Source organism: Psychrobacillus sp. FSL K6-4615 (assembly GCF_038008225.1).
GTDB classification, from domain to species: domain Bacteria; phylum Bacillota; class Bacilli; order Bacillales_A; family Planococcaceae; genus Psychrobacillus; species Psychrobacillus psychrotolerans.
In genome coordinates this window covers 3,287,276-3,402,618 of the sequence record NZ_JBBOYQ010000001.1, presented here as the reverse complement: position 1 = coordinate 3,402,618, position 115,343 = coordinate 3,287,276, and the positions used below count along the sequence as shown (strand labels likewise).

Here is a 115,343-nt window from a genome sequence, read left to right as displayed (position 1 = left end):
AGCAGATGAAAAGGTATCCTAAAAGTGAAATACAAAAAAACTAGACAATTTAGGCGAGTCTAGTTTTTTGTTATTTACTATTTTAAAGGCAATTTGAAATGTACTTTTACTTTAGAAAGCCTCCTTCTACTAATAGTTCTTTAATTTCTTGTTTTGTCATTAAATTTTGTTTTGTATCTACTAGAATAGAAGGTATAGAAGAAGTTTTGCTGGTAGAGTTCACAGGGGCAATTTTTATCAGATCCTTGTTAAATACGGTGGCCATTGGTATTTCGTTTTCTGCTACTAATACTTCATGAGTCTTTTCTCCGACTCGAGCACCGGTTTCAATGATATGAACATTTTTTTTGTTGTAATACTCGATGAGAACTTCTGCCAAGTCGAGTATATTACAAGCATTCATATGCATGACAAAAATTTCTCCTCCATTTCCCAACTCTGTAGCTTGAAGTAGCGTTTTAATCGCTTGTTTTGGTGTGACAAAATAACGTGTCATCTTTTTATCGGTTATCCGGATTTTGTTTTCTTCTTCTAGTTGTCTGATGAAAATTGGTAGTACGCTGCCGCTGCTTCCAAGCACATTCCCTCCTCGAATGCATAAGAACCTAGTGTGCGAACCTAATTCGTTTGCACCAAGAATCAGCTTTTCCCCAAGTGCTTTTGTCATTCCGTACGTATTAGCTGGATCTGCAGCTTTATCAGTAGAAATATAAATTACTTTTTTGACTTGGTTCTTAATGGAAGCTTCAATTACATTCTGCGTTCCGACTATATTTGTTTTAATAGCTTCTAAAGGATTTTCCTCACATACGGGGACATGTTTTAGTGCGGCTAAGTGAAAGACATAATCTACACCAGCACATACGGAAGATAGAGCGTTTTCGTCTCGTATATCCCCTATACTAAATTGTAATCTTGTATCTTCAAAGTTCTGGCGCATCATGACTTGTCTATTTTCGTTTCTTGAAAAAATAATAACTTTCCTAGGGTCAAGAAGAAGAAGTTGTGTGACTAGTTCAATTCCCCATGAGCCTGTCCCCCCGGTTATCAATATTGTTGCATTGGTAAACACCATTTTTCCTCCCTAATAATTGTTTGATTTTAGAGACGTTTTGTACATTAAGCTACGTACGCAAACGAATCCCGCTTAACACCTCTTCCCATAAGTCGTGATTTCCTTCCCATTTATCTTTATTAGGAAACTCAATCGAACAAACTTTTTCTAAAGGCCAACTTTTTTCTACAATTCCTGGTACATATGTGTGATTGATAAGTAGGATACTGAAGTCGTGTTTTACTATTCTGGAAAGCACGTCTTGTAAAACAGCTGCATCCTCGAGTGTACCTTCTGTTCGAACGAACAATATTCTTTTAGCATTTTCCATTTCTGAAAGAAAGCGTTGAATTCTTCGTTCATACTTCTCCATTACTTCTGCATAGCCCCCTAAATAAGTTAATGTATTTTTTTCTCCATCAAAATCATGATTGGAAACAAGATTATAGCCATCATCTGAAACGCATATAAAATCATCGGCGTAACCGATCACACGTAAGTTATCATATTCAAGAAACCCTATAAAACGATTTTCTAGCAGTTCATTTACCTTTGATAGGTCTATACTAGCCATCCAATCTAGTACGCCTGAGTATGGTCTCAAGTTGTGTTTTTTCAATTGTATGGATGCTAAGCAAAGGTCCCCAAGGCTAAATATGGCATCATATTCTCCTTTAAGTTGACTTAAATTCAATTATTTCACCTCCTTCATTCTCTAGCGTCAAGGCGTACATGCACCTTATTAATAGTTAATGCTGGAGAATGAAATAGAGCAGGGGCGAGTTTCCTATAAGTAGAAAATAATTTAAGGATAGATAATAAAGATTGCCTAGAGATTCCCCGAGATTATCTCACTAAGAAAATTGGTATTGTGTCTGTTATTGTCTTATCAATGTCCGACTTTTATCAGTGATAGTCTATACTATTCTCGATTATAATATTGCTGCGGGAAAAAATAGAGAAAGTACAAATAAAAAAAGACAGGTTTCCCTGTCTATTCTGATACTATCTCTGGATGAAAGTTGACCGTCTCCATAATAATGGGAGTACCTTTAGGAATTTCCGAATCATCGGGGAGAGAGAGAAGTAAAGAGCCTATTCCGTCTTCTCCAGCCGTATAAGAGAAATTTTCATCCATTTGTAGTACCCCATTTATATATACATTAAAGTAACTGTTGTTTAGATTTAGAACTGGTAACGATTGAGCTATTTCCCCCTGATCATTTAGAAAATCGGATGCATTAATCTTATGAGTGGTAACCTCTGTGATAGTTTCTGGCACCTCATGAAAGTAGCGTGCGACAGTAGGTGAAGTTGAAATCGTTTGTTTTGGCGTGATAGCTAATTTAACAATTTTTAAAGCCAAACGTGTTCCTCCTTTTCATTTCTCTTTCAACATATGACTAAAAGTCAGAGAGAGGTATGGGCATTTGAGCATTTTTTCGGAAAATGAGAAGAAGGGCCTAATGTATACACACTTTTATTATTTCATGGATACACTAACTTTATTTATATGTTAGGAGGGAAGAAATGATAAACCAACCGTACGTCCCGCGGAAAGCGACGGCATACTTTTCGGAGCCTTTAATCATTCCTTTAAAGGTAAGTAAGTCAGAGTCCAAAGTAGTGAGCCATAGAACGGTTGTGACAACTGAACTTTTTGTATTATCGGATGGTGTGAAGAAAGTATATACAGAACAAGATGCTATTGCTGATTGTGGGCTTCAACAAATGATGAATCCAGCAAATGCGTCTTATATGAACCTTTTTATAAACGGGATTTTACAGCCGAAAATAAATTACCTAGTATCGGAAGGAAGACTTTTGTTATTGACGGAAGATGTACCTGAAAAGGGATGTCCAATTGTTCTTCAAATGATTCAAATTTAAAAGCCCACACCAATTGAAGTCAACAGCAATAAGTATAGAACATGCGGTTAAAACGGGGAGATGTATAATTTGAAAATCTTGCTAGCCACATATTGGCCTATTCCCCATTTAGGTGGAGTTTGGAACTATATGGTTCATTTGAAAAAGAAGTTGGAACAGCTTGGACATGAAGTAAATGTACTTGGTTATGATGAGGATAATTTGAATATCCATATGATAGGTTCCGATCAAAAGATTACTAGAGACAAGTTGTTGCCATTACTTCAAGCGAAGATAAATAAAGAAAATTATCCAGAAATTTATGAAAATAAATTAGTTGAATATACAGAGTTTCAACGATATATTTTCGAACTGGGAACAGCTTACTTTGGGTTAGATGATTATGATTTGATACACACACAAGATGTTATTTCTACAGCTTGTATCGATCGAATTCGACCTAAACATGTTCCGCTCGTTGCAACTTTACATGGTTCTGTCGCACATGAAATCCATCACCAACTAACCACCATTCACAAAACGCCCAATTCTTATATTGCCAGAGCATATTACGATGACTTAGAAAAATTAGGAGCAAATACTGCGGAAATAACTGTTGTAGCGAACAATTGGTTGAAAAATATACTGATAGATGAATTTAAAGTAGCGGAGGAACAAATAAAAGTTCTCCATTATGGGTTTGATACTGAAAGCTTCATTAAGCAAATGAAAGTGAAGTCACTTATTACGCCACCAAAAAACAAAAAGGTGCTTATCTATACAGGAAGACTAATTGATCTAAAAGGAATTCAGTATTTGATAGACACTTTAGGGAAACTAAAAAAGGAACGACAAGATTGGGTTTGTTGGATAGTGGGGTCAGGGGATAGTGAATCTAAACTACGAGTTAAATGTAAGGTGCTTGGTTTAGATGATTACGTTCAATTTCTAGGGAAACGTGATGATATTCCAGCTTTATTAGGAAAGGCTGATATTTATATATTGCCAACATTGTTAGAAAATCAGCCATTGTCGTTAATCGAAGCGCAGATTGCTGGGAAAGCAACAATAGTCAGCGACGTTGGAGGTTTGCCTGAAATGGTCCAGCATAATGTGACGGGTATATTAACACCTCCTGGTGATTCTAATATGTTGTTTGAAAACATAAATTTACTTTTAGATAATGAGCAGTTGCGAAAGAAACTAGGAACAAATGCGAAAAAATGGGGTATGACACATTGGTCGATTGATCAAGGGGTAAAAAGTTTACTGGAAGTCTACAATGATGCCATTTCCATGAGGAAGAATGGTGAAGAAGATGTCCCGCATAATCCACTACATTAACCTTTTTTTTCTGGCCATATTTTACAAGTGTCAGACTTGGTGGAGAGGGTTGTGGAACCATAAAAAATCGGTGCCAGATTCGTCCATAAAAGAAGAAACCATTGTTTCATCAGAAAATTACAATTCTAGGTTTTCTAGTAATGGATTTAACTCAGAAGTAGCTATTGTTAAAGAGGTGTGGGATCAGATAGATAGTTCGATTCCAAACGAAACGCAATTTCCAAATCCTTCAACAATCAATTTGCTGAAACCGATGAAATCAGATTATTATAATTTGTTGTTTCCATATTCGCCAATAACTCCAAACTTATTTGTAGATCGGAGTGTATGGACAGATATACTGAGTAATTTGCCAGAGGGGTATGAGATTCCACCAACTGTAACCATAAAATTAATGAAACCTATGAGTAGTGAGTATTACGAAGATATTTTCTCTCCATTAGCAGGTAATTCTAAAACATTTGTGGATAATCGTATCTGGGAAGAAATTATGAAAAATCTCCCCAGCACTTATTTGATTCCTAGTACTAAAACAGATATAGGTATATGGGCAAAACGATATAATACGGCTGCACCGATTATTATGAAACATAATTTCAGCAATTCTTCTTAAAAAAATCTTCAGATGAATGATTCTTTAATGATTCATTCATTTTTTTGTTGCTTATCGAACGAATTGTCTAATCTGTTTTTGGACTTTCACACTTTTCTCAGGCACATGTCCCCATCTTTCTGTTCATCCTGCATATATTATTAAAAAGCCAAAAGGAGATTGAATATGAAAGTAATAGTTTCAGGGGGGGCGGGCTTCATAGGCTCTCATCTTGTTGATGCACTTATAGACAGAGGTATTGAGGTTCATATTATAGATAACTTGCTGTCTGGGCGGAAGGAAAATATCAATCCACAAGCACGATTACACGTCATTGATATATGTAGCGAGGAAGCAAGTAAAGTAATTATGAATATCAGACCAGATGCGTTTTATCACTTAGCTGCACAAGCCGATGTGGGAAAATCTGTACAATACCCTAAGTATGATGGAAATATAAATATTATCGGCACTCTTAATGTACTAGAGGCTTGTCGTAGGGCAAAAGTGGGGAAGTTTATATTTGCCAGCACCTCCGCTGTATACGGAAATTTAAACAATGAAATAATTTCGGAAGAAGAAATCACAGTTCCTGCTTCATTTTATGGTTTGTCCAAGTTAACTGCTGAGTCTTACATAAGGCTTTTCTACGAGCTCTATAGACAATCGTATACAATTTTAAGGTATGCCAATGTATACGGTCCGCGGCAACTTCCTAAAGGAGAGGGTGGGGTTGTTTCTGTATTTTTAGATCGACTTCAAAAAGGTGGACCTATCAATGTACATGGCGATGGACAGCAAACGAGAGACTTTATCTACGTAAAGGACATTGTTGCCGCCAATATTGCGGCATTGGAGTTAGGTGATCAAGAAACGATCCAGGTAAGTACCTCACAAAAGACTTCCATAAACGATATATTATCCTTATTAACAGAGATTCATGGAATATCCATTCAACGAGAGTTTACCGCACCGAGGGAAGGGGATATTAAAAATAGTTGCTTGTGCAATGAAAAAGCTAGAAATCTATTAAACTGGAATCCGTCATATACAATCGAGGATGGTTTAAGAGAAACGTATACATTTAATAAGCAATTAGAAAGAGATATTTCTAGTGCATATTTTGAGAACGAGCTAATGGGATGACCAACCAGACGAAGTTATTAATAACAGGGGCCACAGGTTTTACAGGTATTCATGCCTGTCGTCATTTTCAACAAGCTGGCTACGAAGTAATTGGAGTTTCTAGAAAGCCATTTACTTTAGAAGGTAGTCAAATGCAAATCGAACCATGTGATTTAACAAATAAAAATGAAATAATGGACTTGATACAAAAGCACAATCCAGACAGAGTCCTCCATTTGGCAGGGCAAAATCATGTACCCTCATCCTGGACAAATCCAATCGCTTCTTTAGAAGTAAATACAATGTCCACAGCTTATTTACTGGAAGCAATTAGACATGAAATTCCTGAATGTAGGGTTGTAGTCGTGGGGTCTACTCTTCAATTTGATATAAATGATATTACAACTTTGGAACATCCATATAGCTTAAGTAAAACCTTACAAGCATTGGTAGCAAGGTCTTGGCAGTTATTATATGAAATGGATATTGTCATTGCAAACCCATCGAATTTAATAGGTCCAGGAAAATCAAACGGGGTTTGCTCTATTTTAGCTAAAAAGGTTGCAGAGATGGAATTACTAGGGTCAGAAAAAGTTCTCAAGATAAACAATTTGTTGGCCCAACGCGATTTTCTAGATGTGCGTGATGCAGTTAGTGGATATGAAATTATTTTTAATAAAAGTCAATCTGGTAGTATGCATAATATAACCTCGGGACTGCCAAGATACTTAAAAGAAATTACTGGTAGTTTGCAGGCCATTTCTAGTGTTGAGTTCACAGTGGAGTCTATTGAAGATAAATTAGAAGAAAAAGAGATTATGCATTCTTCTAATCTTATAGTAGAAAATATGTCATCTTTTATCCCCTTCGATAAATCAATGGAAGATATTCTAAATTACCAGCGTAAATCGCTAGCATAAATGATAAAATCTATAAGTGCAGATAATGTTGTTGAATGCTCATGAGCTAATATGATTCATGAGCATTACTTTGGTACATATAGATTTAGAAGAGCCTAAATCTATTAGAGCTTAATAGGGATTTGTTTCCCGGGAAATAATTTAGTCGAGTTATGTAGTAATTTTCACAGGAGGAATAAACGTGGCTAACTATACATACGAACAACCGGTTAATATTGCAGAGAATCCGAAAACCCCTGTTTACAATGAAAGAGGAGAAGTTGTTTTTATATTTCAACGATATTATTCTAATGGTTTAAAAAAACGGTTAGATAAAATAATGGATTACCGTTACTTTCTTATCTATAACGTTTACGATACTAACGAGAATTTAATTTGCATGTGTAAAAAACTATCTCGAAAAGGTAGGGTTTATTTTGAGGTTTATGACTATATTAACGAGAATAAATACTTAGTTGCTTATGATAAATGGAAAGAGCTCGTTCCAGACTTACTAATATCAGATGGTAATGTACAGATAAAATTGGATAAGGAAATGGAAGACTGGTCTAAGTTTATCTATAATGATAGTGAGATCGCGAAGTGGAAGGCAGAGCTTAATGATTTATTTAAAATTCAGCTTGAAGTGAATGATAACTCCCCTGTAAATAATGTCGGATTTTATATCGCGATTAGTCAGTGTGTATTGTTTATAGGTTCTTAAATAAAAGTGTGTGGAATTTTCTGATGGAAAATTTCATACACTTTTTTGTAATGCATATTATTTTACATCGTACACGATATAGTTTAATCTGATAATTAGATGGAACGCAATACAAACTAGAGGAGGAAAGAAAATGAAAACATTATACGAAACAACTATTGTAAATACTGGTGGACGACAAGGTGAGGTACATTCATTAGATAATATATTTTATTTGGACATTGCTAAACCACAAGCTTTAGGCGGGGAAGCGACTACAGCATCAAATCCAGAACAACTTTTTGCTGCGGGATACAGTTCTTGCTTTAACAGTGCTTTAGAGCTTGTGTTAGAACAGGATAAAGTAAAAGTAGAAAAAAGTGAAGTTACTGCTACTATTTCATTGATCGCGGACAAAGAAAACGGCGGAGTGAAATTAGCTGCGAAGCTAGAAGTAGAGATTTTTGGGTTAGACGATCATGAGTTGAAAGAAAAGTATGTGAAAAAAGCGCATGATTACTGCCCATATTCAAAAGCAGTAAAAAATTCCATTGATGTAGAAATAATCGTAAAATAATAATTTAGGTGTGATTTTCATGAACAATCCTTCCAAGTTGGAACAGCAGCTATGCTTCGAGGTTTATAAAGCATCTAGTAACTTTTCTAAGTTGTATGCACGAACTTTGGAGCCATTCCATTTAACATTCTCTCAATATCTAGTATTGCTCACGTTATGGGAACAGAATAACTTGTTAGTGAAGGATATCGGAAATCAATTAGGTCTAGGAATTGGAACCTTAAATCCAATTATTAACCGAATGATTACAAATGGATGGCTTAACAAAGAGCAGTCTGACAAGGATAAACGAGCATTCGTCATTTCATTGACAGAAAAGGCATTAGAGCAAGAAAAACCAATCGAACGGGCAATTATTAGTAAAATTACTAGCTGCAATTATTTAGATATTAACGCCAAGACTTTAATGACTAACCTTAAAGAGTTAAATGCATTTCTAAATCAACTTAAGGAGTGAGTAATTTGAGTATCTATGATATTAAAGTGAAAAAATCGGACGGCCAAGAGTACGAATTAAATGAGTATAAGGGAAAACCAATGCTTATCGTAAACACAGCAACTAAATGTGGATTAAGCGGTCAGTTTGATGGGCTTGAAAAAATATATAATGAGTATAAAGAAGAAGGGCTTGTTGTTTTAGGATTCCCGTCGAATCAATTTAAACAAGAGTTAGGTAACGCGGAAGAAGCCGAGCAAGCATGTCGAATGAGCTATGGTGTTACATTTCCAATGCATGAAATGACTAAGTTAAATGGTAAAGAAGCGCACCCGCTATTTCAACATTTAACATCTAATAGTAAAGGGATATTGTCAAAAAGCATCAAATGGAATTTCACTAAATTTCTTGTCGATAAAAATGGTAATATCATAAAAAGATATGCACCAACGGATAGTCCGGAATCGATAAAAGCCGACATTGCAAAAGTAGTTGCTGAATAACCCTCAACAAAACAAGACTCCATTTAACTTTTTATGTTTAATCTTGAGAGAAAAAAGGAATAATAGTGAAAAAGATGAAATGGGGAAAACCTATGGGGAGATTAGTAGAGAAAGAACAGATTCTTTTAGCTTACTACGTTTGTAATTTCTTGGAAAAAAACGATAAAAATGCTGAAGAATTAGGGGAAGTTTTAACAAAGGCATTAGGAGATAATTTGACTAGTATTCAGGAAGCACTAAACAACAAAGGTTTGCTGAGTGACCATGACCAAATGATTACTAATGAAGGAATATTATATATAGACAATATTTTACACATCCAATCTGATGCTGTAGAGCGAAATAAATTAGCTTATGTAAAGGATAATCTTTTGACATATGAAATAGAGTTATCTGTTCCAGAGATTAAAGAGTATATTCATAAACATATAGGGATTGAATAATAATAATTGCACGTTTGACTTCCTCAATAGTCAAACGTGTATTTTTGTATGAAGGATCAGGAGAAATTTAGTATTAAGTCAAAAAACCAATAGGAGAAAATTAGTTTCTATGGTAAGATTCTTCTTATTAAAAATTTCAGGATAAAGAAGGAGTAGCAGTGGTAGTCACTAAAAAGAACAATTTAGGGGAAAGGTTAAGCTTATTTACTTTGACTTGGCCGATATTTTTAGAAGTATTTTTATTTATGTTAATGGGAATAGCCGATACTTTTATGCTCAGTGCACTCTCGGATGATGCAGTATCAGGAGTGGGAGCGGCAAATCAGTATATTCACATAGCTATATTAGTATTAGAAGTTGTCGGTAATGGTGCGGCGATTGTCGTTTCTCAATATCTAGGATCAAAACGTTATGTAGAAGCATCAAAGATATCAGGTTTGGCAGTGACATTAAATTTATGTGTCGGAGTAATCCTGAGTATTGGTTTTGTTCTATTTTCCAAAAAAATGATGGTTGCGATGAATTTGCAAGGCGATGTATTAGCTCACGCAAATCAATATTTGACAATTGTTGGTGGAGCAATTTTTTTACAAGCCATTATTAATGCTCTCGCAGCTATTATTCGTGTACATGGATATACAAAACAGACCATGCTTGTTTCTCTTGGTATGAATGTTTTTCATGTAATAGGAAATTACGCGTTAATTTTCGGGAAATTTGGTTTTCCAGAACTAGGAGTACAAGGTGCGGCTATTTCATCTGTATTAAGTCGTTTTATAGCTTTGCTTGTCTTTTTCTGGTTGCTTTATCGGGTAATGGAGTACCGTGTGCAAGTGCATTATTATTTCACTCTGTCGAAAGAATATATTGCAAAAATTTTACGGATCGGTCTTCCGTCTGCATTTGAACAGATTTTGTATCAGGGTTGTCAAATTGTGTTCCTGTACTATGTGACCTATTTAGGAGCCGAATCATTGGCTGCAAGACAATATGCAGTAAATATATCGATGTTCACATACTTGTTTGCAATTGCTATTGGAATGGGAACGGCAATTATCGTCGGGCGACTTGTAGGTGCAAATGAAAAAGAGGAAGCATATAAGTCCGTCTGGTTTAGTGTGAAATGGGCAGTTATTTTTACAGTAACAATGGTGACGATTGTCATAGTATTACGCTATCCATTAATGGGATTATTCACTGACAATAAAGAAATAATTGAGATAGGTGCATCTGTACTATTATTAAGTTTTCTTTTAGAAACTGGTCGGACGATAAATATAGTCATTATCAATTCTTTACGTGCAGCAGGTGATGCAACTTTTCCTGTATTTGTGGGAGCCTTGTCAATGGTAATGATGAGTTTACCGTTAGGATACTTTTTAATATTTGTACTCGATCTAGGGTTAGTTGGAGTTTGGTTAGCCATAGCAGCAGATGAATGGACCCGCGCTACAATTATGTTCTTTAGATGGAAAAGCAGACGTTGGGAAAAGTTTGCGCTTATACAACCTTCAAAAGGGGAAGACAGACCAAGAGGTAGCTAGATAATTTCCTATCTGGCTCATTCTTGGTCTGTTTTTCCATTCAATAAGCTTAGTAGTGTATATTTAAATATAAATATTGTATTAAGAGGTGAATGAACATGGCGAATGAAAATCTATCATTAGTTAAAGCGCTTATGTATGGAATTCCAGAAATGGTCTTTATATTGAGGGTCGAAGAAAAAAAACAATTTATATGTGAGTTTTTAAATACATCTTTGAAAAATATATTGAACCTAACTCATGAAGCAGTTGGAAAATCGTTACATGGCATTCTCTCTGAAGAACCTGCAAACAAGCTACAAAAAGAATGTATGGAAGTGATCAAGAAGAAGAAAATTCACTTGTTTAAGGAATATATTAAGATTAAAACGGGTGACAGAATTTATGTTGAGATAACTTTAACACCAATCCTAAACGAGGATGAAGTATGTACGCATATCGTGGCTCTAGCAAAGGACATAACAACTGAGAGATTAATAGAAATCGAAAAGATGAAAAGTCAAAGTCAGTTGGCAGCAACAGAATCCGAATATAGATCTCTCTATGACCATAATCCCGATGCTATATTTAAAATTGATTTGGAAGGATATATAACTAGTGGAAATCGTGCACTGGAACAATTGAGTGGTTATACAGTGAACGAACTTATTGGAGAATTTTTTATCGACTTTGTAGAAATAAAAGACAAAGAAGAAGCGAAAGAATGTCTTGCTCAAGCATTAAACGGTGAACTGAGGGACTATCGGTTAAACTTTTTGGGCAAATCGGGAACTTTAATGGGATGCTTAGTAAAACTAACTCCAATTATATTAGACGGACGGCAAACGGGCATTTTCGTCGGAGTAAAAGATATGAGAGAGTTAGACAAGCTTGCAAGCAAATATATTGATAGTGAAGAAAAGTTTCGTATTATAGCAGAAAATGTACAAGACGTTATTATTTTATTGAACGATAAGCAAGAGTATTTATATGTCTCACCTTCTGGCAAAGAAATATTTGAATATGACCAACAAATTGGGGAAAAGCATCCATTTTTGAATATACATCCAGGAGATGTAGTGCTTTTAGAAGACCGTTTTCAACAAGCTATTAAAGACAAGAAATCTTACAAAGTTGAGCTAAAAGCAATGCATGTAAATAAGGGGTGGATATGGACTGAACTAAATGGTACCCCGGTATTTGATGACAATGGCAAGTTTAAATACATGCTACTAATTGCTCGTGATATTTCGTTGCAAAAAGAGAATGTAGACCAATTAGAGTATTATGCCTACCATGATTCTTTAACAGGATTACCAAATAGGCGTTATTTTACAAATCGCCTTCAGGAAATTTTAGAGCAAGAAGAAAAAACGGGTGAAGGCTTTGCGGTAATCCTAATAGACATTGATGACTTTAAACAAATCAACGATAACTTTGGACATGAAACAGGAGACGATGTTATTCAAGAGTTTGGTAGCAGGTTAAGGGAAGTCCTAGATTCCAAAGATTTTGTAGCGAGATTAGGGGGAGATGAATTTATCGCCTTAATCGCCAATATCCACGAGGAAGGTCAAATCTTGGAAAAGGTAGAAAATATTCAGCAAGCTATCCAGGCTTCTTGGTCAATCGATGATTATGTATTGAATATTTCTGCAAGTATTGGTATTGCATTTTCTTCTATAAGTGGTTCTACGGCTACATCCGTTTTTAAAGAAGCGGATAAGGCTATGTATGATGCTAAAAATTCCGGTAAAAATTTAGTTCGTTTTAATCATTCCAATTAAAAAGCAATCTCAAGTCGTGAAATGACTAGAGATTGCTTTTTTATTTTTTAGATCTAGAAATGAAGATATTCAGCAAATTGAAAGTGCTTTTAACTTCTTTAATTGTTCCACTGCTAGTTTCAGTATATTAATATCTTGTACTAATGCAATGCGAACATAACCAGCACCAGCGGATCCAAAAACAGTGCCTGGTACCATTACAACACCAGTTTGATCGATTACTTCAAATACAAAATCCTTGTCATTCATTTCATAGGGATATTTTGCCCAAACGAACATCCCTCCAGTAGAAGGTGCAACCTTCCAACCCAGATCAGTTAAAGCCTGGGTTAGGAAATGATATCTCTCGGAAAATATCTTACGTAGTCGATCTGTTATTTCCTCTGCGTGATTTAAGACAACAATACCAGCTTCTTGAATAGGGCCGTAAATCCCAAAGTCTAAATTCGACTTTAATTGTTTCATAATATTAATCATCTCTTCATTTCCTGCAATATAAGCAATGCGTGTTCCTGCTAGACTAAAGCTCTTCGATAAAGAGTTAATCTCCATACCTACTTCTAGAGCTCCTGGTGTTGAGAGGAAACTGTTCGGTGCATCGCCAGTAAAATAGAATTCTGAATAAGCCGCATCATGCAAAATAATAATATTGTACTTATTAGCAAAAGCTACGACTCTTTCAAAGAAAATCGGATCAGGCATTGCTGGAACCGGATTTCCAGGTAAATTCAATATCATTAGCTTTGCCTTTACCGCAACTTCTTCTGGTATTGCATCTAGATTAGGTAAAAAATCGTTTTCTTCTAATAGCTCCATATAATAGGGTTTAGCACCGGCAAGTTTAATGCCAGCGTCATAGGCTACATATCCAGGGTTTGTCGTAAGAATGATATCTCCTTCATCACAAAAGGCAATTGGTAGATGAACGAGTCCTTCTTGGGAACCCATTGTTTGAACAATTTGCGTCTCTGGATTTAATATAACATTGGAACGACGCTTATAATAATTTGCAACAGCTTCATTGAAACGTTTAGTTCCGGTAAGTGTATAACCGTATGAATCCGTTGCAAAGCTAAGATCTGATAATACTTTTCTAGCACGTTCATCTGGTGGAAGGTCAGGGCTGCCTAAGCTTAAATCATATAAGTCAAAACCTTGAGCTTGCTTTGCAGCAGCTGCGGCTTTCAAATCTCCAAAAATAGCTTTTTCAAATAACGACATTTTAGTAGATGGTTGAACTTTCAATATAAGCACTCCTAACTCATTAATAAAATTTTATGTTTTATGATATCACAATTTTCAATATAATTGTGAGAAACATGAACGCGATATATTACAAATGGTAAAAAAGAAGAATCCAACAGTTTTTCACCTCAACTAAAGATATCAAATTCATGAAAAAAGGAGTATTGATTGTGACGGGTGTCACAGCCAATACTCCTAGAAATTCTGTAGTCTTATAGTGGGAATTCTATCCAGATTCGAAAGCGATAGAAAAGGCTTTTCTTTAAAGGCTTGCTTGCGATGTTTTAGATGTTTCCTTCAATTTTAGTACACCATCCGTCATTTCATAAACCTTATCGCAATACTCTATTAGACGAGTATCATGCGTCACGACGATTGTAGTTGTTTTATTTTGTGTTGTTTCTTTTTTCAATAATTCCATCACTTCATAGGCCTTTTCCGAATCTAGAGATGCGGTAGGCTCATCTGCGAGGAGAATGGAAGGTTTGCTATATAAGGCTTTAGCAATAGCGACACGTTGACGTTCACCACCAGATAAATCAGCGGGATATTTTTTTCGTAATTCTTTAATGCCAAGATTATCGTATAACGCATTCAATTCCTCTTTGCTCATATTATCTTTTTTTACATTATCTAATAATTTCATTTGATTATCGACATTTAAAAATGGTACTAGATTAGATGCTTGCAAGATAAAACCTATTTCTTTTAGTCTAATTTTGGAGCGTTGTTTTTCATTTAAATCGGCAAGATCCTTGTTATTTACTAATATAGCTCCACTTGTGGGAGTTTGTAGTCCACCTGCAACTGTTAAAAAGGTACTTTTCCCGGATCCTGAAGGACCAATGACTGCTATTAACTCCCCTGGTTCAGCAGAAAAATTAGTTTCTTTTAAAGCATCTACCTTCATATGTCCACTGCCAAATGATTTTTTTACATTATTAAGTTCTAAAATAGCCAATTCATTAACCTCCTATCGCTTTAAGCGGATCAATTTTTACGATTGTTAACACGGAGAATACAGCTCCAAGAATTGCCACAACTATTAATATTACTCCGTAAATAATCATGGTTGGAATATCAAATGCGACCGGAACAGCACTAGGTAAGAATTCTCCAGAAATTAGAGTTAGAGCAAAGCCAACAACTACACCAATGAAGGCCAATAAGAATGTTTGGGCAATTACCGAACGAGATAAATAGCCGTTGGAAATACCTTGTGCTTTCATAACTCCGAACATACTAATCTTCTGAACTGTTAATACATAAAGGAAGATTGCCACTATAACAGACGAAATCCCAAATAAGAAATAAATCATAAAGTTTAAAGTTAAGGCTTGTTCTGTATAACCGGGAAGGTTTTCTATAAACTCTTCTACTTCAATAACCTCTAAATCTTCATTCGATGTTGAGATGGAAGAGAAGTCGTCACCACGAACAACGATCCCATTTATTTGTGTTTCATTTTCTGCGGCGCCTTCACCGAACTTGACCTTTTGGAAAGTAGTTACATCCCCATAAAGGACTGGAGCGGCATTGAAACGTGCGCTATCTGTAAATCCTACAATGGTTAACTTTTCATCAGTAGAGGATAGTTCAAGTTCATCACCCAGTTTAAATCCGTCCTCTTTAAGCGTATCGCTAGCAATCACTTCGTTGTCGCCTGCAAACTTTTCACCCTCTGTTACTTTGGGCATTATAAATTCTTCCGAATCAATACCGAAAAGAGCAATATTTTGTTTTGCATCGCCATTTCTAGCGATTGAATTTAACTGTCCAAGAGTGGCAGTATCATTGTCCTTAATGTTATCCGCTTCTTCGGTAGTTAGAGAAGATTGAGGTAAACTTTTATCGGACTCCTCGGTTAATACGATTGCCGTAGCATCCCATTTGTCTACGGCTTCTCTATTTAGACTAGCTAAGCCTGTTGCTAAACCAGATAAGAAAAATACTAAATAGGACACTAGCATTAATACTCCAACGATTAATGCAAATCGAAGTTTGTTCTTTTTAATTTCATTCCACGCTAAAAACATACTTTGTCACATCCTGTAGGTTAATTTGATAAATGAATCATAACATATTAATTTAATTTTGTCTAACCTTTGTCTAATCTTTTTCAGTTAAATAAAAAAGCAGATAATGCCTCTGCACACGAGGTTATCTGCTCCAGTACCTGCTTGCCAATAAAATACCCAGAATAGAACCATACAAAACATGTCCTACCATCCAATAAATAAAAGATGGAAGGCTACTGATGGGTGGAGTTCTTTCCGATAAAATAGTAGTTGGATAGTATAAACCTCCAATGATAAAACTAACAAAGACGCAGAGGGCTATAATTGTAATAGCAGATATCGTTGGAAGTTGCCGTATTATTAATATTAAAACAATAGAAAGTACTACAGAAACAATCAAATGAAATATAACTTCGACTACTTCCGGAAACTTAAACTCATTTAAAATAGGGATGTAGTCAATGTTTAATAGTAAGGTATAAACTTTATAACCCGTCATGAATTGAATTACTTTTAAAAATAAGGTTAATACTAAGCCTGCAATCATTCCGTATATAGCAGCTCTTAGTAAGAATTTATTATGAGTGTATAAATTCATTACAGTTCACGCCCTTGTAAAATAGTTTATTATTCTATTCGTCAAATCGTTGTATAGCGTTTGTCTATTGTGTGTTATACTGTTTTTTATTATAATGTAGCATATATACATTATTAATAGATACAAATTAATGGCAAGAGAGGGGGTAACATTTGTGAGCCAAACAGGGATGACTGGAATATATACGATCCAACAAGTTTCTAATGTCACGGGTTTGTCTAAACAAGTTATCCGTAAGTGGGAAGAGCGTTATGAATTTATACAACCTGAACGATTAGAAAACGGGTATAGAGTATATAGCGAAAAAGATGTAAATGCATTATTACGAGTTAAGCTTCTCTCAGAAAAAGGCTACTCTATCAAGCAAGCTGTGGATATGTTAGAAAAAGAACCGGAGCAAACAGAGTCACTCTTCTTAGAGGAACCATCTGATTATAAAAAATTTAATGATTATGTGATTCAGTTACTGGAAAAAGGTACTTATTGTGATGAAGTCGAGATAAACCTAATACTACAACAGGCTTATCATCATTTAGGATTAGAGTTATTCATTAGTAAGGTCATTATTCCTTTTTTACAAGAAGTAGGGGATAGATGGGAAAGAGATGAGTGGGACGAATACCAAGAGGCAGTTTCTAGTATGAGTGTTCGTGATTATTTGATACAAATAAGAAAAACGTTTCAATTAAGAGATGATGCACCTTTAGTTATTGGTGCATGCTTACCGGATGAGCATCATGAGCTGCCTATGCATATAGTATTGCTTCAGTTCATGCTAAGAGGTTGGAAAACTGTATTAGTTGGTGCTTCACCAGCGCCAGGTGCGATAGAGTCATTAGTCCAAAAGTTAAAGCCTAAATTAGTGTTACTATCTGCTTCAACTACTTTGCCATTTGAAAAAGATCCTAAGTTAATCCGAAGGCTCGATCATTTTGCAAGTGAACAGGAACATATTACCTTCTATTTGGGGGGAATGGGTTCTCATATGTATTTAAAAGAAAAAAAATTAAAATCTATTCACTTAAGTGAAGATTTGGAAGAAATTCTAAAGAAATAATAAACGTTACTAACTCCTCAGAAGAGAGTTAGTGACGTTTTTTTGTATTTAGTATCATGGAACAATTGATGATGTGGTGGAATATAGGGAATTTAATAGAGCATTATCGTGGTGGATTAATGTTTAGAAATTTATAAACTTGTATATCCTTTTGTAAGCAGTTACTAGTAAGATCATTATCTTGGAGGAGTCAGTGAAAATGACAGAAAAACCAAAAAACTATTCAAGAAGAGACTTTCTTAAGACTACAGGAATTGCAACTGGTGCATTAATAGGTGGCGGGTTAATAGGTGGGTTAGTTGGGTTAAATGTCGATAAGGATGATCAGCATGTATCTGATACAGGCAATACCAATCATGAAATGGGCACTAATGGGGGATTTCAGTTCTTTCAAAATCAAAGAGAATTTAATGTAATCTCGAATGCAACGGAACGTATCTTTCCAAAGGATGATATAGGGCCGGGGGCAATAGATTTAGGGGTCCCTTATTTTATTGATCGTCAGCTGGCGGGACAATATGGAAGTAATACGAAAGAATACATGCAAGGGCCGTTTGCTGTAGGTGCTAAAACTCAAGGTTATCAGAGTCGATTGACAAGAGCGTCTATTTTTAGACAGGGAATTGCCGTATTGGATGAAGAAGCGAACAAACGATTTGAAAAAGGATTTTCCAGTATAGAAGCTGAGCAAATGGATGAAATATTAACAGCTTTTCAAAATGATGAAATTCCCATGACAGGAGTTACTTCCGCATTTTTCTTCCGTCTACTTCGCACGGCGACATTGGAGGGTGCTTATGCAGATCCAATGTATGGTGGAAATCGAAATATGGATGGCTGGAAGATGAAAGAGTTTCCTGGTCACCAAATGTCCTATATTAACGTAATCGATAAGGAAAAGTTCCAAAAAATTGCACCACAACCACTTGGTGGAATGTAAAGGAAAGTAGAGGGATAAAATTTATGGCTACAACATTATCAAAAGTTGACGTGGTTGTCGTTGGTTTGGGTTGGACCGGAGGAATCATCGCAGCTGAATGTGCAAAAGCCGGTTTGAAGGTAATTGGTTTAGAAAGAGGAAGAAAACGCGGTACAGAGGACTTTCAGCAAATACATGACGAATATAGATATGCCGTTCGTTACGAGCTAATGCAGGACGTAGCAAAGGAGACCATTACTATTCGCAATAACCGTAAGATGCCAGCGTTGCCGATGAGGCAGATGAGCTCATTCCTACTCGGTGATGGGTTAGGTGGTTCGGGAACACATTGGAATGGTCATACATGGAGGTTCTATCCATATGATTTTCAAATTAAAACAATGACAGATGAAAAATATGGTCCAAACAAATTATCTAGTGATTATTTGCTTCAAGATTGGGGCGTTACTTATGATGAAATGGAACCTTATTTTTATAAATATGATCAGACTGCTGGAATCTCAGGAGAAGATAAAAATCCTTTTTGGGGGAAGAGAGCGCAGGATTTCCCTACCCCTCCTATGAAAAGAACGCCTATTTTGAAAAAGTTTGAAGGGGCAACCCAATCACTAGGGTATTCTCCGTTTATGCTCCCATCAGCTAATTTATCAGAAGCTTACACAAACCCCGATGGAGAAGTCATAAATGCTTGTCAATACTGTGGTTTTTGTGAACGATTTGGCTGTGAATATGGAGCAAAAACATCGCCGGAAATAACCGTTATTCCGACCGCAACCAAAACCGGTAATTTTGAGACAAAATTTCATGCAAATGTTGTAGAGGTCATAAAAAGCGGAAATAAGGTTACCGGTGTAAGGTATTTGGACACGGAGTCTGGAGAAGAGTTTATCCAAGAAGCTGAAGTAGTTGTTCTAGCAAGTTACGTTATGAATAACGCTAAGTTGCTTATGGTATCTAATATTGGTCAACAATATGACCCGGAAACTGGTAAGGGAACGCTTGGTAAAAATTATTGTTATCAAATATTACCCGGTGCAAATGGATACTTTGAAGAACAAATGAACACCTTTATGGGGGCTGGTGCTCTTGGAATGACAATTGATGACTTTAACGCAGATAATTTTGATCATAGCGACTTAGATTTTATACATGGTGGTAGTATTTCCATAACGCAAACTGGATATAGACCTATTGAAACAAATCCAATACAACAAGGGACGCCAACTTGGGGAGCAGAGTTCAAGAAAAATTCTATCTACAATTACACACGGTCTTTATCCATCGGAACTCAGGGTGCATCGATGCCCCATAAGGAGAACTATCTATCCCTAGACACTAAATATAAGGATGTCTATGGTCTTCCACTCTTACAAATGACCTATAATTTTACAGATCAGGATAGAGCATTGCATAAGTTTATTACAGAAAAAACTGTAAATATCATGAAGGAAATGGGAGCAAAAACGGTAGAAGGAAAAGCGCCAATAACTGATTATGATATTGTAGGTTATCAAACGACTCATAATACGGGTGGGACTATTATGGGAGCTAGTCCAGAAAATAGTGTAGTAAATCCATTTTTACAACATTGGGATGCAGAAAACTTGTTTGTAGTAGGGGCTGGGAACTTTCCGCATAATGGGGGTTACAATCCTACAGGAACAGTTGCAGCTCTGGCTTATAGAAGTGCAGAAGGAATTATTAAATATAGTAAATCGGGTGGCTCGCTCGTGTAGTTGTAATATCAGACCCCATTCATATAAAGAAACCAACTATTTTTTCTGAGATAGTTGGTTTTTTGATGTGTAATTAAGTCCAAAAACACAAAATGATTTAATACAAAAAGAAAGATTTATGTTATTATTAAAATAATAACCAGGTACTAATAACAGGTATAATATACTAGGATAATAATTTGGAGGTATTTATGAGAGACTTAATTCAACTAAAAGACAAAAATATTGTCGTTATGGGCGTGGCCAATGAACGTAGTATTGCATGGGGAGTGGCGAAGTCATTATTCGAAGTGGGTGCAAATGTTATATTTACTTACCGTAAAGAACGTTCCCTTGGAAAAATTGAAAAGTTACTGAAGGATAATAATTTAGAGGCAAAACTAGTAGTAGAGTGTGATGTAAATAGCGATGATAGTATTAAATCTGCGTTCGGGCAAATTGGATCAGAGGTTGGAGTGATCCATGGTGTAGTACATTCTGTTGCATTTGCGCACGCAGAAGATTTAAAAGGGGCCTTTTTACAAACTTCAAGAGAAGGCTATGCTTTCGCACAAGATACAAGTGCGTATTCACTTATTGCTGCAGCGAGAGAAGCAACACCCTTTATGACTGAAGGTGGATCTATCGTAACTATGACATATTTAGGGGCAGAACGAGTACTAGAGGGATACAATGTAATGGGAATCGCAAAAGCATCTCTGGAAGCATCTGTTAAGTACTTGGCATTAGACCTAGGGAAAAACAATGTGCGTATAAATGCTGTTTCAGCAGGAGCGATTAGAACATTAGCGGCAAAAGGGATATCTTCTTTTAATACAATTTTGCACCAAATTGAAGAGAAGGCTCCTTTAAAACGGAATGTCACTCAGCAAGAGGTAGGAGATATGACGGTGGCATTATTAAGTAACTTATCCAGCGGTGTAACAGGCGAAGTCATCTTCGTAGATTCTGGCTACAATATTATGGGCTAATTTGATATTCATAAAAGCGGTGAAAGATGACCTGGTCATTTTTCACTGCTTTTTTTGAAAATTAAGAAAGTATATAAAATACAGCATGAACATTGGATTTGTAGAACATTTAAGCATTTCAATCCAAACAACTAAGTGAGTAGTACTCAACTATGAGATATTGCATAGCCTCTCGCTTAGATAATAAGCGGCTGAGCCGTGCCCACGGAAAGCATCCGCTCGAGCGGAAGTCAATGGCATATCTACGTATTTGTTTTTAAAGGGCTGCCTGATTTTTCTTGTTGTCTTAAATATAAAATGTGTAATCTTCAGGTAACACTCGTTTTAAGAATTTCTTCGTGCGTTCTTCTTTAGGGCTCACGAAAATATCATGAGGAGAACCTTCTTCCACTACTACTCCGCCATCCATAAAGATAACCCGGTTAGCTACATCCTTTGCGAAGGACATTTCATGGGTCACCACTAACATGGTCGTTCCTTCTTTCGCAATATTTTTCATCACTGTCAGTACTTCGCCAACCAATTCTGGATCTAATGCAGAAGTAGGTTCGTCAAAGAGAATAATGTCGGGGTTTAAGGCTACGGCTCGTGCAATTCCAACGCGCTGCTGTTGTCCGCCAGAAAGTTGACTCGGATAGGAATCATATTTGTCTGATAAACCTACTTTGTCTAAAGCTTTTTTCCCAATACCAATTGCATCGGCTTTAGGTACTCTTCGACCGACGATGAGTCCTTCTGTTACGTTTTCTAATGCTGTTTTATTGTTAAATAAATTATAATTCTGAAAAACGAAGGCTGTTTTTTGTCTGATTGTGTGTATATCTCTTTTTGAGGCACCGTGCAAATTGACCTTTAAATCGCCAAAAACAGCCTGACCGCTGTCTGCTTTTTCCAAGAAGTTAATACAGCGTAATAACGTCGTTTTTCCAGAGCCACTAGGACCAAGAATGACTACTACATCTCCTTTATCAATGGATAGGTCGACTCCTTTTAATATCTCATTGTTTCCAAATGATTTATGGATATCATTAATTTTTAACATTCACTCATCCTCCTTATGCACTCACGTATTTGTATCTGCGTAATCGTTTTTCATATATTTTGAACCCGTATTCTACAAGGCTGCACAAAATAATATATACAAGGAAAATATCTATATAAGCTTCCACATAGTTATAACCTACGTTTGCCGCTACTTTTGCCTTTAATGTAATTTCCTGTAAGGACATTGCATAGCCAAGTGATGTAGCTTTTATCAAATTCACGGTAGCAGTACAAATATTAGGTAGAGCTACGACTAGCGCTTGAGGAATTACGATACGGCGGTAGGCTTGGAAATTTGAAAGGCCAACTGATTGGGCCGCTTCTAGTTGTCCTTTGTTGACCGTACTTAAAGCAGATCTAAATACTTCTATCAATATAGCAGTAGTGCTGAAAGAGAATACGATAAACGCGTACCAAATAGGGTTGATATTGTAGACATTTATATTGATATTATACTTTTCGAAAAATAGGGAAAGTATTAAGGGTACGCTTGCATAAACGATAAAAATTTGAATAATGATCGGTGTTCCTCTAACGAAGGAAACATATATTCTGGAGAACCAGTTCAATACGGGTACTTGATTGATACGTGTTAATGCCAATAAAAAACCTAAAGGTAATGCGATAAGCAAAGCAACAATTGTTACGAGAAGTGTTATTGGGACACCGGATAATGCGATGAAAAATGTATCAATTAAAAACGTATAATTTAAACCTTCCGACATTATTTACACTCCTTAGTTCGTATTAATTGTTTGCTTTCCCTTACTAAAAACCTTTTCAAGTTTTCCAAAAAATTTCTCGATTAGTATAGAGATGACCCAATACACAATAGCAAGAGCGATGAAAATTTCTAATGCATGGGTATTGTAGTTCGCTGCTATGATTAAGTTTGCTTTCCCAACTATATCGATTAGCCCGATGGTATAAGCAAGAGACCCTTCTTGAAGTAATGCGATAAGTCCATTTCCAAAGTTAGGAAGTGCGACAACCAATGCTTGCGGAAAAATAATTCGTCTATACGCTTGAAATGGACTTAACCCAACGCTAACGGCGGCTTCAAATTGTGCTTTTTCAATAGAATCGAAGGCGGATCTAATAACTTCCGACATAATCGCAGCGAATTGGAGGGTAAAGGTAATAACTACAAATACTGCCGTATTTAAATCATGTAAATATAACCCGAAGTTGTCCGCTAAGGCGGGAACGCCATAATACACTAAAAATAGTAAGACGATAGATGGAGTGCATCTTAAAATCGTCGTATAAAAATGCGCTGTTTTTTGAGCAATTTTATTCTTTCCAAGCTTCATCACAGCAAGGATTAACCCGAGAAAAGTCCCGAAAATAATGGATAATCCAGCAACCATAAAAGTTACTTTTAAGAACGGAAGTAATATAGGAAGTGAGCTCCATATGTACGATACATCAAAATATTTTTCCATATTGTGCAATATTCCTCCCTTTTAAATTTGAAAGGCTGCCCAGGTATCCAACGCTAGGCAGCCTTGATGGAAATACGAATTTTATCTTTCTACTTTATCTAACACCTCAAAAAGGTCTCGACCGTAGAACTCTTTACTAAGTTCATTTGTTTTCTTTTCTTCTTGCAACTGTTTAATAGCTTTGTCATACGCATTTGCAAAGTCTTGTTCTTTTTTATTGAATAAAGGCCATGTTTTAATCACTGCAAATTCATTGTAAACAACTTCATCTTTTAGATTATAGTAAGGGCCGCTTTCATCTAATACTTGTTTTTGGAATGGTCCTTCGATTATTACTCCGCCGTCCACGCGACCCTCATTGACCCATTGGACTACATCCACTGTGAAAGCATCTCCGGCATCTAGTTTGACTGGATTATCTGGGTTGGTCTTGTTATATTCGTCAATTACTGTATATTGCGCATTGTTTGCTGCAATAGGAGCTAAAGAGTAGCCGGCAGATGCAAAATCCTCTAATGATTTAATATGCTCATTTTCTTTTTTCAATACGAGACCGGCACTGCTTAGACCTAGGAAATCTTTAGGGAAAATAAACTTCTCGGTGCGTTCCTCTGTCCAAAATGCATTTTTTACACCTACTTGAAACTTACCTTGTTCCACTCCGATTAATAGATCATCGCTTGTCGTTCCTATATATTCAAATTCGTAGTCAGGAAGTAGTTCATCTACTAATTTCATAACTTCTACATCGTATCCCGTAGCATTTCCTTTATCATCTAACCAAGAAATAGGCTTAGATGCCATGTCATAGGCAACTTTTACTTTTCGAACATCTCCATCTTCTGAAGTCGTTGAAGCCTTTCCAGAACTACATGCAGCTAAAATTGTCACGGAGGCTAACCCTAATGCAGCCAATTTAAAGTACTTATTCATATTTAATCTCCTCGTTTCACTAATTTTTATTGTTATCTTCCTCTAACGCAGTTAGTGCAAGTTTTTTTATCGTCATATCATCCATAGGGGGATTATGGAGTCCTGCTCGAACATCGCGGTAATAACGTTGCAAGGGGTTTGTTCTTTGTAAGCTTTTGGCACCAACTAATCGCATCGCTTTGTCGACAATAGTGATTGCTGAATTAGTAACGATATGCTTTGCCACGCTTACTTCGTTGGTTAGAAGTTCTTTTGTAGATTCATTGTCATAAGAGGACGCAACTCCGTAAATGACGAGTCTAGCCTTCGTAAGCTCTAAATCTATTTCACCTAGTAGCTGCTGTACGTTTGGTAGCTGTGCAATAGAGCCATTCAAGCTATTGGGTGAATGGGTATTAGCAAAGTGGACTGCATAGTCTCTTGCAGCCTGTGCAATTCCAAGATAAGTTGCAGGTATATGAAGCAGCCAACCATTGATCTTCCCGCCACTAGCGAATTCAGGAAGCTCTACTAAATTGGATTTATGAACGGTTACATTGCTTAGTACTAAATCATTGCTGCTAGTTCCGCGCATGGAAACTACATCCCACGTTTCCTCAATGGAAAGCCCCTCCGTATCACGAGGTATAAGGAAAAAACCAATTCTTTCTTCTTCCTCAATCCAAGCAGATGTTAAAAAGTAGGATAGTACGGGGGAAGCGGTTGTGAATATTTTACGTCCGTTTAGTACCCAAGAATCTCCCTTTTTAATAGCGGTAGTACCAGGTCTGCCACCTCGTGTTGGACTACCTGTTTGTGCTTCACTGACGGAACGATTTATGAGTGCACCATTTAATACTTCTGTAGCGAAAAAGTCTAATCTTTCCTGTGTCCATAATTTTTTTTCGTATAGTTCGCCTACTACACCTAAACTCCACCCTACCGATAAGGCAGTATTTGCATCAAAGCTAGCAAGAATTTCCTGTGAAAGAACCATATCGTAGACAGAAAAACCTTTGCCCCCATACGATTCAGGTAGAGTTAGACTTGCATAACCTAGTTTTAATAAATCCTCCACATTTTCTTTTGGGAAAATAGAATTCTCGTCAATATCTGCTGATTTGCTTTTAAATTTGTCTTCTAATTCTTCCAAACGATTAATCCATTGCTGCTGTTTTTCTGTTTTGATGTATAAATTTATCACAGTTGCTATCTCCTTTAATTTAAACTATTCCGATTAGTTAAGTAGGTATTAAGAGGAAATAAAAAACCCATCTCAAAATGAGAAGAGTAAGTGGTTAAATAAATACTTATCTCTCAATTTCTTGCTGGAAGTAGCACCATACCATAGCTTTGGCGGTTGCTGAAGCATCATCGGACCAGTCCCTTCGCTTCTCTTAATAAGTAGTATGTAGTTGTTGAAATAATCTTACTACTTCATCTAGGTGAAGTCAATAGTAATTCATATTGCTTTAATAGGATTTAAATATGTAATTGAATTTATAGGTTTTTTAGAAAGTCATCCTGGGTATTAACAATAGGGAAGAGATAATTAGAGGAGGAATTTGTTTGGATAAGAAAGTAGCTGGAAATAGTAAAAATGAACAATTAGAAGAATTTCGAGTGGACGATCAAGGACAAGCAATGACTACAAATCAAGGACTTAAAGTTTCGGAGGATGAGTTTTCCCTTAAAGCAGGAGAACGAGGCCCTACTTTAATGGAAGACTTCCATTTTCGTGAAAAAATGACTCATTTTGATCATGAACGTATACCAGAAAGAGTAGTACATGCTAGAGGTTATGCGGCTCATGGGGAGTTTGAGGTATATGAATCTGCAAGTGAATTTACAAAAGCGAAGTTCTTGCAAACACCGGGTAAAAAGACTCCTGTATTCGTGAGGTTCTCCACTGTGGCAGGATCACGTGGTTCTGGAGAGTTAGCACGCGATGCTCGTGGCTTTGCAACAAAATTTTATACGGAAGAAGGAAATTATGATTTAGTAGCAAATAATATCCCTGTCTTTTTCATACAAGATGCTATTAAATTTCCAGACCTAGTACATGCTTTAAAACCAGAGCCCCATAATGAAATTCCACAAGCTGCTAGTGCTCATGATACGTTTTGGGATTTTGTTGCCAACAATCAGGAGTCAGCACATATGGTCATGTGGACAATGTCTGATCGTGCCATTCCTCGTAGTTTCCGAATGATGGAAGGGTTCGGTGTAAATACATTCCGTTTCGTTAATGATGCGGGTAAATCCCATTTTGTGAAGTTTCATTGGAAGCCGTTGCTTGGTACCCACTCAGTTGTATGGGATGAAGCGCAAAAGATAAATGGGAAAGATCCAGACTTTCACCGTCGCGACCTATATGAGGCGATTGAGAATGGGGACTATCCAGAGTATGAATTCGGCGTACAACTCATCGCAGAGGAAGATGAGTTTAAATATGACTTTGATATTTTAGACCCTACTAAACTATGGCCTGAGGAAGAAATCCCAGTTAAAATTCTAGGGAAAATGACATTAAATCGCAATGTAGATAATGTATTTGCTGAAACCGAGCAAGTAGCATTCCATCCAGGGAGTGTTGTCCCGGGAATTGATTTCTCTAATGATCCTCTACTTCAAGGGCGATTATTCTCATATACAGATACACAATTAATACGTCTTGGAGGACCTAATTTCCATGAGCTTCCGATAAACAGACCAGTTTGCCCATTCCATAACAACCAACGTGACGGATATGGTAGACAATCGATTAATGTAGGTAGAGTGAGCTACCATAAAAACTCTCTTGCTAACAATACTCCAACACCTGTTAGCGAAGCGGAGGGTGGATACACGCATTATGAGGAAAAAATAGATGCGCGTAAAGTTAGAGCGCGAAGTGAGAGTTTCAAGGATCACTTCACTCAGGCTATATTATTCTGGAATAGTATGAGCGATACAGAAAAAGAACATATCATTAATGCATTTAGCTTTGAACTTGGTAAATGTAAGGAACTTACTGTTCGTCAGCAAGTATTAGAGATGTTTGCACAAGTAGATTTGGATCTAGCGAGTAAGGTAGCAGAAAATCTAGGACTAGTAGTGCAAGGTGTAAGTACTGCAACGAATACTAAGTCTTCTCCAGCACTTAGTCAGTTAAATACTATTATGAAACCTCAGACACGAAAAATTGCTGTTTTAGTCGGAGAAGGATTTGAAGAGGATTTACCTGCGATTCTAGCAGACTTAAAAGCAGGCGGAACAATGCCTGAAATAGTGAGTGATCATCATGGATCTGTTGCAGGAGCGGATGGCACGCTGTTACCAGTTGACCATACTTTCTTAACTGCTGATTCTGTATTATTTGATGCAGTATATGTAGCAAGTTCACATGGCAAAACGGCCATGTTTGAAAAAGAGGCTTCGTACTTCATTAAGGAAGCATATGCCCATTTTAAACCAATTGGTGCTACATTTAGTGGAGAGCAACTAGTTGATAATCTGCACTTCACTGGTCAGGCTGGTGTTCTCACTAAAGAAACTGGTAAAGGCTTTGTAGATAGTTTCTTAAATGCTGTTGCTGCCCATCGTTTCTGGAATAGAGCAGTATAAACAATTATTTTGGGCATGTCCTATTAGGGCATGCCTTTTTTACATAGAATAAGACAATGAAGAACTTTTAGAAGGAAATAAAAAGAAAAATTTTAAGCGTCTAACAAACATAACTATTCACTAATACTTGAAGGGAAGTTATTGTTGGGTATAGAAAGAGTAATAAGGAAAGTCAAAGGAGGAAACTTCATGCACTACGTAATAATAGGTGGAGACGCTGCGGGGATGAGTGCGGCAATGGAAATTGTACGTAATGATCCTGACGCTCGAATTACGACATTGGAAAAAGGACATATTTATTCCTATGGACAGTGTGGTTTACCCTATGTAGTAGGAAAACAAGTAGTATCTTCAACGGACGTTATAGCACGAAGTGTAGAAATGTTCCGTAGTAAATACGGAATTGATGCAAAGACAGGATATGAAGTGACCCATGTAGACCCTAACAATAAAACAGTGTCAGGGAATATTCTGCAAACGAGAGATAATTTTATCTTAAGCTATGACTGCTTGCTTATTGCGACGGGTGCTACTCCTGTTGTTCCTAATTGGAACGGTGGGCATTTGTTAGGGATTCATACGATTAAAACCATTCCAAATACAGAGGCAATTATCGCCGATTTAGAAAATGTTCAACAAGTTACTATAATTGGTGGAGGATATATTGGACTAGAAATGGCCGAAAACTTTGTTAGTATTGGAAAAAATGTACGTATTATACAAAGAGGAGATCAGCTTGCCGGTATATTTGATCAGGATATAGCATGTTTCATACATGAACATGCAAAGGCTCATAATGTAGAAGTGATATTAAATGAAGAGGTTCAATCTTTCACGGGAGATACGAGAGTAAGTGATGTGAGGACAGATAAAGGAAGTTACCCTACCGACTTAGTTTTAGTTGCCACAGGGGTTAAACCTACAACGGGTTTTTTAGAGGGGACTGGCATTCAATTGCACCATAATGGAGCGATTATAGTAAATAATTTTTTAGAAACGAATTTGGACGATATCTACGCAGCAGGAGATTGTGCAACTCATTTTCATCGTATTAAACAACTGAATGATTATATTCCTTTAGGAACAACTGCTAATAAACAAGGGCGAATTGCTGGATTAAATATGATAGGTCAAAGGAATGAATTTAAAGGGATTGTTGGCACATCCATCATGAAATTTTTTGATTTGGCTCTTGGAAAAACTGGTTTGTCTGAGAAAGAAGCGGAGCAGCTCGGTATTTCCTATGACGTGCATACGCAGGAAGCCACGGACATTGCAGGGTACTATCCAGGTAAGGAAACGATGCATATGAAATTGATTTACAGGAAGGATGACCAACAAATTTTAGGGGGTCAAATTATTGGAGGAAATGGTGTAGATAAAAGGATTGATGTATTAGCAACTGCACTTTATCACCATATGACCTTTTCCGAGTTATTGGATCTTGATCTTGCATATGCCCCACCATTTAATGGCGTTTGGGATCCCCTGCAGCAAATGGCAAAACGAAATACTACCCAAAAAATATAACAGTTAATGTTGACTATTTGAATTTTGTTGCATATACTTAGAAAAATCAATTAGTAACAAGCGAAGAAAAGGACATGGATCATTTAAATATTTCTTATCAGAGAATGGGGTCATCGACTGAAAGCCCTTAAAGAAATGCAAATGATTTACCGCCTTGGAGCAATTATGGGGAACACATTTATGTAATTATCCATAATCGGGAAACCGTTATCTTACATGAGCGCAACAGAGTTTTTATGTTGCAAATTAGGGTGGAACCACGACCACACTCGTCCCTTTGCCGGGATGGGTGTGGTCTTTTTGTATATAAATTTAATATTCAAGCGTAGAAAAGGATATGAATTGTTCTAACTTTCTTATCAGAGAATGGGGTCGCCGACTGAAAGCCCTTAAAGAAATGCAAATGATTTACCACCTTGGAGCAATTATGGGGAACACATTTATGTAATTATCCATAATCGGGAAACCGTTATCTTGTATGAGCGCAACAGATTTTTTTGTGTTGCAAATTAGGGTGGAACCACGACCACACTCGTCCCTTTACTGGGATGGGTTTGGTCTTTTTTGTTAGGAGAAAAATAGTAAATGGAGGAATTAAAGTGAAAGCAGAAGAAAGAGTAAGTCATCAAAATTTAGGGCAACAATTAGAATTGTTCATGTCGATGGAGGAAGCACCAGGAATGCCGTTTTATTTACCAAAAGGGATGATACTACGTAACGAACTGGAAAACCTGTGGAGAGAAAAGCATCAACGAGCAGAATATCAAGAGATTAAAACTCCTATTCTGATGAAACAGGAGCTTTGGGAAAAATCAGGGCATTGGGATCACTATCATGAAAATATGTATTTTGCAGATGTAGATGACCAAAAATATGCGATTAAACCAATGAATTGTCCTGGAGCTGTTTTAATCTTCAATAGCAAACGAAGAAGCTATAAGGAGCTTCCGGTTCGATATGCAGAACTTGGATTAGTCCACCGCCATGAACTCTCTGGATCATTGAATGGATTATTACGAGTCAGAGCTTTCACTCAGGATGATGCTCATCTGTTTGTATTGGAGGAGCAGATTGAAAGTGAGATAGCGAAGGTACTAGACCTTGTGGATGAGTTTTACTCGGAGTTCGGCTTTAGCTATAAAGTAGAGCTATCCACTCGACCAGAAAATTATATGGGATCAGTAGAGGTTTGGGATCAAGCAGAGCAAGCGTTGGAAGCAGTTCTTCAGAATAAGCAGGTAGAATATCAGGTAAACGAAGGGGATGGAGCATTTTATGGTCCGAAAATCGATTTTCATATATTAGATGCATTGGGACGTAGCTGGCAGTGCGGTACTGTTCAACTAGACTTTCAAATGCCTGAAAAGTTTGACTGTAAGTACGTCGACGAACACAATCAATTGCGACAACCCATTATGATTCATCGTGCAATTTACGGTTCTATTGAGCGATTCATGGCTATTCTATTGGAGCACTATCAAGGTAGCTTTCCGCTGTGGTTATCTCCGGTTCAAGTTAAAATATTACCAATTGCCGATGCACATAAAGAGTATGCAGAGAACGTAAAGTGGCAACTTGAGCAAGATGGGTATCGAGTAGAGATAGACAACCGGGTAGAGAAAATCGGATTGAAAATTCGTGAAGCTGCAATGCAAAAACATCCGTATATGCTCATTATTGGGGATCATGAAATGGAAAATGGCGCAGTTTCTGTTCGACAACATAAAGTAGGTGTATTGGGAGAAATGAGTGTTTCAGCATTTATAGAGAAATTAAAAGAGGCTAGGAAAGGGTGAAATATTAAATATTGTCATACTAAAAGGATTTTCGGCTATATATAACGAATGAAACTCTATGGAGGTCGTATAATGGCAAAATGGATGTTATTGTTTGCAGGATTCGCTATTATAGTTGGAAATGCATGGGGAATATATTCAATGTATCAGCCAAAGGTGGGGCCAATTGGGAATGGAGAAATTGCCAATTATGTCTGGGTCAGTATTATTTTCAGTACGTTAGCTGGTGTAATAGCAATTGCCCAATTTGTAGCTTTACTTATCCATGATAATCATAAAAAAAGATTTCCAACATTAGAAACAGAACGATTTATATTGCGCCCGATTGAAATTAGTGACGCAAAAGAGGTTTTCTATTATTTTTCAAAAGATGAGGTTACGAAGTATTATGATTTGGACACATTTGAAGACGTTAAAGAAGCAAAGGTATTAATAGGAAATTGGCAAAAGAAATATCAAAAAAAAGAGGGGATTCGCTGGGGGATTGCTACGAAGGAAGAGAATAAGATTATCGGTAGTTGTGGATATCATAATTGGGAAAAGAAACACTTTAAAGCAGAGATTGGTTTTGAAGTGGCACCAGAGTTTTGGCGTAAAGGCATTATGATAGAGGTGTTACAGCCCATTTTACGTTACGGTTTCGAGTTAATGGATTTAAATCGTATTGAAGCCCTCTTTGCTCCTGATAATATAGCATCTAAAAAAACGCTAGAAAAAGCCGGTTTTGTTTATGAAGGTACTTTTCGAAAATCTACGTTTGAAAAAGGACACTTTTGTGATGAGGCAATTTGTTCCTTATTAAAAAAAGAGTTTGTGCAGTAGCACAAACTCATTAATATCTAACCCAGCTAAGTCCTGTTGTTCCTTCTCCAGCATGTACTCCTACACAAGCGCTAAGAGGAAGGACAATCACTTTTAGTTTAGGGAATTCTTGTAGCAATTCTTCTTTCCAAGTTCTAGCATCGGTCGTATTATTGCAGTTAATAACCGCAACCTCTGGAACATTGGATATTTTCATGTCTTTACGAAGTAAGTTCATTACATACTTCTTAGCTCGCTTATCTGCACGAACCTTTTCTTTCATTACGACTTTGCCGTTATCGAAAGAAATGACGACTTTTATATTTAGAAGATTACTTAGAAAAGCTTGAGTACCTGAAACACGACCGCTTTTATGAAGTTGCGTCAAACTAGATGGAATAAAGGATAACTCGGAGTTATTTGTCATATTCTCAATATGAGTAACAACTTCCTCTATGTCATGATTTGCTTCTAGCATATGCTTGCCGACTTCTAACATTTTGACCATTGGATAAGATCCTATTTTAGAGTCAATCGAATACACTTTAAAATTTGCTATTTTAGAAGCAGTTTGTGAGCTATTATAGGTTCCTGATAATTCACTGGATGTGTGCACTGCAACGGCACAGTCGTATCCTTTTGCTTTTAAATCTTCATATAATTGCACCATCTCTCCAATTGGAGGTTGAGAAGTTTTTGGATGAATTTTTGCTGTGCGTAACTTGTCGTAAAATTCGTCGTGAGTCATATCAATTGTTTCTTTAAAAGCACCATCTTCAAATACGATATTTAAGGGAAGGACATATATATTATGTTTTTCAATGAAAGTTGAATCTAATAAAGCGGCAGTATCAGTAATCCAGGCAACTTTTTTCTTCATAATGTAGAACTCCTTTTTGTGCAATCTTATTAGTGCTAATTTACATGAGACATTATATTAGCAATAGTGTTATATGTCATGTTTTGTCGATATTTCGGAATCTAGTACATATTTTGAACATAATTACGTAGGAAAGTGAATTATGAAGTGGGGCCTTCTACTGTAAAGAGTTATACAAGTTCATGAATTATATAATGATAGATATTGCTTGGAGGTATGAGAATGGAGTTAAGACAACTAGTAGCAGAAGACGCGAGTGCTTATTGGGAGTTAAGATTAGAAGCATTGAAAACAAGCCCAGAAGCCTTTGGTGCGAGCTATGAAGAGGCAATGCAGCGAGACAATCCAATTGAACGAGTAAAGGGGAATTTAAGCGTAAAGGGAAATTATACATTTGGGGCGTTCGATCAATCTAAATTAGTAGGAATGGTTACTCTTGCACAGGAGAGTAACTTAAAAATGAAACATCGTGCAAATATTTTCGCTATGTATGTCAGTCCAATCGGCAGGGGGCAAGGGACAGGCAAAGCACTAATGAGATTGGCAATTGAACAAGCTAGAGAGAGTCGCGAAATTGAAAAGATAAACCTCTCTGTAGTAACAAGTAATGAGGCGGCAAAGAATCTGTATCTTCAACTAGGATTTAAAGTATTTGGGACAGAAGACATGGCATTAAAGGTTGGGGATACTTATTACGGTGAACATCATATGTCGCTAATATTGAATTGAGCGGAAGGAGGAAACGAAATTAATTCTCACATCATCGAAGAAATTGTAAAATGTATGCCAATAAACGAATTTGATTCGACCATACAGAAGGTACAGACAGAGCATCGACTAAAGCTAGTAGACTTTTGGAATATTAAAGAAGGTAGCAAAGTGCTAGAAATTGGCTGTGGACAAGGAGATACGACAGCAGTTTTGGCTTATACAGTTGGAGAGACAGGATTTGTTCATGGAATCGATATAGCTTCACCGGACTATGGTAGCCCAGTTACTTTAGGTAATTCAATGGCCTTCTTGAAGAACTCGCCCCTAGGAAATCGGATTAAGGTAAATTTTGAATTGGATATCCTTCAAGAAGAAGTGGATTTCCCTGAAAAATCTTTTGATTATATTGTGCTGTCTCATTGTACTTGGTACTTAAAATCACCGGAAGAATTCCTGGGAATGTTAAAGAAAATCAAAAAATGGACAAACGAATTATGCTTTGCCGAGTGGGACACGAGAGTTCAAACTAATGAGCAGCTTCCACACTTCTTGTCAGTACTCATCCAAGCTCAATATGAGTGCTTTGTAGAAAATAGTTTAGTTAATGTTCGAACGTTATTTACACCTAAGGACATTCAACAAATTGCGGAAAAAGCTGGTTTCGAAATTACAACGGAAAAAATTATCGACTCTACTCATCTGCAAGATGGCAAATGGGAAATAGAATATACATTAACAGATTATAAAGAATTAATAGAAGCTGCCGACCATTTACCTATCAAATATAAAGCTTTAATACAATCAGAAATGCATCTATTAGAGGAAGCAAGAAGTCAAAACAAATACACATCACTGAACACATACGCATTCACAGCAAGAAAAGGAGAATAAAATGAAAGAGTTAACAGAAGAAATAAAGAGATTCCGGGACGAACGAGGTTGGGGAGGAAATCACGATGCTCGTAGTCTTGCTATTTCAGTATCATTAGAAGCAAGTGAGTTATTAGAGCATTTTCAATGGGTTACTGCAGAGGATGCGATAAAAAAAGACAAGCAGGCAATTGCTGACGAAGCAGCAGATGTATTTATTTATCTTTTGCAATTTGCTGATGTGCTCGGAATTGATTTAATAGAGGCTGCACAGCAAAAAATGAAGAAAAATGCTTTGAAATATCCATTACCTGAAGTGGATTAACAAAGGCATATTAACAAATCCCTTCGATCAACACTGTACTTACAAGTGAAAAACGTTGACTCTTTATCGGTCAACGTTTTTTTGTTGAAACCATTGAAAAAATGACATTAATAATAGCGCAGTAATAGCCCCAGTTGTATCCAACAAGACATCTTGAAGAGAAGCTGTACGGCCACTTGTGAAAGATTGTCGAAATTCATCGGCAACAGCAAGAAGCATAGTGATCACAACTGTTGTAATTTTACGATACTTAAATGGAGGTAACGCAATATAAATGGCTAAAGCAATGATTCCAAAATAAACAAAATGGGTACCTTTTCTTATCAAAAATTCTACAAAAGCATAGTAGCCACGCTCTTCCACAGAAACGAGAATGCCCCAGTATGGAACTTGAAAAATACGAAGAAAAGATTCTAATGGTTTGCTAGGAAGCCATGCTTTTAAGACATCCTGCATAGATTGCTGTTCAGCTGGCTGCCCTGATGCCAAAAATACAATAACAAGTAATATTAAAAGCGGGATAAGTTTTTTCATATACTGACATTAGCACAAAACTGGTGAATTTACATGCGTGAAAATTATTGTGCATGCTAGGGAGATGGCTATGGTAAACTAATTGTAAGTGAATAATTTTCGTAGGGAAAAGGTGCTAACTTGTTAGCTTAATTTGGGAATTCGGTTAAAATCCGAAGCTGTTTCCGCAACTGTAAATGCTGATGAAATAAGAAAAATGCCACTGTTGACTAGTCAATGGGAAGGTTCTTAGAGTAAATTGATGCATAAGCCAGGAGACCAGCCTTTTCTTGAACGTATAGATACTCTTCGGAAGTTAAGGGATTGTACGGCACGTTTCTATTTTTCTGTTTTTTTATCGTTAAATAGGTATCACGCCGCCCTTATTTGGGTGGCGTTTTTTTTGTGCTGTTAACTAACAAAGTATTATATGCTTGAAAATTCACCAATAAAAGGAAAGGAGGAGAAGTAATGAAAAAAGATATTCGCTATATTTGCTATCCATTTATGCGTGAAACACCTTCTACTGTAGATTTTGAAATCCGTACAGATTCGTTGACTACTCGTATTGGACTAGCAGCTTCTTTAACAAAGGATATACCAAAGATTTACGAGGATCTGATGTATTTGGCACCAATGGCTTACCATTTAAACGGGTCTGTTCGAGGGAAGATAGCCATTACAGAAGGCGATTTACAAGTTCTAAGTGATATGTACGATTTCTATGTAGAGGAAGTAAAAGGTAGAGTAGATATATTTGTACTACCACAGGGTACGACTGCAGCTTGTGAATTACATGTTTGTAGAAGTGAAGCAAAAAAGTCAGTTAGAGCTCTTCATAAAGTTTCGTTAGAAAGAGAAATTCCTGAGATTTTGTTTGACTATGCACAGTTATTAGCAAATGTGTTGTTTGCGATGGCAGTTTATGTGAACAAACATCATGGAGTGGAAGAAATTCAATTTGTCAGTAAATCATATCCAATGAGAAAAAAGAAACAACTGGAGGAATAATACTATGAAGAAAAATTATTTATTTAATTGGTTGTCGGTGCTGCTATTTTCATTCTTGCTTGTAGGGTGTTCTGCGGAAGAGAAGACAACTGTGGAAAAACAAGAGGAAGTAGTAGATGAAGTAAAAGAATATACAGTAACTGATGATGTAGGAAATGAAATTACATTCGAAGAAGTACCCGAAACGATTGTTTCTCTTCAACCGAGCAATACGGAGATTCTTTTTGCTTTAGGTGTAGGCGATAAAATTGTAGGAGCAACAGATTATGATACATATCCTGCAGAAGCACTCGAAATAGAGCGAGTATCTGATTCAGTTGCATTTAATGCGGAAAGAATTACAGAACTGAACCCAGATGTAGTAATAGCGTATACAATTGGCCAAGAAGAAGCACTGCAACTTCTGGAAGATACCGGATTAAAAGTCTTTGTAATTGAGTCTGCAACTTCTTTTGAAGATGTATACGGAGATATCGAGCAGTTGGCTACCGTAATGGGTATTGAAGAAAAAGGACAAGAAGTTATTTCTTCTATTCAGGATACTATTCAAGGAGTTCAAGAAAGAGTTAAATCTGCTACCCCATTAAAAAAGGTATATTATGAAATTAGCCCATCTCCAGATATTTATACAACTGGTAATAAAACATTCCAACAAGAAATTTTAGCAGCAGCATCGGTCGACAATGTATTTAGCGATCAAGAAGGTTGGATCAGTGTGTCAGAGGAAGATGTTACGGTCAAAAACCCAGAAATTATTTTAACAACTGCAAATTATTTAGATGATGCACCTGGAGAGATTAAATCTCGTGCAGGGTGGGACAAAATACAAGCCGTACAAAACGATTCAGTCTTTTTAGTAGATGGTGACGTTATTTCTCGACCAGGTCCTCGTATTGGTGAAGCAGTGGAATTGATTGCTAAAACAGTGTATCCAGAATTATTTCAATAAACTTAAAGCCTCGTCCTAATTTAGGATGAGGCTTTTTGGGTTTTATATTGAAAAAAGTAAACTGCTACATGACTCACCAAGTAGTACTTGTGCTCTGCAGATCGTTCCTATTATTTAATCGGTATCCAAATTTCTGAATAGCAATTTTCGCTGGAAGGATCATCATCGGAATACACTTCTAGCTCCGGTGTCCCTGCGGGTTCATATGGATTAGAGGGGAACCACTCCGCATATATTTGTTTCCAGGTATTTTGCATAGCATCTGGCATCGGACCGTGCACCTCAAATACAACCCATTTAGAAGCAGGGATTGTAATAGCTGATAAGTTTTCCGGTACTTCACCTACATAATCTGTTGCAATCCAATAATCAATTAAGCTATTCTCTCGATAAGCTGCGTCTGCAACACAAACACCGAGTACACCCTCAATGTCTCCGTTGTTTAATTGAAATAATAAATCATTTGTTCCATCTGCATGTACATCATTCCAAAACAAAGGAATACCCTGTGTATTTTCTCCATTCTTACAGTTGTATATTCTTTTCACTCCAACAGCTTGAAAGCTTTCCTTCTCGACAATTTTATACTTCATTGGTTCTGCCCCCTTTAAATTTACCTGAATGATCAAGCGGTTATAGGAATTTATTTTCCCTATATTTTTTCTTGCTTCACTAGGCGTAATTCCGTGTTGTTTACGGAATGCTTTTGTGAATGATTCAGGAGTGTCGTACCCGTATTTGTAGGAGACGTCAATTATTTTATTGTCCGTATTAAGCAGTTCTTGTGCAGCCAAAGTTAGTCGTCTTCTTCGAATATAGTCTCCTAGGGACATATCCGTTAAGATGGAAAACGTTCGTTGAAAATGAAAAGCAGAAGAATTAGCTTCCTTAGCAATTTGTTCCATAGATAAATCCTCTAGTAAATGATCCTCTATATAGCTTATTACCTGTTGAATCGACTCTACCCACCCCATTGACTTCACTCCTTATATGTATCTTAGTGGAATACATAGAGGCAATCCTGTCATTTTGTGCTTTTATGGGACTGCCTATTCTTCTGTAATTAGCTCGATAATTTCTTTAGGACGAACATCTAAAGAGGAAAGCTCTTTAACGTCTAACCATATTGGTTCATAGCCACCCCGATGAGGAGAAGGGTCCGTATATTCTTCTCCAATACCTGGTCCAAATTTCCCTCCAATTATATCTGCTAGGAAAAAATGTTGAGTGCCGCTTTGTTCAATAACTTTAAAGGGGCGCTGGATTCTTACATGTACTCCAATTTCTTCAAATGTTTCCCGGATCGCTGCTTGCTCTGGAGTTTCACCTTTTTCTAATCCCCCACCAGGAAATACATAATAAGTCATATGAGGTTTCGTGCGCTTAATGAGTGCTACTCGTCCGTTTTCAATAATGATAGTTGCTCCACGATCTCTCATTTTTTCTCACCATCCTATAAAGATTAAGTTATTTTATATTATATATGAAAGAAGACAAAGAAGAGGTATAGAAGAGTGGGTTTTTGTTTAAAGGATATTTTGAATGTTTGTCTAATAGTATGAGTAGAACATATTATTCAAAAAGGAGGGATTGAATGGAGAAGAGCGAACTTCTTGAAAAGAGAATAGAGGAGTTAGAGAAACGGATTCTATTTTTAGAAGACCAAATACATATTAAACCATCTACCTCACCACCTCATCGACCTGTCATTCAACAACAAGAACAAACGAAGGAACCTGTGGAATGGGATGTGTTAATCTTTCAGAAAATACTTCCCCCTTTATTTATTGTCGTATTTATAATGGGAGTAATTTGGGGATTCAAAGCAGTGTCGGATTATGGCTTTTTACAACCAATCGTAAAAGTAATTATTGGGTACATTGTTAGTTTTGTATTAATCATGTTAGGTATATGGCAAATTAAAAAAGGTCGCAAGAATTTAGGGCATATGCTTCTTGGTGGGTCTATTCCGATCCTAATGTTGACCACTTTTGCAATGCATCAACTATATGATATATCTGGACCAACCCTAGCTTTTATTCTCAATCTTATGTGGATAACATTAGGGGTATTTCTTACTTTTAAATACCGCTCGCAAGGGATCGGTATTGTTGCAATAGTAGGGGGCGTATTTGTTCCATTTTTGATAAAGAGTACTTCACCGAATATCCCTTTATTTTCTTTATATGAAACAGTTCTTTTTACGGTATTTTTATGGATTGCCTTAAAATATTCCTACAAGGTATTATATTTTATTTCGATCGTTTTCTTACAGGTAGCAATATTAGTATTCTTTATTTTTACAAACGTACCTGATGGATATAAATGGATCGCAATGCTTCCTATATTCGTACAACATGGTGCATTATTGGCTATTCTTTTGAAAACAAATCAGATGCTAAAAGAACAAGCATACACTCTATTTTCCATTATGCTTATAACTGCTATATGGATTCGTGTAATATTCACAGATAACGAAGCAACGGTTTTAATGACCATTATTACGCTCATCTATGGGGTTTGTTATTATGTAAATCGAGAGGACTCTATTCGTGCACCTATTTTTATCGCAAATGCATCTGTTACTTTGCTAAATATAATGCAACTTCAAACAGACAATTTATTATTTGAAGGAATTATTGGATTTATCTTCATCTACTTTTTCATCTATAAAAAGTTCAAACATACATTACACCTTATTCTTTTGAGTATTAGTTATATCGTGGCTTTCTACAAAGTTCTATCTTTTTCTATTACGGGCTGGGTATCCTGGGAAATGCTACACTGGACAGTATTTTTAATAGGTACAGGGTATGTCATCTATTTGTTAACAAGGCTATTTAAAGATAAAACTATTTTAAATATCGGCGTATCTTTTGTTGCAATTATGCTTCTATATTACTTGCACATGATTGCTGTCTTAGTTTCTGGGGATAGTGGAAGCAATATGGAACGGGTCGTTACTAGTTCGTTGTGGATTATCATCGCTATATTATTTATGGTCTTTAATCGTATTTCGTTGCCTCAAGGTAAATACGTCGGTGTCAGTATTTTATTTGTAACGTTAGCAAAAATTATATTATTCGATATTTCATTTGTCTCTGTAGCTATTAAGGCATTATTATTTTTAGTTCTAGGCGTGGTTGGACTCCTCGTATCACGGGCTTATTATAAAAAGTAGTTATAGATTGGGGATAGAAAAAATGGCTAAATACGAAGCTAAGATGAAAGAAACAGATGCTGATGTAATTGAATTTATAGAGGCTGTCGATCATCCGAAAAAACGAGAAGATGCTTACAAGCTTTTAAAAATTTTTGAACAAACTTCAGGCTATGAGGCTAAAATGTGGGGACCGAGCATTATAGGTTTTGGAACTTATCATTATAAATACGCTTCAGGTCACGAAGGGGATGCTCCTTTAGTGGGCTTCTCGCCGAGAAAAGCAAAGCATAGTTTGTATATTGCATCGGGAGAGACGACGCGAGATGAAACACTTAAACGACTGGGAAAGTATACAGCGGGAAAATCATGCGTGTATATAAATAAAGTCGAAGATATAAATGAAGATATTTTGAAGGAAATGATTAGAAATGCCATAGCATTTATACAAAAACTATATCCAAATCAATAGTATATTAATGGAAGTTAATGTATTTATTTTGCTAGTTTATAAGGGTTTCATGTATAATGTTACAGTATAAAACTTAGCTTAGCGAAAGAGAGTGGGACTTATGGGTCGTAAGTGGAATAATATTAAGGAAAAGAAAGCTTCCAAAGACGCTAATACTAGTCGTATTTATGCGAAATTTGGTCGTGAAATATATGTTGCTGCAAGACAAGGTGAGCCTGATCCTACATCTAACCAAGCGCTTAAAGTAGTATTGGAACGTGCAAAAACATACAGTGTGCCTAAGCATATTATTGATAAAGCGATTGAAAAAGCAAAAGGTGGATCCGAAGAAAGCTTCGATGAGCTTCGTTATGAAGGTTTTGGACCAAGCGGTTCAATGGTTATCGTTGATGCACTTACAAATAACGTAAACCGCACAGCATCCGATGTACGAGCTGCATTTGGTAAAAATGGTGGTAATATGGGTGTCAGTGGTTCAGTTGCTTATATGTTTGATGCAACAGCCGTTATTGGTTTAGAAGGAAAAACGGCTGATGACGTTCTGGAAATTTTGATGGAAGCGGACGTTGACGCACGCGATATTTTAGAAGAGGAAGATACAGTAATCGTTTATGCGGATCCTGATCAATTCCATGCTGTACAGGAAGCGCTCAGAGCTTCAGGAGTTACAGACTTTACAGTTGCAGAACTAACGATGCTTGCTCAAAACGATATTGCATTAGATGCAGACGCTCAAGCGCAATTTGAAAAAATGATTGATGCTATTGAAGATTTAGAAGATGTTCAACAAGTCTACCATAATGTAGATTTAGGAGAATAATAGTGAAAAAAGCTGATCCAACGTAGTTTTCTACTTTGGATCAGCTTTTTTATTGGTTCTATAATATTTGTTGGGGTTTTTCTACAATTGTGCATAAAAAAATGCACGTAACTTCCGATTCTTTTATACTTGAATTGTCGAGAAACAAGTATGAAAAGGAGCTACGTGCAAATGAATTTTACCATGAATATGCCAGGATTAAAAGATGTAACTATCCAAAAGGTGGAGGAAACAGGTGAGAGAATTGCTCTTCACGTTTCACTGCCAAAGAAAGCGCATAGCTGTCCAAACTGTCATCAATTTACGTCCAAAGTCCATGATTATCGGGTTCAAAAGATTAAGCATTTAAAATGGTTTGAGCGATTAACAATACTTTTTTATAAACGTCGTCGTTATGCATGTAAATGTGGGAAGCGCTTCTCGGAGAAATCCCCTTTCGTGGATAAATATCAGCGTTTCTCAAAAGAATGGAATCAAGTCGTACGTATACGTTCCATTAAGGCTAAAACTTTCAAAGAAGCCGGCGAAGTACTTGGTTCTTCGAGTTCAACGGTGATGCGTCGTTTTAAAGAGGCTGCGAAAACAGAGCTTATCAGTGGAGTTAGCTTACCTAAAGCTATTGCGATTGATGAGTATAAAGGAGATACAGATGCAGGCACATATCAGCTGATTATTGCCAATGCCGAAACACATGAACCGATTGATATATTGCCTAACCGCCGCAAAGAAACGGTAAAAGACTATCTTTCGAAGCATGGTGCCAATGTAGAAATCGTAGTGATGGATATGAATCCGAGCTTTAAAGCAGCCGTGAGAAAGGAGGCCAGCCAGTGATTGTGGCCGATCGCTTCCACTACTGTCGATATATTTATTGGGCGTTAGATGAAGTTCGTCGTCAAGTTCAAAAAGAGTGGCATGAATACGACCGCAAGAAATGTAAGAGAATGCGCCATGTCTTGTACAAGAGACAAGAGAAATTAACAAAAACCAACGCTTGGTATTTAGCTCGTTATACGAACATGTCTGAAACATTGAAACAGGCACATGAACTCAAAGAGGCATACTGCAAATGGTTTGATTGGGCAAAAGAAACGAAGGATTTAGTAGAAGTAAAAAAACAATTAGAAGCTTTTTACCGTAAGGTAGAGGACAGTAAAATTCCAGCCTTTATAAAAGCTATTCGAACCTTTAAAAACTGGCAAACTGAGATCTTAAATAGCTTTAGTTTTGGTTATTCGAATGGCTTTCTGGAGGGCATTAATAATAAAACGAAAGTGATGAAGCGTAACGCATATGGTTTTCGTCGCTTCGATCACTTTCGCGCAAAGATTTTATTAAATATAAAGTATAAAGAAATCGGAGTTCATCTCGGTTAAAGAGAGGAGTGGAAATGTCACCACCCCAACATTTGACGTTGAACCTTTTTATTTGAGTGATGGAACAGAAATTTAACAAATACGTCCAATGTGAAGAGGTGGTTATTGTTTGAATAGTAAAATAATTCTTCGAATTGTTATTTTCTTTATTCTTTCTATATCAATTTTATTTACAAATAAGTCTTCAGCAAGTTGGGCGTATGCATTTGTTGTGTGGGATGACTACGTATATGTTATCACCGATGTACAAGTCGAAGAGGTAGATAGAGATATTGGTCATGTAACGAAGTATTCAGATAGGGAAGGAACCTATTCTGGGAATTTCTCCAATGTCTATCCAAAAGGGACGAAGTATTATAGCATTCAAGGGATAAATACGGAGGAAGCCATTGCTATACAGGAGGACGATGGAACATATATTCAAGCTACAAGAGATGGAGAATACGCTAGAAACAAATATGGAATAGATAATGTTATTACTCTAGCTTTCATTGGAGCAATTTTACTAGTCATTATTTCAATTGTAAGAACTAATTATTATGGGAAAAGGAGAGAAGGATGAACAGAAAAGTAAAAGTAATTCTCCTCGTAACAAGTATACCTATTACGGTGATTCTGGTTCTATTAGGAATCTTCCTATATACATTTTTTGTTAGTATGGAAAGTCTACCGAAAGGAGATTTATTAGTGGAGGAATCATCACCAGATGGGAAATTTACGTTAAAAGCCTACGTTACAAACGGCGGAGCTACTACTTCCTATGCAGTTCGCGGTGAACTCGTTTTCAATAAAAAAAATGGGAAAACCAAAAATATATATTGGAATTATAGAGAAGAGGATGCAGAAATTTCTTGGGTGGATAATGATACAGTAATTATCAATAATCATACTTTAAATGTCCCAAAGGAAAAATATGATTTTAGATATCATTAGTGTTAGTGAAGATATTTAACATATTAAAAATGTTCGGATTGGAAGACAAATAAACAGCCTTTCCATTTTCGAAGGAAAGGCTGTTTTTCTTAATAGCAAAGCCAGCGTCTGTTTAGCTCCGGTGCTGACCTAGGCGTTTCTGTCCTTCTGGTTAAGCTACCGATTTCTTTCTACGATAGTTCCACTGTTGAAACTGGAATCGGATGAAACAACCAATACAAAATCCTGCTATTGCAATGGAAGCGGCAAGGCCAACCATAATAGTTGCGATATTAAATAATAACGACCAGTTTAGAAAGTAGCTAATTGTAGCTACTAACAAGAAACCAACTGCCAGCCACTGATTAAATCTTAGTTGTGCATAATCTTCTTGAATATATTGAGAGGCAGGTTTAGACAAGAACCACCTTTTGGCTACAACTAAAATTGGATGGAAACCTGTTAATAAACTGGATAAATTTGCAACTAACGGAATAAGTAATATCCATGCAGATTGAGTTAGAAGAGCAATGATTACAGATAAAACAATAGTCCATTGGTTGAGCATTACAAGTGGTTTAGGAATTGTTTTCATTTTAAAACCTACTTTTCTTATCGGATTTTATATTATTATATGTTGATAGTCCATGAAAGTAAATAGAGGGACATATATAATCATATTTCCTGGGAAATTGATAAGATGTGATTTGAAACGACAAATACAATAAAAGTAACTTAAAGATAGGAGCTGCCTTCTATATTATTTCTTTTTTAAGTCGTTTATTTTCTTAGATAGTTCAATGAATTGTACATCGAGTTCACTATACTTAGGGTCATTATTTTTTAGGAAACTGAGTTTGCCGAGAACTGCCTGCCGTTCCGTTTCTAGTGTTAAGAGTTGTTTTTCAATTGAAGACTCATTGTTTCTATGCATCCATTCGTTATAGTTCATTTCTACCTTTCGAATCGAATCATTTTCAAAAATCAGCAATTTATTTGTTAATTTTTCTAAGAAGTATCGGTCATGTGTCACAAGTAAAATAGTGCCTGGAAAAGTAGACAGTGTTTTTTCTAACTGTTCACGAGAAGGGAGATCTAAATGGTTTGTTGGTTCGTCTAATAGTAAGACATCTTTTTGGTCGAGCATGAACTCCATTAGCTTCAGCTTCACCCGCTCTCCCATACTCATTGTTGATATAGGCCGTGTCCAGTGTTCTATTGAAAAGCCTAAGTTAGTCATTAGTGTTTGGATAAGTCCTCTTATCTCAAAGTCAGTCGGTCCAAAAAATTCAAATGGTGTTAGGTTTTCTGGTAAGTCGAACACGGTTTGGCGTAAATAGCCAATATTTATAGATTCGGTTTTCCAAAGATCTCCTTGATAACTTTCTTCTCCTAATATCATGCGAAAAAATGTTGATTTTCCACTACCGTTACGACCTAATAATGCTACGCGTTCTTGAGCTTGTATGGTGAAAGAAGTAGGGTGGAAGAGTGTGCTATTTTTAAAGTCTTTTCTAAGACCTTTTGCTTCGATGATGCGTTTACCTTTTTTCTTGTTTCCTTCAATGGAAAAAGACACATCTTTTTCTTTATCAGGTTTATCGACAGTGTTTTTAGTAAGTTCCAGTTCTAGCCTTTTCTTTTTGGAGCGTATTTGCACGTCCATTTTTTTAGCTTTAACTCGATAATACTCCTTGTTGAATTCATGCTTGGTAGAATCCGCATGCGCTTTGGATGACCAGTTTTTCAGTTCGGTAATTTGCTTTTCCACTTGCTGAATTTTTGATTGTTGCGCATCATAAAGTCTTTGTTGTGTCAGGATTTTTTCTGCTTTTCTATCCCTATAAATCGAATAGTTCCCAGCGTATGCCGTCAGTTTTTTATTTTCAACTTCCCAAATATAATCCGCTACCTCATCTAAGAAGTACCGATCGTGAGAAACCAGAATGATCGTGCCATTATAAGTGAGAATCTGTTTCCTTAAGTAGGATAAGCTCTCCTGATCCAAATGATTTGTTGGTTCATCTAAAAGTAAGACTTGAGAATTCTCTGCGAATGCACGAGATAATCTTCTTTTCATCTTTTCACCGCCACTCAGTTGTGCATATTCTCTTCCTTCTGGAACAGTCCATTTACTTAAAGCGGCCAGCTTATCAAGTTCATCTTCTTTTTCACTAAAGTGCTCATCTTCTTGCTGAAAGTAGCTTATAGAAGGGGGAGTTCCGATCCATTCCACCCTTCCGCTAGTAGGAAGGGCTTCATTGGAAAGAATCGTAAGTAACGAAGACTTACCTTGTCCGTTTCCACCAACAATTCCAATAACTACATCTGCTTGTATATCTTCTTTTACATTCTTTAAGATTACATCGTCGCCAAAAATAATGCTTATATCATTTAGTTTTCCTAATAGTGTCATACAAACAACTCCTTTTGGAGGAATAAAAAAATCCCTCCGAATAATACGGAAGGATGTTGCTGACCATAAAGCATATACGAAAAACACTACATATTCAGTGCTATGTAGAGAATACCGTACGTATTGTAAGAATAATGGGCAGACTAATCCTATTTCCGTTTGCGTATAAAATATTTTTTTCTGCATGAAGCAGCAAATATTATGCAAGAAATAAGATTATATAATCATAGTCCACCCATCGTCCCTTCAAATTTGTTAATTGAATTATAGCATATTTTTACTTGATTTGCCTAGAAAACGGTAGAAACAAGTGACATATGGAAAGAGTTAATTGAAAATATTAATTTTACATTATATTTCGTTAAATGTATTTAAATTCGTGATTTTTAATAAAAAATCCTGTAGAATGAATACATATTTGAGGAGGTATGGAGAATGAAACAATTAGATGCACATGAAATTATTTCATATATTCAACACGCTAAAAAATCAACGCAAGTGAAAGTATACATAAAAGGAAACGGCATAAATCAGATTTCTTTCGGGGAACATACAAAAGTTTTTGGGGAGGGAAATTCTCTAGTATTATTTGGAGAATGGTCTGAAATTGAATCCGTTTTAAATGAATATAAAAATCAAATCGATGATGTAGTCGTGGAGAATGAAAGTCGTAACTCCGCTATTCCACTTTTGGACCTAAAGGGGATAAACGCACGTATCGAGCCAGGCGCAATTATTCGAGATCAAGTTAGTATTGGAGATAATAGTGTTATTATGATGGGCGCACTTATTAATATTGGTGCAGTTATTGGTGAAGGTACGATGATTGATATGGGCGCAGTTCTAGGTGGACGCGCAACTGTAGGGAAAAACTGTCATATTGGTGCTGGCGCAGTGTTAGCAGGAGTAATTGAGCCACCTTCTGCAACTCCGGTAATTATAGAAGATGACGTAATGATTGGTGCGAACGTGGTAGTTCTTGAAGGATGTAGAGTTGGTAAAGGTGCAGTTGTAGCTGCGGGTGCCATAGTTACTAAGGATATCCCTCCATATACGGTAGCTGTAGGAGCACCTGCAAAAGTCATTAAAGAAATAGATGATCAAACAAGATCGAAAACGGAAATCATGCAAGAATTACGTCAGTTGTAAGTTGGTGGCTGATGAAAACCTTACAAGATATTCGGAGAGATTTACATCGCATACCTGAATTAGGTTTTGAAGAAGTAAAAACACAAAGTTATTTATTGGAACAAATTCGTACGCTTCCACAAGATAGACTAACCATAATTACTTGGAAAACAGGGATTGTCGTAAAAGTAGAGGGAACAGAACCTACACAAACGATTGGTTGGAGGACGGATATAGATGGTCTACCGATTACGGAGGTGACTGGACTTCCATTTGAATCTAGCCATCCTGGTAAAATGCATGCTTGTGGTCATGACGTTCATATGACGGTGGCCCTTGGTTTACTTAGGAAACTAGTAGAAAACCCTATCAAGGATCATGTAGTTATTCTATTTCAACCAGCAGAGGAAAGTCCCGGAGGTGCACTTCCAATGCGAGAATGGTTAAAAGAAGAACAAACGACTTTAATGCCCGATAAAATATTTGCCTTTCATGTAGCACCTGAATATCCTGTTGGAACAGTAGCCACTCGTCCAGGTTTACTTTTTGCTAATACATCTGAATTATTTATCGATGTAATTGGAAAGGAAGGGCATGCGGCATTTCCGCATCAGGCGAGAGATATGTCTGTTGCAGCAGCTACACTATTATTGCAATTACAAACGATTGTAAGTCGTTCTATCAATCCTATGGACCCAGCGGTTCTTACGATTGGGAAGTTCACTTCTGGAACAGTACAAAATATTATTTCTGGTCACGCTAGGCTAGAGGGAACTATTCGTACGATGGATGCAGATACGATGGCGATTATTAAAGAGAAGATCGAGTCGTTTTGTCGAGCGACAGAAATTGCTTTTGAATGCTCTGTTCAGATAGACTACGGTTCGTCCTACTATCAGGTGAAAAATGATGAGCTACTTGCGAACGAGTTTTTAGCCTATGCGGAAGTACATTCAGCAACGAATGCCATTTTATGTGATGCGGCTATGACTGGTGAAGACTTTGGTTATTTCCTTCAAGAAATACCAGGCCTGCTATTTTGGGCTGGAGTTAACTCATCATATGGACTGCATCATCCGAAGCTCAATCCCGATGAAGCTGTGATAGACTATCTAGTTCCATTTATAGATGCCTATTTCCGTAAAATTTCAAACTAAAAAGGATCTACTCTGTTTAGTACAGAGTAAATCCTTTCAGTTTGACGACATAGGTATTTTTATAAACGGTTATGAATAGTAATAAATGTTCCTAGGGATGTTTAGTCACCCTATTAAAAGTGAGATATTGAATACTCGTTTATAACTGTTTATAAGGCAAGATCCACCACGAAGACTCCAGTGGGAATAGCTTGAGCTGAAGACCCCACAGGAACGTAGTGACGAGGAGGCTGAAGCCAAGCCCACGGAAAGCGAAGTGGTGGATCTTGCCGATTTTAATATTCAACTTTATACACCTAAAATTGAGTTTGTCTACAGTCTGAAAGGATTTACAAAGGATTTACTTGCTTTCATCATGCACTTACTCAAGGAGCCGGTAAATACATTCCATTCTATTTGGTTAGTATCTTTTAATCCACTAGTTGAACATTACATTCTTTAAACCAAATATCCATCTGTACCAAGTATGCCAGAAGCTGCGGTCCAGACATTAACTGGCCAAACCATGGTACTTTAAATGCTTCTCCGTTGGATTCGACAAGGTCAGCTAAGCGTTGCTTTTGGAACAGTTCGTGTAGAATAGAGTTTTTGTCTTGTAATTGCTCTTTCAACAAATTACTCACAATAGCTGTATAAACAGGATTATGTGTTTTTGGGTATGGACTCTTTTTACGATAAAGTACATCAAATGGCAGACTGCCTTCAAATGCTCTTCGTAATATGCCTTTTTCCTGATTGCCGACCATCTTGTATTCCCATGGAATATTCCATGCATACTCTACCAGACGATGGTCCGCGAAGGGTACACGCACCTCTAAGCTAGCCCCCATACTCATACGATCCTTCCTATCTAACAAGGTCGTCATAAACCACGTCATATTCATATAAAATAATGCGCGTCTTTTTGCGTCAATTTCTGATTCGCCTTCCAAAAGAGGAGTTTCAGCTAAAGTAGTGTCATATGCATTTTGTACATATTCTTCAATATTTAATTTACCTTGCCAACTATCATTCAATAACTGGAAGCGTTCACTAGTAGATCGTATCCAAGGAAACCCTTTTTCTGCGTTTCCTATTTGGTGAAACCATGGGTAGCCACCAAATATTTCATCCGCACATTCTCCAGATAAACCTACCGTAAAGTCCTGTTTTATTTCTCGGCAGAACCATAGTAAAGAAGAATCGATATCGGCCATGCCTGGAAGATCCCTTACGTGAACAGCCTCTCTTAAATACTCTGCTAGTTTTTGTTGGGTAATAATAGAAAAATGATGGTCCGTTTCTAAATGGTCCGTCACTTTTTGTATCCATGGAAGATCGCTTGAAGGTTGAAAAGTATTACCTTTAAAATGATGGTCATTATCTTGATAGTCGATGGAGTACGTGTGCAGTGGGGATTTGGACTCCTGAGAATAGGATTTGGCTGCTATTGAAGTAATAATACTGGAGTCCAAACCTCCAGATAGGAATGTGCAAAGGGGGACGTCTGATACAAGTTGTCTTTCTACAGCATCGGTTACTAATGAATGAACCTTTTCCGTAGTTTCATCTAAAGAATCTGTATGTTCCTTGCTTTCTACATTCCAGTAACGCCAAGTCCGAATGCCGTTGCGAGTTAAACTGAGTGCATGGGCAGGCCGTAATTCATGTATATCCTGGTACACGCCAGAACCAGGGGTACGTGAGGGACCTAATCCAATGATTTCGGCTAGACCATTTCTATTAATGATAGGGGAAATAGCAGGATGGGCAAAGAGCGACTTTTGCTCAGAACCAAATAGGAAGCCCCCGTTTTTTTCTGTATAAAAAAGTGGTTTCACTCCAAGGCGATCGCGCGCTATAAACACTTTTTGCTCCGACTCATCCCATATAGCAAATGCGAATATTCCATTAAAATGGTCAACACAATTTTCCTTCCATTCTATATAGGAGGTCAATAATACCTCTGTATCTGAATGACCAGAGAAGCTATGCCCACGTTTCAATAATTCTCTTCGGAGATCCTCTGTATTATATAATTCTCCATTATACGTAAGTGTATATTCATTAGAATGATAGGTTTTAGTCATCGGTTGCTTTCCGCCGACTGGATCTACTACTGTTAAACGGCGATGTCCAAATATGGCGTGCGGAGAATTCCAAATATTACCGTCATCTGGGCCACGCTTCTTTAAGGTTTCCGTCATTTTAGCAACTGCTGATAATTCGTTTCTCAAATCCCTTTGAAAATGAATCCAACCAGTAATTCCACACATATATGCATCCCTTCTTTCATCCATTATTTTATGCAAGAGGTGGAAAATTGTATCAAAAAAGACAATCGCACAGATTTTTCACACCTAACGATTGTCTTTTTATATACTTATTAAACTTTAAACTTATTTATTTTTCTTCGCTTTTACGACTTTTTTCTTATGTTGTTACTTTAAGCACGGTCTTAATTTTTTGGATTATTCCTCCACTACTATAAGTTAGTACACTTCGTTTATAGAAGGACAAGCTTAGTAGGAACATAAGAACTACAGTTACTATTAATATAGCCATGGACAAAATTGGTTCGAATGTAGATATGTCAGTGGCGCCAATTCGTAGTGGCATGACCATACCCGACGTAAACGGAATATAGGAGAACACTTTTATGAGCATCGTATCAGGACTTGCCATTCCAGAGATTAGCACGTAAAAGCCAATAATTCCAACCATCATCGCGGGCATCATAGCTTGACTCGATTCCTCTACTTTGGATACTAACGACCCTAATAATGCACCCAATATCAAATATAAAATGATTGTGATCAATAAAAAGGCTACTGAATAACCGATAAATGCAAGAGATAGTTCATTGGCAATTTCCTGTACAACATCCCATTTTGAGCCTCCGTCAATAAATGCGAATAACAATCCTTGAACGAGTAATAATCCCCCTATTTGTGTTAACGCTAAAAGAAACGTTCCAGTTAATTTCGCCATAAAATGTGTAGCTGGTTTCACGCTAGCAAGTAAAACTTCAAGAACGCGCGAACCTTTTTCGGAAGCAACATCCGTTGTAATCATCGATAAGAAGGTCATAACAAATGAATAAATTAGAAAACCTACTAAAAAGGAAGCACCAATTCCAGCAGCTTTCTCATCCTCACTTTTACCTGAGACAGATTGTTCATTCAGATTTTTCATCGTAATGATAGTTTCAGATTGCAGAATTTTATCCGCTTCTTCTGCAGTTAAATTTAGCTGCTGCACTTCATATATTTTCCCTGCGTATTGAAGGGTAGAAGAAAGGCTTAACTGATCATTAAATGTCAGCGGTTCGAAGGTGGCAATTTCTGCTGTGAGTGAATTATCTTGATCTTCCACGAAAATGACAGCCGCGAAGTCCCCGTCAACTACTTGTTGTTCTACTTTTTCAAGATCATCTGTTGGAAAGCTGAATTCTAGATCGCTAGTCGACTCAAATAATGCCTCAATTTCCACATCTGTTTCGTTAATAAGAGCTATTTGTAGAGCGTCTTCTTGGAAAAATGCCTCCTTAATGTCTGACCAGAACATAACACCACTGATCACCGCCACATATAAAATGATAGAAAATATAAATGATTTTGCTTTGACTTTTTGAACGTAAAGTTGCTTAACTAACAACCAGAATTTAGACATGCTTAGCACCTACCTTATCTTTGAATATTTCATCTAATGATAAATAATCCAAACTAAATTTTTCTATGTATTTGCCATTAGATACATAGTCAAAAATAGGCTGTGCATACGATTCATCTTCAAGTGTTAGTGTGTATTGATCTCTGCCTGTTTGAACATCTCGTACACCATGTAGTCCTGCTAGTACTTCTTTAGGAATTTCTGTACGTATAGTTAACTTCGTTTTTCCGTATTGTTTCTTCAAATCTAGTAAACTTCCAGTAAACAAGGATACGCCACGTTTTAGTAGGCATAAATGGTCACAAAGCTCTTCGACATTATCCATTTGGTGACTAGAAAATAATATAGTTGTTCCTTTATGCTTTAGGTCTAGAATTGCAGACTTTAGCAAATCCATATTTACTGGATCCAAGCCACTAAAAGGCTCATCTAATATAAGGAACTCTGGTTGATGTATAAAGCTTGCGATTAATTGAACTTTTTGCTGGTTTCCTTTGGATAAGGTTTCTGCTTTTGCTTTTCGCTTATCGTCTAATTCAAAACGATCAATCCAGTAATCTACTTCTTTTTTTAAATCTTTTTTAAGCTTTCCTCTTAACTCGCCAAAAAAGTATAGTTGGTCTTCCACAGTCATGGCAGGGAAGATGCCTCGTTCTTCAGGTAAGTAGCCTAGGATATCTCTATTAATGGAATTTATATGTTGGCCATTCCACATAATGCTACCTTCAGTTGTTTCCTGTAAGTCTAAAATCATACGAAATGTTGTAGTTTTACCAGCACCATTCTGACCGATCAGCCCAAATATTTCTCCCTTTTCAATTGTAAAGGACAAACTGTTAACAGCTACGAAGTCTTGATATTTCTTAGTTACTTGGCTTATTGATAACGTCATATTCAAACTCCTATCTTTTTTCTCTTTAAACTTTATACGAAACAACATAAAGAATGTTTCATTTAATTTGTAACGTTTCTGTAAATTACCCCGTCAAATGGAAAGAGAAGAAAAAAGAGGAGTGATTGGATGAAGAAAATATACGCAGCTTTCGTAATGATTTTAATGTTCGGGCTTGTATGGAGCCAAGGTTCTGCCTTTGCACAAAGTGATGAAGCAAAAGTAGAAACAACTAACTTTATAAAAGCAACCGGGGTTATAACAAAAGTGGAAGAAAAAAAGGGAACTGTTACTTTAACGGTAGAAACAAATGGTAAAGAGCCGCAGATTACTTTTTACAACGTAACGGATGAAACAATGGTATACAGTAGTGGATCCACGAAGGAAATGGAAAAAGTGGCGTTTCAAAAAGGTCAACAAATAGACGCCTATTATGATAAAGATAAACCGATGATTATGATATATCCAGCACAAATTTCACCCGAATTAGTTATTGTGCATGATGCTAAAACATTCGGTTCTGTTAAAGTAGGGAAATTTGATGAAGAGTTTCGTAGTTTAGACAATGAATTGAATTTGAATGTAGATGACAAAACAATTCTAGAAAATACCGACGGAGAAAAAATAGCAAGAGCAGACTTAAGCGGAAAAGAGCTTATTGTATTCTATACGATGGCTACTAAAAGCATTCCTGCTCAAACAGCTCCTATTAAAATAGTAGCTATGTCCTCACCTGATGAAGTTAGTGATACGTCCAACTTCATAAAATTTCCAGGTGTTATAACAGAAATAACAAACGATAAAAATAAGTTAGCGCTTACGGTAGTGACAGAAGAGGATGAGCCAATTACGACTATCTTCACACTTGATAAAAATGTACGATTGTTTAAAGGAACAAACGCAGAGACAGTTAAAAAAGAGTCTTTCCAAATAGGGCAGAAAATAGAGGCTTATTATGATAAAAACAAGCCGATGATTTTAATTTATCCAGCACAAATAACTCCGGAACTTCTTTTTGTTCCTGGCAAAGAAGAATTTAGTTTTGTGAAAGTGGCGAAGTTTGACCAAGATATGATTAGTTTAGATCGAGAACTTCAGTTAACTATTTCCGAAGAAACTGAATTGCGTAATGAGAAAAACGAAGTAATAACTCAGGAGGATTTAGTGGAAAAAGAGCTTATTGTCTTTTATGCTGTTACTAAAAGAGGGATGGAAGGATTACCCGACCAAACAACTCCATTGAAGGTTGTTGCTCTAAATTATCTTTCGCCTGATTTAAAACATATTATTGAAAATGATCACTTTATACAAAATGGGACAAAAATGATTCCGCTTCGTAAAGTAGCAGAGCACCTTGGATATGAAGTAAAAAGCTATTCTACTTCTACGCAAAAGTTAGTAACACTTTTAAAAGGCAACAGTTCTTTCCAGATTTTTCGTGATACAAAAGTTTTTAGTTACAATAAGAGCCTACAATTATTTTTAGAAAAACCAGTGTTAAAAGATAAGACAACATATGTATCAGAAGAAATCCTAGATATATTAAAATAAACAAAACCCCTTCCTTTTCTAGTAGAAAAGGGTGGGGTTTTATTAGTATTTAATGATGAATTTCTAATTATCGGCGGTGACTCCTGCACAATGAGAACAGCTGCTACTCTTGTTTTGTATGTATTAACCCTAAAATATATTTAAGGTCAACGGCTGGAATTTGCCCTGGAGCAGAAGAAGCTACACCAGAACCAAATGTTGCGGCGGAGCCAAAAACTTCTCCAGCGAGTCGACTAATTACACCAGTAGAAGCCATAGCCATAGTAATAATTGGACGGTCTGCATATAAGGAGTACATTGTGTAGGTTGCATCTAGCAATGTCAGAACATCTGTTGGATTGTTTGGCATTACAGCGATTTTAGGTATATGTGCATCTAACTCTTGCATTCTTTTAAGTCTCCATACGATTTCTTCCTTGGCAGGAGTCTTTTCGAAGTCGTGATTAGACATAATGATGAAAAGGCCCGTTCCTTTTGCTGCTTGCATTATTTCCGTCACTTTCGGGGAAAACAACTCCACGTCTATCAAATCAACTTCTTTTGTTTTCATTACTTCTACTAGAAGGGTTTCGTAGTAGGAGTCTTCTATTATTTTATTTCCACCTTCACGATGTGTTCTAAAAGTAAATAGAAGAGGGGTTGGATATAGTACTTCTCGCAATGTGGAAAGTGTTTTTTTTACTTTAGTAATATCTTCAATTCCCTCTAAAAAGTCAGCTCGCCATTCAATAATTTCGAAGTTAGTTTGAAGGCTTTTTATCTCTAAAAGAAGCTCTTCTATTGTTCTTCCTATAAGGGGAACAATAACTTTTGGAATACCTATTCCTATATGGATATCTCGAATTGACACAACTTTCATAAAAGTATACCCCTTCCTTAGTGTTTTAAGTTATATTAACATACAAAGATATAGAGGAGGTCAATTATATGAATTTTCAGCATTATGAAAGTGTAGAAAAATTTGCGGGCAAAGTAACACCCTTTTTGGAATCAAACGAGGATAAGTTCAGCTTATTTCTTGGTGTTTTAAACGGGATAAGAGCTGGTGCATACAATAACCCTTACATGGCCACTATTGAAGAGGAAGGTGAAGTATTAGCAATTTTTCAAATGACCCCTCCCCATCCCCTAAATATTGTATTTGTAGATAAAAAGCAGATATCTGCTTGCATTGACTTATGTACCGCAGAATTGATTAAACATTCCATACGAGTAGAATCCATCATCAGTGTAAAGGAATGGGCTATTATGTTTGCGGAAAAGTGGAAAGAAAAAACAGGAGGAACATACTCTTTCATGATGCATCAAGGACTTTATAGACTGGACCAAGTAGAGGGGTCCCTTAAAATGAGTCCAGGCTCATGGCGTTACGCAACTCTTAACGATGCACTTCTAATAGAGAAATGGTATAGCCAGTTTGAACGTGATACTGGATTATCAACGACAGCTCCAGTAGAAATAAAAAAACGTGTGAATAAAATGTTAGAGGGTAATGAAGTCTTTCTTTGGGAAAACCAAGGGGAAGTTGTATCCATGATGAAAAAGGCTAGGCCAACAAAAAAAGGGGTTACGGTTTCACTTGTTTTTACACCAGCAGAAAAACGAGGAAAAGGGTATGGAAGAACTGTGGTTGCGGCAGGGAGTAAAGAGTTATTAAAGGAATTTGAGTTTTGTGTGTTGTATACAGATATGCTCAATCCAACCTCCAATAAAATTTATCAGGAAATTGGGTATAAGAAGCTAGTAGATTCTGTTCATTTGAAGCTGGAAACTATATAATTTTGTCCTTTTATGCCTTGTAGTAGTAAACTAAATTTATAGTAGAATCTCTTTTAGTGTAGGAAGTTTACTGGTACATACATAATTTCGAAAATATAAAGGGGTCTTATAAATGGACAAACAGGCAGGTATTGATATAGGTGGAATTAGTTTTAACTGGGATCTGGAAAAAGGGGAGTTTCTATTTGAACAACAGGACGCTGTTCTTTTCTGGGTTTCCTCTGCGATGAAATCCTTCTTCGATACAATTGAAGAGGTTTCTGGGGATGAAGCATCAAACTTAGTTTTTGAAGCTACAGGATTTCGCCAGGGGATAGTGGTGGGAGAGTACTTTCAAAATATGAAAAACGTAAGTGTCACAGAAGCAGTTGGTCTTATTACAAACACATATTCTTCCGCAGGCTGGGGATTAGCTAAAGTAGAAAATCTAAATATCGAAGAAAAGACCTTCACTGCAAAATTTAAAAATAGCTGGGAATACAAAATAAATAAAGCACAAGAAAAGTCGGTGGGAGGAAAATACATGCCTGCTCATTATGCTGGCATATTCTCTGGACTTCTAAATGAAAATATGTGGTATGAGGTAGTAAAAGATCAAATACAAGGTGATGAATTTACAGAAGTAAAGTACTTCCCATCTACTATTACAGTAAATCATAATATTGGTCAGCTTGCTCGAAAAACAGAAATGGATGAGATTCTTCATTTAGAAGCAGTAGTGGAGGATAAAGTAAGGGACTTAACTGAATTAGTACAGGAACTCTCATCACCTATTATTCCCGTGTTGGATGGAATAGTTGTGGTACCGTTGATCGGTAAGTATGATGAAGACCGTTCAGAGGCGTTACTAGAGAAAACATTAACTAATTTACCTTCACACAAGGCAAAGTATGTAGTACTTGATTTAACAGGGCTGAATGAAAATATCAGTCAACATACAGCAAGTTTTATCGAAAAAATCGGGTCAGCTTCCACTTTAATAGGTGTGACGACGATATTAGTGGGTATCTCCCCGCAGTTAAGTATTATTATTACTCAGTCAAATGTTCAATTATCTAACTTCGATTGCTTCCAAACATTACAGCACGGTATACACTATGCGTTAGCGCAAATGGGAAGAAAGATAATTTAAACTCTACTGTCATACAAAAGAGCTAGACAAAGTTGGGTGAAGTAAGTACCCTTTTCGTCTAGCTCCTCGTATTTCCTCATCATTTTTCTTCTTTATTCTTCTGCCTTATTTCTTCTTGAGTTTCTTGGTATTCTTCTTCAATATCGGTTGTCTTGTATATAAAAGGTTCATGGTTGTAATCTGTTCGTTTTCCATAACGAAGCATTTCGTATATGATCATTCCATTGTTTGGCATCCCATTTATAGTTCTCATAGGAATAATATCGAACAAAACATAATAAAACGCATAAAACACAAAGCGATCCCAAAATGTTCGATATTCTTCTAACAGACCGTTTGCCAATAACGCGTTTAGGACTAGAGCTACCGACAGATTCATCAGAATAGGACCTGCGTATATACATATATACGCTAGTTTACTTTCTCTTTTTAGAGCGTCGTATGAAAACCAACTAAATAGATGATAATGTTTTCGTACATCAATTATCCAAAATTTGAAAAGTCTAGGTCCCGATCCAATAGTCAATCTGGGGTTCTTTACACCGAAAATCTCACTTACTATTAAATAACCCGTTTCTCGCAAAAATATAACAATAGGCAAGATGATAAAAGCTGAAATTATTAAAGAAAGCAAATCTGAAAAACCAAACATTTTATCTCAACTCTCTTATTATTTGAAGTGTTGTGTATAAAATACCCGATTTATGTCAGTACGAACCTTGTAATAATCTCCAATAAAGCATGCTTATTTAATAGAGTTTAACTTTAAATAATTACGGAGCAAAAATGCAATCCATTTACAATTAGGGTAATCTTGAATATTTTTTAACAGGCCTTCTACTAGGGCGGGACTAAGAGAGGGCTCCAATAAATGCTGTTTTAACAAACTCAGAGACTCTTGTTCAAGTGGTTCTTCCGCTTCATTTAAACTTTGTTCTAGAACTTCTAACAATTGATCGTTTGTAATTTCTGTTTTAGACAACCGTCTGAGCTGAAAAATTTCTTTAGTGACAAATGGAATGGTGACCTCGGATGCAAGTAAATTTGTTTTTTCAACTAAAGATTGTGCAAGTTGTTCCAAATCTACCGGAACATTGTTGAATAATATCAACTCTGAATAGATACTTATAAAACCTTTAATACAATAGACTAAATCATATTTGGTATTTTCGATTCTTTCTCCAAATAACTTTTCTGTCATGGTTAGGATAGTTTTCTCTAATAACTTATCATAATCATGAAACTTTAATACAAGCTCGCTATTAAAAGAATGTGACTGCTCCTTCATTAAAATTTTAGCGAAATTTGAATGTTTTTGGGAGGCTTGAAACATTGTAAAGTAAAAATTATATAATGATAATTCATTATTTTGCATGTTAGTGACCTGGTAGTCAGTATTTGAAATCATTTGACTCATAAATTGATCGATTAATGCTACTATCAATTCGTCTTTCGATTTAAAAGACAAATAAAATGCTCCTTTAGAAATACCGCAACGTTCTGTAATTTGTTGAACAGAGGTTGGTTCGAATCCTTGTTCTGCAAAAAGCTCTAATGCTCTTTCCATAATTAACTGTTTTTTACCCATTTAAAACAATCGCTCCTAGTTCATATTGTTGACAACTGACTAATTAGTCATTATTATAAGTAATTGAGAAATTAAAGTCAATTAGGGGTAGGTGTAAGTGTGAAAGGTTTAGTCAACTTTGTTCTTCAAAATAAATTAGCGGTATGGTTACTAACAATTATTATTACTGTATCGGGTATTTATTCTGGAACACGTATGAACATGGAAACAATTCCAGATATTTCCATTCCATATTTAATGGTTATGGATGTCTATCCAGGTGCAACACCTGAGCAGGTTATGGAAGACGTATCCATGCCTTTAGAAAAAGCAGTAGAAAACCTTGCAGGAGTAAAATCTGTATATTCAAATTCGAACTCTAATATGGCTAGTATTCAATTAGAGTACGAGTATGGCGAAGATATGGACGAAGCAAATCGAGCTTTAAAATCTGCATTGGAAGCTGTTAAATTACCAGAAGGTGCACAGGAGCCAATCGTCACTGCTATTAGCTTGAATATGATGCCTGTTGTGGCGTTAAGCGTTAGTAGTAAATCAGAGGACATTGTAGAGTTAACATCTACAGTTTCAGAGCTTTTAGTTCCTAAAATCGAGAAAATCGATGGAGTAGCCTCTGCAACTATTGCAGGTCAGCATATCGAGGAAGTTGAGCTTACGTATAATGAAGCAAAAATGACTGAGTTGGGTTTAAAAACAGACGACGTCAAGCAAATGATTCAAGCAAGTGATTTAGCTGTTTCACTAGGCCTTTATGAATTTGAAGAAGGCGAAGAAGCTATTTCAGTAGATGGTAAATTCATGACTTCAGATGAGTTAAAAGAAATGCTGATCCCAGTAACACCATCAGCAACAAATCCATCTCCATTTGTGAAACTTAGTGATATTGCTACTATTGAAGAAGTAGGTAGAGTTCAATCTGTATCCCGTACAAACGGAGAAGATGCAATTTCTGTTCAGATTGTTAAAGGGCAGGAAGCAAATACAGTTGATGTTGTTAATAGCGTGAAAGAACTGATTAAAGAAGAACAAAAAAATATTGATGGTCTTGTTATTGATATATCGTTAGACCAAGGTGAACCAATTGAAGAGTCAGTCTTTACAATGATTGAAAAAGCTTTATTTGGTGGATTGATCGCTGTATTAATCATATTACTGTTTTTACGTGATTTTAAATCTACGGTAATTTCAATCATATCTATACCAGTGTCTATATTCATGGCATTACTATTATTGAACTGGATGGATATTACGTTAAATATTATGACCCTCGGAGCTATTACAGTTGCGATAGGACGGGTAATAGATGACTCCATTGTAGTAGTGGAAAATATTTATCGTCGTATTCACTTAAAAGATGAGAAGTTATCAGGTCGTGCACTTGTACGTGAAGCGACTATTGAAATGTTCAAACCAATACTATCTTCTACCTTAGTTACGATTGCAGTGTTCGCACCGTTACTATTTGTTGGTGGCATGGTCGGAGAATTGTTCTTACCTTTCGCATTAACGATGTCGTTTGCACTTTTGGCATCTTTACTTGTGGCAATTACAATCGTTCCAGCATTGTCTCACTTCTTATTTAAGAAGAAATTATATGGTGAGAAGAAAGAAAGTAATCATAAAGAGGCTGGTAAGCTAGCAAATGGTTATAAGCGTATATTGGAATGGACGCTAAACCATAAAGTAATTACTTCAATTGTTTCTATCGTTTTACTGGCTGGAAGTATAGCATTAACTCCATTAATCGGTTTTAGCTTCTTAGGAAGTGAAGAAGAAAAGGTTATGTATTTAACATATACACCAGAAGCTGGTGAATTAAAAGATGATACATTAGCAAACGTTGCTGCAGTAGAAGAAGAGTTATTAAAGCGTAAAGATATCGATATTCTTCAACTGTCTGTAACAGATAGCGATAGTATAGATCCAGCGGCTGCGATGATGGGTGGCGGAGCGGGTGGTGCATTAATGTACCTTATCTTCGATCCAGAAATGGAAGATTTCCCAGGAGCTCGTGAAGAAATTGAAGAATACGTATTTAATCTTGAGCAATCAGGCGAGTGGAAGAGCCAAAACTTCTCCGCTATGTCAATGTCTTCAAATGAAGTTAGCTACACATTCTACAGTGAAGATTTAAACAAATTAGATGAAGCTGTAAAAATGGTAGAAGATGTAATGAGTAAAAATGACGGTTTAGAAGACGTTTCTTCTAGTACTGAAGATGCTTATGTTGAATATACATTCAAAGTAGAACAGGATGAATTACTACAATATGGCTTAACGACAGGCCAAATTGTCATGATGTTAAGTCCAACAAATACAAAAGATGTATTGACGACTATTGAAAAAGAAGGCAATACATTAGATGTAATAGTTCAACAAGAAAAAGCAGAACAACCAAAGTCTGTAGATGATATTTTAGCTACAGAAATTCCTACAGCATTGGGAACAACAATGCCTCTTTCTGAGCTTGTAACAGTAGAAGAAGGAACAACGCTTAATACGCTTGCACGTAGTAAAGGGGAGTATTATGCAACTGTAGCAGGAACAATCCTTGGAGATGATATCTCAGTCGCAACATCTGAAGTAGATAAAGCAATTGATAAATTAGACTTACCTAAGGGTGTTGAAGTTGGTGTTGCTGGTGTAGCAGCTGACATGGAAGAAACGTTTACACAACTTGGAATTGCAATGCTTGCGGCTATCGCAATTGTTTACTTTATCTTAGTTGTAACATTCCGTGAGGGTGTAGCACCGTTTGCTATCCTATTCTCTTTACCGTTTGCAGTTATCGGATCATTCGTTGGGTTATTGATCGCAGGAGAAACTATTTCTGTATCGGTAATGATGGGTATGCTCATGTTAATAGGAATCGTAGTAACAAATGCAATTGTATTAGTGGACCGAATCATTCATATGGAACGTGATGGTATGAGTATGCGTGATGCAATTCTGGAAGCTGGGGCAACTCGTCTTCGTCCAATTTTAATGACAGCAATCGCAACGATTGGTGCATTAATACCGTTAGCAATAGGTTCAGGTGGCGGTGGATTAATCTCGAAAGGTCTTGGTATTACGGTAATCGGTGGTTTAACAAGTTCAACGTTATTAACATTAATTGTTGTACCAATCGTTTATGAGATTTTATCGAAACTATTCAAGAAAAACCGTAAAGAAGTAGAAGAAAACTAACAAGAAATGCACAAGCGCCTTTGCAAGCCCCGCAAGTCTGAAGCGACTCGAGGGGCTAGGCGCTGAAGTCAGGACAAATAGAAAAGTTTTATTTCAAAGTCCTTCAAGACATTCGTTGTCTTGAAGGGTTTTTTCATTAAAAATTGTCTTTAGCTGGAATGTTGAACAGTTTAGTTGGGGAAATGATCTTGTTAGTTAGAATCGTTTAATACTTCCAATATATAAAAGGAGGAGAATCCATGACGTTAGTCACGAATCTCCTCCTTTTGTTCATTCAAACACAGGTACTTTCTTCTTCTCAACTATTATTTTTCCGTTATCTGAAGAAAGGCGTACTTTGTTTGCACCTGCACCAAATACAGTGCGAGAATTTTTTTCGCCGAACACACTTATTTTGCCATAATCCACTTTTGTATGAATCGATACATTTGTAGGATCTGTTTCTGTTTCTACTAATATACTTCCGTTATCCGTTTCCAAATCAATCATTCGATCCAAGCTAGTAGTTAATAGCTCGATTCTACCATTATCTGTTTTTCCAGTAATACTGCCGTTAACATATTGCATCATAATTCTACCGTTATCGGTCTCCGTGTGAACTTGCTCCGCATCAATATTTTGAAGTTCTATTCTGCCGTTATCCGTTTCAGCGGTAAGTTTATCAGCTTGAATTTTCTCCATCTCAATCCGTCCATTGTCCGTTTCTGCTTCTAGAATAGTTGCAGCAAATTCTTTCAGTCCAATACTGCCGTTATCTGATGTTATCTTAATATTCTTCCCGAGTATTTTTTCTGCGCGAATACGACCATTATCGGTTTTCATGATTACAGTCGTATACAGTTTTTTAGGTAGAGCAACGTTTACTCTCAGTTCTTTTATTAAGAATATAAAACTAAAAAATTTATACTTTTTAGTTTTTAACCGAATCGATAATGTGTCGTTTACTACTTCAGCTGTCAATTGTAATTTGTCGTTTTCTCCCACTAACTCGATAGTTGCTTCCTCAGTATCTGAAGAGGTCACGTGTAATGAACCGAAGTCGATATCCATCATTACATTCGAGAAATTTGCATGAGGTACTTTAATGATTTTATTGCTCGGTGTAATTTTATCTGGAATTTGAATTTGGTTTTCGGAAAGCTCCTCTGCAATTTCTTTTGGAGATCCTAAAGAAGCTGCGATTTCCCTATCAGATTTTCCATCTTCTCTTCCATTCGAGAAATACTCTTTAATATCAGAAAGAATATCGTTTCTTTCCTCAGCAGGTAAGCTTGTTAATGCAAGTTCTAATTCATATAAAAATTGTTGCTCAGTCATTTTTTACACCCTCTTCAATTAGATTATTTACACCGTTAGTAAAACTTTGCCATTCTATTATTTGTTCATGTAGGTAGGAGCGACCTAAGTCAGTTAGCTTGTAATATTTACGAGGGGGTCCTTCTGTGGACTCTTGTAAATACGTTGTAAAATAGCCTTCCTTCGTCAATCGTCTTAACAATGGGTAGACAGATCCTTCCGATATTGAGATTTGATCGGATATTTTTTGAACTAGCTCATATCCATACCGATCTTGCTTATCCAATAAAACAAGCACACATAAATTTAATACTCCTTTTTTAAATTGAATATTCATCTTTTCTTTCCCCCCTGACACTACTAGTTAATGTGCAGTACCTTGGATAGAATATAACATACGGTATTATCTTATGCAAGGTACTAGACTAAATATAGTTATAATTTTATAAATTGTCAGTTATAATAAGTTGAAATGAAAGGAGTTGCATGATGAATCCTTTTACTGAAAAAGCAATTCAAATTATAAAGTCTATCCCGCAAGGAAAGGTAATGACGTATGGCCAGATTGCAAAAGTTGCAGGAAGTCCTAGAGGAGCAAGACAGGTAGTTCGCGTTTTACACTCCATGAGCGCCAATTATAATCTTCCTTGGCATCGTGTTATTAATGCAAAAGGAGAGATTGTGATAGCTGATGAAGAATCGGCCTACTCACAAAAAGCCATGTTAAAAGAAGAAGGGGTCAAATTCCTTGCCAATGGACGTGTGGATTTGAAGGAATCTCGTTATGATCTTAATGTAGCGGAGGAAGATTGGATATAAGAGAGAGGGGAGTGAATGCTAATGTTTAGCTGGAAAGGTGCGGCTGGTATTTGTGTAAATGAACAGAAGGAAGTGTTGATGGTACTTCAAGCGGCTCCAGGAGAAGAGAAGAAATGGACAGTTCCGTCTGGGACGCTTGAAGAGGATGAAACGATAGAAGAATGCTGTATAAGGGAATTTGTAGAGGAAACGGGTTTTGTAGTAAAAACATTGGATAAAATACATAACAAAAATGGTGTTATAAGTGAACATGGGATTTCCTATTCTGTAGAATACTTTTTAGTAGAGATTATAAGTGGAGAAATTACGATGCAGGATCCAGATGAGTTTATTCATGACATTGCTTGGAAGTCACTGGAGGAAATTCAAACCTTGGATTTAGCGTATCCAGAGGATATCCACATAATAGAGAAAGTAATAAAAAACGAGATGGATGAACTTCCAAACTAAAAGGAGGTTGGATAGTATTAAAATTGGATTAATAATTATCTGGGCTGTTGTTTTTCTATATTTATTAAATAACCTCGATATAGAGAAAAGTTTGTTCAATTATATCATAGCTTTCTTTTTGTTACTGGTTGGTGTTTATGGTATAGATAAGTTATTCAGAGGATATCCACATTGTTCGAAAAGTAATAAAACGTAGGTACGAGAAAACTACCCATACAAGCCGATTGGTTTAAATAACTAACAGTGGGGATAAATAAACCCCACTGTTTGAAGTTTTACTTTATATAAATTACAATTGCATCTCGTAAAAATTTAGTTGCACCTGGATGTACTTTATCGTAATAAGCTGTAAAACGTTCATCTGCGACATACATTTCAGCTAGGCCAGCGTGAGCTTCTTTAGAGTACTGATCCCAGTAAAAGCAAAGCCACTGTTTATGATAATCTGCTGCCTTTTGAGCTAGTTCCCCGGCAGGATCTCCGCTTTTCATAGCAGCTTTTAAGTTGGTAAACAGTTGCTCCTCTAACTTCTGTACTTCTGCATACTGCTCTTCGGTCATGTTTTTTACTTTTGCATTAGATGAGCTTACAGCATTTTCTCCGTATTTTTTTCGTATTTCTTTTCCGTATTTTTCCTCATTTTCATCGATCAGCTTTTGTTTAAAGCCTTCAAATTTTTCTTTATCTGTCATGTTTGCCTTCCTTTCCGTATGTTCAATCGATTTATCCACATTGTTGATAAGTGCGTCTAATTGTGCTCTTTTTTCTAGTAATTTCTCCCGATGTTGTTTAAGTGCAGTAGTTCCATCGAATGTAGGGGAATTTAGGATTGCTTTAATAGTATCTAAACTTACATCAAGTTCGCGATAAAATAGAATTTGCTGCAGACGATTTACTTCAGTAGCCCCGTATATACGGTAGCCGGATGAATTGATACGTGCGGGTTTAAGCAGACCAATTTCATCATAATACCGAAGTGTCCTAGTACTAATACCAGCAAGCTGCCCAAGCGTTTGTACTGTGTATTCCACTTCATTACCTCCTCATACATTTAGCTTAAACCTTGACGTTGCGTGAAGGTCAAGCGATATTTGTTCAACTATTTTACTTTGAGTATAATGAAACAATAAGTAAGGGGGAAATTTCATGACAACGATAGGGTTTGTAAGACATGGCGTTACGGCTTGGAACAAAGAAGGTAGAGCGCAGGGAAACACAGATATACCGTTAGATGAGGAAGGAATACATATGGCGGAGCGCGCAGCAACAAGAATACAGAACGAGGAGTGGGACGTTATATATACAAGTCCGCTCATCCGTGCGAAAAAAACAGCTGAAATTATTGCGCAGAAATATCCAAGAGTCGACTTTTACGAAGATAAACGCTTAGGGGAAATTGGCGGAGGTATTATAGAAGGTACGACTGAAGAGGAACGGATTGCAAAGTGGGGACCGGCCTGGAGGGATTTAGAACTGGGGTTTGAAGCGGAAGATGTAATTATATCTCGTGGAATGTCCTTTATAGAAGAAATAAAGAAAAAACATTTAGGTCAAAGAGTACTTGTAGTTAGTCATGGAGGCTTTATCAGTAGATTATTATACACTTTAGTTCCAGATGGTGAATTTTCTCGGGATATCGGTAACACTGCCATTACAATTGTAGAACTCAAGGACGACGTAAATGTTTGTCATTTATACAATTGTATGAAGCATTTAGAGGTGAAGGAAGTACGATAATAGGAAACGCCCTTTAGTACTTACTACTGAAGGGCGTTTTAGGTTATTTATTTGTCTTTTTCTAATTGTTCAATTGGGTCAGGATTCTTATTAGCAGAAAGGTTAGTTAAGTCGACTAGCCCTATAACAGAATTACCTTCCTCTGTTTCTGCTGGTCCGCAAATACCCGTTTCTATATCACATATCATAGCATCTTTAATCGACATAACTATTCCTCTTTTCTAGTTTTAGTATTTATCTAGTACTATATTGGAGAAATACAAATATATCAAACATAATGCAGTTAAATTAACGATATATTGGTTAGGCTTATGGAAGTAGAGATTACATCATCATTTGTTTGGAGGTTTTTATGATGACGAAGAAAGTGTTAATACTTCTTCTGTTCTTTTTGGTAATTGCCGTATTTGTAATGCTTAAAGAATCTAAGGAGGAGAACAAAATTCAAGAGGACGTGTCATTGGAGGTGTCTTCGGATACGGTATCCATTGTCTCCCTATTGTTCGAACTAGCGGAGAAAGGGCAAACGATTAATACGCCTTTTATCATAGGAGAAACCAACATTCAAAAAGTGCGTGAACTCTGGGGAGCCCCAGAGCGAAAAGGTAAGAATGGTAGAGCTATTTATGAAGAATTTTTGTTAAACGATGTAACGGTTGGTCATCAATCCGAGATTGTGTTTGATATACGGTCTAGTTCCACCGAGATCCAACAAATACATCTGGAAGATATTATAGCTATTAAAGGTGAGCCTGACGATATTAGAAGCTATAAAGACGATCAAGTAGATCAAACGATACTTATATATAACGTCACTGAAGACTTTCAAATGAAATGGATATTGCCGAAGCCATCGAAAGAAAATCCTAATCCAACTGTTCATCACATTTCCGTATTCACGGAAGTGAAAGAAGGTAAAGAAGTCTCTTTATCCGATTTAAGTCTAGAAGAAAAAGTGGGTCAAATGATATTTGCAGGTATAAAAGGGAAAGTCATGACCAATGAAACAGAGAAAATTATATCTACACATCAAGTCGGCGGTATTATTTTGTTCAAGGACAATTTAAAGAAAGCCAATCAATCAGTTACTTTACTAAACGCCATCAAACAAGAAAACTCTAATAATAAAGTGCCATTATTTTTAGGGATTGATGAAGAAGGTGGGAGAATATCGAGGCTGCCAGAGTTAACTAAACTACCAACAAACGAAGAAATTGGATTTCGAAATGACGCATCATTTTCTTATGGCATCGGAAAGCTTTTAGGAAAACAACTAAGTGCATTTGGCTTTAACTTAGATTTTGCACCTGTTCTTGATATAAATAGCAATCCAGAAAATCCTATAATTGGAGACCGTTCCTTTGGCAAAGATGCTCAGAAGGTAAGTGAATTAGGTATACAAACGATGGAAGGTATTCAGAGCGAGCAAGTCATTCCTGTTATAAAGCATTTCCCAGGGCATGGGGATACTGCAGTAGATTCCCACAAAGAGCTTCCAATCATTCAAAAGAGTTTAAAGGATTTACAGGGCTTAGAGTTAATACCTTTTAAAAAAGCTATAAATCAAGGGACAGAAGTTGTAATGACAGGTCATATTTTGCTACCTAAAATTGACCCTACATATCCGGCATCTTTATCTGAGAAGATTATTAAGGGTATTTTGAGGAAACAATTAGGTTACGAGGGGATTATTATCACAGATGATATGACGATGAAAGCAATCGTAAATACATTTGAGATAGGAGAAGCAGCAGTATCCGCAGTTAAAGCTGGAAATGACATTGTGTTAGTAGCCCATGACTATGCAAATGTTATTAAAGCGAAAGATGCAATTCTCCAAGCGGTAAAAACAGGAGAAATTTCCGAACAAAGAATTGATGAAAGTGTGAACAGAATTCTTTCTATAAAAAAGAAATATAATTTGAGTAATACACAACTAGATGGGGTAAACATTCAAGAGTTGAACCAATCGATTAATGAGATACTAGGGAGATGACTTTATGAAGACTACTAATTCAAACATTGCTTATATAGAAGAAGGTCAAGGAGAAGTATTACTATTTATCCATGGGTTTTGTGGAAGCTCTGAATATTGGAATGAAGTAATCCACGAACTTTCTACTGATTATAGAGTAATTGCTATTGACCTTCCTGGTCATGGAGAATCGAAGAATCATGATGGTGTGCTAGATATTGACCAATATGCATCCGTTATAAAGAGTTTCTTAGAAGAACTGAAAATAGAGAAGGTGACGATGTTTGGCCATTCACTCGGAGGTTATATTACACTGGCATTCGCAGAAAGCTATAGTCAATATTTAAACGGCTTTTCATTGATTCATTCCACAGGTTTTCCGGATTCGGAAGAAGCGAAGAAAGGGAGAACTGCTTCAGCAGGTAAAATAGACAAAGATGGTATCGATCCTTTCGTAGATGGTCTGGTTCCGAAGCTGTTTGCCCCAGAAAATGTAGAAACTCATAGACACTCTCTTACAAAGGTAAAGAAGATTGGCTACGAAACTAGTCCAGAAGGGGCAAAAGACGCACTTAACGCGATGAAAGTAAGGAAGGATCGTACTGAAGTTTTGGCGAATACTAAGTTACCCGTACTATTAATAGCTGGTGAAAGTGATCAACTTATTCCTGCTGACAAGACATTTACAGCAAGTGGCGAAAACTTCAAACATGTAGTTATAAAGGGTGCAGGTCATATGAGTATGTATGAGGCACCAGAAAAGTTGAGTAGTGCCATTCTAAGTTATTTAAATCAAGCGTAATAAAGAGAAACGACAACAAGTGATTATGTCACTTGTTGTCGTTTCTTTTAAAACATTTACTAATGACGTATGAAGATTATTTTATATGCCATTATCTTTTAAGCTAATATACAACGAGCCATTTGTTTGTATCTGTGCATAAAACACGTCACTTACCGAGTCAACCCCATGCTTTTTCAGTTTCTTCATAACCCACTCTTCGGTTAAATCTAATTCTTGTAGATTCTTTTGTACAATTTTGCCGTCCGCTATAATTTCAGAGGGTATGAATAAAGGAAGAGTAAGAGGTACTTTTACATCCTGCTTGGTTGCTCCCTGCTGACCAACCTTTTTCATGACGCTAAGTTGACCGTTTGTTTCAAGGACAGCATAATGTACATCTTGGATAGAAAAAATAGATTGCTCTCTTAGCAGCATTAGTAAATCGTCCATATGTAAACGTGCTGAGTTTAAAGACTTCACACTGATTTCACCATCTTTTATGATAATGGTAGGTTCATCATCAATCATTGTTCGAACTTTAGGGATTTTCAATGATACATAACTCATTAACCAAGTAAGTAATGTCCACCAAATAAGTGAAATCAACCCATCAAGAAAAGGTGTTTCATGTTGAGAGGCAATTTCTGCGGCAATAGAACCAACTGTTATACCGGTGATATAGTGGAAAAATGTGAGTTGACTCAGTTGTTTCTTTCCTAATATTCTTGCTAATATCAGCAAAGCAATAAAGGAAAGAGTGGATCTCAAAATCATTTCCCAAAAATTCATCTCGAAAAAGGTATCCATATTTTCTCTTTAACCTCATTTCATGTTCAACTTAGAACTTAGTGTTTCCATGAATTAAGTCGTTATTCCACTCATTATTAATTAATTTGTCAAATTTACGCTATAATAACTTTATTCGTTAATATGAAGAAAGAATGTGAGTGTATGGCTAAAGAGAAACATAAAATGGGCAATCCAGTTTATCCTATAATGTTCGCAATAGGTGTGTGTCATCTATTTAATGATACGTTGCAGGCAGTAATTCCTGCGATGTTTCCTGTATTGGAATTAGAATTAGGGCTTACATTTACCCAATTAGGGCTCATTTCATTCGCATTAAATATTGTTGCCTCGCTCCTCCAACCGGTTGTAGGGTACATAAGTGATAAAAAACCGATGCCTTATGCATTGCCACTTGGAATGATGAGCTCCTTTGTTGGAATGGCAGGATTAGCACTAGCACCACAATATTGGATGATTCTCGTATCGGTCATATTTTTGGGATTGGGTTCAGCAGTATTTCACCCAGAAGGTTCGCGGGTGTCCTTTATGGCAGCGGGTTCAAAGCGAGGTCTCTCACAATCGATTTATCAAGTGGGAGGAAATTCTGGACAAGCTCTTGCGCCACTTATTAGTGCTTTTATATTAGTACCTTTAGGTCAAAAAGGAGCAGCACTTTTTTTGGTAGTTGCGGCAGTAGGGATATTTCTTTTGTCGAAGATTTCTGCTTGGTATAAAAAACAGTTGGAGGAAGAGAAACTTTCCAACCGAAAGAGAACGCTTCTTTCTTCACTCCCTGCACTAACTAAAAAACAAATTGGTGTGGCTTTGGCGCTTCTTATGGTAATAATTTTTGCGCGATCTTTTTATGTGACCAATATGACCAACTTTTATATTTTCCATTTGATGAAGAACTATGGCATGACCATTAAAGAAGGGCAGTTAATTATCTTTGTTTTCCTTGCATTAGGAGCTGTTGGGACATTATTTGGTGGACCAATGGCAGATCGGATGGGTAGACGCAATGTCATTATTTTGTCGATGGCCGTCCCTATTCCATTATGTTTACTCCTGCCTTATGTACCTGTTTGGGCAATTATATTATTACTTATTGCGATTGGATTTTTCATCATGCTAAGCTTCTCTGTTACTGTAGTCTACGCACAGGAGCTAGTGCCGAGTAAAATAGGTACGATGGCTGGTTTAACTGTAGGCCTGGCATTTGGTATGGGGGCAATAGGAGCAGTAGTAATTGGTATATTGATGGATTATATAGGCGTTTATACGACGATGATTGTCGTATCTACATTGCCCATAATAGGATTAGTGGCTTTGGCGTTACCGAAGGACCGAAAAATAACGATGTCCAGTTAAAGTGCTTTCTAACAACAATAAAAAGGAAACTCTAAGAGTTTCCTTTTTATCTTGCTTTTAAGCTGCAACTGTCTGGAACTTGAGTTGGGTCAGTAACAAGATTTTCTTGTATATGAACTTGATGCATTTTGTTATTATGCATAAATTTGAAAATGCCATTATCAAAATCAGTTCCAATTTCTTTGAAGAAAATTCCTTCTTGGCACATATTCTTCGCACAAGTGAAAGAAACTTTGTAAGACTCTCCGTCTGTAACCAGATAAGCACGGACTCCTTTTTCAAAGATGCCATCTTCTTCATCTTTAATGTAGCGAGCCACTGAAACCACATGGAAATCAACAAAAGGAATTTCTTTTAATAAGACATTCATGAAGGATCCCTTTGTTATTTCTTCCCATCTACTTTGTGCAGTTTGTCCTATTATAATTTGAGTTATATTTAATCCATGAGCAACTTCTTGAATAACTTTTGGTGAAGGACGTTTCTCGTTGTCACGAATGATAAATTCTTCCACTTCTAACTCTTCAGCTAAAGCTTTCCAATGTTCAATATACCCGGATTTCTCAGCATTGAATGCATCATATGGAAGTGGATCAACTGTTAGAATATAGAGTGGACAATCTAACATACTTGCCATCTTATGTCCTCTTCTAATAAGTCGTTCTCCATTTGGTCCGTAGTATACGCAGACAAGTATACTCTCATCCATTCGACCTTTTACGCGTTTCACGGTTGTACACACCTCTTTTTTGTATTCCTATATATATTTTTCGAGTAATTTTATCGGGTTAGATTATATGCTTCAAAACACTAAAAGTGCGTTGTACGTTACATTCATGTATAATTATTAAGTGCATGTATAGTAACATAACTACTTCAATTCTATACATAATATGCTTCAAGTATTTTTACAAGCAAGTTAAATATCCTAAATACTAATGTATTTTGAAGGGTCTCATATGGAATCCTATTATGCTACTAGTTGTTAGGATAGTCAAGCTTATAGTTAGAAAAAGTATTTCCCCCCCACACTCAATCCTAATTCTTGCTTAACCAATAGGAGGTTAAAATTTGTTTTCTATAAATTTAGTAATATTAATCCCATTTATCGTGGCCGCGCTTCTACCTTTTACATACAGGCGATTTAAAAAGGCTCACCTTGGATGGTTTGTGTTAATTGTACCTTTTGTTTTATTCGTCATACTTGCTAGGCTAATTCCCTCGGTAGCAAGTGGTAAAACTTATGTCCATACATATGAATGGATTCCCACATTAGATTTCAACTTCACGACGTATTTAGATGGATTAAGTATGATTTTCGCTCTCTTAATTACGGGTGTTGGAAGTTTAGTTATTTTATATTCCATTTTTTATCTTTCATCTAAAGAATCCTTACAACACTTTTATTGTTATTTATTATTATTTATGGGAGCCATGCTTGGAGTTGTCTTTTCTGATAACTTAATGGTGTTATATGTTTTTTGGGAATTAACAAGTGTTTCCTCATTCCTGTTAATCGCTTTTTGGAATCATCGACAAGCATCGAGATACGGTGCACAAAAAGCAATGTTAATCACAGTAAGCGGTGGAATTGCTATGTTAGTTGGATTTATCATGCTACATACAATGACTGGTTCTTTCAGTATTCGAGAAATAATTGCAAGTATAAGTGAGTTTAGTGACCACTCTTTGTTCATACCTGCGATGATTTTAATATTGCTAGGAGCTTTTACGAAATCAGCACAATTTCCTTTCCATATTTGGTTACCGGATGCCATGGAGGCGCCAACACCCGTTAGTGCTTACTTACACTCGGCTACGATGGTTAAGGCTGGTATATATTTGGTGGCTCGTTTCACACCAGTTTTTGGAGCTGATGAAGTTTGGTTTTGGGTAGTGAGTATAGTCGGGATGATTACTCTATTTTGGGGTTCTTTTAATGCAGTGAAACAAACTGATCTGAAAGCATTACTAGCTTTTTCTACTATTAGTCAGCTAGGACTCATCATGAGTTTGCTTGGTTTAGGTTCAATAGCATTGCAGTTTGGCTATTCGGCGGATTCAGTACTGTACACGCAAGCAACATTTGCTGCTTTATTTCACTTGATAAATCACTCAACCTTTAAGGGTGCATTGTTCATGGTAGTAGGAATTCTCGATCACGAGTTAGGAACAAGGGATGTTCGAAGACTTGGTGGATTAATGACATTAATGCCTTTTACATTTACGGTAGCATTAATAGGAAGTTTGTCGATGGCTGGTTTACCGCCATTTAATGGATTCCTAAGTAAAGAAATGTTCTTTGCGGCAACTGTTCATATTATGAATGTGGATATCTTTGATCTATCATCTTTTGGAATTATATTCCCTGTTGTAGCTTGGATCGCTAGTGTGTTTACATTTGTATATTGTATGATAATTATTTTTAAAGCATTTCTTGGGAAACCTCAGCCAGAGAAACTGGACAAACCTATTCACGAAGCTCCAATTGGAATGTTAATATCTCCAATGATTCTTGCCGCTTTAGTTATTGGTATATTCCTTTTTCCAAATCTATTAGGTCAATATATATTGCAACCTGCGATGAGTAGTATTTATCCTACTTTTGGAGATTCAGCAGATTTAACTCCAAAAATATCGGCTTGGCATGGAGTAAATCCTGAGTTACTCATGACTATTGGAGTTATTATAGTAGGTGCAATTCTCTTTAAAATTCTTAAATTGTGGAAACCAATCTATGGATTGTTTTCTTCGCGATTTACATTTAATGCACTTTATAGTAACTTTTTGGCTTCTGCAGTGAGCAAATCTAATCTCATTACTAATCGATATATGAACGGATTATTACGACATTATTTACTATATATATTCGTATTCTTTATAGTGACCGTAGGTGGTTACTTGTTTTATTCAAAAGCGTTTGCATTTGATATTTCAACAAATGCAGGGTTTAGAGTGTATGAAGTGTGCTTAGTGGCTATTATGGCGGTTGCTGCAGTATCAATGCTATTTGCAAAATCACGTATGACAGCGACCTTATTGAATGGAGTATTAGGATACTCTATCGCTATCTTTTTTGTTATTTTCCGAGCACCAGATTTAGCTTTAACTCAGTTAGTCGTAGAATCTGTAACTACTGCCTTATTCCTATTAGCTTTTTCTCACTTGCCAGATTGGAAGAAGGAAAAGCTTTCCAAACGTACAAAAGGGATCAATGGAATAATATCTGTGGCAGTGGGCTTAGTAGTTGTTTTAGTAGGATTCTCAGTTGTAGATTTCAATCAATTTGATCCAATTTCAAGTTACTTTGAGAATGCTTATGAACTAGCTGGAGGAGCCAATATTGTAAATGCTATATTGGGAGATTTCCGTGGCTTTGATACGATGCTTGAGGTGGTAGTCCTATTTATAGCAGGTTTAGGTGTGTACTCCATGATAAAGCTTAGAGCAAAAAAGGAGGATGAAAACATTGAAGATCAATGATGTCATACTCCGGACAATTAGTAGGATTGTTGTATTTATCATTTTGACATTTGGTGTGTATTTATTTCTTTCAGGTCATAATACACCCGGTGGCGGATTTATAGGTGGACTAGTGTTAGCAAGTGCCATTGTACTCCTATACTTGTCTACAGATATTGAAACAGTACAGAAGAGTCTTCCGTTAGATTTTAAATATGTTGCAGCAGTTGGTGTATTACTCGCAACAGCCACAGGCTTTGGGTCTATATTATTTGGAGTTCCATTTATGTCCCAAACCTTTGCCTATTTTGATTTACCGATTTTCGGTGTAACAGAACTGACAACGGTGACCATATTTGAAGCAGGTGTAGCTTTAACAGTTGTCGGTGTATTAGTAACGATTATTTTAAGCATAAGTGAGGATGGTGGATAACGAATGGAAACATTAATAATTATGTTAATAGGGATTCTAGTTGCGGTTGCCACATATCTAATCCTCTCCAGAAATATAATTCGGATAATTTTAGGGACAGCTGTGTTTTCACATGCCGTCCATTTGCTCATATTAACAATGGGAGGGTTAAAGCAAGGTAACGTTCCCTTACTGAAGGAAGCAGATGCACCATATGCAGATGCTTTACCACAAGCATTAATATTAACTGCTATCGTGATTAGCTTTGCAGTAACAGCTTTCATACTTGTACTAGCCTACCGTACCTATCAGGATGTGGGTACGGAAGATCTCGATGAATTGAGAGGGGCAAAAAATGAATAATTTAATTGTATTACCGTTGATCATTCCAATTATGGTTGGAATTATTTTAGTGTTTTTAAGACCATATGTGAAATTACAACGTGCAATTAGTTTAATAACGATGATTGGTATTGCTGTGGTAAGTATATTTACTTTAAATAGAATTCAGACAGATGGAATTATTCGACTAGATTTTGCAGGATGGCAACCTCCCTTTGGAATACTATTTGTCGCAGATTCCTTTGCGATGTTACTAGTACTTACGGCGAGTATAGTTACAGCAATCTGTCTAATCCACGCATTTTCTTCTATAGGAGAAAGATATGAAAAAATGTACTTCTATCCATTTGTCTTATTTTTAGTTGCAGGAGTTAATGGTTCGTTTTTAACAGGCGATTTGTTTAACTTATTTGTTTGTTTCGAAGTAATGTTATTAGCTTCATATGTATTAATCACTTTAGGTGGGACCAAGCCTCAGCTAAGAGAATCGATTAAGTATGTAGTGATAAATATTCTAGCTTCATGGTTCTTCTTAGTAGCTCTTGCCTATTTGTATGGTACGGTTGGTACTTTAAATATGGCTCATATATCAGAAAGGGTGGCGGAGGCAGGGCAGGGACCTCTACTTACTACCATTAGTATTTTGTTTTTAATTGTCTTTAGTTTAAAAGCGGGATTATTATTATTCTTTTGGCTCCCTGGATCTTATTCTGTGCCACCGACTGCAGTTGCTGCTTTGTTTGGAGCTTTACTGACAAAGGTGGGGATATATGCACTCTTTCGTACATTCACACTCATCTTCTACCATGACCCATTAATATCCCAAACACTGATTGGGATAATGGCAGGAATTACACTAATTGTGGGATGTATCGGAGCCATTGCTTTTAAGGATGTCCGTTTAATCGTTTCTTATAATGTAGTAATTGCTGTTGGGTTTATACTAATTGGCCTGGCGGTTGGAACGGAAACGTCTATTGCAGGGTCTATTTACTATATAATTCATGACATGATTGCAAAAGCAATGTTATTTTTGCTAGCTGGTACAATGATTTATTTGACTGGAAAGTCTAAAATTGATGAAATGAGTGGACTCATACGAAATTATCCTCTATTTGGATGGATGTTCTTCCTTGTCACTTGTTCATTGGCAGGTATTCCACCGTTAAGTGGGTTTGTGGGTAAGATATTAGTTGGACAAGGTGCTATTGAATCAGGATCTTACGTACTTCTAACGCTAGCATTTCTCTCGAGTATTGTTGTGTTATATTCACTTCTTAGAATTTTCTTAAATACAATATTTGGGGAAACTATTATTAGTCTAGAAGATGAAAAACCAATGAAAATGGGAATGATTATCCCAATCGTTTTGTTGGGAATAGCGACGATTTCCTTAGGTTTAGGAGCAGAGTTTCTATCCGGTTATGTAGCGGATGCAGCTCATACTCTATCTAATCCATCTGTATATATTGATGCAGTAATGGGAGGGGATAAGTAATGGGAGAGGTGAGAAATATGCCTGCACAATTTTTACTAAACCTATTCATTGCATTTTTGTGGACAACGTTACAGGACGAAGATGAACTGAGACTAACGACGTTTTTTAGTGGTTTCATCGTAGGTATCTTCATCATCTTCTTAATGCATCGCTTTTTTGGAACCCAGTTTTATTTGAAGAGATTATTCTCGGTTATTAAGTTAGTTTTCATATTTATATCCGAGTTAGCTCAGTCTAGTTTGTTGATAAGTAAGCAAATATTAAATCCTCGCTGGGATTTAAAGCCAGGGATTTTCACTTATAAGACAGAACTTAAAGGGGACTGGGAAATTACCACGTTAGCAATGTTGTTAACCTTAACTCCAGGATCTGTTGTGATGGAAGTTAACCCAGAAGGAAATATGTTTTATATACATGCAATGGATATAGAGCAGTCTAAAGCGGATGTATTGCGATCGATTACTAAATTTGAAAAAGCAATTATGGAGGTGACCCGCTAATGGTAGAAAAAATACTATTGATCTCATTAACTCTATTTGCAGTTTCTATTGCAATTGCTCTTTTTCGAATCATTAAAGGTCCTTCTATGCCAGATAGAGCAGTAGCATTGGATATGATTGGCGTAAATTTAATATCGATGATCGCTATTATTTCAATTGTCTTGAAGACTAAGGCTTTTTTAGAGGCCATTCTTATACTTGGTATACTTGCTTTCATAAGTACAATTGCCATTTCTAAGTATATTGAAAGGGGCGCTATCATTGAACATAAGTCAGATAATTGAGTACGTTGCGGTAATTATCATTTTTTTGGGAAGTGTCATGAGTGTAATTAGTGCTTTCGGTATTATACGTCTTCCAGATGTCTATACTCGCTCACATGCAGCTACTAAAAGCTCAACTGTAGCAGTACTATTATCTCTAACTGGTGCCTTTATATACTTTTGGGTTAGTGAGAACTTAATAAGCGTTCGTCTAATACTCGGTATATTATTTGTGTTTTTAACTGCTCCTGTATCAGGGCACTTGCTTACCCGGGCAGCGTATCGATCTAAAGTAAAGTTAACGGAAAATTCTTCTGATGATGCTTTAAAAGAGGTATTGTTCCCTGAGGATAAATAGTAAAAGCTATGCAGTGGGAGAGTTCTCCGATTGCATAGCTTTTTTAGTAAGACAATAGATTTGGAGTTTGAAAATTGTGTGGTGTACACCCGAAAAAATATGGTAATTATTGTTAATGTTTCCGGAGGGAAAGTAATTTCATAATCAAGAGTCAAGTGAGCGATTCGTTGATATACAAGGAATCTATAGCCAAAACTTCTCATTGAAAATATTATTACCTAAATAAATTAATTTGTTTAAATAAAATAAATGTTCAATTAATTTTGAGTAATATATTGCATTCTACCAATTTACATAGTATTATCAACATTGATATATTGCATACTTACGTGATTAGAACTAATCATTTGTATTGCATTCATAACAAAACATCCAGAAAACAAAAGAAATGATTATTTCTTATCACAGGGGGAACAACAAAATGAAAAATAAATTGTCATTTTCTAATCATTTAGTGATTGGAGTTATGCTGTTTGCATTATTTTTTGGAGCAGGGAATTTAATTTTTCCAGCAAGTTTAGGACAAAATGCCGGGACACAAGTTTGGATAGCAATCACTGGATTTTTACTAACAGGAATTGGCTTACCGTTTTTAGGAACTTTAGCAATGGGATTTTCGGGAAGTAAAAACTTGCAAGAGCTTTCTAGTAGAGTCCATCCTGTCTTTGCAGTTATCTTCACTTCAATACTATACTTAACAATAGGACCATTCTTTGCTCTACCACGAACAGGTGCTGTTTCATTTGAAATTGGAATTTTACCATTTATGAGTCAAGATAATGCACAAATTGGTTTATTGATATTTACAATTCTTTTCTTCGGACTTACGTTACTACTGTCATTGAATCCAACTAAAATTGTGGACAATGTTGGGAAATATCTTTCTCCAGGAATAATAATAGGATTGTTCTTCTTATTGATATTTGTAATTATTAAGCCAATGGGTAGCTTCGAAGCGCCGCAAGGGAATTACGTATCAAATGCATTTATGACCGGGTTTACGGAAGGTTATAATACGATGGATGCATTAGCCTCGTTGGTATTTGGTATTATCGTTATTCAAGCAATTCGATCTATGGGCGTAACATCAACTAAGGGGATTTTAGTTGCCACTGCCAAATCAGGTGGGATTGCCATTTTGTTTTTAGGTTTAATCTATGCTGGCATCGCCTACTTAGGGGCTACTAGTGTGAACGAATATGGTCTATTTGCTAATGGGGGGCCTGTATTAAGTGCTGCATCAGAGCATTACTTTGGCGCATTTGGTGCTATACTTTTATCCGTAATTATTTTCTTAGCTTGTTTAACTACAAGTATCGGGTTAACTACTGCATGTGGTGAATACTTCCACACATTAATGCCTAAGATTAGTTATAAAGCATTTGTTATTTTCTTTAGTATATTTACATGTATTATTGCAAACTTTGGATTATCTAATATTATTACGTATTCTATTCCTGTATTAATGTTATTGTATCCATTAGCAATAGTGCTTATTTTCTTAACTTTCCTATCGCCACTATTTAATCATGCGAGAATTGTATATGTTAGTGTAATGTTCGTCACGTTCTTAATAAGTATTGTAGATGGCTTCAAAGCTCTTTGCGGCTCATTAGACATTGAGTATTATGGATGGCTACAACCAATCGTAGATTTTTACGAGAACGTATTACCATTTTATAGTGTTGGTTTAGGATGGTTAATACCATTTGTAATAGTAACGCTAGTGACAGGTGTCATCGCAAGGTTTGAAAAAACGGAAGTAAAATCAGTTTAAGCATGATAAAAGGTGATCAAAAAAGTTGTGAACAACAACTCTTCTGGTCACTTTTTCTGTTTCCAACCGAAAAAAAGGGCTGTGGTTATTTGTGACAATTCACAAATAACCATTAGCCCTAAAAATTCACCAAAATTATATAGAAACTCCTTTGTTCTAAGCCTTTTGCAAACGTTAGGAATAGATTTGGACAAAAAGAAGTCGGTTGTCTTATTATAAAGTTCACCCGTAATCTATAAACTTACCTATCTCTTTTTAAAATTCTTCAATAGTATAAATCCAATTTGCGCGCATCACTTCTGCGAGTTCCTGCGTATTTTTGTCGCGGAATGCAGAAATTAGTTTTTCATGTTGGATAACGGAGTATTCTCGCAAAACAATTTTTTCATAATAAAATAATCTGCGAACATGTGCTTGAAGCATTTCTACCATGGAATGTATGTATGGATTATTAGCTGTATCAACTATGAGCTGATGAAACTCTTCATCTACTCTTAGAGCAGTAGTAAATTCTTTCTCTTGGAGAGCATCGGAAAATTGTCTATTTTTTTCTTCTAGTAGACTGAGAACTTCTTCATCCATATGGGGAGTTGCAAGCTCCGCCGCAAGTGCTTGTAATACTGCCAATGGAGGCAATAGATTATTAATATCTTCTTTTTCAACGGGTGTGACTTGAGTTGCTCTTCCTGGTTGCATGGTAACAAAACCTTGAGACTCTAAAAGTTGTAAGGATTCTCGAATAGGCGTTCTACTAACTCCCAAAGCTTGTGCAAGTTCAATATCATTAAGCTTTTCATCTGGTTGTAATGTTCCGTCGATAATCCATTGTTGTAACTGGTTAAAAGCGTGTAACTTAGCAGTTGTACGAACAGGTTTAGTGTGATTAACAGGAATAGGCATGAAAAGATTCCCCCCCTTCAATTGTCTTAATAGTTCCAAAATAGTATACAACAAATTATACAATATATCGCATAAAAATGGAAAAAATTATTCTACAAGTAATTGTACAGTAATAGATTTTACATCAATGACTGATTTTTCCTTCATAATATCCTGCATAATTACCTCTTTAAAATAACTGATACTAGTTTCTAACGGGATATGGAGAATTTTTCTTAAGGCAGTTTCGTACATGTTCACAAATTCAATATCCGTGTTTCCTCGTTGTAATTCAGCAAAAGCTTCATATACTTGATCTAATTTGTCGGCTAATTCAAGTAAACGACCCTCAATAGTTTCGTCTTTTCCTTCTTTCATGCGGTCAAAAAATATGGGTTGAAATTCTTTTGGAATCTCATCCATTATGAACTTCTCCATCATTTTTTCTTCTACATGCGATAACATTTGTTTAAGTTCGGGAGATGCGTGCTTCACAGGTGTTTTAATATCTCCGATGAAAATTTCAGCAAAATCATGATTAATCGTCTTTTCATAAAGGGATTTCCAATTAATCGTTGCACCATTATTTTCTTCTAGTGTCGCAAAAAACATAGCGTATTGTGAAACTTTCCATGAATGCGCAGCTACATTATGCTCTTCAAATTTAAAACGTCCAGGACATCGTATAATTCTTTCTAAATCATTCATGCTCATAAAAAATTTATGTATACCCATTAACAATCACTCCCTTAATATTAATCATACTGGAAAAACAAAAAATACCATACTAAAACACTCTGAATTGAAGGGGAAAAATTACTTAGCATTAGATTCCTGAATCCAACTATTTGATTATATAGACGAAAAGCTGTTTTCTAAACGTCCAACCGAGAATTTAATAGTTGTTAAATGTTGTTTTCGGATTAAATAGAAACAGGTAAGTTGTTTTATTTCACTGATTTTTGGGTAATCCTTAAATAACCCAAGGAGGAATTTAAATGACAAAATACGATAAATTAAAAAATACATTGGAAAAACGTTTTAAAGAATTAGAACATCAAAAGCAAAATGAAGAAGAATTCGAGACTACTGAGTTATCCAATTATGATAACCATCCAGCGGATAATGCGACAGATTTAACTGATCAGCATACTCGACTGGCATTAAATAGACACTTCGATGAAGAAATGGTAGATATTGAAAAGGCCTTCGCAGCTATCGAGGAAGGTACTTACGGGAAATGTACAGAGTGTGGTGAAGAAATCCCACTTGCTCGTTTAGAAGCTGTTCCTACAGCTCTGACATGTGTAGAGCATGCTCATCAACAGGTCAATGAAGATATTCGACCAGTAGAAGAATCACTCTTAAATTCCACTACGGATCAACCGGTAGAAGATGAAGACGATAGACTTCGTGATTATTCTAACAGCTTTGAGATACTAGAAGAAGTTGGTTCTTCTGATACACCACAAGACAAGCAATGAATAGAGGTGTCCTATAAGTTCCTTCTGGACTTTAGGGCATCTTTTTTTGTCTAGAGAGGAAAAGGTATAGCGTGAAACTTTACTTAATATGTGTAATTTAGAAACCGATTAAGCGCTTTTCAGAGGTCATTATAGTACACTAGGGGAAAGGAGGGAATCCTATGGCAGCTATCGTTTTGTTTGATGGAGAATGCAATTTTTGTGATGCGAGTGTCCAGTTTATTATTAAACGAGATCCGAAGGGCTATTTTCAATTTGCAGCTCAGCAAAGTGATATTGGGGAAACGCTTAAACATCAATATAAAGTACCTAATAGTATGGATAGTATATTAGTTATTGACCAACATAAGGTGTATTATTCTTCAGATGCTGCACTTCATATTAGCAAACATTTAAATGGACTTTGGAGCTATTTATATATGCTAAAGGTAACTCCTAAACCTCTTCGTGATGTAGCATATAAATTTATAGCCAAAAATCGTTATGCGTGGTTTGGGAAAAAAGATAGCTGTATGATTCCACCTCCCGAGATAAGAAATCGTTTTTTATAGTAATTAATGCTTTATGGTATGCAACAAATAATATATATAAATAGGTATGAGGTGAAATGACATGGATGGCGAATTATACGATGTAACGATTATTGGTGGAGGTCCCACAGGTCTGTTTGCTTCCTTCTATGGTGGGTTACGTGACTTAAAAGTAAAGATTATTGATAGTCTCCCACAACTAGGTGGACAATTGATGGAGCTCTATCCTGATAAATATATATATGATATTGGTGGTCTTCCGAAAATTTTAGCAAAAGATTTAGTGGCTAATTTAGAAGAGCAGGCGGCCTATAGTAATCCAACGATTTGCTTAGAGGAAACAGCAATAGCACTAGAAAAATTACCGGATTATTTTGCGCTAACTACGGATAAGAATGTGCATTATTCTAAGACGATTTTATTAACTTCAGGAATTGGCTCTTTCCAACCACGTAAGTTAAATGTTCCAGGTGCTGCTGATTATGAAGGCAAAAACCTTCATTATAAAGTGAGAAGCTTGGAGGAATTTAGAGATTCTGATGTTCTTGTATTAGGTGGAGGAGATTCTGCACTCGACTGGTCATTAATGTTGGAAGAGGTTGCTTCGAGTGTGACTATTTGTCATCGTAAAGAGCAATTTACTGCTCACGAGATGACCATTCAACAACTCCAAAACTCTACGGTCAAGATAAAAACACCTTATGGCATAAAAGAAGTAATAGGTGATGGGGAAAAGGTTAATGAAGTCGTGATTGTTGGCAAAGACAAAATCGAAGAAACAATCTCCGTAGACCATGTTCTAGTGAATTACGGAAATGTTGCATCCCTCGGCCCCTTAAAAGAATGGGGTTTAGAGATGGAAAAAAATTCAGTAGTAGTCAATGGAAAAATGGAAACTAGTGTAGAAGGTATATACGCAGCTGGCGATGTATCCACACATGATGGGAAAGTAAAGCTGATTGCTGTAGGATTTGGTGAGGTTCCAATTGCTATCAGCCATATTAAAGCTTTCATTGATCCAAAAGCACGCGTACAGCCAAAGCACAGCACAAGTATCTTTGAAGAAGTAAAGTAGAAAAGCGCAAGCGCCGATGTATTGGAAGTCAGTCTAGGTTCGCGACATCGTGTCGCAACGACTGACTGACCCTCATCCTGTGGGCCCCTGAAGCGACTCGAGGGGCTAGGTGCTGGAGCTAGACAAATAAAAAAATCCCATGTTCTCTTCGATAGAAGAACATGGGATTTCATCTTATTTAAAAAACGCTTTATCGATATTGTATTTCGCTTTTTGAGTATTGATTGCATATGTTTCGTAAATTTCGCGATCCATTGCCTCTTCTACGATACAAACACTAATTTTGTACACTTCATCACGATGTTTAATCATTGGCGAGACATTATCTTCGAAATGTTTTTTAATACGCTGTCTAATTTTACGAGCCTTACCTACGAATAAAAGTTCATTATTCTTATTGTAGAAAAAGAAAATGCCACCTTTATCACGAGGGATTTGATGAAAGTCGATAAATCCGTGAATTGCTGGAATTTCTAGTTCGCCCTCTTTTAGTACTTGTTCACGTTGTGTGATTGTTACAGTTGGTTTTGGTAATTCAATTTTAATCATTCGCTCACGTCCTCTTATTGTCTATCCTTAAGTATATCAGAACTGCACTGCAATATCTATTCGAAAGGTATTTTACCTACAGCAGGATAATTTTAAACTAATGACGAAATAAATTACATCATATAATTTGGAGGAATGGTCATGATTAGAAATCTAGAAGACTTTGTAATGGATTGGCAGCATGAAAGTGATTCTACCCTGAAAATTTTGGGAGCACTGACAGATGAGTCGTTACAACAAAGAGTAAATGAAGACGGTCGGACACTTGGGAAAATTGCATGGCATCTCGTTACAAGTATCGATGAAATGATCGGCAGAACAGGATTACAGTTTTCGGCAACTCCACATGAAACTCCTCAACCTTCCACGGTGAAGGAAATGTCGGATGCCTACAGAAAGTCTAGAGATTCTATCGTAATGCCGATGAAGGAACAATGGACGGATGAGAGCTTGTTAGTAGAAAAAGATATGTACGGGGAGCAATGGACCATTGCGACCGTATTGCAAACTTTGATCCAACATCAAATTCATCACCGTGGGCAGATGACGATATTAATGCGACAAGCGGGATTAACGGTGCCGGGAATGTACGGACCATCGAAAGACGAATGGTTAGCATTTGGTGAAGAAGCACCGGAATGATAGAAGTTCGAGATTTAGGAGGATGAAATGAAAGTTTATGATTTACATTGTGATGTGCTGTATAAATTAGCGAAAGAAGAGGGTTCTATGTCATTTGTTGACTCCCCCAAACTACAAGCTAGTAAAAAAAATTTAGAAGCTGGGGAAATAGCTCTTCAAGTTTTTGCTGTATTTGTCTCTGAAGGCTTTCCTAAGGAACAACTATTCCTGGAGGCAATTCGTCAAATTGAATTTTTCCACACGGAAATTGTAGGAAAGCATGACAACATCATTCCAATATATGAGTGGGAACAGCTTAAAACATTAAAGGATGGACAGATTGGGGTCGTGTTATCTCTAGAAGGATTAGATATGATAGGTGGGGACCTATATAAGCTAAAACTACTCTTGTCTCATGGAGTGAAGTTAGTAGGTCTTACTTGGAACGGAGCAAACAAAGTAGCAGATGGTTCTTTCGAAGAATCGGGTACAGGATTAACACCATTTGGAGAAGAGGTCCTGTCTTTGTTGAACGAGCAAAAAGTAATTGTGGATGTCTCCCATTTGAGCGAACAATCTTTTTGGGATGTTCTTCCTAAAGCAAAATGGTTGATGGCAAGTCATTCTAATAGCAGGACTCTATGTGATTCAGCCAGAAATTTAAACGACAAACAGATAAATGCACTTATTGCCAGAAATAGTCCAATCCATGTGGTGTATTACCCACCTTTTATAAATGGTGCAGAAAAGTCAGTAGTAGGGTTAGAGGACTTAGTAAAACATATTGAACATATTGTTTCACTAGGTGGTAAGCAATTGATAGGATTAGGTTCTGATTTTGACGGGATCAGTGAAGTTATTTTAGGATTAGAGGATGCATCCAAAACACAAAATTTAGTTATGAAGTTATTAGAAACCTATACAACAGAGGAAGTCGTAGGAATCACATCACAGAATTTCGAACGATTTGTGATGGGCATTAGTTAGGAGGTATAAATTTGGGGAGTTTACCCGATTGGTTTTTTGCAGTAGTGATTGGAGTTGTTATTTGTTTCGTTATTTTAGCAGAATGGTGGACGCGAAGAGGGTAAAGAGTGTGCTATACTAGGTAAATGAAAAAACGTATAGAAAGAGGAATCGCATGTTAACATTTGAAGCAAAAGAATTAATTATCCAAGAATTTTCGGAGCTAGTTCGTAAAGAAGTATCGATGAAACGAGTAAATTATCATTACGAAAAGAGCTTATATGAAAAAACAACAGTTGTTTATCATCTCCATCCGAATGGAAATGGCTTTGTTTATGTAGGAGATCTTCCTCAATATGAAGAAGCTGATGACAAAGGATTGTTGAATATTCGTGAAGCTTCTGCTGATGAACTTAGAGCAATTATTAAAGATTCGATTGCTTATCTTTCAACAGAGGAAGAAGAGCTGCAAGATGAAGAAATAGAAGAAGTGTGGAAAAACAAAGAAGATTCTACACTAACATTATTACAAGAAGATACACTATGGAATATCTATCATGGATATAACTTAGAAGAAAGCTTTGGTTCTTACAGCGAAGCAAAAACTTATCTATTAGCAGAAGGCTTCCGCCTAGACAGCAAAAGATAAGGAGGTTCCTACTATGAGAGGGAAATATACGGTAGGAATATTAATAGCCATTCTATTAACAGCGATTGGTGCTAGCTTTTATTTTATCATGCAATTTTTTGAAGATAATCCAAATCAACCTCAGCAACCGACAAGTTTTACAGAGGGAATTATTATCGATATGCAAGATACTTCTGTTTTAGTAATTAGTGGTTTATCAGTTGACGATGCAAAAATTATGTCGGTAGAAGAGGCATTAGAAGCTGGTAAAGATGCTATATGGTTTTCTTTGGCGATGGATCAGCGTAGTCGACTAAAGTTACATGATGAAGTGAGGGTTGGATATACTACTCTCAACGAATCATATCCTGCTAAAGGGACTGCAAGAACGATTGAAAAGTTAAATGAGTAAATAAAAAAAGGCTATCTTCCACCAGTTTTTCTTGGTGTAAGGTAGCTTTGTTGTTTATGAGAATAAATCATGTTAATCTATTCCTTATGTATTAGTGTGATGGAAGAAAGAGGGATAGGATGACGAAAGAACAACGAAAGAAATTATTTATATTAATGATTAATATGTTTATAGCTATTGCAAGTTTTGGAATTGTTATTCCTATTTTGCCAGCCTATTTAAAATCTATCGATCAAGGTGGGATAGCAGCTGGTCTAATGATTTCTATATTTGCTGGAGCGCAACTTATTATGTCTCCGATTGCAGGTAAATGGGCTGATAAGTACGGAAGAAGAATTATGATTATAGCAGGTTTAAGCGGACTTGCATTGTCGATGTTTGTGTTTTATTTCTCGGATTCTATCGGAGTTTTATATGTTTCGCGTGCAATTGGTGGAGTTGGAGCTGCGTTATTGGTGCCTGCTATTTTTGCATATGTAGCGGATATCACCACTATGGAACAACGTGCTAAAGGAAATAGTTTAATATCTGCGGCCATGTCCTTAGGTATAGTAGTGGGACCTGGGATTGGTGGGTTTTTAGCGGAATTCGGCTTAAAAATGCCGCTTTTAATTTCTGCGCTAGTTGGAGTTGTTGCGGTAATCTTTTCTACCTTAGTACTGAAAGAAAGTAAACCAGCGGATGTAGTAACACCAGATGGTAAATCTGAAACTATGGTAAAAGAGATTGCTCAATCATTTAAAAAGCCATACTTCATCCCACTTGTTATTACATTAGTGATGAGCTTTGGACTACTTGCTTATGAATCGGTGCTAGGACTGTTTGTTGATGATCAGTTTGCTGCCTCACCACAGGATATTGCGTGGATGATCACAGCCACTGGAATAGTAAGTGTAATAATTCAAGTATTCGTGGTGGATAAAGTTGTTAGACGTTTTGGTGAAGCAAATGTGTTAAGAATTTTTCTAGGCGTAGCAGCATTTGGCTTCCTTCTGTCTATTCTAATTTCTAGCTATGCATTTTTCTTTGTCATTACGATGATTATTTTCTTGTCCACTTCGATTCTGCGTCCTGTGCTGACAACCTTAATCTCTAAATTAGCTGGAAATGAGCAAGGATTTGCGATGGGTATGAACAATGCGTATATGAGTATAGGGAATGTTCTGGGACCATTGCTTGCCGGGGCATTATATGATGTGAATATTATTTATCCGTTCGTGCTAGGACTTATTGTACTAGTAATTACAACGATTGGTTCTATTATTTGGAAGGGTCCAAAGAAAATAGTTTAAAAGAAGCTGCTCCTGAAATGAGGGAGCAGCTTTTTTGTCATTAAAATGTGCTATTATTTAGAATATTGCTATAGATTTCCAGGTGAAAAGAAATATATAATTTAAGAAAGGATATATAAGGGAGGGGATTTTATGGTTTATCGTAAAAACAAATACGCAAACATGGCCGTTGCTTTACTTTTCCTAGTTCTTTCCAGCAATTTTCTTATTTATCAGTCCACAGTTCTAGACTTTTTCTCTATACAACTAAATACTGGAGCTGTAGTAGGATCACTAATTGATTTAGCCATTATCGTGCCACTTTTAATGTTTGTAGCTTTTAAATTATCTATCAAGCAAACAATTGGAATAATGGTAGCAGGATTAGTTATAGCAAGATTACTCATACCCAACGAATTGTTCACTCCGTTTACTGGAATACTATATGCTGGTATCACAATTGAGATACTCTTAATAGTCGCAGAAATTACCTTAATCTTTTTAGTCATTTGGAAAATACCCAAGATTCGATTGCAGATGAAACAAATGAATGAGAAAGCATTGTACAGTTTACTTCCTGCAGTTGAAAAAGTAGTGACTAAAAATATATTAATTCGGGTTCTCATGTCGGAGCTTTTAATGCTATATTATGCGTTTTTTACGTGGAAGAAGAAAGCCCCTCAACACGAAGGTGTTGTAACAATGCATAAAAAAACCAGTGCAGTAGCCTTCCACTTGATGTTGATCCATGGAATTGTAATCGAGACAATAGGGCTCCATTGGTGGTTACATGATAAATCTATCGTTCTTTCAATAATATTATTAACCTTAAATATATACTCAGTACTTTTTTTTATGGCAGAAATTCAAATTATGAAATTACACCCGTTGGAAGTGAAAAATGGGAATCTATATATCTCTAAAGGGCTTAGCACTAGAATTATTGTCCCACTTAACTTGATACATGAAGTTCAGTGGGGAGCAAAAGTTCCAAATAAGCATACAGTACAGTTTGTTTATAAAGATTTTGAGACTGTTGAGCCAGATGCCATTATTCACCTGAGCAATCCTATTGAGACAACTATGTTCATGGGTATGAAGAAAAGCATTTCGGAATTTGCTATTAGGATTGATGAACCAGAGCAACTAAAATTAATTCTCTCGAATAGAGACGATCCTAATAGTTTGACCTAGAAATAAGCATCCGTTATAATTATCTCAAATTCAAGATAATTGAGAGGGAGTTATAATATGAACCATATATTTTATAAAGGGGAAGATTCCTCTAGACCGACACTTTTACTTTTACACGGGACAGGTGGAAATGAGCATGATTTAGTAGGTTTAGGTAAAGAAATAGATGCAGCTGCAAGTATTTTAAGTGTCCGTGGAAATGTATTGGAGAATGGCATGCCTCGATTTTTTAAACGCTTAGCAGAGGGGGTCTTTGATCTAGAGGATCTTCAGCTTAGAACGGAAGAGTTAAAACGTTTCATCGATGATGCAGCTGTAAAATATGAAATAGATCGAGATAATATAGTAGCTATTGGTTATTCGAATGGCGCTAATATTGCAGCTAATCTTTTATTTGAATTTGAAAATGTATTAAAAGGTGCTATTCTTCACCATCCAATGGTTCCTAGGCGTGGTGTAGAAATCCCAAAGATGCAAGAAACACCAGTATTCATCGGTGCTGGTAAGAATGATCATATGTGTCCAGCCACAGAGTCAGAGGATCTACGGGACTTATTGCGAGGAGTAGGAGCAGAGGTAGAATTATACTGGCATGCCTATGGTCATCAATTAACACAAGATGAAGTGCAAGCGGCGAAACAATGGTACCAGTCGAAATTCTAATAAATAAAGCCATGCAGAAAGTATTGTTCTGTTTGGCTTTTTTATTGGTTAAAAGAGAAGATGTATTGATAATAAAAGATGACAGTTACCCGTAATCAGCTCTAGTCAGGGGTTTATAATTTAAATATAATAAATGTTATTAAATGAATAAAATGGAAATGGAGAAATATTCTTGTCACACATTCTAATCGTCATATTGGCGGGTACAATGGCAAACGAACATTTGGTAGAGTTATAGTATACTTAACTCTTCAAAAGGACAAGTGCACATCAGCAAAAGCCTAGTTCATAATGAACTAGGCTTTTATTAGATGGGTATAACCTTTTTTCTTTAACAGAGCCTTTTTTAAAAAAACAAGCACCGTATTTTTACGGTGCTTGTGACACAAGTGAACTGCTACTATTAATGAAGCTTTTTGGCTTTATAAGGTCCTTTTCTAAAAGGTAGCCACCAATTCCATTTGCCAAATAGTTTCATAAGACTTGGTACAAGTAATAGCCTGATGATGGAAGCATCAATCGCTACGGCAATTGCGATGCCGACACCAATTTGTTTAACGGGCATTACCTCAGTAAATGCAAAAGCCCCTGTAATAACAATCATGATTAAGGCAGCGGATGTAATAATCTTACTTGTTGAGGTCAAACCGTCAACGGTTGCCAAAGTATTATTTTGATGCTTCATGTATTCTTCCTGAATGCGGGAGATTAAGAAAACTTCATAGTCCATACTTAAACCAAATACGAGACTAAATACAATAACAGGAATAATTAATGCAATTGTAGTTTCCTCGATTCCAAAGTGGCCGTACTGGAATATATAGACGAGAATTCCAAAAGTCGATGCAAGACCAATAATATTCATAATGATTGCTTTCAATGGAATTAAAATGGAACGGAATGCAATCATCAAGATGATAAAAGTAGAGCCTAAAATAATCGCTAATAACCATCCTACTTTATCAAATATCTCATCGAAAATTTCTTGGTTGAATTTAGGTTGGCCCCCTAGCTTAAAGTCGACACCTAAATCTTTTTCAGACCACTCTCGTGCCCAATCTTGTGCTTCATTGGAAGATCCATTTAAGTTTAAGGTTACTGGTACTAGTAATTTGTTGTCTTGAACAAAAGTATCAAGTAATGGTGTGAGCTGTGCTTCCACCTCTGGAACCATTAGACTCTGTTCCCACTGCTCTACAGTTGGGATCTCACTTGCTGTGAAGATAGTGTCAACCGTCGTGACATTATTATCTTCAAGTAGTCTCTCTTCAATTTTTTTAATGTCTTCTAAGCCAGCAGTACTATCCCAGCCATCTGTTCTCTCAGCAATCATATAGACAGTCGATTGATCACCTAGACCAAACTCTTGGTCCATTAGTTCATATGCTTGTCTAGAATCATAAGTTTTTGGAAGTGAATCGACCTGTGGAATTGTCAATTCCATATTCTTCACAGGAATTATTCCGATACCTAACAAAATTAGTGCGACAAGTATTAATGTCACGGGACGCTTCATGACAAATGAAGCGAAGTTACGCCATTTAGTTGTAGCACCTGGTTTAACACGAATAATTGTCCATTTGTTTATACGTTCTTTTAATAGCATCAATATAGAAGGAAGCAAAGTAATAGACGAAAGTACTGCAATCGTTACGACAAGCATTCCACCAAGTGCAATGTTTTGGAATATCTCTACTTGCATAACGAGCATAGCTCCCAAACCAATAAATACACAAATTGCTGAGAAGATGATGGATCTACCAGCAGTTTGGATAGCGGTTTGTACAGCGTCGATTGTGGAATTCTTGGCAAGTTCCTCTTTGTAGCGATTGATGAGTAGTAGAGCAAAATCAATACTTAATGCCAATCCGAGCATTGGAATAATGTTCATAACAAAAATGGATAAATCCATCGTCTCACTAAATAAGGTCATCACACCGAAAGCGGATACCACTGTGACAATTCCTATAGCAAGTGGGATAAATGCTGCAACGACACTACCAAACGCAAGAAGTAATACAATAATTGCTATTGGTAATCCAATTGCCTCTGCACTCGCTAAGTCTTTCTGACTAGCACTATTAATATCTTTGTTAATAGCCGCACCACCGGTTAACGTAACGCCTTCCTCTCCGTCAATTGCTTCTCTGATGTCATCGACTGCACCTGTCATATCGGCATCTGAGTCGAAGTGAAGCATGGCATAGGCTACGTGATCTTTATATAAAGAGTTATCCTCTAAAGGAGATTGAATAGATTCTGCAATCTCAAGTTTTTCTATCTCCTGTAACGTTTCTTTGATGGTATCATCGGATGTTTGGTCAAAAACCACGAATAGGGACTCAGCAGGAAAATCAAATTTTTTCGTTAATTCTTCCATTACCTCTGCGTGTTCCCCATCGGTACTAAATCCATCACCTTCCAATAGTCCAGGCAAACGAATAGCTAATACAGCTAAAGCGGCAAATAATAATAACCAAATACCTAGTATTACCTTATAGTGACGAGTCACTATTTTAGACAAGCCTTTCATGTAATTCCTCCTCCATTAAAACCTAGTTACATTGTAAAGCAAACAAAGACTAAAATACTAATATAATGGTAGAATATGAAGAGCAATTCCACAGGAGGGATTTCATTGAAGATAGCAGTACCAAAAATATCAAAATCACTACAAGAGCTAGATGTGCGACAAGCACTGTTGGAAGATTATTATGTATCAGATGGATTGGTCACTAAGCTAGAGTTAGACGAGGAGCAAGAAGATAAAATCGTTTTCGATCAAATACATTTTCGGGATATCTCTATGGAAGGTGTACGATTTCAACAAGTAGAGTTTATTGATTGTATTATTGAAAAGTGTGACTTATCCAATGTGGATTTTGGGAATGCTGTATTCCATCGTGTAGAATTTCTTAGTTCGAAGTTAGTAGGAGCTAACATATCACAAAGCAGGATGACGGATGTAAAGGTGGTAGACACGGTTGCCAACTATGTAAGTTTGAGTTTTTCCAAATTGAAAAAAGTCTCCTTCACTAAAACGTCATTCAATCGTGCAGATTTTATAGAGACGATGTTTGATAAAGTAAATTTTGAAGGCTGTGAATTAAATGAAGCGAATTTCAATGGCACAGCTCTAAACGGTGTAGACTTAAGCTCGAATACATACGAACAACTAACCGTATCATTGGATAAAATGCAAGGTTGTACTGTCTCCACAGAACAAGCAATCGGCTTTGCCAAATCATTAGGTTTACAAATTAAAGAATAAGTTGTTTTAGGAGAGTTCTAATGAACAAAAAATGATCCCTTGTCCAAAAAGACAAAGGATCATTTTTTATATTAAAAGAATAAATTTAATGCTAGGAAAATAATGCCTGCCATTACAGCGGAAATTGGTAAAGTGATAATCCATGTTAAAACAATTTTTTTCGCAACTCCCCATTTTACACCTTTCACACGTTGAGCAGATCCAACTCCCATAATAGCAGAGGATATAACATGTGTAGTTGAAACTGGTAAATGAATAGTGGTAGCTCCGAAAATAATCATTGCAGAAGACAAGTCAGCTGCCGCTCCGTTAATAGGACGTATTTTCATGATTTTACCACCAACAGTTTTAATGATTTTATAACCACCAATAGAAGTACCAAGTCCCATTGCAGTAGCTGCAGCAACTCGAACCCATAATTGAATATCGTCATTTGTTTGCCATTCTGCAGCGATTAAAGCCATCGTAATAATCCCCATTGCTTTTTGCGCATCATTTGTACCATGCGTAAAGGATTGAAGGGCAGCAGTCCCAATTTGGAATATACGGAACTTCTTGTTTGTCCCATATAAACTCCCGTTTTTAAATATTACTTTAAATAATGACATCATTAAGAATCCGACAGCTAGGGCTAGAAATGGTGAAATAAGTAATGCTTGAATGATTTTTATGAAACCTTCCCAGTTTAATATTGCAAAACCAGAAGATGCCACTGCAGCACCGGCAATAGAGCCGATCAACGTATGTGACGAACTGGAAGGAATTCCGTAATACCAAGTAACTAGGTTCCAGATAATTGCAGAGAGTAATGCAGCTAAAATGATTAGCGAGCCATTTTGCAGAGCAAAAGGATCTACAATATCTTTTGTTATTGTTTTCGCAACTCCCGTAAAGGTTAAAGCACCTACGAAGTTCATAGCAGCTGCCATTAATACTGCCACTCTAGGTTTCAATGCTCTTGTGGAAACGGATGTGGCAATGGCGTTTGCAGTATCATGAAACCCATTGATGAAATCGAATGCAAGAGCAAAGACTACTACTAGAATGGTTAATATAAATACTGTTTCCATAAAGGTTTACTCCTACGCGTTTCGCATGATAATTGTTTCCAACGTATTTGCAACGTTTTGGCAATAATCAGCGATTTCTTCTAATTGTTCATATATATCTTTAAATTGAATAATGCGAATTGGATCTTTTTCATTTAAGAATAACTGTTTAATCGATGAACGAAGTACATCATCACATTTTCTCTCGTAATCTTTGATAAGGATGGAATGCTCATGCATCTTCAAAAGTTTTTTACTCGCTAGAAGCTCCATTGCTTTCACAATTTCATCTGTACTTTTCACGATATACCCTAAAAATGTACGCATAGATTCATCAATTTCGATTAATGAAAACATTTCTAAATGAGCGGTAAAATTATCAATACCATCTAAAATGTCATCCATACGTATCGCAAGTTCAAGAATATCTTCACGCTCAATTGGAGTCATAAAGGATTTATTTAACATAACGATCAATTCGTGTATTAATGTGTCTCCAGCAGTTTCGTAATTTTTTAAATGTACGCTGATTTCTTTTAAATCTGCAACCGTATTAATGCGGAAGTCATCTGCATAGTGAGCACTATCACGTACGTTTTCGGCAATTTTTAATAGAGACACGAAAAATGGATCGGGTTTTTTTGAACTAATCATAAAAGCCTCCTGGACTTAATTAATATATTTACTTTTTCCTCAAATAGCATAACAAAAAAATTACTAAATCAACACATTTTTTACTCTAGATTATACAAATTTACAATCCTGTAACATTAGTTCGACAAATTAGAACTAATATACGTATTTTTTGTTGAAAATGGAGGGTTTTTAACAGAATTTAAAGAATAAGCGAAAAATTTTACGCAACATTAAGTTCTCGCAAAAAGTAGAATATATGAAACCTTCTGATTTTAGTTCCGTATATAGTACAAAGAGATTTATATAATGGAAGAGGTGATTGAAATAGAACAATTCTTTTTATATGGCCTAATTGGTATTGGACTAATTACAATTTTGTATGTGTTATTTGCAGATGCAATTGATGGAATGGACAATGGAATATTAAATCCAACAACGGTTCTTTCCTTCCTATTATTTATTTGTGCATCTGGTTTTATCTTATTGAAGCTAACAGAATGGGACGAAAAAATTGTCATTGTAGTAGCTCTTATTATTTCTAGTGTATTAACATTTTTACTTTACTTTTTCATACTAGTTCCGCTCGCTTCTGCAGAAGTATCGACAGCATATACGGATGAGTCACTTCAAGGACAGGTTGGAAGAGTTATTGTCCCGATACCAATAGACGGGTTTGGTGAAATAGTAATTGAAACAGTCAATGGGATCATTTCTAAAAGAGCGACAGGTTATGACAATGAGGAAATAGATTATGACAAAAAGGTGTTAATTATTGATGTAGACAAAGGTACCTTTTTAGTAAAAGAATATGTACCACTAGTATAAATAATAGGGGGAATTAGAAATGCAAATGGAAATGTTTATTGTTATAGGAATAGTAGTTTTTGTGATTATTGCCATTTTAGCAGTTTTTGTTACTAAGTATCGTACAGTTGGTCCTGATGAGGCACTAATTGTAACGGGAAGTTATTTGGGTTCTGGAAATGTACACACAGATGAATCTGGCAACCGCATTAAGATTATTCGTGGTGGTGGTGCATTTATCTTCCCAGTGTTTCAACAAGCAAAACCACTTAGTCTACTATCTAGTAAATTAGAAGTTACTACACCTGAAGTATATACGGAACAAGGTGTTCCAGTAATGGCAGATGGAACGGCAATTATTAAAATTGGTGGTTCTATTTCGGAAATTGCCACTGCAGCCGAACAGTTTTTAGGTAAGTCGAAAGAAGATCGTGAAAACGAAGCCAAGGAAGTATTAGAAGGTCATCTTCGTTCTATATTAGGTTCCATGACTGTAGAAGAAATTTATAAAAATCGAGATAAGTTCTCACAGGAAGTGCAAAGGGTAGCTTCTCAAGATTTAGCGAAAATGGGATTGGTCATTGTATCATTTACTATCAAAGATGTACGTGACAAAAACGGATACTTGGATTCCTTAGGGAAACCAAGAATTGCGCAAGTAAAGCGTGATGCAGACATTGCTACTGCAGAAGCTGAAAAAGAAACTCGTATCAAACGGGCAGAGGCTTCCAAAGATGCGCAAAGATCTGAAATAGAAAGAGCTACGGAAATTGCTGAATCCGAAAAAGATAATCAGTTAAAGGTTGCGGAATATCGTCGCGAATCGGATATTGCCAAAGCCCGTGCAGACCAAGCATATGAATTAGAAACGGCGCGTTCTAAGCAGGATGTTATTGAGCAAGAAATGCAAATTCAAATTATTGAGCGTCAAAAACAAATAGAACTAGAAGAAAAAGAGATTCTAAGAAGAGAGAAGCAATATGATTCTGAGGTGAAGAAAAAAGCCGATGCAGATCGCTATGCTATTGAACAAAATGCAGAAGCTTCTAAGTCTCGTGAAATGGCAGAGGCTGATGCGGAGAAGTATAGAATAGAAGCTAAAGCAAAGGCTGATGCGGAGAAGGTACGCTTAGATGGTCAAGCAAAAGCAGATTCTCAGCGGGCACAGGGTGAATCAGAGGCAGATGTTATTCGATTGAAAGGTCTTGCCGAAGCAGAAGCTAAACGTAAGATAGCAGAAGCTTTTGAAATGTACGGTCAAGCAGCTGTTCTCGATATGATTGTTCATATGCTTCCTGAGTACGCTAAACAAATTGCAAGTCCTCTTGCTAATATCGATAAAATAACGGTTGTGGACACTGGTAGCGGAGAAGGTGGAGGAGCTAACAAAGTCACCTCTTATGCAACGAACTTGATGTCTACTCTTCAAGAAACTCTAAAAGCATCTTCTGGAATTGATGTAAAAGAAATGCTTGAAAGTTATGCGGGTAAAGGGAATATACGTCCAAGTATTGACCGTTTAACGGAAGAAATAATAAATGTAAATGAAACTCCATAACGTTTTAATGAAAAAAACCTATGAAAATGTTCATAGGTTCTTTTTATTGTATTTCTTTTAAGTTAATTGAATTGTATAATAAAAGCAGATAAAGCAGAATGTTGTCATAGGTATGGGGGATGAAATATGTTAACCGTTGAACAAATACAGGATATACGTATAAAAGCATACCTACCGAGAGTATTTACCGATCAATCGGTTACAACCTATCTTGGAAGTGCAGAAGATATTTCTTACTCTCTATATACATTGTTTCCTAACACAACAACTTGGGTTTATAATAACTCAAATAATTCCGCTGATTTTGTAGAGCGATATACGATTTTAACTGGTGTTTTAGACATAGATTGCGATGGACAAAAGTCTATATTGCATCAAGGCGATGTCATTGATGTCAATAAGTGTACTGGAGTCGTCACCTGTAATGCAGAATCACATGTCGAGATTTTATTTGAAATGACTTCTTCGATATTTGAAAAAAGCTTTTCTGAGCGTGAAATTATCCAAAGAGATGCTAAACGTATTCAAGAAGTAGACGGATATACATATCATCATTGCTCGCGAATTCGTGATTATTCTATCGAACTCTGGAAAAAAATGAGACCAGGTAGCCAAGGCGTTGCTATTATATCGATGGGTTCGTACTTTCATGATATAGGTAAGTTGGCAATTCCTTTAGAAATACTAAACAAAACGGGTAAGTTAACTGACGAAGAATGGAAAGTCATTAAAATGCATACAACTCTAGGGGCAGAAATGATGCGTAATCATGAAATTGAACGTATACGAAAAGCCGCTTTTATTGTAGAAGAACATCATGAAAGGTATGATGGAAAAGGATATCCATATGGCTTAATAGGAGATGAAATTTCTATAGAGGCTTCGATTGTTTCTGTAGTAGATGCATTTGATGCAATGACTACGAATCGAATATACCGCAAGGCGATGACCATTGAGGAAGCAATCCAAGAGATGAAAGAAGGAAAAGGCACTCAATTTCACCCAGAGGTAGTGGATGAATTTTTAGCAATGTTGGAAGAAAAACAAAATAAATGGATTTAAAAGGAGCGAGGTTAATGTCTTATCGTATTGAGCATGACTCTATGGGAGAAATAAAAGTTCCAGAAGATAGTCTTTGGGGAGCCCAAACTCAAAGATCCAAACAAAATTTTAAAATTGGTACAGAAAAGATGCCAATTGGCGTAATTCATGGATTGGCCCTTTTAAAAAAATCTGCAGCGGTTGTAAGTCATTCGTTAGGCAACCTGTCGGAAGCGAAAAAAGATGCTATCGCAGAAGCAGCAGATGAAATATTAGCTGGTAAACTAGATGCGCATTTTCCTTTAGTTGTATGGCAAACAGGTAGCGGTACTCAATCTAATATGAATGTTAATGAAGTGATCGCTTACAGAGGGAATCAGTTATTAGAGGAAAAGAGAAGCGAAGAGCGTCTTCATCCGAACGATGATGTAAATAAATCACAAAGCTCCAATGATACTTTTCCAACGGCGCTTCATATTGCTGGAGTACTTGCAATAGAAAACCAACTACTCCCAGCAATTGATGTCTTGAAGGAGACATTAGGAAAAAAATCCGAGCAATTTATGGATATTATAAAAATCGGTCGTACACATCTACAGGATGCGACTCCTCTATCAGTAGGACAAGAGTTTAGTGGCTGGCATCGGATGCTAGAGAAATCAGCAAAAATGATTACACAAAGCGTAGAAGATATGAAGGAACTTGCAATTGGTGGAACAGCCGTTGGAACAGGTTTAAATGCTCCCAAAGGCTTTGGTGACCAAGTGGCAGCAGAAATTTCTAAAGCACTAGGAATCGAATTTACCTCTGCTAAAAACAAATTTCATTCGTTAACAAGTTATGATGATGTTGTTTATGTCCATGGTGCTGTAAAAGCATTAGCTGCAGACTTGATGAAAATTGCAAATGATGTACGTTTACTTGCAAGTGGACCGCGTTCAGGTATTGGAGAAATTTCTATTCCAGAAAACGAACCAGGAAGTTCCATTATGCCAGGTAAAGTAAATCCAACTCAAAGTGAAGCGATGACAATGGTTGTTGCACAAGTAATGGGGAATGACACAACGATCAGCTTTGCAGCAAGCCAAGGAAATTACCAATTAAATGTCTTTAAACCAGTAATCATTTACAATTTCCTACAATCAGTTGGATTATTAAGTGATGCTATTCTTAGCTTTAATAATAATTGTGCAGTGGGAATTGAACCTAACTTAGATACGATTAAGCACCATGTAAATAACTCATTAATGCTCGTAACAGCATTAAACCCATATATCGGGTATGAGAATGCCGCTAAAATAGCTAAACATGCACATAAAAACGGTACAACATTAAAAGAGGTAGCAATCGAGCTAGAACTTCTGACTGCTGACAAATTTGATGAAATCGTAAAACCGGAAAATATGATTTAATATTAAAGAAAAGCGAAAGCGCCTATGTAAGCCCTGAAAAGCGCTGGAAGAAATGCAATAAAGGCGGTTTTTTCCTAGGGGAAGTCAATCTAAGTTCGCGACGTCGTGTCGCAATGACTGACTGACCCGCATCGTGCGGCCCCGCAAGTCTGAAGTGCTCGAGGGCTAGGTACTGGAGCTAGACAGATAATATGTAAAAAGGATTGTTTATGATTATGAAAAAAGTATTACTTATGTTACTAAGCAGTATATTATTGCTTTCCGCATGTGGACAGGAAAATAAGCAAGAAAATCATGAAGAGCACGACAATCATGTTGGTCACCTAGAAAATGGGGATTTACAAGAAACAACTGCTTCATCAGATATATTGCCTGCATTTTTAGATAATCAGTCCGAGGACATGAAGCTCGTTTACCAAGCAGCTGCAAAAGCGAATGATGTACTAAAATGGATGCCTTGTTATTGTGGTTGTGGGGATAGCGCAGGACACAAAAGTAATTTCAACTGCTTCGTCCATGAGATAAAGGAAAATGGAGAGGTCGTTTGGGATGATCATGGAACTCGTTGCGCAGCCTGTTTAGAAACAGCTATCGCATCAATCCAAATGATACAAGAGGGTAAATCACTAGTAGAAATTCGTAATACAATTGATGAAACGTATAAAGAAGGCTATGCAAAACCAACCGAAACACCGATGCCCTCATAACTAAAAAATAAACTGCTCCTTCTCACATTTCGTGAGGAGGAGCAGTTTTTAAATACCATCATTTTAGTAACTGGTGAATAAATATGATTATCACGCGAATATCCCTGAAATCATCGAATATAATAATCGCTGATTAGCTCTTCTTTTATAATACCGCTTGGTATTTCAAAAGTAATAACTCCCATAGAACCTGGTGCCACCTCATACTTATCGAAGGAAATAGTCAGTTTGTGATCAGCTGTAATAGAGAACGTTTGATCTGGACGAATGGTTTCAAAACCAATTTCTTCTTCACTCGCAATCCAATACATAATTGTTTCATCTGCTTCCATCTCTTTAGCCATTTCATCCTTGATATAGTTGGAGATTGCATCTATATATCCATTGTCTTTAAATAGGCTAGGTAATGTGATGAGGATTTCATTTTTCTTGTCGATTGTATCGATTCTCATAGTAGTGGATGAAGAACCTACTATATTTGCCTCGTAGCGGCTGATAGAGAGAATCTCATCTGTATCCGTTACTACTTCATACGTAGAAACTACACCAAGATTACCCCCGCCAACTTCCTTCAGTGCTTCCATCTCTTTTTGAAAGCCTTCATAAAGTACTTTGTTTTCTGCTATATATTTTTCATTTAGACTATTTTCTAATTCTTTATTAGTTAATCCAGTAATATTTGGTACTTTTAAATCCGCGTTATATGTGTCCTCTTCTATAATTATTTCCTGTACCGAAACGACTTGAATGATGGATCCAAGTATAGGCACTGTGGAAAGGGATTGAGCGAGAGCAGGACTCATATTAACACTAGCTACAAATATTGCTGCAGCTGCAGCAATGCCAATTCCAAGCTTTTTGAAAGAAGGCTTCTTTTGTTCCATTTTTACCGTTTGAATAGATTTACTTACTAATTGCTCTAACTCTGATGGAATTTCAATATCGTTATACTGTTTTTTAGATTCATTTAACTTGCTCATGCTTTCACCTTCTCTTCCATAGTGGAACGTAATTTCCTAAGAGCTGCATACAATCTAGTTTTAATTGTGTTGGAATTTACATCCAGTGTTATTGCAATATCTTCTATTTTCATATCCTCAAAAAAACGAAGGATAATCAGTGTCTTCTGTTTTGGTGCTAAATGGTCAATTGCCTCGTACAGATCGATGTCCGGTATTTCCATTTCGTTGGAAGGTAGGTGAAAGTCTAAAACTTCATCCTCGACGACAACCATTCGTTTGCTTTTGTTAATAAAATCTATGGAAGTATTTATTAATATTCGGTAAAACCACGTTTTTAAATATTGGATTTGCTCAAGTGTATCAATCGACTTTAATGCTTTCATAATGCTCTCCTGGATAATGTCCAAGGCAGATTCCTTATTTTTTACATAGCTATAGGCAAGTCGGTAATGGGCGTTTTGATTTTCAACTATATAATTTTCCACTAGCTGAAACTTTTCTGATTTTGTCATGACAGGGGTATGCTCCTTTTTCTTGCTGTAACGTTCGAACGTATTAATTATTAGACTGGGTTAGCTGAAAAAAAGTTTGCCTTTTATTAATATTAACGGCAAATCTTCTGCTTGACGAAAAATATCCCACCTGATATGGTTATACACATAAGTATATAACTATATAAGTAATAAGGAGAGAGGTTATTGTAGTGAGCACACTTTTCGACCATGACAAACCGATCTATTTGCAAATCCGAGAAAAAATTGAAGACCAAATTGTAAACGATCAATTAAAAGAAGGTGAGCAGGCCCCTTCTACGAATCAATTAGTTAGCTTTTACAAGATAAATCACGCAACCGTATCAAAAGGGGTCAACCAGTTAGTAGAAGAAGGAATATTATTTAAAAAGCGAGGGATAGGGATGTTCGTAGCAGAAGGAGCTAAAGGAGTGCTCGTGCAAAAACGGAAAGAAGCATTTGTGGATGATTATATAGTAGGTCTAGTGAGGGAAGCTGACAAGTTAGGTATAACAGAAAAGGAAATCATTCATCTAATAAGCAAAGTGAAAAGGAGTGATCTTCAATGAATTTTAATGTATCAGTAAACAATTTGAGCTTAACCTATGGTTCCTATCGCGCATTAAAAGACGTTTCTTTCATCCTAAATGAACCTAAAATTTACGGATTATTAGGAAGAAATGGTGCAGGAAAAACATCTCTACTTTCTATCTTGGCATCATTCAGAGAACAAACCGGCGGAACTATTGCAATAGGTGGCGAAGCTCCATTTGAGAATGCAGAAATTATGAAGCATGTATCTTTCATTTTCAATAAAGACTATAAAGATGAATCAGATAATGTAAAAGAATCACTCGAGTATGTTGGGAGATACCGTTCTCAATTTGATGCAGAATACGCTGACTACTTAGTAGAGAAGTTTAAACTTCCATTAAAGAAACCAATAAAAGAATTCTCGAAGGGTATGCAGTCCGCTCTAAACGTAACGATAGGTTTAGCAAGTAGATCCCCGATTACGATATTCGATGAGGCATACTTGGGAATGGATGCTCCAACTAGAGATATATTTTACCGTGAGTTGCTAGAAGACCAATCGAACCATCCGCGCATCATTATACTCTCTACACATCTAGTTTCTGAAATGGATTATTTGTTTGATGAAGTAATAATATTGCATAAAGGAAGTATTGTGTTACAAGAGGATTTTGAGTCCCTTGTTACAAAGGGCTCTTCCATTACAGGCGCAGCGGAGGTTGTAGACGAGTTTGTACGCCCGATGAAACAGTTAAATAGTCAACAATTGGGTAATACAAAATCTGTAATGGTATATGGTGAACTAAGTGAGCATGACAGAAAAGTAGCTCGGCAAAGGGGACTGGAGATTGGTCCAATTTCACTTCAAGATCTGTTTATCCATTTGACAGAAGGGGATGATTAAATTGAAAAAAGCAAGCATTTTTCCGAAAGTAGCAACAGATTTGTTTTGGGTTCAATTATTTTGGGCATTTGGATTTTTAGGAATAATGTTCGTTATTCATCTAATAAAAATAGTAATGGCTATAAATAGCAACAATGACATAGAAATCTACTTTGTCTCTACATTTGTAGCTGCAAATATATTTATGCTAGTGGTCGGCATTATCTCATCGTATGGATTTTTACCTCACTATGTCAGTAATGGAGTAACGAGAAAAGATTACTTTAAGGGAGCAGCACTTGCTTCTGTTGGACTTTCTATTGCACTTCCAGTGATTACGAGTATAGTGGCAGTAATTGAATTATTCATCTTAAAAATGTTTAATATGTCATCAATTTTTACGACTACTTTTGGTGAAAGAGTCAACATGGAAGATGATGGGGTAATCGTTGAGGTTATTCAATCCATTATTATAGCTCCTTATGTCGATACACAAAGTAACTGGTTGTTAGCAATATTCATCGTTATTTTAAACCTCTTAACGTTTTATCTGCTAGGTTGGTTAATAGGAAGTGCCTTTTACGGTTTTGGTGTGGTGATTGGTCTAGTGTCTATCGGTATTTCCATTGTCTTAGTCTTTATAGAAAATGCATTATTAAGTATAGGATTAGGGCTAACAGTACCAGAAAGGCTTTCCTCGTATGACTTTGGTTTACCAATATCCATAATAGGTGTGGTGGCAATTATAATTATAGTTCTATGGGTTATTCGCCAGCTTACAAAGAAAGTTGCTATTAAATTGTAATAAAGGGATAAGAGTGTACGAAGTGAAAACTTTGTGCACTTTTTTGTTTTTGACAGTGTCCCGTTCCGGGCGCCAGCCCTTCCAGAGCTATTCAGGGCTACCAGGGCCCCCTCCGCATTTCAAACTATCTTAAGAATTTCTTCATTTTTATCCTTCTAAAATGTTAAGAAATGAAGGATACAATGAAATGAGTAGTGAAACGGGAGGTAAAAAGATGATAAAAGTGAAGCAAGTGAATCATACATTCCTAATAGGGAAAAAAGGAAAGGAAAAGAAAGTACCGGTCTTAAAAGGCTTATCCTTCGAAGTGGAAAAGGGAGAAATCGTGGCAATTGTAGGGAAAAGCGGCTCGGGTAAGTCAACTTTGCTTCATACGATAGCAGGGTTTATGAGCCCTGAACAAGGCTCCATAACAGTAAATGGACAGGAAACAGCTAATTTAAATGAAACAGAAAGAGCAGCATTCCGATTAAATAACTTCGGCTTCATCTTTCAAAATTTTCAACTGATGCCTGGATTAACAGCTTTTGAAAATGTAGAACTACCACTAAAACTAAAGGGCATATCCGCTAAGCAAAGAAAAACAAGTGTTAAACAAATGATGGACAAGGTAGGTTTGACAGAGGTTGGAGATCATTATCCAAATGAATTGTCGGGGGGACAGCAGCAGCGTGTAAGTATTGCTCGAGCATTAATAACGAATCCACCGATATTATTTGCAGATGAACCAACGGGGAGTTTAGATTCTGAAACGGAGCAAGATATATTATTGCTAATACAAAATTTAAATCAAACGCTTGGTGTAACGTTTGTAATGATTACACACGATGAGGAAGTTGCTAGTATTGCCCATCGAACATTTAAAATGCGCGACGGGGAATTAGTGAAGGGGGATTTACAGTAATGTTATTTAAAGATCAGGTCGATTTTGTTCGCCAACATATTAAGAAAAATAAATTACGTGTATTTATGACTATTCTTGCGGCAACGATGGGTTGTGCATTTTTAATCGTATTAGCTTCTATTGGATTTGGTATTCAAGATACGATGCGCAAGGAAATACTGCAAGATCAAGCCATCACGCAGGTAGAAGTTTTCCCGAGTGAAAATGAAGAATTGAATCTTAAAGAAATCAAAGCTGTACCATTTATTGGAGCAATCGTCCAAAGAACTAGCATGGATACAATGACAAGCTTCCATTTTGAGGATCGAATGATGTCAGGAGACTTGCGCTTAACTGACATGAAAGAGGAAGAACAATCAAACCTTAAATTATCAGAAGGACGATTGCCCAAAAATGAATCGGAGATAATAGTAGGGTATCACTTTGCTCAGAACTTGTGGACAGATGCAGAACGTATAAAAGTAGAAGAGGGAGTAGAGGAAGCGGATCTTCCTAAGGGATATGAAAAGTCGATTATAGGTAAAGAAGTTTCTCTATCCTTACAACCGTATGAATCGGAGAGTGCATTTCCAGAACAGTGGGATTTTACAGTAGTTGGAGTGATGGAAAATCCAGCAAAAGATTGGATAGTAGATTCAGGCATTCTAATGGATGAATCATGGTTACCGAAATTAACAGCAGCTTATGAAGCAAATGGAGAACAAGTTCCTGAAATTTATACAAACACCAAAATTTATACATCTAGTTTAGAGCATGTGAAATCAGTTACAAAAGATTTAAAGGATATGGGCTATAACGTCTTTTCTGTATCAGAGCAATTAGAACAGATCGATGTATTTTTTATGGCTTTTAAAATTGGACTAATCTTTGTTGGGACTATTGCAATTCTTATATCATCTATAGGTATTTTCAACACAATGACAATGGCCGTAACTGAACGAACTCGTGAGATTGGCGTGATGAAAGCAATCGGAGCTAGTCCTAAGCTAATTCAACGATTGTTCCTGATGGAAAGTGCGTGGATTGGGATAATCGGAACTCTACTAGCGATCGTTATTTCCTACGCAGTGAGCTTCCTAGCTAACTGGTTACTCCCGCTGGTTGTTGGCGCTGCTCTAGGAGAGGATGAGTTCTCAGATTTATCTATCACGTTCTCGTTAATCCCTTGGCAGTTAGTGCTTCTTGCATCAGCTATGAGTATCGGAGTCGCAATGATTTCTGGTTGGAGACCAGCTCGCAAAGCAACAAAAATAGACGTGATTCAAGCATTACGTCAGGAGTTATAAAGAAAAGAGTGAGCAAGAAGTGTCTTAAGACATTCCTAGCTCACTCTTTTTTATACGGAAATCGTAAAATAAGCGATAAACAGTATAAACACAACGACTGCATTTATTAAATTATATTTAGTTCTAGAGATCGGTTTATTTAGTTTATCCGATTTATTTATTAATACAATCCCCAGATAGGTAACGAAAATTGCCAAAAACAAAGCGAATATTGGAGGTATTGCATAAACGCGGGCATCAATAAAATGCACAATAATAATTGCGATGGCCATAGCAAAACCATAAGCCACTTTTTTAATTGTTGGTTCTTTCATCATAAGATCCTCCGGCGGCATAGTATTTCAATCTTTTCAATTCAGATAATCTTTCAATTCATTCTCCAAAAATGGTTTTGCATTAAGTAGCTGTTTAAATTGCTGATAACTTGCCATTTGTTCAGTGGTAGGTTTTTTTCCTGTTTTATAGGCACGTATCAATATGTTTTTAGGGGTGTTTTCCATATCGATAAATTCTACTAATTGTGCTTCGTACCCGACCATATTTAAAATCTCTGCTCGAATGGAGTCCGTCGCTAAAGCAGCGAAACGTTCTTTTATCAAACCATGTTTTAACATTATATCTAGACCAGGTGCTTCTAGCTGTGTATTTAATTCGTGCTGACAGCAAGGTACACTTAATATAACACTAGCACCCCATTTAACTGCTCTGGCAAGTGCCATATCAGTTGCCACATCGCAGGCATGAAGCGTCACCACCATATCTACCGCAGTTTCGTCATTATAGTCATTTATATCTCCTACTAGAAACTCTAACTGCTCGTATCCTAAATCATTGGCTATTTGAGCACATTCTTCAATTACTTCTTTTTTCAAATCAAGACCAGTAACTCGAATATCAAGTCCTTTTTCGATTTTCAAGTAATGATACAGTGCGAATGTCAAATAAGATTTACCTGAACCAAAATCGAGAATTCTAACGGCCTTATCCTTTGGTAAATAGGCAAGGGTGTCATCGATAAATTCGATAAAACGATTTATTTGTTTAAATTTATCGTACTTTTGCTTTTTGACTTTTCCATCTGCTGTTTGGACACCTAAGCGTATAAGAAAAGGGTATGGTGTATTCGCATCCAATAAATAATTCTTTTTACGGTTATGAGAGAGGTCTACAGCTTTAGAGACAGTGGCTTTTTCTGATTTCCACATAACTTTGTTTTTCTTGGAAAGCTGAGCCTGTACTTTTTCCTCTCTGAAATCTATATGAAACTGACGGAACTGTTCTAAGAGTCCATCTAATGTCTCTGAAAAAGCATCTAAAGCAATATTCTCATGCTTTAATATTCTTTCGTACTGGTATTCTAATTGGATATGATACGTATTCTTTATCTCGATTGGTTTCAATTTTACACGTTTCACTTCATTAGACTTTGCGCGTGGTTGACTAATAGTTGCCGTGACTAGTTGCTTCGTGACTATTTGCTCAAGCATGTATTCTTTCATTTCTTGAAATTCCATAAAATCGCCTACTTTTTCGTAATATACTTGGAAATAGTGTATCACATCGACTTCATTTATTATAAGTAAGTGTTTTGCCAGTCAGTCCAAACAAAATGGTGAGCACCGGACAAAGTAAACAGAAGAAAGCAAATGGTAAGTAATCAATTGTTGAAACAGATAGTACGTCTGTTATGAAGATTCCACATACACTCCAAGGGACTAGTGGATTTACTACAGTCCCCGCATCCTCCATCACACGAGCAAGGTTTTTGTTTGCTAACCCAACTTTTTGGAAATGGGCTTGAAAGGTTTCGCCTGTCAATAAAATAGACAAGTATTGCTCCCCGATTAGTACATTCACTCCTATAGCTGTGAAAGCTGCAGCTGAAATGACCTTTCCTACACTCGTTAGTAAACTTTCTATTTTCCGTAGTAAACTTTGCACTATTCCTAAAGTAAATAAAAGCCCCCCCATACTCAAAGCCAGTAAGACTAAGGAGATAGTGAACATCATGCTAGTCATTCCACCTCTAGATAATAAGGAGTCAACCGCTTCTAAACCAGTTTGAGATGTATAGCCGCTAAATAGGATGTGTAATACTTCACTTGCTGTGAAAAACTGATGGAAATAAGCTACAGCTATTGCGCTTGCTGAGGTAAGAGCAAGTGCTAACATAGCAGGCACTTTTTTGGCAGAAAGTACAATGAGCAAAACTAATGGAAGTAATGAATACCAATGGACCATACCAGTCTGAAGTAGACCTTCTTTCAGTGTAGTTATTTGCTCTAATTGTTGAATTTCTTTGTTAGGCGAAAGTAGTGCATATCCAGTTATCGCTATAAAAAATGCTGGGATTGTCGTCCAGCCCATATTACGTATATGTTCAAACAGATCAACGCGAACTATAGCTGACGCTAGATTCGTGGTATCTGATAATGGAGACATCTTATCTCCGAAAAAGGCTCCTGAAACGATGGCCCCAGCAGTAATAGCCAATGAAATATCCATAGCACTTGCTATACCAACAAAAGCAACACCTACTGTGGCAACTGTTGTTAATGAACTGCCAATAGCAAGACCGATAACGCATGTTACTAAAAAGACTATTGCAAAGAAAAAATGAGGTGAAATCAATTGAAATCCTATATAAATAAGCGTCGGAATAGTACCGCCAATCATCCAGCTACTTATTAAAATTCCTATAAAGAAAAAGATGAAAACAGCGCCGAGTCCTGTTTTAGAACCTTCTATTAGTCCTTCTTCCAATGACTCGAATGGAGCCCTTTTTAATAGCCCATAACCAATTAAAAGTAGAATGGCAAATAAAATTGGTAAATGTGGTACAGCATCAAATTTTATAATACAAACTACCATCAAAGAAACTATTAACAAGATTAGAAATAATGCCTCTCGAAAAGGAGGCGTAATTGTAGATGAAATTCGAAACATAAAATATCCCCCTAAACTAATTTTAACACTTTGGCGATTCAACGCTTTCAATCACTAAAGTAATTAGGATTTTACCAGGTTTCAACAAACTGTCAATCGGAAAATGAAAAGTCTATTTCATCAGAATTTTGTGATAAAATAGAGTGTATATAAACAATCAAGGAGTGATTGGTTTGTTAAATGAAAAAACAGTTGGGGAAATTGTGAAAGAAGCAGCCAGGAAATTTCCAGATACAGAAGCGTATGTGTATCCAGAGCATGGCATTCGAAAGACGTATAAGGAATTTGACAAAGAAACGGATGAGCTTGCAAAAGCCTTTATCGGTATGGGCATTCAAAAAGGGGAGCATGTGGCCATTTGGTCTGACAATAAGAGAGAGTGGTTACTCAGCCAATTCGCAACAGGAAAAATGGGTGCCGTACTCGTAACAGTGAATACAAATTATCAAGAGAAAGAACTAGAATACTTGTTGCAACAATCAGATGCTACGACGCTCATATTATGCGAATCTTTTAAAGGAACTTCGTATTTAGATATTGTCCGTGCAATTTGCCCGGAAATTATTCATTCAGAAAAAGGCAATATTCTCTCAGAAAAGTTCCCGCATTTTAAAAGAGTCATAGTAATGACTGACAATGAGTATAAAGGTATGTATTCATGGGCGGAGCTATTATCACATGCAGATAAGGTGTCGGACGACACGTTGGAGAACGCATTGAAGTCACTTCATAATGAAGAAGTGATTAATATTCAATATACTTCTGGAACGACTGGTTTTCCAAAAGGTGTAATGCTTTCGCACAAAAATGTAGTAAATAACGGACAACTCGTAGGCGACTATATATATTTAACAGAAAAAGATCGTCTTTGTATTCCAGTACCTTTTTTCCACTGCTTTGGGTGTGTAATGGGAACAATCGCATCTGTAACACATGGAACTACCATGGTCATTATCGAGCAATTTAATCCAGGTAAAGTACTTCAAATAGTTCAGGACGAAAAATGTACAGCATTGCACGGGGTACCAACAATGTTCATCGCAGAATTGAACCATCCAGATTTTAAGCAGTTTAAATTGTCTACACTGCGAACAGGTATTATGGCAGGCTCTATTTGTCCAATTGAAGTGATGAAAAAAGTGATCACAGATATGGGTGCAAGTGAAATAACAATAGCTTATGGACAAACAGAATCCTCTCCGGTCATTACACAAACGAAGACGGACGATCCTATTGAGAAGCGAGTGTCGTCTGTCGGGAAGCCTCATCCTGGGGTTGAAGTGAAGATTATAGATCCAATTACAGGGGAAGATACACCAACTGGAGTCCCTGGTGAGCTTTGTACCCGAGGTTATTTAGTGATGAAAGGATACTATAAAAACGAACAAGCAACTAAGACGGCAATTGACCCTAATGGTTGGCTTCACACAGGTGATATCGCAGTGGTGGATGAGGAAGGGTATATAGATATAACGGGACGTATTAAAGACATGGTAATCCGTGGTGGAGAAAATATCTATCCAAAAGAAGTAGAAGAATTTTTATATCAGCACCCTAAGGTCCAAGACGTTCAAGTAGTTGGAGTACCTGATCCTAAATACGGAGAAGAGCTTATGGCATGGGTTATTCTAAAAAGCTGCGAACAGATAACTTCTGATGAATTAAAAGAATACTGTAAAGGGAAAATTTCATATCATAAAATACCAAAGTATATTGAATTCATAGAGTCATATCCAATGACAGCTTCAGGCAAAATTCAAAAGTTCCTCCTTCGTGAAATGTCTAAAGAGAAGGCCAAAGTATAATTCGTATTATTTCCTGGGAAATCGACAAATTTCATGTGAATAGAAAGGTAAGAAAACAAATCCATTACGAGGAGTAACTTTAAGTGAATGTGAATGCAACTTTCATAATGCGATTCAAAGCGTTTATGCTGGATTACTTGCTTATATTTGCCTACTTGAGTGTGCTTGCTGTCTTCAATATATTTGTATTTCCATCTATACAGAGTTTGTTTATTAACTCACTTGTAGTTGCGCAGTTCACAGGATTTCTAATGGTAACATTGCCGGTTTCACTCTATTTTATTATTAGTGATTCAGTGCTAGGGAAACAGTCCGTAGGCAAGAGATATATGGGAATTAAAGTAGTCAATAAACATAATCAAAACCTTTCGATACTCCAGTCTGTTTTTAGAACCATTGTGAAATTTCTCCCTTGGGAACTTTCACATTATCTTGTGTATCGCCTGATTTACCTTGGAGATGCAGAAGTTCCAATTAGCTACTATGCAATTGGTGGAATTATCTATGGGCTTATGCTTGCTTATATCCTTACCGCTCTATTTAGTAAGCGTAAAAAATCACTTTATGACATGGTTGTCGAAACACAGGTTATTAAGGTGTGATCTTAGTAATTGAGAAGCATCAGTTTTCCGATCGATGCTCTTCATATTTATTGATATACTGATGGCATGGGAATTATTGAAAGGAGGTGCTACGATGTATTTGGATCATATCGTTCATAGCGTTACAAAAGAACCGCTAGAGGTAGCGAAAGATTGGATGGAAAATGAAGTTCATACAGTAGTGGGTGGTCAACATACTCAATGGGGAACATACAACGCACTTCTTTATACGAAAACCAGCTATATTGAGTGGCTTTCCATAGAACGGCAGGAAGTTGCGAACAACGCTGATCATCCTCTTATAAATCTTATGCTTCATGACTTGAAAACAAGTGGAGCAGGATTCAATACAATCTGTATCCGCACTACTAATATAGCTCATCTTAGTAACCAGCTAATGGACCAGGGTATAAAAACTTCGGGAGTTCTACATGCTGAGAGGAAGACAACTAGTGGATTAATACGTAAATGGAAAATGTTATTTATCCACGAGGAAGTTAGTAATGCTTTGCCTTTTCCGTTCTTTATAGAATGGGAGGAGAGCGATGAGGCTAGATATCACTCACTGCAAGAGGATGGAACAATAAATGCCAGTAATCTGAAGTTATCTATTACTGCTTGTGAGTTTCACGTTCGAGATCCAAGGGAAGTAATGAATAAGTGGAAAAATTATTTTCAACTAATCGAGTATGATGAACAAACATTACTTTTAGAAAATACACGATTAATATTTAAACAAAGTAAAATCGAAACAAAAGAGCGACTTGCAAGCATTGATATTGATGGTTCTAATCTACATAAAGAAATCACATACGAACAAGCAACCTATCGCTTTCTTTAAAAGGAGAAATTATATGGATGAAATAATAGAAAAGGCAATACTCGTAGCTGTAAAATTACAAAAAGATGAGCATTTTGAATACGGATTGGAAGAACTACACAATTTAGCAGGGGCACTAGATGTGGAGGTAGTTGGGGAAGTAACGCAAAATCTTGAACGAGTTACCTCATCTCATTATGTGGGGACCGGTAAGGTAGAGGAGATTAGAAGCCTATATGAAGAAGCCGGAGCTAATCTAGTTATCTTCAATGATGAGCTTTCCCCATCACAAATTAGGAACTTAGAACGTGACCTGGACTGTAAAGTTATTGACCGTACTATGCTAATTCTTGATATCTTTGCTCGACGTGCAAAATCTAACGAGGCTCAAATGCAAGTAGATTTAGCGCAACTTCAATATATGCTTCCACGTCTTGTGGGACTTAGAGCATCTCTAGGCCGACAAGGTGGGGGAACTGGCGGGGGATTTAAAAACCGTGGTGCTGGGGAAACAAAGCTAGAGCTGGATAGACGTAAAATTGAAGATCAGATTGCCAAACTCAAACGAGACCTCGAGCATGCAAAAGATCAACGTGAAACGCAGCGCAAACAACGTAAGAAGAATGCAATTCCCGTTGTATCTTTAGTAGGCTATACGAATGCTGGTAAATCTACAATTATGAACCAATTGTTAAACAAAGTCGGACAAATGGAATCGAAGCAAGTATTTGAAAAAGACATGCTTTTTGCAACGCTAGAAACTTCCGTCAGACAGATTAAACTTCCGGACCAAAAGGAATTTTTATTAACAGACACGGTAGGTTTTGTTAGTAAGCTTCCCCATCATTTAGTAAAAGCCTTCCGTTCAACATTGGAAGAAGCACGTGATGCAGATTTACTTCTACACGTTGTGGATGTATCGAACGCAGAACATCGCTTCATGATGGACGTAACGAACGACACACTTCATGCTGTTGGTGTTGAAGATGTACCTACTGTATTTGTTTACAACAAATCTGATTTAGCAGATATGAAATACCCACATATCGCAGGTGATAATATTTGGATTTCTGCGAAAGAGGGAGCAGGGTTGAATGAGCTGATAGAGATTATTAGAAAACATATTTTCTCTAATTATGTCAGTTGTTCCTTACTAATCCCGTTTGACCGTGGAGATATTGTATCTTACTTAAATGAGCATGCGTCAGTCTCCACTACTTCGTATGAGGAAGAGGGTACCGTTGTACAAGTAGAAATGAAAAAATCAGATTATGATCGTTTTCAAGAATTTTTATTTGTCCAATAGATAGCTGCAATGTTGTAGAGAAACACCCCAAAGTAACGAAGAATCATCGCAATGTAGTCAAGAATCACCGGAAAGTAACCAAAAATCACCGCAAAGTCGCAAGAACTAATAGAACAAATTAAAAAGTTGTCTCGCCGGTAGATATTCTACTGGGAGACAACTTTTTTGGTTTCCTTAATATTAAACCTTTTGGAACTGTATGTTATGCAATCTAGCAAATATCCCGTCCTGTGCTACTAAATCACTGTAGGAACCATCTTCTTCGATTCCGTTTTCTGTTACAACAAGGACACGGTCGGCATCACGGATAGTTGCCAATCTATGTGCAATGATAAGGGTAGTCCTATTTTCGGCTAGCT

118 protein-coding genes, 1 pseudogene, 2 riboswitches and 2 other annotated features (2 of these 123 running past the window's edge) are annotated in these 115,343 nt (G+C 36.6%); of the genes and pseudogenes, 77 read left to right on the top strand and 42 right to left on the bottom strand.

The features are described from left to right. Positions 1-44, top strand: partial view of a DMT family transporter gene (locus MKX53_RS17030; RefSeq protein ID WP_340912781.1) — the end only. 859 nt of this gene lie to the left of the window's left edge; the window shows 44 of its 903 coding nt (coding positions 860-903); its start codon lies beyond the left edge, outside the window; it ends in the stop codon at positions 42-44. A gap of 62 nt (positions 45-106) precedes the next feature. Here the strand turns inward: MKX53_RS17030 and MKX53_RS17025 are convergent, their stop codons facing one another. The 3 genes from MKX53_RS17025 to MKX53_RS17015 all read right to left on the bottom strand — a co-directional run bounded on the left by MKX53_RS17025 (position 107) and on the right by MKX53_RS17015 (position 2,420). Then, positions 107-1,072, bottom strand: coding sequence for a polysaccharide biosynthesis protein (locus MKX53_RS17025; protein ID WP_340913387.1), 966 nt, complete (start codon positions 1,070-1,072; stop codon positions 107-109). A gap of 52 nt (positions 1,073-1,124) precedes the next feature. Further along, complete coding sequence (locus MKX53_RS17020; RefSeq protein WP_340912778.1) at positions 1,125-1,748, bottom strand: DUF1796 family putative cysteine peptidase; 624 nt, start codon at positions 1,746-1,748, stop codon at positions 1,125-1,127. Between the two features lie 300 nt (positions 1,749-2,048). Continuing rightward, positions 2,049-2,420 carry a DUF4183 domain-containing protein gene (locus tag MKX53_RS17015; RefSeq protein WP_340763926.1) on the bottom strand — a complete coding sequence of 124 codons (372 nt, stop codon included), beginning with the start codon at positions 2,418-2,420 and terminating at the stop codon, positions 2,049-2,051. Between the two features lie 164 nt (positions 2,421-2,584). Between MKX53_RS17015 and MKX53_RS17010 the strand changes: the two genes are divergently transcribed. The 12 genes from MKX53_RS17010 (at position 2,585) to MKX53_RS16955 (ending at position 12,855) form a co-directional block, all read left to right on the top strand. Beyond that, on the top strand, positions 2,585-2,944 hold the full coding sequence (locus MKX53_RS17010; protein WP_340763925.1) for a DUF4183 domain-containing protein: 360 nt from the start codon (positions 2,585-2,587) through the stop codon (positions 2,942-2,944). Positions 2,945-3,013: 69 nt separating this feature from the next. Continuing rightward, positions 3,014-4,267 (top strand): glycosyltransferase family 4 protein, encoded by a 1,254-nt coding sequence (locus MKX53_RS17005; protein WP_445678271.1) that lies wholly within the window; start codon positions 3,014-3,016, stop codon positions 4,265-4,267. Positions 4,268-4,316: 49 nt separating this feature from the next. After that, a complete protein-coding gene (locus tag MKX53_RS17000; protein WP_340912774.1) occupies positions 4,317-4,880 on the top strand; it encodes a hypothetical protein in 564 nt (187 codons plus the stop codon). A 165-nt stretch (positions 4,881-5,045) separates the two neighbouring features. After that, positions 5,046-6,005 carry an NAD-dependent epimerase/dehydratase family protein gene (locus MKX53_RS16995; RefSeq protein WP_340912773.1) on the top strand — a complete coding sequence of 320 codons (960 nt, stop codon included), beginning with the start codon at positions 5,046-5,048 and terminating at the stop codon, positions 6,003-6,005. Continuing rightward, a complete protein-coding gene (locus MKX53_RS16990; RefSeq protein ID WP_340912772.1) occupies positions 6,002-6,904 on the top strand; it encodes an NAD-dependent epimerase/dehydratase family protein in 903 nt (300 codons plus the stop codon). The genes MKX53_RS16995 and MKX53_RS16990 overlap by 4 nt, the downstream gene beginning before the upstream one ends. A 181-nt stretch (positions 6,905-7,085) precedes the next feature. Further along, entirely contained in the window at positions 7,086-7,607 is a 522-nt protein-coding gene (locus tag MKX53_RS16985; protein WP_340912771.1) for a tubby C-terminal domain-like protein, read from the top strand. Positions 7,608-7,740: 133 nt separating this feature from the next. Further along, a complete protein-coding gene (locus tag MKX53_RS16980; RefSeq protein ID WP_093537408.1) occupies positions 7,741-8,163 on the top strand; it encodes an organic hydroperoxide resistance protein in 423 nt (140 codons plus the stop codon). Positions 8,164-8,182: 19 nt separating this feature from the next. Beyond that, positions 8,183-8,620, top strand: coding sequence for a MarR family winged helix-turn-helix transcriptional regulator (locus tag MKX53_RS16975; RefSeq protein ID WP_340912770.1), 438 nt, complete (start codon positions 8,183-8,185; stop codon positions 8,618-8,620). A gap of 5 nt (positions 8,621-8,625) precedes the next feature. Then, the gene (locus tag MKX53_RS16970) at positions 8,626-9,102 is read left to right on the top strand and encodes a glutathione peroxidase (RefSeq protein ID WP_340763912.1); all 477 of its coding nucleotides are present in this window, start codon (positions 8,626-8,628) and stop codon (positions 9,100-9,102) included. 92 nt (positions 9,103-9,194) lie between these two features. Continuing rightward, on the top strand, positions 9,195-9,545 hold the full coding sequence (locus MKX53_RS16965) for a hypothetical protein (RefSeq protein ID WP_340912768.1): 351 nt from the start codon (positions 9,195-9,197) through the stop codon (positions 9,543-9,545). Positions 9,546-9,703: 158 nt separating this feature from the next. Next, entirely contained in the window at positions 9,704-11,089 is a 1,386-nt protein-coding gene (locus MKX53_RS16960; RefSeq protein ID WP_340912765.1) for an MATE family efflux transporter, read from the top strand. A 98-nt stretch (positions 11,090-11,187) separates the two neighbouring features. After that, a complete protein-coding gene (locus MKX53_RS16955; protein ID WP_340912764.1) occupies positions 11,188-12,855 on the top strand; it encodes a diguanylate cyclase domain-containing protein in 1,668 nt (555 codons plus the stop codon). A 69-nt stretch (positions 12,856-12,924) separates the two neighbouring features. On the opposite strand, the gene MKX53_RS16950 is transcribed toward MKX53_RS16955, so the two are convergent. The 4 genes from MKX53_RS16950 to MKX53_RS16935 form a co-directional block, all read right to left on the bottom strand. Continuing rightward, positions 12,925-14,100: an aminotransferase class I/II-fold pyridoxal phosphate-dependent enzyme gene (locus tag MKX53_RS16950; RefSeq protein ID WP_340912762.1), complete on the bottom strand. Its 1,176-nt coding sequence runs from the start codon at positions 14,098-14,100 to the stop codon at positions 12,925-12,927. 262 nt (positions 14,101-14,362) lie between these two features. After that, complete coding sequence (locus tag MKX53_RS16945) at positions 14,363-15,061, bottom strand: ABC transporter ATP-binding protein (RefSeq protein WP_340912759.1); 699 nt, start codon at positions 15,059-15,061, stop codon at positions 14,363-14,365. 4 nt (positions 15,062-15,065) lie between these two features. Further along, entirely contained in the window at positions 15,066-16,136 is a 1,071-nt protein-coding gene (locus MKX53_RS16940; protein ID WP_093537415.1) for an ABC transporter permease, read from the bottom strand. A gap of 124 nt (positions 16,137-16,260) precedes the next feature. Further along, positions 16,261-16,716, bottom strand: a complete 456-nt coding sequence (locus MKX53_RS16935; RefSeq protein ID WP_340912758.1) for a hypothetical protein — start codon at positions 16,714-16,716, stop codon at positions 16,261-16,263. A 154-nt stretch (positions 16,717-16,870) separates the two neighbouring features. Between MKX53_RS16935 and MKX53_RS16930 the strand changes: the two genes are divergently transcribed. The 4 genes from MKX53_RS16930 (at position 16,871) to fabI (ending at position 21,420) form a co-directional block, all read left to right on the top strand. Next, positions 16,871-17,773 carry a MerR family transcriptional regulator gene (locus MKX53_RS16930; protein WP_245762705.1) on the top strand — a complete coding sequence of 301 codons (903 nt, stop codon included), beginning with the start codon at positions 16,871-16,873 and terminating at the stop codon, positions 17,771-17,773. Between the two features lie 199 nt (positions 17,774-17,972). Then, entirely contained in the window at positions 17,973-18,713 is a 741-nt protein-coding gene (locus MKX53_RS16925) for a gluconate 2-dehydrogenase subunit 3 family protein (RefSeq protein WP_093537416.1), read from the top strand. A 23-nt stretch (positions 18,714-18,736) separates the two neighbouring features. After that, complete coding sequence (locus MKX53_RS16920; RefSeq protein ID WP_340912756.1) at positions 18,737-20,449, top strand: GMC family oxidoreductase; 1,713 nt, start codon at positions 18,737-18,739, stop codon at positions 20,447-20,449. 191 nt (positions 20,450-20,640) lie between these two features. Beyond that, a complete protein-coding gene (gene fabI, locus MKX53_RS16915; RefSeq protein WP_340912754.1) occupies positions 20,641-21,420 on the top strand; it encodes an enoyl-ACP reductase FabI in 780 nt (259 codons plus the stop codon). A 286-nt stretch (positions 21,421-21,706) separates the two neighbouring features. Here fabI and MKX53_RS16910 read toward each other — a convergent pair whose 3' ends face one another. The 5 genes from MKX53_RS16910 to MKX53_RS16890 all read right to left on the bottom strand — a co-directional run bounded on the left by MKX53_RS16910 (position 21,707) and on the right by MKX53_RS16890 (position 26,025). Further along, a complete protein-coding gene (locus tag MKX53_RS16910; protein WP_340763898.1) occupies positions 21,707-22,462 on the bottom strand; it encodes an amino acid ABC transporter ATP-binding protein in 756 nt (251 codons plus the stop codon). A 13-nt stretch (positions 22,463-22,475) separates the two neighbouring features. After that, positions 22,476-23,189 (bottom strand): amino acid ABC transporter permease, encoded by a 714-nt coding sequence (locus tag MKX53_RS16905; RefSeq protein ID WP_093537420.1) that lies wholly within the window; start codon positions 23,187-23,189, stop codon positions 22,476-22,478. A gap of 12 nt (positions 23,190-23,201) precedes the next feature. Further along, entirely contained in the window at positions 23,202-23,909 is a 708-nt protein-coding gene (locus MKX53_RS16900) for an amino acid ABC transporter permease (protein WP_340912752.1), read from the bottom strand. A gap of 81 nt (positions 23,910-23,990) precedes the next feature. Next, the gene (locus tag MKX53_RS16895; protein ID WP_340912751.1) at positions 23,991-24,842 is read right to left on the bottom strand and encodes a transporter substrate-binding domain-containing protein; all 852 of its coding nucleotides are present in this window, start codon (positions 24,840-24,842) and stop codon (positions 23,991-23,993) included. Positions 24,843-24,861: 19 nt separating this feature from the next. Further along, complete coding sequence (locus MKX53_RS16890; protein ID WP_340912750.1) at positions 24,862-26,025, bottom strand: acyl-CoA dehydrogenase family protein; 1,164 nt, start codon at positions 26,023-26,025, stop codon at positions 24,862-24,864. 103 nt (positions 26,026-26,128) lie between these two features. Further along, positions 26,129-26,228: riboswitch (SAM riboswitch) on the bottom strand. A gap of 162 nt (positions 26,229-26,390) precedes the next feature. Between MKX53_RS16890 and MKX53_RS16885 the strand changes: the two genes are divergently transcribed. The 4 genes from MKX53_RS16885 (at position 26,391) to MKX53_RS16870 (ending at position 32,575) form a co-directional block, all read left to right on the top strand. Further along, complete coding sequence (locus MKX53_RS16885) at positions 26,391-28,427, top strand: catalase (RefSeq protein WP_340912749.1); 2,037 nt, start codon at positions 26,391-26,393, stop codon at positions 28,425-28,427. Positions 28,428-28,616: 189 nt separating this feature from the next. Further along, positions 28,617-29,957, top strand: coding sequence for an FAD-dependent oxidoreductase (locus MKX53_RS16880; protein ID WP_340912746.1), 1,341 nt, complete (start codon positions 28,617-28,619; stop codon positions 29,955-29,957). A 54-nt stretch (positions 29,958-30,011) separates the two neighbouring features. Further along, positions 30,012-30,237, top strand: a binding site (T-box leader). 37 nt (positions 30,238-30,274) lie between these two features. Then, positions 30,275-30,500, top strand: a binding site (T-box leader). A 5-nt stretch (positions 30,501-30,505) separates the two neighbouring features. Next, a complete protein-coding gene (thrS, locus tag MKX53_RS16875; protein ID WP_445678270.1) occupies positions 30,506-31,753 on the top strand; it encodes a threonine--tRNA ligase in 1,248 nt (415 codons plus the stop codon). A 72-nt stretch (positions 31,754-31,825) separates the two neighbouring features. Further along, the gene (locus MKX53_RS16870; protein ID WP_340912745.1) at positions 31,826-32,575 is read left to right on the top strand and encodes a GNAT family N-acetyltransferase; all 750 of its coding nucleotides are present in this window, start codon (positions 31,826-31,828) and stop codon (positions 32,573-32,575) included. Between the two features lie 10 nt (positions 32,576-32,585). On the opposite strand, the gene MKX53_RS16865 is transcribed toward MKX53_RS16870, so the two are convergent. Beyond that, complete coding sequence (locus MKX53_RS16865; protein ID WP_340763883.1) at positions 32,586-33,434, bottom strand: DegV family protein; 849 nt, start codon at positions 33,432-33,434, stop codon at positions 32,586-32,588. Between the two features lie 222 nt (positions 33,435-33,656). On the opposite strand from MKX53_RS16865, the gene MKX53_RS16860 reads away from it, so the two are divergent. The 3 genes from MKX53_RS16860 to MKX53_RS16850 are packed head-to-tail and all read left to right on the top strand — an operon-like array spanning position 33,657 to position 35,340. Next, positions 33,657-34,163 carry a GNAT family N-acetyltransferase gene (locus MKX53_RS16860; protein WP_340763882.1) on the top strand — a complete coding sequence of 169 codons (507 nt, stop codon included), beginning with the start codon at positions 33,657-33,659 and terminating at the stop codon, positions 34,161-34,163. Positions 34,164-34,217: 54 nt separating this feature from the next. Then, positions 34,218-35,036: a class I SAM-dependent methyltransferase gene (locus tag MKX53_RS16855; protein WP_340912743.1), complete on the top strand. Its 819-nt coding sequence runs from the start codon at positions 34,218-34,220 to the stop codon at positions 35,034-35,036. 1 nt (position 35,037) lies between these two features. Next, the gene (locus MKX53_RS16850; RefSeq protein WP_340912741.1) at positions 35,038-35,340 is read left to right on the top strand and encodes a nucleotide pyrophosphohydrolase; all 303 of its coding nucleotides are present in this window, start codon (positions 35,038-35,040) and stop codon (positions 35,338-35,340) included. Positions 35,341-35,403: 63 nt separating this feature from the next. On the opposite strand, the gene MKX53_RS16845 is transcribed toward MKX53_RS16850, so the two are convergent. Then, positions 35,404-35,874, bottom strand: coding sequence for a VanZ family protein (locus tag MKX53_RS16845; RefSeq protein WP_340912739.1), 471 nt, complete (start codon positions 35,872-35,874; stop codon positions 35,404-35,406). A gap of 93 nt (positions 35,875-35,967) precedes the next feature. Then, positions 35,968-36,155, top strand: a riboswitch (cobalamin riboswitch). A 169-nt stretch (positions 36,156-36,324) separates the two neighbouring features. Here MKX53_RS16845 and MKX53_RS16840 point away from each other — a divergent pair. Beyond that, positions 36,325-36,864, top strand: coding sequence for a hypothetical protein (locus MKX53_RS16840; RefSeq protein WP_340912737.1), 540 nt, complete (start codon positions 36,325-36,327; stop codon positions 36,862-36,864). A gap of 4 nt (positions 36,865-36,868) precedes the next feature. After that, a complete protein-coding gene (locus tag MKX53_RS16835; RefSeq protein ID WP_340912736.1) occupies positions 36,869-37,813 on the top strand; it encodes an ABC transporter substrate-binding protein in 945 nt (314 codons plus the stop codon). 110 nt (positions 37,814-37,923) lie between these two features. Here the strand turns inward: MKX53_RS16835 and MKX53_RS16830 are convergent, their stop codons facing one another. Continuing rightward, on the bottom strand, positions 37,924-38,787 hold the full coding sequence (locus MKX53_RS16830) for an AraC family transcriptional regulator (protein ID WP_340912734.1): 864 nt from the start codon (positions 38,785-38,787) through the stop codon (positions 37,924-37,926). A 75-nt stretch (positions 38,788-38,862) separates the two neighbouring features. Continuing rightward, the gene (locus tag MKX53_RS16825; RefSeq protein WP_093537434.1) at positions 38,863-39,252 is read right to left on the bottom strand and encodes an NUDIX hydrolase; all 390 of its coding nucleotides are present in this window, start codon (positions 39,250-39,252) and stop codon (positions 38,863-38,865) included. Positions 39,253-39,407: 155 nt separating this feature from the next. Between MKX53_RS16825 and MKX53_RS16820 the strand changes: the two genes are divergently transcribed. The 6 genes and pseudogenes from MKX53_RS16820 to MKX53_RS16795 all read left to right on the top strand — a co-directional run bounded on the left by MKX53_RS16820 (position 39,408) and on the right by MKX53_RS16795 (position 44,574). Then, positions 39,408-40,994, top strand: a complete 1,587-nt coding sequence (locus MKX53_RS16820; RefSeq protein WP_340912732.1) for a DUF2339 domain-containing protein — start codon at positions 39,408-39,410, stop codon at positions 40,992-40,994. Between the two features lie 22 nt (positions 40,995-41,016). After that, positions 41,017-41,445 (top strand): DUF1801 domain-containing protein, encoded by a 429-nt coding sequence (locus tag MKX53_RS16815; RefSeq protein WP_340912729.1) that lies wholly within the window; start codon positions 41,017-41,019, stop codon positions 41,443-41,445. A gap of 100 nt (positions 41,446-41,545) precedes the next feature. Beyond that, positions 41,546-42,265: a YebC/PmpR family DNA-binding transcriptional regulator gene (locus MKX53_RS16810; protein ID WP_093537437.1), complete on the top strand. Its 720-nt coding sequence runs from the start codon at positions 41,546-41,548 to the stop codon at positions 42,263-42,265. Positions 42,266-42,436: 171 nt separating this feature from the next. After that, positions 42,437-43,641, top strand: a pseudogene (locus tag MKX53_RS16805) (ISL3 family transposase). 109 nt (positions 43,642-43,750) lie between these two features. Beyond that, a complete protein-coding gene (locus MKX53_RS16800; RefSeq protein ID WP_340912728.1) occupies positions 43,751-44,203 on the top strand; it encodes a hypothetical protein in 453 nt (150 codons plus the stop codon). Then, positions 44,200-44,574 (top strand): DUF5412 domain-containing protein, encoded by a 375-nt coding sequence (locus tag MKX53_RS16795; protein ID WP_340912727.1) that lies wholly within the window; start codon positions 44,200-44,202, stop codon positions 44,572-44,574. Before MKX53_RS16800 ends, MKX53_RS16795 begins: the two co-directional genes overlap by 4 nt. A gap of 151 nt (positions 44,575-44,725) precedes the next feature. On the opposite strand, the gene MKX53_RS16790 is transcribed toward MKX53_RS16795, so the two are convergent. Together MKX53_RS16790 and abc-f are read right to left on the bottom strand one after the other, a co-directional pair. Beyond that, positions 44,726-45,148, bottom strand: coding sequence for a DUF4395 domain-containing protein (locus tag MKX53_RS16790; protein WP_340912725.1), 423 nt, complete (start codon positions 45,146-45,148; stop codon positions 44,726-44,728). A 165-nt stretch (positions 45,149-45,313) separates the two neighbouring features. Next, the gene (abc-f, locus tag MKX53_RS16785) at positions 45,314-46,969 is read right to left on the bottom strand and encodes a ribosomal protection-like ABC-F family protein (RefSeq protein WP_340912723.1); all 1,656 of its coding nucleotides are present in this window, start codon (positions 46,967-46,969) and stop codon (positions 45,314-45,316) included. A 435-nt stretch (positions 46,970-47,404) separates the two neighbouring features. On the opposite strand from abc-f, the gene dapD reads away from it, so the two are divergent. Continuing rightward, positions 47,405-48,118 (top strand): 2,3,4,5-tetrahydropyridine-2,6-dicarboxylate N-acetyltransferase, encoded by a 714-nt coding sequence (gene dapD, locus MKX53_RS16780; protein WP_340912721.1) that lies wholly within the window; start codon positions 47,405-47,407, stop codon positions 48,116-48,118. Positions 48,119-48,129: 11 nt separating this feature from the next. Continuing rightward, complete coding sequence (locus MKX53_RS16775) at positions 48,130-49,254, top strand: N-acetyldiaminopimelate deacetylase (protein WP_340912719.1); 1,125 nt, start codon at positions 48,130-48,132, stop codon at positions 49,252-49,254. A 410-nt stretch (positions 49,255-49,664) separates the two neighbouring features. Here MKX53_RS16775 and asnB read toward each other — a convergent pair whose 3' ends face one another. From asnB to MKX53_RS16760, 3 genes are all read right to left on the bottom strand, one after another. Next, positions 49,665-51,509 carry an asparagine synthase (glutamine-hydrolyzing) gene (gene asnB, locus MKX53_RS16770; RefSeq protein WP_340912717.1) on the bottom strand — a complete coding sequence of 615 codons (1,845 nt, stop codon included), beginning with the start codon at positions 51,507-51,509 and terminating at the stop codon, positions 49,665-49,667. Between the two features lie 157 nt (positions 51,510-51,666). Further along, on the bottom strand, positions 51,667-52,905 hold the full coding sequence (locus tag MKX53_RS16765) for an ABC transporter permease (RefSeq protein WP_340912716.1): 1,239 nt from the start codon (positions 52,903-52,905) through the stop codon (positions 51,667-51,669). Next, complete coding sequence (locus tag MKX53_RS16760) at positions 52,898-53,797, bottom strand: ABC transporter ATP-binding protein (RefSeq protein WP_093537446.1); 900 nt, start codon at positions 53,795-53,797, stop codon at positions 52,898-52,900. Before MKX53_RS16760 ends, MKX53_RS16765 begins: the two co-directional genes overlap by 8 nt. Before the next feature lie 129 nt (positions 53,798-53,926). Here MKX53_RS16760 and MKX53_RS16755 point away from each other — a divergent pair, with 129 nt between their 5' ends. After that, positions 53,927-55,348: a stalk domain-containing protein gene (locus MKX53_RS16755; protein WP_340912715.1), complete on the top strand. Its 1,422-nt coding sequence runs from the start codon at positions 53,927-53,929 to the stop codon at positions 55,346-55,348. Between the two features lie 103 nt (positions 55,349-55,451). Here MKX53_RS16755 and aroD read toward each other — a convergent pair whose 3' ends face one another. After that, positions 55,452-56,207: a type I 3-dehydroquinate dehydratase gene (aroD, locus tag MKX53_RS16750; RefSeq protein WP_340912714.1), complete on the bottom strand. Its 756-nt coding sequence runs from the start codon at positions 56,205-56,207 to the stop codon at positions 55,452-55,454. 68 nt (positions 56,208-56,275) lie between these two features. On the opposite strand from aroD, the gene MKX53_RS16745 reads away from it, so the two are divergent. Both MKX53_RS16745 and MKX53_RS16740 read left to right on the top strand, forming a co-directional pair. Next, positions 56,276-57,127 carry a GNAT family N-acetyltransferase gene (locus tag MKX53_RS16745; protein WP_340912713.1) on the top strand — a complete coding sequence of 284 codons (852 nt, stop codon included), beginning with the start codon at positions 56,276-56,278 and terminating at the stop codon, positions 57,125-57,127. Between the two features lie 112 nt (positions 57,128-57,239). Next, positions 57,240-58,259: an STAS domain-containing protein gene (locus MKX53_RS16740; protein WP_340831735.1), complete on the top strand. Its 1,020-nt coding sequence runs from the start codon at positions 57,240-57,242 to the stop codon at positions 58,257-58,259. Between the two features lie 79 nt (positions 58,260-58,338). On the opposite strand, the gene MKX53_RS16735 is transcribed toward MKX53_RS16740, so the two are convergent. Together MKX53_RS16735 and MKX53_RS16730 are read right to left on the bottom strand one after the other, a co-directional pair. After that, entirely contained in the window at positions 58,339-58,911 is a 573-nt protein-coding gene (locus MKX53_RS16735; RefSeq protein ID WP_340912711.1) for a hypothetical protein, read from the bottom strand. A gap of 93 nt (positions 58,912-59,004) precedes the next feature. Next, a complete protein-coding gene (locus MKX53_RS16730; RefSeq protein WP_340763839.1) occupies positions 59,005-59,847 on the bottom strand; it encodes a TetR/AcrR family transcriptional regulator in 843 nt (280 codons plus the stop codon). A gap of 99 nt (positions 59,848-59,946) precedes the next feature. Here MKX53_RS16730 and MKX53_RS16725 point away from each other — a divergent pair, with 99 nt between their 5' ends. Next, positions 59,947-63,036 (top strand): efflux RND transporter permease subunit, encoded by a 3,090-nt coding sequence (locus tag MKX53_RS16725; RefSeq protein ID WP_340912710.1) that lies wholly within the window; start codon positions 59,947-59,949, stop codon positions 63,034-63,036. A 270-nt stretch (positions 63,037-63,306) separates the two neighbouring features. On the opposite strand, the gene MKX53_RS16720 is transcribed toward MKX53_RS16725, so the two are convergent. Together MKX53_RS16720 and MKX53_RS16715 are read right to left on the bottom strand one after the other, a co-directional pair. Next, positions 63,307-64,353 (bottom strand): DUF4097 family beta strand repeat-containing protein, encoded by a 1,047-nt coding sequence (locus tag MKX53_RS16720; protein WP_340912708.1) that lies wholly within the window; start codon positions 64,351-64,353, stop codon positions 63,307-63,309. Further along, entirely contained in the window at positions 64,346-64,669 is a 324-nt protein-coding gene (locus MKX53_RS16715; protein ID WP_093537455.1) for a PadR family transcriptional regulator, read from the bottom strand. Before MKX53_RS16715 ends, MKX53_RS16720 begins: the two co-directional genes overlap by 8 nt. A 152-nt stretch (positions 64,670-64,821) precedes the next feature. On the opposite strand from MKX53_RS16715, the gene MKX53_RS16710 reads away from it, so the two are divergent. Further along, positions 64,822-65,151 (top strand): MGMT family protein, encoded by a 330-nt coding sequence (locus tag MKX53_RS16710; RefSeq protein ID WP_093537456.1) that lies wholly within the window; start codon positions 64,822-64,824, stop codon positions 65,149-65,151. A 21-nt stretch (positions 65,152-65,172) separates the two neighbouring features. Continuing rightward, the gene (locus MKX53_RS16705; RefSeq protein ID WP_340912707.1) at positions 65,173-65,601 is read left to right on the top strand and encodes an NUDIX hydrolase; all 429 of its coding nucleotides are present in this window, start codon (positions 65,173-65,175) and stop codon (positions 65,599-65,601) included. Positions 65,602-65,876: 275 nt separating this feature from the next. On the opposite strand, the gene MKX53_RS16700 is transcribed toward MKX53_RS16705, so the two are convergent. Further along, the gene (locus MKX53_RS16700) at positions 65,877-66,632 is read right to left on the bottom strand and encodes a MerR family transcriptional regulator (RefSeq protein ID WP_340912705.1); all 756 of its coding nucleotides are present in this window, start codon (positions 66,630-66,632) and stop codon (positions 65,877-65,879) included. 115 nt (positions 66,633-66,747) lie between these two features. On the opposite strand from MKX53_RS16700, the gene MKX53_RS16695 reads away from it, so the two are divergent. Beyond that, positions 66,748-67,338, top strand: coding sequence for a histidine phosphatase family protein (locus MKX53_RS16695; RefSeq protein ID WP_340912702.1), 591 nt, complete (start codon positions 66,748-66,750; stop codon positions 67,336-67,338). 47 nt (positions 67,339-67,385) lie between these two features. Here MKX53_RS16695 and MKX53_RS16690 read toward each other — a convergent pair whose 3' ends face one another. After that, complete coding sequence (locus MKX53_RS16690) at positions 67,386-67,544, bottom strand: hypothetical protein (protein ID WP_175496279.1); 159 nt, start codon at positions 67,542-67,544, stop codon at positions 67,386-67,388. Between the two features lie 146 nt (positions 67,545-67,690). On the opposite strand from MKX53_RS16690, the gene nagZ reads away from it, so the two are divergent. Beyond that, positions 67,691-69,334 carry a beta-N-acetylhexosaminidase gene (gene nagZ, locus MKX53_RS16685; protein WP_340912700.1) on the top strand — a complete coding sequence of 548 codons (1,644 nt, stop codon included), beginning with the start codon at positions 67,691-67,693 and terminating at the stop codon, positions 69,332-69,334. Between the two features lie 4 nt (positions 69,335-69,338). Continuing rightward, a complete protein-coding gene (locus tag MKX53_RS16680; RefSeq protein ID WP_340912696.1) occupies positions 69,339-70,115 on the top strand; it encodes an alpha/beta fold hydrolase in 777 nt (258 codons plus the stop codon). Positions 70,116-70,196: 81 nt separating this feature from the next. Here the strand turns inward: MKX53_RS16680 and MKX53_RS16675 are convergent, their stop codons facing one another. Continuing rightward, positions 70,197-70,904, bottom strand: coding sequence for a DUF421 domain-containing protein (locus tag MKX53_RS16675; RefSeq protein ID WP_340912694.1), 708 nt, complete (start codon positions 70,902-70,904; stop codon positions 70,197-70,199). A gap of 144 nt (positions 70,905-71,048) precedes the next feature. On the opposite strand from MKX53_RS16675, the gene MKX53_RS16670 reads away from it, so the two are divergent. After that, positions 71,049-72,257 carry an MFS transporter gene (locus MKX53_RS16670; RefSeq protein ID WP_093537462.1) on the top strand — a complete coding sequence of 403 codons (1,209 nt, stop codon included), beginning with the start codon at positions 71,049-71,051 and terminating at the stop codon, positions 72,255-72,257. Between the two features lie 46 nt (positions 72,258-72,303). Here the strand turns inward: MKX53_RS16670 and MKX53_RS16665 are convergent, their stop codons facing one another. After that, a complete protein-coding gene (locus tag MKX53_RS16665) occupies positions 72,304-72,987 on the bottom strand; it encodes a histidine kinase (RefSeq protein WP_093537463.1) in 684 nt (227 codons plus the stop codon). 341 nt (positions 72,988-73,328) lie between these two features. Between MKX53_RS16665 and MKX53_RS16660 the strand changes: the two genes are divergently transcribed. The 8 genes from MKX53_RS16660 to brnQ all read left to right on the top strand — a co-directional run bounded on the left by MKX53_RS16660 (position 73,329) and on the right by brnQ (position 80,869). Next, on the top strand, positions 73,329-75,740 hold the full coding sequence (locus tag MKX53_RS16660; protein ID WP_340912692.1) for a Na+/H+ antiporter subunit A: 2,412 nt from the start codon (positions 73,329-73,331) through the stop codon (positions 75,738-75,740). Then, positions 75,727-76,152, top strand: a complete 426-nt coding sequence (locus MKX53_RS16655) for a Na(+)/H(+) antiporter subunit B (RefSeq protein ID WP_093537465.1) — start codon at positions 75,727-75,729, stop codon at positions 76,150-76,152. The genes MKX53_RS16660 and MKX53_RS16655 overlap by 14 nt, the downstream gene beginning before the upstream one ends. Positions 76,153-76,155: 3 nt before the next feature. Continuing rightward, on the top strand, positions 76,156-76,494 hold the full coding sequence (locus tag MKX53_RS16650) for a Na(+)/H(+) antiporter subunit C (protein ID WP_093537466.1): 339 nt from the start codon (positions 76,156-76,158) through the stop codon (positions 76,492-76,494). Beyond that, positions 76,487-77,971 (top strand): Na+/H+ antiporter subunit D, encoded by a 1,485-nt coding sequence (locus tag MKX53_RS16645; protein ID WP_340912690.1) that lies wholly within the window; start codon positions 76,487-76,489, stop codon positions 77,969-77,971. Before MKX53_RS16650 ends, MKX53_RS16645 begins: the two co-directional genes overlap by 8 nt. Positions 77,972-77,988: 17 nt before the next feature. Then, complete coding sequence (locus tag MKX53_RS16640; protein ID WP_093537595.1) at positions 77,989-78,471, top strand: Na+/H+ antiporter subunit E; 483 nt, start codon at positions 77,989-77,991, stop codon at positions 78,469-78,471. Next, positions 78,471-78,755 (top strand): Na(+)/H(+) antiporter subunit F1, encoded by a 285-nt coding sequence (locus tag MKX53_RS16635; protein ID WP_093537468.1) that lies wholly within the window; start codon positions 78,471-78,473, stop codon positions 78,753-78,755. Before MKX53_RS16640 ends, MKX53_RS16635 begins: the two co-directional genes overlap by 1 nt. Next, positions 78,733-79,092, top strand: a complete 360-nt coding sequence (locus tag MKX53_RS16630) for a Na+/H+ antiporter subunit G (RefSeq protein ID WP_093537469.1) — start codon at positions 78,733-78,735, stop codon at positions 79,090-79,092. The genes MKX53_RS16635 and MKX53_RS16630 overlap by 23 nt, the downstream gene beginning before the upstream one ends. A 421-nt stretch (positions 79,093-79,513) precedes the next feature. Then, positions 79,514-80,869 (top strand): branched-chain amino acid transport system II carrier protein, encoded by a 1,356-nt coding sequence (gene brnQ / locus MKX53_RS16625; RefSeq protein WP_340912688.1) that lies wholly within the window; start codon positions 79,514-79,516, stop codon positions 80,867-80,869. Positions 80,870-81,124: 255 nt separating this feature from the next. Here brnQ and MKX53_RS16620 read toward each other — a convergent pair whose 3' ends face one another. Together MKX53_RS16620 and MKX53_RS16615 are read right to left on the bottom strand one after the other, a co-directional pair. Beyond that, positions 81,125-81,769, bottom strand: coding sequence for a GntR family transcriptional regulator (locus MKX53_RS16620; RefSeq protein ID WP_340770655.1), 645 nt, complete (start codon positions 81,767-81,769; stop codon positions 81,125-81,127). A gap of 87 nt (positions 81,770-81,856) precedes the next feature. Beyond that, complete coding sequence (locus tag MKX53_RS16615) at positions 81,857-82,483, bottom strand: YfbR-like 5'-deoxynucleotidase (protein ID WP_093537472.1); 627 nt, start codon at positions 82,481-82,483, stop codon at positions 81,857-81,859. A 263-nt stretch (positions 82,484-82,746) separates the two neighbouring features. On the opposite strand from MKX53_RS16615, the gene MKX53_RS16610 reads away from it, so the two are divergent. The 3 genes from MKX53_RS16610 (at position 82,747) to MKX53_RS16600 (ending at position 84,837) form a co-directional block, all read left to right on the top strand. After that, entirely contained in the window at positions 82,747-83,232 is a 486-nt protein-coding gene (locus MKX53_RS16610; protein ID WP_340912686.1) for a TraR/DksA C4-type zinc finger protein, read from the top strand. Positions 83,233-83,393: 161 nt separating this feature from the next. Next, complete coding sequence (locus MKX53_RS16605) at positions 83,394-83,783, top strand: thiol-disulfide oxidoreductase DCC family protein (RefSeq protein ID WP_340912684.1); 390 nt, start codon at positions 83,394-83,396, stop codon at positions 83,781-83,783. A gap of 61 nt (positions 83,784-83,844) precedes the next feature. Then, complete coding sequence (locus MKX53_RS16600; RefSeq protein ID WP_340763801.1) at positions 83,845-84,837, top strand: NAD(P)/FAD-dependent oxidoreductase; 993 nt, start codon at positions 83,845-83,847, stop codon at positions 84,835-84,837. Positions 84,838-85,011: 174 nt separating this feature from the next. Here the strand turns inward: MKX53_RS16600 and MKX53_RS16595 are convergent, their stop codons facing one another. After that, a complete protein-coding gene (locus MKX53_RS16595; RefSeq protein ID WP_093537476.1) occupies positions 85,012-85,386 on the bottom strand; it encodes a nucleotide excision repair endonuclease in 375 nt (124 codons plus the stop codon). 141 nt (positions 85,387-85,527) lie between these two features. Here MKX53_RS16595 and MKX53_RS16590 point away from each other — a divergent pair, with 141 nt between their 5' ends. From MKX53_RS16590 to MKX53_RS16560, 7 genes are all read left to right on the top strand, one after another. Continuing rightward, a complete protein-coding gene (locus MKX53_RS16590) occupies positions 85,528-86,028 on the top strand; it encodes a DinB family protein (RefSeq protein WP_340912683.1) in 501 nt (166 codons plus the stop codon). Between the two features lie 27 nt (positions 86,029-86,055). Further along, positions 86,056-86,994 (top strand): dipeptidase, encoded by a 939-nt coding sequence (locus MKX53_RS16585; protein ID WP_340912682.1) that lies wholly within the window; start codon positions 86,056-86,058, stop codon positions 86,992-86,994. 154 nt (positions 86,995-87,148) lie between these two features. Beyond that, complete coding sequence (locus tag MKX53_RS16580) at positions 87,149-87,622, top strand: hypothetical protein (protein ID WP_340912681.1); 474 nt, start codon at positions 87,149-87,151, stop codon at positions 87,620-87,622. Positions 87,623-87,635: 13 nt separating this feature from the next. After that, the gene (locus MKX53_RS16575; RefSeq protein ID WP_093537480.1) at positions 87,636-88,013 is read left to right on the top strand and encodes a YobA family protein; all 378 of its coding nucleotides are present in this window, start codon (positions 87,636-87,638) and stop codon (positions 88,011-88,013) included. A 119-nt stretch (positions 88,014-88,132) separates the two neighbouring features. Then, a complete protein-coding gene (locus tag MKX53_RS16570; RefSeq protein ID WP_340912680.1) occupies positions 88,133-89,305 on the top strand; it encodes an MFS transporter in 1,173 nt (390 codons plus the stop codon). 132 nt (positions 89,306-89,437) lie between these two features. Beyond that, positions 89,438-90,478 carry a beta-carotene 15,15'-monooxygenase gene (locus MKX53_RS16565; RefSeq protein ID WP_340912678.1) on the top strand — a complete coding sequence of 347 codons (1,041 nt, stop codon included), beginning with the start codon at positions 89,438-89,440 and terminating at the stop codon, positions 90,476-90,478. A 57-nt stretch (positions 90,479-90,535) separates the two neighbouring features. Then, positions 90,536-91,141: an alpha/beta hydrolase gene (locus tag MKX53_RS16560; protein WP_340912676.1), complete on the top strand. Its 606-nt coding sequence runs from the start codon at positions 90,536-90,538 to the stop codon at positions 91,139-91,141. A 403-nt stretch (positions 91,142-91,544) separates the two neighbouring features. On the opposite strand, the gene MKX53_RS16555 is transcribed toward MKX53_RS16560, so the two are convergent. After that, positions 91,545-93,674 carry an MMPL family transporter gene (locus tag MKX53_RS16555; RefSeq protein WP_340912674.1) on the bottom strand — a complete coding sequence of 710 codons (2,130 nt, stop codon included), beginning with the start codon at positions 93,672-93,674 and terminating at the stop codon, positions 91,545-91,547. Positions 93,675-93,779: 105 nt separating this feature from the next. Here MKX53_RS16555 and MKX53_RS16550 point away from each other — a divergent pair, with 105 nt between their 5' ends. Beyond that, positions 93,780-94,412, top strand: a complete 633-nt coding sequence (locus MKX53_RS16550) for a pentapeptide repeat-containing protein (RefSeq protein ID WP_340912672.1) — start codon at positions 93,780-93,782, stop codon at positions 94,410-94,412. 71 nt (positions 94,413-94,483) lie between these two features. On the opposite strand, the gene MKX53_RS16545 is transcribed toward MKX53_RS16550, so the two are convergent. Both MKX53_RS16545 and MKX53_RS16540 read right to left on the bottom strand, forming a co-directional pair. Then, complete coding sequence (locus tag MKX53_RS16545; protein WP_340763784.1) at positions 94,484-95,482, bottom strand: inorganic phosphate transporter; 999 nt, start codon at positions 95,480-95,482, stop codon at positions 94,484-94,486. 12 nt (positions 95,483-95,494) lie between these two features. Further along, entirely contained in the window at positions 95,495-96,115 is a 621-nt protein-coding gene (locus MKX53_RS16540; RefSeq protein ID WP_093537488.1) for a DUF47 domain-containing protein, read from the bottom strand. A gap of 288 nt (positions 96,116-96,403) precedes the next feature. On the opposite strand from MKX53_RS16540, the gene MKX53_RS16535 reads away from it, so the two are divergent. The 5 genes from MKX53_RS16535 (at position 96,404) to MKX53_RS16515 (ending at position 101,619) form a co-directional block, all read left to right on the top strand. Continuing rightward, positions 96,404-96,922 (top strand): NfeD family protein, encoded by a 519-nt coding sequence (locus tag MKX53_RS16535; protein WP_093537489.1) that lies wholly within the window; start codon positions 96,404-96,406, stop codon positions 96,920-96,922. Positions 96,923-96,941: 19 nt separating this feature from the next. After that, on the top strand, positions 96,942-98,459 hold the full coding sequence (locus tag MKX53_RS16530) for a flotillin family protein (RefSeq protein ID WP_093537490.1): 1,518 nt from the start codon (positions 96,942-96,944) through the stop codon (positions 98,457-98,459). Between the two features lie 126 nt (positions 98,460-98,585). Then, positions 98,586-99,521 (top strand): HD-GYP domain-containing protein, encoded by a 936-nt coding sequence (locus MKX53_RS16525; protein ID WP_340912670.1) that lies wholly within the window; start codon positions 98,586-98,588, stop codon positions 99,519-99,521. Positions 99,522-99,535: 14 nt separating this feature from the next. Next, on the top strand, positions 99,536-100,912 hold the full coding sequence (gene fumC / locus MKX53_RS16520; RefSeq protein ID WP_340912668.1) for a class II fumarate hydratase: 1,377 nt from the start codon (positions 99,536-99,538) through the stop codon (positions 100,910-100,912). 215 nt (positions 100,913-101,127) lie between these two features. Further along, positions 101,128-101,619 carry a PCYCGC motif-containing (lipo)protein gene (locus tag MKX53_RS16515; RefSeq protein ID WP_340912667.1) on the top strand — a complete coding sequence of 164 codons (492 nt, stop codon included), beginning with the start codon at positions 101,128-101,130 and terminating at the stop codon, positions 101,617-101,619. A gap of 110 nt (positions 101,620-101,729) precedes the next feature. Here MKX53_RS16515 and MKX53_RS16510 read toward each other — a convergent pair whose 3' ends face one another. Both MKX53_RS16510 and MKX53_RS16505 read right to left on the bottom strand, forming a co-directional pair. Next, positions 101,730-102,599, bottom strand: coding sequence for a DUF3298 and DUF4163 domain-containing protein (locus tag MKX53_RS16510; RefSeq protein ID WP_340912666.1), 870 nt, complete (start codon positions 102,597-102,599; stop codon positions 101,730-101,732). Then, positions 102,596-103,093, bottom strand: a complete 498-nt coding sequence (locus MKX53_RS16505) for a sigma-70 family RNA polymerase sigma factor (RefSeq protein WP_340912664.1) — start codon at positions 103,091-103,093, stop codon at positions 102,596-102,598. The genes MKX53_RS16510 and MKX53_RS16505 overlap by 4 nt, the downstream gene beginning before the upstream one ends. Positions 103,094-103,284: 191 nt before the next feature. On the opposite strand from MKX53_RS16505, the gene MKX53_RS16500 reads away from it, so the two are divergent. From MKX53_RS16500 to MKX53_RS16480, 5 genes are all read left to right on the top strand, one after another. After that, the gene (locus MKX53_RS16500; protein ID WP_340912662.1) at positions 103,285-103,662 is read left to right on the top strand and encodes a GntR family transcriptional regulator; all 378 of its coding nucleotides are present in this window, start codon (positions 103,285-103,287) and stop codon (positions 103,660-103,662) included. Continuing rightward, a complete protein-coding gene (locus tag MKX53_RS16495; protein ID WP_340912660.1) occupies positions 103,659-104,531 on the top strand; it encodes an ABC transporter ATP-binding protein in 873 nt (290 codons plus the stop codon). The genes MKX53_RS16500 and MKX53_RS16495 overlap by 4 nt, the downstream gene beginning before the upstream one ends. A 1-nt stretch (position 104,532) precedes the next feature. Continuing rightward, entirely contained in the window at positions 104,533-105,315 is a 783-nt protein-coding gene (locus MKX53_RS16490; protein ID WP_340912658.1) for a hypothetical protein, read from the top strand. A 214-nt stretch (positions 105,316-105,529) separates the two neighbouring features. Further along, positions 105,530-106,219: an ABC transporter ATP-binding protein gene (locus tag MKX53_RS16485; protein ID WP_340770624.1), complete on the top strand. Its 690-nt coding sequence runs from the start codon at positions 105,530-105,532 to the stop codon at positions 106,217-106,219. Continuing rightward, entirely contained in the window at positions 106,219-107,505 is a 1,287-nt protein-coding gene (locus tag MKX53_RS16480) for an ABC transporter permease (protein WP_340912656.1), read from the top strand. The genes MKX53_RS16485 and MKX53_RS16480 overlap by 1 nt, the downstream gene beginning before the upstream one ends. A 50-nt stretch (positions 107,506-107,555) precedes the next feature. On the opposite strand, the gene MKX53_RS16475 is transcribed toward MKX53_RS16480, so the two are convergent. Genes MKX53_RS16475 through nhaC form a run of 3 tightly spaced genes read right to left on the bottom strand, consistent with a single transcriptional unit; the run spans position 107,556 to position 110,451 of the window. Then, positions 107,556-107,822, bottom strand: coding sequence for a hypothetical protein (locus MKX53_RS16475; RefSeq protein ID WP_340912653.1), 267 nt, complete (start codon positions 107,820-107,822; stop codon positions 107,556-107,558). 33 nt (positions 107,823-107,855) lie between these two features. Next, complete coding sequence (locus MKX53_RS16470) at positions 107,856-109,019, bottom strand: class I SAM-dependent methyltransferase (RefSeq protein ID WP_340763755.1); 1,164 nt, start codon at positions 109,017-109,019, stop codon at positions 107,856-107,858. A 52-nt stretch (positions 109,020-109,071) separates the two neighbouring features. Continuing rightward, the gene (gene nhaC / locus MKX53_RS16465; protein ID WP_340912650.1) at positions 109,072-110,451 is read right to left on the bottom strand and encodes a Na+/H+ antiporter NhaC; all 1,380 of its coding nucleotides are present in this window, start codon (positions 110,449-110,451) and stop codon (positions 109,072-109,074) included. A gap of 173 nt (positions 110,452-110,624) precedes the next feature. Here nhaC and MKX53_RS16460 point away from each other — a divergent pair, with 173 nt between their 5' ends. The 4 genes from MKX53_RS16460 (at position 110,625) to hflX (ending at position 114,984) form a co-directional block, all read left to right on the top strand. After that, positions 110,625-112,256, top strand: coding sequence for an AMP-binding protein (locus MKX53_RS16460; protein ID WP_424514196.1), 1,632 nt, complete (start codon positions 110,625-110,627; stop codon positions 112,254-112,256). Between the two features lie 83 nt (positions 112,257-112,339). Further along, positions 112,340-112,858, top strand: a complete 519-nt coding sequence (locus tag MKX53_RS16455; protein ID WP_340912649.1) for an RDD family protein — start codon at positions 112,340-112,342, stop codon at positions 112,856-112,858. A 94-nt stretch (positions 112,859-112,952) separates the two neighbouring features. Continuing rightward, a complete protein-coding gene (locus MKX53_RS16450; protein WP_340912647.1) occupies positions 112,953-113,699 on the top strand; it encodes a VOC family protein in 747 nt (248 codons plus the stop codon). Positions 113,700-113,712: 13 nt separating this feature from the next. Then, positions 113,713-114,984, top strand: a complete 1,272-nt coding sequence (hflX, locus tag MKX53_RS16445) for a GTPase HflX (protein WP_093537499.1) — start codon at positions 113,713-113,715, stop codon at positions 114,982-114,984. Between the two features lie 180 nt (positions 114,985-115,164). On the opposite strand, the gene MKX53_RS16440 is transcribed toward hflX, so the two are convergent. Beyond that, a protein-coding gene (locus MKX53_RS16440) for an ABC transporter ATP-binding protein (RefSeq protein ID WP_340912644.1) crosses the window boundary here: on the bottom strand, positions 115,165-115,343 show its 3' portion. Its footprint extends 1,540 nt past the window's final position; only the last 179 of its 1,719 coding nucleotides appear in the window; its start codon lies off the right edge, out of view; the stop codon is at positions 115,165-115,167.

What these genes read in the sequence shown, in the direction of transcription:
- MKX53_RS17010 (WP_340763925.1), top strand. Translation starts at nt 2,585, where the DNA reads ATGATAAACCAACCGTACGTCCCGCGGAAAGCGACGGCATACTTTTCG.
- MKX53_RS16995 (WP_340912773.1), top strand. Translation starts at nt 5,046, where the DNA reads ATGAAAGTAATAGTTTCAGGGGGGGCGGGCTTCATAGGCTCTCATCTT.
- MKX53_RS16990 (WP_340912772.1), top strand. Translation starts at nt 6,002, where the DNA reads ATGACCAACCAGACGAAGTTATTAATAACAGGGGCCACAGGTTTTACA.
- MKX53_RS16980 (WP_093537408.1), top strand. Translation starts at nt 7,741, where the DNA reads ATGAAAACATTATACGAAACAACTATTGTAAATACTGGTGGACGACAA.
- MKX53_RS16975 (WP_340912770.1), top strand. Translation starts at nt 8,183, where the DNA reads ATGAACAATCCTTCCAAGTTGGAACAGCAGCTATGCTTCGAGGTTTAT.
- MKX53_RS16965 (WP_340912768.1), top strand. Translation starts at nt 9,195, where the DNA reads ATGGGGAGATTAGTAGAGAAAGAACAGATTCTTTTAGCTTACTACGTT.
- MKX53_RS16955 (WP_340912764.1), top strand. Translation starts at nt 11,188, where the DNA reads ATGGCGAATGAAAATCTATCATTAGTTAAAGCGCTTATGTATGGAATT.
- MKX53_RS16940 (WP_093537415.1), bottom strand. Translation starts at nt 16,136, where the DNA reads ATGTTTTTAGCGTGGAATGAAATTAAAAAGAACAAACTTCGATTTGCA.
- MKX53_RS16935 (WP_340912758.1), bottom strand. Translation starts at nt 16,716, where the DNA reads ATGAATTTATACACTCATAATAAATTCTTACTAAGAGCTGCTATATAC.
- MKX53_RS16925 (WP_093537416.1), top strand. Translation starts at nt 17,973, where the DNA reads ATGACAGAAAAACCAAAAAACTATTCAAGAAGAGACTTTCTTAAGACT.
- MKX53_RS16920 (WP_340912756.1), top strand. Translation starts at nt 18,737, where the DNA reads ATGGCTACAACATTATCAAAAGTTGACGTGGTTGTCGTTGGTTTGGGT.
- fabI (WP_340912754.1), top strand. Translation starts at nt 20,641, where the DNA reads ATGAGAGACTTAATTCAACTAAAAGACAAAAATATTGTCGTTATGGGC.
- MKX53_RS16910 (WP_340763898.1), bottom strand. Translation starts at nt 22,462, where the DNA reads ATGTTAAAAATTAATGATATCCATAAATCATTTGGAAACAATGAGATA.
- MKX53_RS16905 (WP_093537420.1), bottom strand. Translation starts at nt 23,189, where the DNA reads ATGTCGGAAGGTTTAAATTATACGTTTTTAATTGATACATTTTTCATC.
- MKX53_RS16900 (WP_340912752.1), bottom strand. Translation starts at nt 23,909, where the DNA reads ATGGAAAAATATTTTGATGTATCGTACATATGGAGCTCACTTCCTATA.
- MKX53_RS16895 (WP_340912751.1), bottom strand. Translation starts at nt 24,842, where the DNA reads ATGAATAAGTACTTTAAATTGGCTGCATTAGGGTTAGCCTCCGTGACA.
- MKX53_RS16880 (WP_340912746.1), top strand. Translation starts at nt 28,617, where the DNA reads ATGCACTACGTAATAATAGGTGGAGACGCTGCGGGGATGAGTGCGGCA.
- thrS (WP_445678270.1), top strand. Translation starts at nt 30,506, where the DNA reads ATGGGTTTGGTCTTTTTTGTTAGGAGAAAAATAGTAAATGGAGGAATT.
- MKX53_RS16870 (WP_340912745.1), top strand. Translation starts at nt 31,826, where the DNA reads ATGGCAAAATGGATGTTATTGTTTGCAGGATTCGCTATTATAGTTGGA.
- MKX53_RS16865 (WP_340763883.1), bottom strand. Translation starts at nt 33,434, where the DNA reads ATGAAGAAAAAAGTTGCCTGGATTACTGATACTGCCGCTTTATTAGAT.
- MKX53_RS16860 (WP_340763882.1), top strand. Translation starts at nt 33,657, where the DNA reads ATGGAGTTAAGACAACTAGTAGCAGAAGACGCGAGTGCTTATTGGGAG.
- MKX53_RS16855 (WP_340912743.1), top strand. Translation starts at nt 34,218, where the DNA reads ATGCCAATAAACGAATTTGATTCGACCATACAGAAGGTACAGACAGAG.
- MKX53_RS16850 (WP_340912741.1), top strand. Translation starts at nt 35,038, where the DNA reads ATGAAAGAGTTAACAGAAGAAATAAAGAGATTCCGGGACGAACGAGGT.
- MKX53_RS16845 (WP_340912739.1), bottom strand. Translation starts at nt 35,874, where the DNA reads ATGAAAAAACTTATCCCGCTTTTAATATTACTTGTTATTGTATTTTTG.
- MKX53_RS16840 (WP_340912737.1), top strand. Translation starts at nt 36,325, where the DNA reads ATGAAAAAAGATATTCGCTATATTTGCTATCCATTTATGCGTGAAACA.
- MKX53_RS16835 (WP_340912736.1), top strand. Translation starts at nt 36,869, where the DNA reads ATGAAGAAAAATTATTTATTTAATTGGTTGTCGGTGCTGCTATTTTCA.
- MKX53_RS16830 (WP_340912734.1), bottom strand. Translation starts at nt 38,787, where the DNA reads ATGGGGTGGGTAGAGTCGATTCAACAGGTAATAAGCTATATAGAGGAT.
- MKX53_RS16825 (WP_093537434.1), bottom strand. Translation starts at nt 39,252, where the DNA reads ATGAGAGATCGTGGAGCAACTATCATTATTGAAAACGGACGAGTAGCA.
- MKX53_RS16820 (WP_340912732.1), top strand. Translation starts at nt 39,408, where the DNA reads ATGGAGAAGAGCGAACTTCTTGAAAAGAGAATAGAGGAGTTAGAGAAA.
- MKX53_RS16815 (WP_340912729.1), top strand. Translation starts at nt 41,017, where the DNA reads ATGGCTAAATACGAAGCTAAGATGAAAGAAACAGATGCTGATGTAATT.
- MKX53_RS16810 (WP_093537437.1), top strand. Translation starts at nt 41,546, where the DNA reads ATGGGTCGTAAGTGGAATAATATTAAGGAAAAGAAAGCTTCCAAAGAC.
- MKX53_RS16795 (WP_340912727.1), top strand. Translation starts at nt 44,200, where the DNA reads ATGAACAGAAAAGTAAAAGTAATTCTCCTCGTAACAAGTATACCTATT.
- MKX53_RS16790 (WP_340912725.1), bottom strand. Translation starts at nt 45,148, where the DNA reads ATGAAAACAATTCCTAAACCACTTGTAATGCTCAACCAATGGACTATT.
- abc-f (WP_340912723.1), bottom strand. Translation starts at nt 46,969, where the DNA reads ATGACACTATTAGGAAAACTAAATGATATAAGCATTATTTTTGGCGAC.
- dapD (WP_340912721.1), top strand. Translation starts at nt 47,405, where the DNA reads ATGAAACAATTAGATGCACATGAAATTATTTCATATATTCAACACGCT.
- MKX53_RS16775 (WP_340912719.1), top strand. Translation starts at nt 48,130, where the DNA reads ATGAAAACCTTACAAGATATTCGGAGAGATTTACATCGCATACCTGAA.
- asnB (WP_340912717.1), bottom strand. Translation starts at nt 51,509, where the DNA reads ATGTGTGGAATTACTGGTTGGATTCATTTTCAAAGGGATTTGAGAAAC.
- MKX53_RS16765 (WP_340912716.1), bottom strand. Translation starts at nt 52,905, where the DNA reads ATGTCTAAATTCTGGTTGTTAGTTAAGCAACTTTACGTTCAAAAAGTC.
- MKX53_RS16760 (WP_093537446.1), bottom strand. Translation starts at nt 53,797, where the DNA reads ATGACGTTATCAATAAGCCAAGTAACTAAGAAATATCAAGACTTCGTA.
- MKX53_RS16755 (WP_340912715.1), top strand. Translation starts at nt 53,927, where the DNA reads ATGAAGAAAATATACGCAGCTTTCGTAATGATTTTAATGTTCGGGCTT.
- aroD (WP_340912714.1), bottom strand. Translation starts at nt 56,207, where the DNA reads ATGAAAGTTGTGTCAATTCGAGATATCCATATAGGAATAGGTATTCCA.
- MKX53_RS16745 (WP_340912713.1), top strand. Translation starts at nt 56,276, where the DNA reads ATGAATTTTCAGCATTATGAAAGTGTAGAAAAATTTGCGGGCAAAGTA.
- MKX53_RS16740 (WP_340831735.1), top strand. Translation starts at nt 57,240, where the DNA reads ATGGACAAACAGGCAGGTATTGATATAGGTGGAATTAGTTTTAACTGG.
- MKX53_RS16735 (WP_340912711.1), bottom strand. Translation starts at nt 58,911, where the DNA reads ATGTTTGGTTTTTCAGATTTGCTTTCTTTAATAATTTCAGCTTTTATC.
- MKX53_RS16730 (WP_340763839.1), bottom strand. Translation starts at nt 59,847, where the DNA reads ATGGGTAAAAAACAGTTAATTATGGAAAGAGCATTAGAGCTTTTTGCA.
- MKX53_RS16720 (WP_340912708.1), bottom strand. Translation starts at nt 64,353, where the DNA reads ATGACTGAGCAACAATTTTTATATGAATTAGAACTTGCATTAACAAGC.
- MKX53_RS16715 (WP_093537455.1), bottom strand. Translation starts at nt 64,669, where the DNA reads ATGAATATTCAATTTAAAAAAGGAGTATTAAATTTATGTGTGCTTGTT.
- MKX53_RS16710 (WP_093537456.1), top strand. Translation starts at nt 64,822, where the DNA reads ATGAATCCTTTTACTGAAAAAGCAATTCAAATTATAAAGTCTATCCCG.
- MKX53_RS16705 (WP_340912707.1), top strand. Translation starts at nt 65,173, where the DNA reads ATGTTTAGCTGGAAAGGTGCGGCTGGTATTTGTGTAAATGAACAGAAG.
- MKX53_RS16695 (WP_340912702.1), top strand. Translation starts at nt 66,748, where the DNA reads ATGACAACGATAGGGTTTGTAAGACATGGCGTTACGGCTTGGAACAAA.
- MKX53_RS16690 (WP_175496279.1), bottom strand. Translation starts at nt 67,544, where the DNA reads ATGTCGATTAAAGATGCTATGATATGTGATATAGAAACGGGTATTTGC.
- nagZ (WP_340912700.1), top strand. Translation starts at nt 67,691, where the DNA reads ATGATGACGAAGAAAGTGTTAATACTTCTTCTGTTCTTTTTGGTAATT.
- MKX53_RS16680 (WP_340912696.1), top strand. Translation starts at nt 69,339, where the DNA reads ATGAAGACTACTAATTCAAACATTGCTTATATAGAAGAAGGTCAAGGA.
- MKX53_RS16675 (WP_340912694.1), bottom strand. Translation starts at nt 70,904, where the DNA reads ATGGATACCTTTTTCGAGATGAATTTTTGGGAAATGATTTTGAGATCC.
- MKX53_RS16670 (WP_093537462.1), top strand. Translation starts at nt 71,049, where the DNA reads ATGGCTAAAGAGAAACATAAAATGGGCAATCCAGTTTATCCTATAATG.
- MKX53_RS16650 (WP_093537466.1), top strand. Translation starts at nt 76,156, where the DNA reads ATGGAAACATTAATAATTATGTTAATAGGGATTCTAGTTGCGGTTGCC.
- MKX53_RS16645 (WP_340912690.1), top strand. Translation starts at nt 76,487, where the DNA reads ATGAATAATTTAATTGTATTACCGTTGATCATTCCAATTATGGTTGGA.
- MKX53_RS16640 (WP_093537595.1), top strand. Translation starts at nt 77,989, where the DNA reads ATGCCTGCACAATTTTTACTAAACCTATTCATTGCATTTTTGTGGACA.
- MKX53_RS16635 (WP_093537468.1), top strand. Translation starts at nt 78,471, where the DNA reads ATGGTAGAAAAAATACTATTGATCTCATTAACTCTATTTGCAGTTTCT.
- brnQ (WP_340912688.1), top strand. Translation starts at nt 79,514, where the DNA reads ATGAAAAATAAATTGTCATTTTCTAATCATTTAGTGATTGGAGTTATG.
- MKX53_RS16620 (WP_340770655.1), bottom strand. Translation starts at nt 81,769, where the DNA reads ATGCCTATTCCTGTTAATCACACTAAACCTGTTCGTACAACTGCTAAG.
- MKX53_RS16615 (WP_093537472.1), bottom strand. Translation starts at nt 82,483, where the DNA reads ATGGGTATACATAAATTTTTTATGAGCATGAATGATTTAGAAAGAATT.
- MKX53_RS16610 (WP_340912686.1), top strand. Translation starts at nt 82,747, where the DNA reads ATGACAAAATACGATAAATTAAAAAATACATTGGAAAAACGTTTTAAA.
- MKX53_RS16605 (WP_340912684.1), top strand. Translation starts at nt 83,394, where the DNA reads ATGGCAGCTATCGTTTTGTTTGATGGAGAATGCAATTTTTGTGATGCG.
- MKX53_RS16600 (WP_340763801.1), top strand. Translation starts at nt 83,845, where the DNA reads ATGGATGGCGAATTATACGATGTAACGATTATTGGTGGAGGTCCCACA.
- MKX53_RS16595 (WP_093537476.1), bottom strand. Translation starts at nt 85,386, where the DNA reads ATGATTAAAATTGAATTACCAAAACCAACTGTAACAATCACACAACGT.
- MKX53_RS16590 (WP_340912683.1), top strand. Translation starts at nt 85,528, where the DNA reads ATGATTAGAAATCTAGAAGACTTTGTAATGGATTGGCAGCATGAAAGT.
- MKX53_RS16585 (WP_340912682.1), top strand. Translation starts at nt 86,056, where the DNA reads ATGAAAGTTTATGATTTACATTGTGATGTGCTGTATAAATTAGCGAAA.
- MKX53_RS16580 (WP_340912681.1), top strand. Translation starts at nt 87,149, where the DNA reads ATGTTAACATTTGAAGCAAAAGAATTAATTATCCAAGAATTTTCGGAG.
- MKX53_RS16575 (WP_093537480.1), top strand. Translation starts at nt 87,636, where the DNA reads ATGAGAGGGAAATATACGGTAGGAATATTAATAGCCATTCTATTAACA.
- MKX53_RS16570 (WP_340912680.1), top strand. Translation starts at nt 88,133, where the DNA reads ATGACGAAAGAACAACGAAAGAAATTATTTATATTAATGATTAATATG.
- MKX53_RS16565 (WP_340912678.1), top strand. Translation starts at nt 89,438, where the DNA reads ATGGTTTATCGTAAAAACAAATACGCAAACATGGCCGTTGCTTTACTT.
- MKX53_RS16560 (WP_340912676.1), top strand. Translation starts at nt 90,536, where the DNA reads ATGAACCATATATTTTATAAAGGGGAAGATTCCTCTAGACCGACACTT.
- MKX53_RS16555 (WP_340912674.1), bottom strand. Translation starts at nt 93,674, where the DNA reads ATGAAAGGCTTGTCTAAAATAGTGACTCGTCACTATAAGGTAATACTA.
- MKX53_RS16545 (WP_340763784.1), bottom strand. Translation starts at nt 95,482, where the DNA reads ATGGAAACAGTATTTATATTAACCATTCTAGTAGTAGTCTTTGCTCTT.
- MKX53_RS16540 (WP_093537488.1), bottom strand. Translation starts at nt 96,115, where the DNA reads ATGATTAGTTCAAAAAAACCCGATCCATTTTTCGTGTCTCTATTAAAA.
- MKX53_RS16535 (WP_093537489.1), top strand. Translation starts at nt 96,404, where the DNA reads ATGGAAGAGGTGATTGAAATAGAACAATTCTTTTTATATGGCCTAATT.
- MKX53_RS16530 (WP_093537490.1), top strand. Translation starts at nt 96,942, where the DNA reads ATGCAAATGGAAATGTTTATTGTTATAGGAATAGTAGTTTTTGTGATT.
- MKX53_RS16525 (WP_340912670.1), top strand. Translation starts at nt 98,586, where the DNA reads ATGTTAACCGTTGAACAAATACAGGATATACGTATAAAAGCATACCTA.
- fumC (WP_340912668.1), top strand. Translation starts at nt 99,536, where the DNA reads ATGTCTTATCGTATTGAGCATGACTCTATGGGAGAAATAAAAGTTCCA.
- MKX53_RS16515 (WP_340912667.1), top strand. Translation starts at nt 101,128, where the DNA reads ATGAAAAAAGTATTACTTATGTTACTAAGCAGTATATTATTGCTTTCC.
- MKX53_RS16510 (WP_340912666.1), bottom strand. Translation starts at nt 102,599, where the DNA reads ATGAGCAAGTTAAATGAATCTAAAAAACAGTATAACGATATTGAAATT.
- MKX53_RS16505 (WP_340912664.1), bottom strand. Translation starts at nt 103,093, where the DNA reads ATGACAAAATCAGAAAAGTTTCAGCTAGTGGAAAATTATATAGTTGAA.
- MKX53_RS16495 (WP_340912660.1), top strand. Translation starts at nt 103,659, where the DNA reads ATGAATTTTAATGTATCAGTAAACAATTTGAGCTTAACCTATGGTTCC.
- MKX53_RS16485 (WP_340770624.1), top strand. Translation starts at nt 105,530, where the DNA reads ATGATAAAAGTGAAGCAAGTGAATCATACATTCCTAATAGGGAAAAAA.
- MKX53_RS16480 (WP_340912656.1), top strand. Translation starts at nt 106,219, where the DNA reads ATGTTATTTAAAGATCAGGTCGATTTTGTTCGCCAACATATTAAGAAA.
- MKX53_RS16475 (WP_340912653.1), bottom strand. Translation starts at nt 107,822, where the DNA reads ATGATGAAAGAACCAACAATTAAAAAAGTGGCTTATGGTTTTGCTATG.
- MKX53_RS16470 (WP_340763755.1), bottom strand. Translation starts at nt 109,019, where the DNA reads ATGGAATTTCAAGAAATGAAAGAATACATGCTTGAGCAAATAGTCACG.
- nhaC (WP_340912650.1), bottom strand. Translation starts at nt 110,451, where the DNA reads ATGTTTCGAATTTCATCTACAATTACGCCTCCTTTTCGAGAGGCATTA.
- MKX53_RS16450 (WP_340912647.1), top strand. Translation starts at nt 112,953, where the DNA reads ATGTATTTGGATCATATCGTTCATAGCGTTACAAAAGAACCGCTAGAG.
- hflX (WP_093537499.1), top strand. Translation starts at nt 113,713, where the DNA reads ATGGATGAAATAATAGAAAAGGCAATACTCGTAGCTGTAAAATTACAA.